At 57.6% G+C, this 104,711-nt stretch carries 99 protein-coding genes and 6 pseudogenes; 53 read left to right on the top strand and 52 right to left on the bottom strand.

Translation table 11 applies throughout. The features are described 5' to 3' along the window. Positions 1 to 186 precede the first annotated feature (186 nt). The 6 genes from AR306_RS09205 to AR306_RS13215 all read left to right on the top strand — a co-directional run bounded on the left by AR306_RS09205 (position 187) and on the right by AR306_RS13215 (position 10,899). Positions 187 to 7,269 (top strand): two-partner secretion domain-containing protein, encoded by a 7,083-nt coding sequence (locus tag AR306_RS09205; RefSeq protein ID WP_101497273.1) that lies wholly within the window; start codon positions 187 to 189, stop codon positions 7,267 to 7,269. Beyond that, a complete protein-coding gene (locus AR306_RS13230; RefSeq protein ID WP_133539793.1) occupies positions 7,266 to 7,721 on the top strand; it encodes a hypothetical protein in 456 nt (151 codons plus the stop codon). The genes AR306_RS09205 and AR306_RS13230 overlap by 4 nt, the downstream gene beginning before the upstream one ends. A 92-nt stretch (positions 7,722 to 7,813) precedes the next feature. Then, positions 7,814 to 9,037 carry a DUF637 domain-containing protein gene (locus AR306_RS09200; protein ID WP_101497272.1) on the top strand — a complete coding sequence of 408 codons (1,224 nt, stop codon included), beginning with the start codon at positions 7,814 to 7,816 and terminating at the stop codon, positions 9,035 to 9,037. 442 nt (positions 9,038 to 9,479) lie between these two features. Further along, complete coding sequence (locus AR306_RS13225; RefSeq protein ID WP_133539791.1) at positions 9,480 to 9,839, top strand: hypothetical protein; 360 nt, start codon at positions 9,480 to 9,482, stop codon at positions 9,837 to 9,839. Then, on the top strand, positions 9,826 to 10,062 hold the full coding sequence (locus tag AR306_RS13220) for a hypothetical protein (protein WP_133539789.1): 237 nt from the start codon (positions 9,826 to 9,828) through the stop codon (positions 10,060 to 10,062). The genes AR306_RS13225 and AR306_RS13220 overlap by 14 nt, the downstream gene beginning before the upstream one ends. 93 nt (positions 10,063 to 10,155) lie before the next feature. Next, complete coding sequence (locus AR306_RS13215; protein ID WP_133539787.1) at positions 10,156 to 10,899, top strand: hypothetical protein; 744 nt, start codon at positions 10,156 to 10,158, stop codon at positions 10,897 to 10,899. Positions 10,900 to 10,968: 69 nt separating this feature from the next. On the opposite strand, the gene AR306_RS09195 is transcribed toward AR306_RS13215, so the two are convergent. Next, positions 10,969 to 12,270: an ISL3 family transposase gene (locus AR306_RS09195; RefSeq protein ID WP_101497271.1), complete on the bottom strand. Its 1,302-nt coding sequence runs from the start codon at positions 12,268 to 12,270 to the stop codon at positions 10,969 to 10,971. Positions 12,271 to 12,595: 325 nt separating this feature from the next. On the opposite strand from AR306_RS09195, the gene AR306_RS13210 reads away from it, so the two are divergent. The 9 genes and pseudogenes from AR306_RS13210 (at position 12,596) to AR306_RS09155 (ending at position 17,866) form a co-directional block, all read left to right on the top strand. Beyond that, a complete protein-coding gene (locus tag AR306_RS13210) occupies positions 12,596 to 13,123 on the top strand; it encodes a hypothetical protein (protein ID WP_133539682.1) in 528 nt (175 codons plus the stop codon). Then, the gene (locus tag AR306_RS09185) at positions 13,116 to 13,505 is read left to right on the top strand and encodes a hypothetical protein (protein ID WP_101497269.1); all 390 of its coding nucleotides are present in this window, start codon (positions 13,116 to 13,118) and stop codon (positions 13,503 to 13,505) included. Before AR306_RS13210 ends, AR306_RS09185 begins: the two co-directional genes overlap by 8 nt. A 49-nt stretch (positions 13,506 to 13,554) precedes the next feature. Continuing rightward, positions 13,555 to 14,892: pseudogene (locus tag AR306_RS09180) on the top strand (DUF637 domain-containing protein); the annotation flags it as partial. Continuing rightward, positions 14,834 to 15,244 carry a DUF637 domain-containing protein gene (locus AR306_RS13740; protein ID WP_101497267.1) on the top strand — a complete coding sequence of 137 codons (411 nt, stop codon included), beginning with the start codon at positions 14,834 to 14,836 and terminating at the stop codon, positions 15,242 to 15,244. The pseudogene AR306_RS09180 and the gene AR306_RS13740, both read left to right, overlap by 59 nt. Then, positions 15,213 to 16,049 (top strand): hypothetical protein, encoded by an 837-nt coding sequence (locus tag AR306_RS09170; RefSeq protein WP_101497266.1) that lies wholly within the window; start codon positions 15,213 to 15,215, stop codon positions 16,047 to 16,049. The genes AR306_RS13740 and AR306_RS09170 overlap by 32 nt, the downstream gene beginning before the upstream one ends. Beyond that, positions 16,042 to 16,431, top strand: coding sequence for a hypothetical protein (locus AR306_RS13205; protein WP_133539680.1), 390 nt, complete (start codon positions 16,042 to 16,044; stop codon positions 16,429 to 16,431). Before AR306_RS09170 ends, AR306_RS13205 begins: the two co-directional genes overlap by 8 nt. 267 nt (positions 16,432 to 16,698) lie before the next feature. Continuing rightward, positions 16,699 to 16,938 carry a hypothetical protein gene (locus tag AR306_RS09165; protein ID WP_101497265.1) on the top strand — a complete coding sequence of 80 codons (240 nt, stop codon included), beginning with the start codon at positions 16,699 to 16,701 and terminating at the stop codon, positions 16,936 to 16,938. A gap of 152 nt (positions 16,939 to 17,090) precedes the next feature. Continuing rightward, positions 17,091 to 17,588, top strand: coding sequence for a DUF637 domain-containing protein (locus AR306_RS09160; RefSeq protein ID WP_206167989.1), 498 nt, complete (start codon positions 17,091 to 17,093; stop codon positions 17,586 to 17,588). After that, positions 17,585 to 17,866 (top strand): hypothetical protein, encoded by a 282-nt coding sequence (locus AR306_RS09155; RefSeq protein WP_101497264.1) that lies wholly within the window; start codon positions 17,585 to 17,587, stop codon positions 17,864 to 17,866. The genes AR306_RS09160 and AR306_RS09155 overlap by 4 nt, the downstream gene beginning before the upstream one ends. Positions 17,867 to 18,028: 162 nt before the next feature. Here AR306_RS09155 and AR306_RS13200 read toward each other — a convergent pair whose 3' ends face one another. Then, positions 18,029 to 18,247: a hypothetical protein gene (locus AR306_RS13200; protein ID WP_133539678.1), complete on the bottom strand. Its 219-nt coding sequence runs from the start codon at positions 18,245 to 18,247 to the stop codon at positions 18,029 to 18,031. 183 nt (positions 18,248 to 18,430) lie between these two features. Between AR306_RS13200 and AR306_RS09150 the strand changes: the two are divergent. After that, a pseudogene (locus AR306_RS09150) lies at positions 18,431 to 20,128 on the top strand (DUF637 domain-containing protein); the annotation flags it as partial. Here the strand turns inward: AR306_RS09150 and AR306_RS13195 are convergent. Then, a complete protein-coding gene (locus AR306_RS13195) occupies positions 20,115 to 20,333 on the bottom strand; it encodes a hypothetical protein (protein ID WP_133539678.1) in 219 nt (72 codons plus the stop codon). The pseudogene AR306_RS09150 and the gene AR306_RS13195 sit on opposite strands and share 14 nt — an antisense overlap. Before the next feature lie 183 nt (positions 20,334 to 20,516). Here AR306_RS13195 and AR306_RS09145 point away from each other — a divergent pair. From AR306_RS09145 to AR306_RS09135, 5 genes and pseudogenes are all read left to right on the top strand, one after another. Further along, positions 20,517 to 22,232 (top strand): annotated as a pseudogene (locus AR306_RS09145) (DUF637 domain-containing protein); the annotation flags it as partial. Continuing rightward, on the top strand, positions 22,219 to 22,455 hold the full coding sequence (locus AR306_RS09140; RefSeq protein WP_101497261.1) for a hypothetical protein: 237 nt from the start codon (positions 22,219 to 22,221) through the stop codon (positions 22,453 to 22,455). The pseudogene AR306_RS09145 and the gene AR306_RS09140, both read left to right, overlap by 14 nt. Before the next feature lie 14 nt (positions 22,456 to 22,469). Continuing rightward, a complete protein-coding gene (locus AR306_RS13190) occupies positions 22,470 to 22,748 on the top strand; it encodes a hypothetical protein (RefSeq protein ID WP_133539674.1) in 279 nt (92 codons plus the stop codon). Next, positions 22,745 to 23,182 (top strand): hypothetical protein, encoded by a 438-nt coding sequence (locus tag AR306_RS13185; RefSeq protein ID WP_133539672.1) that lies wholly within the window; start codon positions 22,745 to 22,747, stop codon positions 23,180 to 23,182. Before AR306_RS13190 ends, AR306_RS13185 begins: the two co-directional genes overlap by 4 nt. A 491-nt stretch (positions 23,183 to 23,673) precedes the next feature. After that, positions 23,674 to 24,372 (top strand): hypothetical protein, encoded by a 699-nt coding sequence (locus AR306_RS09135; protein ID WP_133539670.1) that lies wholly within the window; start codon positions 23,674 to 23,676, stop codon positions 24,370 to 24,372. Between the two features lie 36 nt (positions 24,373 to 24,408). On the opposite strand, the gene AR306_RS09130 is transcribed toward AR306_RS09135, so the two are convergent. After that, on the bottom strand, positions 24,409 to 25,776 hold the full coding sequence (locus AR306_RS09130; RefSeq protein ID WP_206167988.1) for a DUF3482 domain-containing protein: 1,368 nt from the start codon (positions 25,774 to 25,776) through the stop codon (positions 24,409 to 24,411). After that, positions 25,769 to 27,166 (bottom strand): DUF2868 domain-containing protein, encoded by a 1,398-nt coding sequence (locus AR306_RS09125; protein ID WP_101497258.1) that lies wholly within the window; start codon positions 27,164 to 27,166, stop codon positions 25,769 to 25,771. The genes AR306_RS09130 and AR306_RS09125 overlap by 8 nt, the downstream gene beginning before the upstream one ends. Before the next feature lie 76 nt (positions 27,167 to 27,242). On the opposite strand from AR306_RS09125, the gene AR306_RS09120 reads away from it, so the two are divergent. Further along, positions 27,243 to 27,764 (top strand): dihydrofolate reductase, encoded by a 522-nt coding sequence (locus tag AR306_RS09120; protein ID WP_101497257.1) that lies wholly within the window; start codon positions 27,243 to 27,245, stop codon positions 27,762 to 27,764. Between the two features lie 63 nt (positions 27,765 to 27,827). Here AR306_RS09120 and gcvH read toward each other — a convergent pair whose 3' ends face one another. Both gcvH and gcvT read right to left on the bottom strand, forming a co-directional pair. Next, the gene (gcvH, locus tag AR306_RS09115) at positions 27,828 to 28,211 is read right to left on the bottom strand and encodes a glycine cleavage system protein GcvH (protein WP_101497256.1); all 384 of its coding nucleotides are present in this window, start codon (positions 28,209 to 28,211) and stop codon (positions 27,828 to 27,830) included. A gap of 25 nt (positions 28,212 to 28,236) precedes the next feature. After that, positions 28,237 to 29,319: a glycine cleavage system aminomethyltransferase GcvT gene (gene gcvT / locus AR306_RS09110; RefSeq protein WP_101497255.1), complete on the bottom strand. Its 1,083-nt coding sequence runs from the start codon at positions 29,317 to 29,319 to the stop codon at positions 28,237 to 28,239. Between the two features lie 395 nt (positions 29,320 to 29,714). Between gcvT and AR306_RS09105 the strand changes: the two genes are divergently transcribed. Next, positions 29,715 to 30,506, top strand: a complete 792-nt coding sequence (locus AR306_RS09105; protein ID WP_101497254.1) for a type IV pili methyl-accepting chemotaxis transducer N-terminal domain-containing protein — start codon at positions 29,715 to 29,717, stop codon at positions 30,504 to 30,506. Between the two features lie 9 nt (positions 30,507 to 30,515). Here the strand turns inward: AR306_RS09105 and znuB are convergent, their stop codons facing one another. From znuB to AR306_RS09090, 3 genes are read right to left on the bottom strand one after another with little or no spacing between them, the layout of a single operon-like run. Next, the gene (gene znuB, locus AR306_RS09100; protein ID WP_101497253.1) at positions 30,516 to 31,301 is read right to left on the bottom strand and encodes a zinc ABC transporter permease subunit ZnuB; all 786 of its coding nucleotides are present in this window, start codon (positions 31,299 to 31,301) and stop codon (positions 30,516 to 30,518) included. After that, positions 31,294 to 32,073, bottom strand: a complete 780-nt coding sequence (gene znuC / locus AR306_RS09095) for a zinc ABC transporter ATP-binding protein ZnuC (RefSeq protein ID WP_101497311.1) — start codon at positions 32,071 to 32,073, stop codon at positions 31,294 to 31,296. Before znuC ends, znuB begins: the two co-directional genes overlap by 8 nt. Beyond that, on the bottom strand, positions 32,070 to 32,567 hold the full coding sequence (locus tag AR306_RS09090; protein ID WP_101497252.1) for a Fur family transcriptional regulator: 498 nt from the start codon (positions 32,565 to 32,567) through the stop codon (positions 32,070 to 32,072). Before AR306_RS09090 ends, znuC begins: the two co-directional genes overlap by 4 nt. Before the next feature lie 62 nt (positions 32,568 to 32,629). Here AR306_RS09090 and AR306_RS09085 point away from each other — a divergent pair, with 62 nt between their 5' ends. From AR306_RS09085 to chrA, 12 genes are all read left to right on the top strand, one after another. Beyond that, positions 32,630 to 33,646, top strand: a complete 1,017-nt coding sequence (locus AR306_RS09085; protein WP_240622525.1) for a zinc ABC transporter substrate-binding protein — start codon at positions 32,630 to 32,632, stop codon at positions 33,644 to 33,646. A gap of 64 nt (positions 33,647 to 33,710) precedes the next feature. Continuing rightward, positions 33,711 to 34,196, top strand: coding sequence for a serine protease inhibitor ecotin (gene eco / locus AR306_RS09080; protein ID WP_101497250.1), 486 nt, complete (start codon positions 33,711 to 33,713; stop codon positions 34,194 to 34,196). A 109-nt stretch (positions 34,197 to 34,305) separates the two neighbouring features. Continuing rightward, the gene (locus AR306_RS09075; RefSeq protein WP_101497249.1) at positions 34,306 to 35,319 is read left to right on the top strand and encodes a methionine ABC transporter ATP-binding protein; all 1,014 of its coding nucleotides are present in this window, start codon (positions 34,306 to 34,308) and stop codon (positions 35,317 to 35,319) included. Next, the gene (locus AR306_RS09070; RefSeq protein ID WP_101497248.1) at positions 35,316 to 35,981 is read left to right on the top strand and encodes a methionine ABC transporter permease; all 666 of its coding nucleotides are present in this window, start codon (positions 35,316 to 35,318) and stop codon (positions 35,979 to 35,981) included. The genes AR306_RS09075 and AR306_RS09070 overlap by 4 nt, the downstream gene beginning before the upstream one ends. Before the next feature lie 59 nt (positions 35,982 to 36,040). Further along, positions 36,041 to 36,817: a MetQ/NlpA family ABC transporter substrate-binding protein gene (locus AR306_RS09065; RefSeq protein WP_101497247.1), complete on the top strand. Its 777-nt coding sequence runs from the start codon at positions 36,041 to 36,043 to the stop codon at positions 36,815 to 36,817. Positions 36,818 to 37,012: 195 nt separating this feature from the next. Beyond that, complete coding sequence (locus AR306_RS09060) at positions 37,013 to 37,453, top strand: c-type cytochrome (protein ID WP_101497246.1); 441 nt, start codon at positions 37,013 to 37,015, stop codon at positions 37,451 to 37,453. A 63-nt stretch (positions 37,454 to 37,516) separates the two neighbouring features. Continuing rightward, positions 37,517 to 38,950: a cbb3-type cytochrome c oxidase subunit I gene (locus AR306_RS09055; RefSeq protein WP_101497245.1), complete on the top strand. Its 1,434-nt coding sequence runs from the start codon at positions 37,517 to 37,519 to the stop codon at positions 38,948 to 38,950. A 133-nt stretch (positions 38,951 to 39,083) separates the two neighbouring features. Continuing rightward, positions 39,084 to 40,928 (top strand): nitric oxide reductase activation protein NorD, encoded by a 1,845-nt coding sequence (locus AR306_RS09050; protein WP_101497244.1) that lies wholly within the window; start codon positions 39,084 to 39,086, stop codon positions 40,926 to 40,928. A gap of 416 nt (positions 40,929 to 41,344) precedes the next feature. After that, a complete protein-coding gene (locus AR306_RS09045; RefSeq protein ID WP_101497243.1) occupies positions 41,345 to 41,725 on the top strand; it encodes a type II toxin-antitoxin system RelE/ParE family toxin in 381 nt (126 codons plus the stop codon). Next, the gene (locus tag AR306_RS09040) at positions 41,709 to 42,011 is read left to right on the top strand and encodes a helix-turn-helix domain-containing protein (RefSeq protein WP_101497242.1); all 303 of its coding nucleotides are present in this window, start codon (positions 41,709 to 41,711) and stop codon (positions 42,009 to 42,011) included. The genes AR306_RS09045 and AR306_RS09040 overlap by 17 nt, the downstream gene beginning before the upstream one ends. 17 nt (positions 42,012 to 42,028) lie before the next feature. After that, entirely contained in the window at positions 42,029 to 43,129 is a 1,101-nt protein-coding gene (locus AR306_RS09035; protein WP_101497241.1) for an NnrS family protein, read from the top strand. Between the two features lie 92 nt (positions 43,130 to 43,221). Further along, on the top strand, positions 43,222 to 44,433 hold the full coding sequence (gene chrA / locus AR306_RS09030) for a chromate efflux transporter (RefSeq protein ID WP_101497240.1): 1,212 nt from the start codon (positions 43,222 to 43,224) through the stop codon (positions 44,431 to 44,433). Between the two features lie 6 nt (positions 44,434 to 44,439). Here the strand turns inward: chrA and AR306_RS13735 are convergent, their stop codons facing one another. The 3 genes and pseudogenes from AR306_RS13735 to AR306_RS09020 all read right to left on the bottom strand — a co-directional run bounded on the left by AR306_RS13735 (position 44,440) and on the right by AR306_RS09020 (position 46,424). Then, positions 44,440 to 44,811 (bottom strand): ATP-binding protein, encoded by a 372-nt coding sequence (locus AR306_RS13735; protein WP_407071201.1) that lies wholly within the window; start codon positions 44,809 to 44,811, stop codon positions 44,440 to 44,442. Positions 44,812 to 44,905: 94 nt separating this feature from the next. After that, positions 44,906 to 45,763: pseudogene (locus tag AR306_RS13645) on the bottom strand (histidine kinase dimerization/phospho-acceptor domain-containing protein); the annotation flags it as partial. 1 nt (position 45,764) lies between these two features. Next, the gene (locus tag AR306_RS09020; RefSeq protein ID WP_101497239.1) at positions 45,765 to 46,424 is read right to left on the bottom strand and encodes a response regulator; all 660 of its coding nucleotides are present in this window, start codon (positions 46,422 to 46,424) and stop codon (positions 45,765 to 45,767) included. A gap of 257 nt (positions 46,425 to 46,681) precedes the next feature. Here AR306_RS09020 and AR306_RS09015 point away from each other — a divergent pair, with 257 nt between their 5' ends. Then, positions 46,682 to 47,050, top strand: a complete 369-nt coding sequence (locus AR306_RS09015) for a PepSY domain-containing protein (RefSeq protein ID WP_166627851.1) — start codon at positions 46,682 to 46,684, stop codon at positions 47,048 to 47,050. A gap of 10 nt (positions 47,051 to 47,060) precedes the next feature. Further along, on the top strand, positions 47,061 to 48,326 hold the full coding sequence (locus AR306_RS09010; protein ID WP_101497237.1) for a ferredoxin reductase family protein: 1,266 nt from the start codon (positions 47,061 to 47,063) through the stop codon (positions 48,324 to 48,326). Between the two features lie 114 nt (positions 48,327 to 48,440). Here the strand turns inward: AR306_RS09010 and AR306_RS09005 are convergent, their stop codons facing one another. From AR306_RS09005 to def, 8 genes are all read right to left on the bottom strand, one after another. Beyond that, entirely contained in the window at positions 48,441 to 50,813 is a 2,373-nt protein-coding gene (locus tag AR306_RS09005) for a TonB-dependent receptor plug domain-containing protein (RefSeq protein ID WP_101497236.1), read from the bottom strand. Further along, complete coding sequence (locus AR306_RS09000; protein WP_166627850.1) at positions 50,810 to 51,304, bottom strand: YfiR family protein; 495 nt, start codon at positions 51,302 to 51,304, stop codon at positions 50,810 to 50,812. The genes AR306_RS09005 and AR306_RS09000 overlap by 4 nt, the downstream gene beginning before the upstream one ends. A gap of 42 nt (positions 51,305 to 51,346) precedes the next feature. Next, positions 51,347 to 52,609 (bottom strand): sensor domain-containing diguanylate cyclase, encoded by a 1,263-nt coding sequence (locus AR306_RS08995; RefSeq protein WP_101497234.1) that lies wholly within the window; start codon positions 52,607 to 52,609, stop codon positions 51,347 to 51,349. Between the two features lie 355 nt (positions 52,610 to 52,964). Further along, a complete protein-coding gene (locus AR306_RS08990) occupies positions 52,965 to 54,416 on the bottom strand; it encodes a TrkH family potassium uptake protein (protein WP_101497233.1) in 1,452 nt (483 codons plus the stop codon). 18 nt (positions 54,417 to 54,434) lie between these two features. Beyond that, positions 54,435 to 55,808, bottom strand: coding sequence for a Trk system potassium transporter TrkA (gene trkA / locus AR306_RS08985; protein ID WP_101497232.1), 1,374 nt, complete (start codon positions 55,806 to 55,808; stop codon positions 54,435 to 54,437). A 71-nt stretch (positions 55,809 to 55,879) separates the two neighbouring features. Further along, entirely contained in the window at positions 55,880 to 57,175 is a 1,296-nt protein-coding gene (gene rsmB / locus AR306_RS08980; RefSeq protein ID WP_101497231.1) for a 16S rRNA (cytosine(967)-C(5))-methyltransferase RsmB, read from the bottom strand. Further along, positions 57,172 to 58,131 carry a methionyl-tRNA formyltransferase gene (fmt, locus tag AR306_RS08975; protein WP_101497230.1) on the bottom strand — a complete coding sequence of 320 codons (960 nt, stop codon included), beginning with the start codon at positions 58,129 to 58,131 and terminating at the stop codon, positions 57,172 to 57,174. The genes rsmB and fmt overlap by 4 nt, the downstream gene beginning before the upstream one ends. 178 nt (positions 58,132 to 58,309) lie before the next feature. After that, on the bottom strand, positions 58,310 to 58,819 hold the full coding sequence (gene def, locus AR306_RS08970) for a peptide deformylase (RefSeq protein WP_101497229.1): 510 nt from the start codon (positions 58,817 to 58,819) through the stop codon (positions 58,310 to 58,312). Between the two features lie 264 nt (positions 58,820 to 59,083). Here def and AR306_RS08965 point away from each other — a divergent pair, with 264 nt between their 5' ends. Beyond that, positions 59,084 to 60,103 carry a LysM peptidoglycan-binding domain-containing protein gene (locus AR306_RS08965; RefSeq protein WP_101497228.1) on the top strand — a complete coding sequence of 340 codons (1,020 nt, stop codon included), beginning with the start codon at positions 59,084 to 59,086 and terminating at the stop codon, positions 60,101 to 60,103. Between the two features lie 90 nt (positions 60,104 to 60,193). Continuing rightward, on the top strand, positions 60,194 to 61,285 hold the full coding sequence (dprA, locus tag AR306_RS08960; RefSeq protein ID WP_101497227.1) for a DNA-processing protein DprA: 1,092 nt from the start codon (positions 60,194 to 60,196) through the stop codon (positions 61,283 to 61,285). A 21-nt stretch (positions 61,286 to 61,306) separates the two neighbouring features. Here the strand turns inward: dprA and AR306_RS08955 are convergent, their stop codons facing one another. Genes AR306_RS08955 through hemF form a run of 3 tightly spaced genes read right to left on the bottom strand, consistent with a single transcriptional unit; the run spans position 61,307 to position 63,608 of the window. Continuing rightward, positions 61,307 to 61,858, bottom strand: a complete 552-nt coding sequence (locus AR306_RS08955; protein WP_101497226.1) for an L-threonylcarbamoyladenylate synthase — start codon at positions 61,856 to 61,858, stop codon at positions 61,307 to 61,309. Between the two features lie 3 nt (positions 61,859 to 61,861). Beyond that, complete coding sequence (gene aroE / locus AR306_RS08950) at positions 61,862 to 62,686, bottom strand: shikimate dehydrogenase (RefSeq protein ID WP_101497225.1); 825 nt, start codon at positions 62,684 to 62,686, stop codon at positions 61,862 to 61,864. 1 nt (position 62,687) lies between these two features. After that, entirely contained in the window at positions 62,688 to 63,608 is a 921-nt protein-coding gene (hemF, locus tag AR306_RS08945; RefSeq protein WP_101497310.1) for an oxygen-dependent coproporphyrinogen oxidase, read from the bottom strand. A gap of 340 nt (positions 63,609 to 63,948) precedes the next feature. On the opposite strand from hemF, the gene prlC reads away from it, so the two are divergent. The 4 genes from prlC to glyS all read left to right on the top strand — a co-directional run bounded on the left by prlC (position 63,949) and on the right by glyS (position 69,627). Next, a complete protein-coding gene (prlC, locus tag AR306_RS08940; RefSeq protein WP_240622524.1) occupies positions 63,949 to 65,988 on the top strand; it encodes an oligopeptidase A in 2,040 nt (679 codons plus the stop codon). Positions 65,989 to 66,153: 165 nt separating this feature from the next. Next, positions 66,154 to 66,441, top strand: coding sequence for a YheV family putative zinc ribbon protein (locus tag AR306_RS08935; RefSeq protein ID WP_101497224.1), 288 nt, complete (start codon positions 66,154 to 66,156; stop codon positions 66,439 to 66,441). A 196-nt stretch (positions 66,442 to 66,637) separates the two neighbouring features. Continuing rightward, positions 66,638 to 67,585 (top strand): glycine--tRNA ligase subunit alpha, encoded by a 948-nt coding sequence (gene glyQ / locus AR306_RS08930; protein WP_101497223.1) that lies wholly within the window; start codon positions 66,638 to 66,640, stop codon positions 67,583 to 67,585. Beyond that, the gene (glyS, locus tag AR306_RS08925; protein WP_101497222.1) at positions 67,582 to 69,627 is read left to right on the top strand and encodes a glycine--tRNA ligase subunit beta; all 2,046 of its coding nucleotides are present in this window, start codon (positions 67,582 to 67,584) and stop codon (positions 69,625 to 69,627) included. The genes glyQ and glyS overlap by 4 nt, the downstream gene beginning before the upstream one ends. Before the next feature lie 49 nt (positions 69,628 to 69,676). On the opposite strand, the gene AR306_RS13730 is transcribed toward glyS, so the two are convergent. Both AR306_RS13730 and AR306_RS08920 read right to left on the bottom strand, forming a co-directional pair. Further along, a complete protein-coding gene (locus AR306_RS13730; RefSeq protein WP_407071195.1) occupies positions 69,677 to 69,805 on the bottom strand; it encodes a Fic family protein in 129 nt (42 codons plus the stop codon). A 16-nt stretch (positions 69,806 to 69,821) separates the two neighbouring features. After that, on the bottom strand, positions 69,822 to 70,073 hold the full coding sequence (locus tag AR306_RS08920; protein ID WP_101497221.1) for a Fic family protein: 252 nt from the start codon (positions 70,071 to 70,073) through the stop codon (positions 69,822 to 69,824). 239 nt (positions 70,074 to 70,312) lie between these two features. Here AR306_RS08920 and AR306_RS08915 point away from each other — a divergent pair, with 239 nt between their 5' ends. Continuing rightward, positions 70,313 to 70,567: a ribbon-helix-helix domain-containing protein gene (locus AR306_RS08915; protein ID WP_101497308.1), complete on the top strand. Its 255-nt coding sequence runs from the start codon at positions 70,313 to 70,315 to the stop codon at positions 70,565 to 70,567. A 5-nt stretch (positions 70,568 to 70,572) separates the two neighbouring features. Continuing rightward, positions 70,573 to 70,884 (top strand): type II toxin-antitoxin system RelE/ParE family toxin, encoded by a 312-nt coding sequence (locus tag AR306_RS08910; RefSeq protein ID WP_101497220.1) that lies wholly within the window; start codon positions 70,573 to 70,575, stop codon positions 70,882 to 70,884. 11 nt (positions 70,885 to 70,895) lie between these two features. On the opposite strand, the gene vapC is transcribed toward AR306_RS08910, so the two are convergent. Further along, entirely contained in the window at positions 70,896 to 71,300 is a 405-nt protein-coding gene (gene vapC, locus AR306_RS08905; RefSeq protein WP_101497219.1) for a type II toxin-antitoxin system tRNA(fMet)-specific endonuclease VapC, read from the bottom strand. After that, positions 71,300 to 71,533, bottom strand: a complete 234-nt coding sequence (vapB, locus tag AR306_RS08900; protein ID WP_101497218.1) for a type II toxin-antitoxin system VapB family antitoxin — start codon at positions 71,531 to 71,533, stop codon at positions 71,300 to 71,302. The genes vapC and vapB overlap by 1 nt, the downstream gene beginning before the upstream one ends. A 165-nt stretch (positions 71,534 to 71,698) precedes the next feature. Here vapB and AR306_RS08895 point away from each other — a divergent pair, with 165 nt between their 5' ends. Then, the gene (locus tag AR306_RS08895) at positions 71,699 to 72,649 is read left to right on the top strand and encodes an NAD(P)-dependent oxidoreductase (RefSeq protein ID WP_101497217.1); all 951 of its coding nucleotides are present in this window, start codon (positions 71,699 to 71,701) and stop codon (positions 72,647 to 72,649) included. Between the two features lie 117 nt (positions 72,650 to 72,766). Here the strand turns inward: AR306_RS08895 and AR306_RS08890 are convergent. Further along, a pseudogene (locus AR306_RS08890) lies at positions 72,767 to 73,552 on the bottom strand (AraC family transcriptional regulator); the annotation flags it as partial. Between the two features lie 164 nt (positions 73,553 to 73,716). Between AR306_RS08890 and AR306_RS08885 the strand changes: the two are divergent. The 4 genes from AR306_RS08885 (at position 73,717) to AR306_RS08870 (ending at position 76,919) form a co-directional block, all read left to right on the top strand. Continuing rightward, positions 73,717 to 74,697: a bile acid:sodium symporter family protein gene (locus AR306_RS08885; RefSeq protein ID WP_101497215.1), complete on the top strand. Its 981-nt coding sequence runs from the start codon at positions 73,717 to 73,719 to the stop codon at positions 74,695 to 74,697. A 220-nt stretch (positions 74,698 to 74,917) separates the two neighbouring features. Beyond that, the gene (gmhB, locus tag AR306_RS08880) at positions 74,918 to 75,451 is read left to right on the top strand and encodes a D-glycero-beta-D-manno-heptose 1,7-bisphosphate 7-phosphatase (RefSeq protein WP_101497214.1); all 534 of its coding nucleotides are present in this window, start codon (positions 74,918 to 74,920) and stop codon (positions 75,449 to 75,451) included. Between the two features lie 121 nt (positions 75,452 to 75,572). Next, positions 75,573 to 76,349 (top strand): lysophospholipid acyltransferase family protein, encoded by a 777-nt coding sequence (locus AR306_RS08875; RefSeq protein ID WP_101497213.1) that lies wholly within the window; start codon positions 75,573 to 75,575, stop codon positions 76,347 to 76,349. 105 nt (positions 76,350 to 76,454) lie between these two features. Beyond that, entirely contained in the window at positions 76,455 to 76,919 is a 465-nt protein-coding gene (locus AR306_RS08870) for a flavodoxin family protein (RefSeq protein WP_101497212.1), read from the top strand. A 52-nt stretch (positions 76,920 to 76,971) separates the two neighbouring features. Here the strand turns inward: AR306_RS08870 and AR306_RS08865 are convergent, their stop codons facing one another. The 12 genes from AR306_RS08865 to AR306_RS08810 all read right to left on the bottom strand — a co-directional run bounded on the left by AR306_RS08865 (position 76,972) and on the right by AR306_RS08810 (position 91,084). Then, positions 76,972 to 77,274 carry a barstar family protein gene (locus tag AR306_RS08865; protein ID WP_101497211.1) on the bottom strand — a complete coding sequence of 101 codons (303 nt, stop codon included), beginning with the start codon at positions 77,272 to 77,274 and terminating at the stop codon, positions 76,972 to 76,974. Continuing rightward, complete coding sequence (locus AR306_RS13465) at positions 77,271 to 77,930, bottom strand: ribonuclease domain-containing protein (protein ID WP_101497210.1); 660 nt, start codon at positions 77,928 to 77,930, stop codon at positions 77,271 to 77,273. Before AR306_RS13465 ends, AR306_RS08865 begins: the two co-directional genes overlap by 4 nt. After that, positions 77,927 to 79,786: a sensor domain-containing diguanylate cyclase gene (locus AR306_RS08855; RefSeq protein WP_101497209.1), complete on the bottom strand. Its 1,860-nt coding sequence runs from the start codon at positions 79,784 to 79,786 to the stop codon at positions 77,927 to 77,929. The genes AR306_RS13465 and AR306_RS08855 overlap by 4 nt, the downstream gene beginning before the upstream one ends. A 203-nt stretch (positions 79,787 to 79,989) precedes the next feature. Next, a complete protein-coding gene (locus tag AR306_RS08850; RefSeq protein ID WP_101497208.1) occupies positions 79,990 to 80,346 on the bottom strand; it encodes a hypothetical protein in 357 nt (118 codons plus the stop codon). Continuing rightward, a complete protein-coding gene (locus AR306_RS08845) occupies positions 80,343 to 80,870 on the bottom strand; it encodes a chemotaxis protein CheW (RefSeq protein ID WP_166627849.1) in 528 nt (175 codons plus the stop codon). The genes AR306_RS08850 and AR306_RS08845 overlap by 4 nt, the downstream gene beginning before the upstream one ends. Then, complete coding sequence (locus tag AR306_RS08840) at positions 80,860 to 82,557, bottom strand: diguanylate cyclase (RefSeq protein WP_101497206.1); 1,698 nt, start codon at positions 82,555 to 82,557, stop codon at positions 80,860 to 80,862. Before AR306_RS08840 ends, AR306_RS08845 begins: the two co-directional genes overlap by 11 nt. Positions 82,558 to 82,587: 30 nt before the next feature. Further along, complete coding sequence (locus AR306_RS08835; protein WP_101497205.1) at positions 82,588 to 82,944, bottom strand: response regulator; 357 nt, start codon at positions 82,942 to 82,944, stop codon at positions 82,588 to 82,590. Positions 82,945 to 82,965: 21 nt separating this feature from the next. After that, positions 82,966 to 85,104, bottom strand: a complete 2,139-nt coding sequence (locus AR306_RS08830) for a hybrid sensor histidine kinase/response regulator (protein WP_101497204.1) — start codon at positions 85,102 to 85,104, stop codon at positions 82,966 to 82,968. Positions 85,105 to 85,110: 6 nt separating this feature from the next. Then, positions 85,111 to 86,559 (bottom strand): CheR family methyltransferase, encoded by a 1,449-nt coding sequence (locus AR306_RS08825; RefSeq protein WP_101497203.1) that lies wholly within the window; start codon positions 86,557 to 86,559, stop codon positions 85,111 to 85,113. After that, positions 86,556 to 87,596 (bottom strand): chemotaxis-specific protein-glutamate methyltransferase CheB, encoded by a 1,041-nt coding sequence (cheB, locus tag AR306_RS08820; RefSeq protein WP_101497202.1) that lies wholly within the window; start codon positions 87,594 to 87,596, stop codon positions 86,556 to 86,558. The genes AR306_RS08825 and cheB overlap by 4 nt, the downstream gene beginning before the upstream one ends. Before the next feature lie 33 nt (positions 87,597 to 87,629). After that, positions 87,630 to 89,657, bottom strand: coding sequence for a methyl-accepting chemotaxis protein (locus AR306_RS08815; protein ID WP_101497201.1), 2,028 nt, complete (start codon positions 89,655 to 89,657; stop codon positions 87,630 to 87,632). A 206-nt stretch (positions 89,658 to 89,863) separates the two neighbouring features. Next, entirely contained in the window at positions 89,864 to 91,084 is a 1,221-nt protein-coding gene (locus tag AR306_RS08810) for an RtcB family protein (protein WP_101497200.1), read from the bottom strand. Positions 91,085 to 91,218: 134 nt separating this feature from the next. Here AR306_RS08810 and AR306_RS08805 point away from each other — a divergent pair, with 134 nt between their 5' ends. Further along, positions 91,219 to 91,785 (top strand): YceI family protein, encoded by a 567-nt coding sequence (locus AR306_RS08805; protein ID WP_101497199.1) that lies wholly within the window; start codon positions 91,219 to 91,221, stop codon positions 91,783 to 91,785. A gap of 312 nt (positions 91,786 to 92,097) precedes the next feature. Here the strand turns inward: AR306_RS08805 and AR306_RS08800 are convergent, their stop codons facing one another. Genes AR306_RS08800 through AR306_RS08790 form a run of 3 tightly spaced genes read right to left on the bottom strand, consistent with a single transcriptional unit; the run spans position 92,098 to position 95,152 of the window. Further along, positions 92,098 to 93,342, bottom strand: a complete 1,245-nt coding sequence (locus tag AR306_RS08800; protein WP_101497198.1) for an acyl-CoA dehydrogenase family protein — start codon at positions 93,340 to 93,342, stop codon at positions 92,098 to 92,100. A gap of 11 nt (positions 93,343 to 93,353) precedes the next feature. Then, positions 93,354 to 94,118, bottom strand: coding sequence for an SDR family oxidoreductase (locus AR306_RS08795; protein ID WP_101497197.1), 765 nt, complete (start codon positions 94,116 to 94,118; stop codon positions 93,354 to 93,356). A gap of 14 nt (positions 94,119 to 94,132) precedes the next feature. Next, positions 94,133 to 95,152, bottom strand: a complete 1,020-nt coding sequence (locus tag AR306_RS08790; protein WP_101497196.1) for a phosphotransferase family protein — start codon at positions 95,150 to 95,152, stop codon at positions 94,133 to 94,135. 147 nt (positions 95,153 to 95,299) lie between these two features. Here AR306_RS08790 and AR306_RS08785 point away from each other — a divergent pair, with 147 nt between their 5' ends. Next, the gene (locus tag AR306_RS08785) at positions 95,300 to 96,190 is read left to right on the top strand and encodes a LysR family transcriptional regulator (protein ID WP_166627848.1); all 891 of its coding nucleotides are present in this window, start codon (positions 95,300 to 95,302) and stop codon (positions 96,188 to 96,190) included. 1 nt (position 96,191) lies between these two features. On the opposite strand, the gene AR306_RS08780 is transcribed toward AR306_RS08785, so the two are convergent. Then, positions 96,192 to 97,118: a lysine exporter LysO family protein gene (locus AR306_RS08780; protein WP_101497194.1), complete on the bottom strand. Its 927-nt coding sequence runs from the start codon at positions 97,116 to 97,118 to the stop codon at positions 96,192 to 96,194. A gap of 199 nt (positions 97,119 to 97,317) precedes the next feature. Here AR306_RS08780 and AR306_RS08775 point away from each other — a divergent pair, with 199 nt between their 5' ends. Further along, entirely contained in the window at positions 97,318 to 98,289 is a 972-nt protein-coding gene (locus AR306_RS08775; protein ID WP_101497193.1) for an arsenic resistance protein, read from the top strand. Between the two features lie 181 nt (positions 98,290 to 98,470). On the opposite strand, the pseudogene AR306_RS08770 reads toward AR306_RS08775, so the two are convergent. The 7 genes and pseudogenes from AR306_RS08770 to AR306_RS08740 form a co-directional block, all read right to left on the bottom strand. Continuing rightward, positions 98,471 to 98,893 (bottom strand): annotated as a pseudogene (locus AR306_RS08770) (transposase); the annotation flags it as partial. A gap of 118 nt (positions 98,894 to 99,011) precedes the next feature. Then, a complete protein-coding gene (locus AR306_RS08765) occupies positions 99,012 to 99,497 on the bottom strand; it encodes a hypothetical protein (protein WP_101497191.1) in 486 nt (161 codons plus the stop codon). Between the two features lie 211 nt (positions 99,498 to 99,708). Continuing rightward, positions 99,709 to 101,046 (bottom strand): ATP-binding protein, encoded by a 1,338-nt coding sequence (locus tag AR306_RS08760; RefSeq protein WP_101497190.1) that lies wholly within the window; start codon positions 101,044 to 101,046, stop codon positions 99,709 to 99,711. Next, complete coding sequence (locus tag AR306_RS08755; RefSeq protein WP_101497307.1) at positions 101,043 to 101,708, bottom strand: response regulator; 666 nt, start codon at positions 101,706 to 101,708, stop codon at positions 101,043 to 101,045. The genes AR306_RS08760 and AR306_RS08755 overlap by 4 nt, the downstream gene beginning before the upstream one ends. 79 nt (positions 101,709 to 101,787) lie before the next feature. After that, positions 101,788 to 102,231 (bottom strand): YqaA family protein, encoded by a 444-nt coding sequence (locus AR306_RS08750; RefSeq protein WP_101497189.1) that lies wholly within the window; start codon positions 102,229 to 102,231, stop codon positions 101,788 to 101,790. A 63-nt stretch (positions 102,232 to 102,294) separates the two neighbouring features. After that, on the bottom strand, positions 102,295 to 103,224 hold the full coding sequence (locus tag AR306_RS08745; protein WP_133539664.1) for a lysine exporter LysO family protein: 930 nt from the start codon (positions 103,222 to 103,224) through the stop codon (positions 102,295 to 102,297). Between the two features lie 239 nt (positions 103,225 to 103,463). Further along, the gene (locus tag AR306_RS08740) at positions 103,464 to 104,522 is read right to left on the bottom strand and encodes an NAD(P)H-dependent flavin oxidoreductase (RefSeq protein ID WP_101497187.1); all 1,059 of its coding nucleotides are present in this window, start codon (positions 104,520 to 104,522) and stop codon (positions 103,464 to 103,466) included. Positions 104,523 to 104,711: the final 189 nt, after the last annotated feature.

Genomic DNA, 104,711 nt, shown 5'->3' with positions numbered 1-104,711 from the left:
GGCGACACATACAACCATGAAAGCAGTGGCCGCATGGCCAGCCATGCTTTTGAATTCAGCGCACAGGGCGAACACCTGGCGCTGTCCGTCACCAGTGCCCGCAGCCTGTCCCGCCCGGATGCCCTTGAGCGCAAGGAAAGACCGGTCTACTTCCGCATCGACGTGTTCTTTTAACAGGATTGTCAAATGAATACCCAAAGCCCCCTGTTCAAAACCATTGCCAAATTCCTGATTGCCGTGATGTGGGCACAGCCCCTGCACAGCATCGCCGCCAACCTGAACGTGGATCACCAGGGAGGCGGCAACACCCACGTGACCACGGCCAACAACGGCGTGCCGGTGGTCAATATCGCCACCCCCAACGGCAACGGACTGTCACACAACAAGTTCACCGACTACAACGTTGGCCAGCAGGGGCTGATCCTCAACAACAGCACCGACAAGCTGACGCAAACGCAGCTGGGCGGCATCATTTTTGGCAATAGCCAGCTTAATGGCAAAGCCGCCAACACCATTCTCAACGAAGTCACCGGTGGCCAGCGCAGCCAGCTCAAGGGCTACACCGAGGTGGCCGGCCAGCAGGCGCATGTGATTGTCGCCAACCCGCACGGCATCACCTGTGACGGCTGCGGCTTCATCAACACCCCGCAAGCGACCCTGACCACTGGCCGGCCCATGATCGAGCAGGGCCGGCTGCACGGCTATGACGTCGACGGTGGTGATATTGACATTGCCGGTGCCGGCCTCAACGCCAGCAACATCAGCCGGTTTGACCTGATCACCCGTAGCGCGAAAATCAACGCCGAGCTGCACGCCAACGAACTCAACATCATCACCGGTCGCAACCAGGTGGAAGCGGGCACGCTCAAGGCCACCGCCAAAACCGGCCCGACCCATGAACAACCGCTGCTGGCCATCGACAGCTCGGCTCTGGGCGGCATGTATGCCGGAGCCATTCGTCTGGTTGGCACCGAAGCCGGCGTGGGTGTGAAACTGGCCGGCGACATGGCCGCCAGTGCCGGTGACATTCAGATTGATGCCAATGGCAAGCTGACGTTGGCGCGTGTGAGTGCAAAGAATGACCTGCACATTGATGCAGCGCAAGACGTTGAATTGACCCGGCAAGCCTATGCGGGCAATGACATCAACATCGCTGCCACAACGATGCACAATCAGGACGGCCTGCTGGCAGGACAGACAATTGCCCTCGGCGCTGAGCAGATTCACAACAGCGGCGTGATTGAAGCCGGCATCAACACCGATGGCAGCCTGAATAACCAGGGCCGGGTCCGCATACAGAGTGAGGAGCTGACCAATAGCGGCAGCGTGGTGGCCAGCGGTGAACTGGATATCAAAACGAGCGGGCAGCTCGATAACCGCTCCGGCCAACTGGTGTCGGATGGCGCGCTGAAGCTCGACAGCGGACGGCTGGATAACCGGAGCGGGTTGGTGACCGCCGGTGGTGACGTTGAAGTGGCAGCCGCACAGCTGGATAACCGTGACGGTAAGCTGGTGGGGCAGCAGGTCATGACCCTTGAGGTGCATGGCCTGAACAATGCAACAGGCACGCTAGCAAGCAATGGCTCGTTAACCGTTCAGGCAAAGGGGCAGGTCAATAACAGCAATGACGGCCTGATACTGAGCCAAAGTGGTGGTCTGGCCGTTACTGGTCAAAGCATTGACAACCGTGACGGCCTGTTGCAAGCCAACACCGGTGCTGTGCGAGTGACGGCACAGCAGGCGCTGGACAATCAGGGCGGGACTATACAAGCCAGCCAGAAAACCCTTGAACTGCATGCACGACAGCTCAGCAACCAGCGAGGCAGCATCCTGGCGGATACCGTGGGGGTCACCACCACTGCATTGCTGGACAACCGTGCCGGGCAGATTGTTGCAACAGCAAATAACCTGCATCTGTCAGGCGGTGTTATTAATAACGATGCTGGCACGCTCATGGGCCAAACACATCTGTCCATTGACGCAGAAAGTGTCAGCAACCGAAACGGCATGCTGGGTGGGCAAACCATTGCCATCAACCTTGCGAATGAACTCAACAATGGGCATGGCCTGATTGAGGCGACGGATCAGCTAAGGTTTAACACAGGTTCACTGGACAACCGTGGTGGGCGTTTGCGTGCACTGGGACAAACCGGCAGCAGCACTTTCAATATCAATACGGTCTTTGATAACGATCAGGGATTGGTCGAAATTGGCAATCAAACACTGGCAGTCAACAGCCAGTCCCTGACAAATAGGGACGGTGTGGTGCGCCATCTGGGCGACCAGTTTTTGCTGGATCTGGGCGATGCCGGACAGGCTGGCGGCAGTTTTTTTACCAATGGCCGGCTCAGCCTGAATCTGGATCACTGGGTCAATAACAGTGAGCTGCAAGCCCGACAAATAGAGCTCAACGTCAACCACTTTATTAATGACGCGGCTGGCGTTGTACGCTCAATTGAAGACCTGCAGGCAAGCGGTAACACCTGGCTCAATCACGGACGTATTGAAACCGATGGCAGCCTGAGTCTGGTTTTGAGCGGCGGGTACCAGGGGCGAGGCGCACTGCACAGTCAGGGTGATCTGCATTTCAGTGCGGCCAGCGCCACACTGCAACAAGGTGCCAATGTACGCAGCGCAGCCAATACCGTCTTTGAACTGGGCGGGCGTTTTCAGAATGAAGGCACCTTAACAGCCGTCGGCACCTTGCAAGTGCGTGCCCATGAACTGGAAAACCAGGGCACACTGGGTGCAGGCCAGTGGCTGGGTATCGACACCGGTCAGCTATTGAATCAAGGGCTGGTTTTCAGCGGTGCAGACATGGCGCTGCGTAGTCATACACTGACCAACCTGCGTGGTGACATCTACAGCCTGGGTGCTTTGAGCATTGCCAAAGATGATGATCTTGCAGCAATGAGCAGGCTGGAAAACCGCTCGGGCAGCATCGAGTCAGGCAGCAACATGCAGCTGTATGTCGCGTCGTTAATCAATCGCAAAGAAAACTTCCGTCTGGGCAAGGAACTGGTCTACGGCCACATTGGCGTTACCTGCTATGACTGTAGTGGCGACCATCACAATGTTGACTATGTTGCGACTGAACGCTTTGAGATCAGTGTTGCAGAAGACTCGCCGGCAGCACGCATTCACGTTGGAGGTGACCTGCTGGTACGGGCCGACACGGTGGCCAACCATTACAGCACCATCAGTGCGTCTGGCAATATCAGCATTGTCGCCCGGATGCTGGAAAACCTGGCTGCCAGCACCGGTACCGTCCAGCGGGTGCAGCGTTTTAATACGGGGCGTATCACCGATGGTACGGACGAGCGTTTTCGCTGGAACTACATCAACCCCTACAATGCGCGGCCTTTGCCCAAAGAGCTGCCTGCGGCATTATGGCAGTGGCGGTTGGTCAGTGACATCGAAACCGAAACAGCGACCGGTGTGGCGGCACCCGCCGTCATTCAGGCTGGCGGTGATATTTATATCAAGACCGATGAAACCTTGAACAATGCCTCGCTTTTGAAGCACGAAGCGCCTGCTGCCGGTATCAGCCAAGACGTTGATACCCGGGTTGTTTCAGGTTCACAACCTTTGGTGGTGCAACTGAATGCCCAGTTGCCGCCCGACCTGGACCGGCAGGCGATTGATCCGACAGCATTGCCTGCATTTGCCTTGCCAGATACGCCGGGTGGCCTGTTTGCCATCAACACCCAGCCCAGCCATCCCTACCTGATTGAAACCAATCCGCTGTTTGCCAGCATGGGGAGTTTTATCAATTCAGGTTACATGCTGGCAGCGTTGGGCTATGACCCCGACCAGGCGCAAAAGCGTCTGGGTGACGGGCTGTATGAACAACGCCTGATCGAGCAAGCGATCACTGCGCGTACCGGCAAGCGTTTTCTTGATGGACTGACCAACAATGACGCACAGTTCCGCTATCTGATGGATAACGGTATTGCCAGCAAGGAAGCACTCAACCTGTCGGTGGGTATCAGTCTGACTGCCGAGCAGGTTGCGGCGCTCACTCACGACATCGTGTGGATGGAAGAGCGTGAAGTGCAGGGCGAGAAAGTGCTGGTACCGGTGGTCTATCTGGCACAGGCAACGGACAGGGTGGCCGCAACCGGAGCACTGATTCAGGGACAGGACCTGACGCTGATTTCCGGTGCCGGGCTGGAAAACAGTGGTGTATTGCGTGCCAGCAACAGCCTGACCGCCTATGCCGAACGCATCAGCAATACAGGGCTGATACAGGCTGATGGGCGGCTGGATTTACTGGCCCAAGACAGCATTCATAACCAGCGTGGCGGCCTGATTACAGGCCGGGATGTCAGTCTGCTGGCCGTCACTGGCGACATCATCAATGAGCGTTCCATCACTGAAGAGACCCGCAGCGGCCGTGGTTTTAGCCAGACCACCAGCATCGTTGACCGGGCGGCAGGCATTGAAGCCACGGCTGACCTGGCCTTGTCTGCAGGACGTGACCTGATTAATCAGGGGGCTGACCTCAAAGCCGGTGCCGTCATGGAACTGAACGCCGGGCGTAATGTGCTGCTGGTTTCGGCTGAAGAAAACAACGGGCAAATGCGTCAGGACAAACGCCACTTCTGGAGTAGCAATAGCACCACTCAACATACTGGCAACATTGAAGCGGGCACACACCTGACAGTCAGCGCCGGACAGGATATTGCCGTGGTTGCCAGCCATGTGCAGTCTGGTGGTGATATGCACTTGCAAGCGGACGGTGATGTACTCATCAGTTCTGCCGCCAACACGCAAAGTAGCGAATACCGCTACCGCCGTAGCGGCAAAAAAGTAAATCAGGAAAATACACAGGTCCGGCAGCAGGCCAGTGTGCTTGAGGCTGGTGGTGAGTTTATCAGTGTATCGGGCGCAGATACGCAGATTGTATCGAGCCAGATCAGCAGCGGCAGAGAAGCCTATCTGGTCGCAAGTGGCAAAGTACAACTGCTGGCCGAGCAGGATATCGACTACAGCTTCTCCGAGAAAAAGAAAAAAGGCAGCTTTGGCCGTAAAAGCTTCAAAAGTGACGAGCGCACGCAAGTCACCCATATCGGCAGCAGTATCACCAGCGGCGGCGATCTGGCCATCATCAGCGGTGACGAGCAGCGTTATCAGGCGGCACAGCTCACCAGTGACGCTGACCTGACCCTCGACAGCGGTGCAGGTATCGTGTTTGAAGGCGTCAAAGACCTAGAGCAGCAAAGCCGTATCCGTAGCAAAAATAGCTGGGTCTGGCAAAGTGCCAAAGGTAAAGGCCATACCGATGAAACCCTGATCCAGAGCCAGTTGCAGGCCCAGGGTGAAATTGCCATCCGTGCCGCCGAGCGCATCCAGATCGACATCAAAGAGGTCAACCAGCAAAGCGTCAGCCAGACCATTGACGCCATGGTGCAAGCCGACCCACAGCTGGCCTGGATCAAGGATATGGAGCAGCGCGGCGATGTTGATTGGCATCAGATCAAAGAGCTGCACGACAGCTTCAGCTACAGCAGCTCCGGCCTGAGCGGCCCAGCGGCGATGGTGATTGCCATTGTGGTGGCGTACTTTACCGCAGGGGCGGCCAGTGGGCTGGTGGGCAGTGTTGCAGGTGCAACGGCAGGTTCGGGTACCGCCATGGCGGCGGGTACAGCCGCAGCTTCGGCAGGCTGGGCCAATGTGGCCGTTACCTCCGCCCTGACCGGCATGGCCAGTAACACCGCCATTGGTACGATCAACAACAAGGGTGACTTGGGTGCAGGCCTGAAAGATGCCACGACCAGTGATGCCCTGAAAGGCTATGTGGTTTCTGGTGTCACCGCAGGTTTAACCGCCGGTGTTTACGACAAATGGACTGGCACGCAAACCGGCGCTAGTAACACGGCTGCAGCATCGAATAATACAGGCGTACTGGCCAACAGCGGTAAAGTGGCCGTGGAGGGAGGTTTAAGCACATGGTCTGGCGTAGGTCAGTTTGCCGCCAACCAAGCGCTGCAAAACGTCACCTCGGCCACCCTGAATAAAGTGCTGGGCCAGGACGGCGATTTTGGCGATGCCCTGACCAGCACGCTGGCCAACACCTTTGCGGCAGCAGGTTTCAATTGGGTGGGTGACTTTAGCCAAAACAACCAACTCGACAACGGTAGTCTGGCCAAAATCGGTCTGCACGCCATCATGGGCGGCCTGGCTGCCGAAGCGGCGGGTGGCGACTTCAAAAGCGGCGCACTGGTGGCCGGAGCCAACGAAGCACTGATTGACACCCTGGCCAGCCAGTACGGCAGTATGAGTCATGAGCAACGCTCTGGCCTGCTGACCATGAACTCCCAAGTGCTGGGAGTACTGGTTGCCAGCATGGCCGGTGGTGATGAAAAGGACATGCAAACCGGTGCTTGGGTGGCGGGGAATGCGACCCAATATAACTATTTGACACATAATAAACTGAAAGAAATACAAGAATGCTTGGGCGGCACTAGCTGTAACTCCTCGGAACAAAAAGAAGCTATGATTCGGGATGCAGAAGATTTGAGCAAAATGCTTGATCAAGAAATGACCTCTATCTGCTCGGCAAGTCCAAGCAGCGATGCCTGCCGAACAGCAGTACATTCAGCCATTCAGTACGTTGCTATGACTGAAGCTTGGGAACTGATGAATGGTGATGTTTCCAGATCATCAAGAGGTGTGTTTGATCAGTTATACAATAGCCAAGATGCAGAGAAGTGGTTTGGACTGCATTTAAACAGTATAGATAAGCGTGCAGACTTTTTTGGAGCCAGTGATCGGTACGAACAAAGTATTGGCTCAGGCGCTCGGTGGTTTGGTGGGGCGGAGTTTGTTTCTAGGGCACGGTTGACGGGACTGGGTGCAGATGGAAATGCATCATCTTACACCTTTGCTTTAGGCTCGCTTTTGGCCGGTTGGAATGCTATGGATATTTACGAGTGGCGTTCAGAGGCGGGCAGTACTCTTATAAATTCTGGATTTGAAAACTTTAAGGCGCTTTATAATAATGGTGCTGATCCTGTGCGGTGGGATATAAAGCAGCTTAAAGATGAACAGACATCTTTACAGAATGTTCATAATAAGTATCTGATTGATAAAGAAGTATTTACTTCTTTATCTGGTTTTGCTACCGACTCGGAAAAAGTTAGCAGTAAATTTTTAGATAATAGAAGCACCATTTCTGGGGGAGTTGATATTTTAGACTATAAAAGCCGTATTAATTATGGCTGCAAACTGCTTGGGTATGGATTGGCTCAAGGTTGTACGCCATGAAAGTTTACCCTCGTTGGAAAGTTTTTTTTGGCTTTCTTCTTTGTCCGCCTATTGCAGGGATTAGTTATGCTATGTTTTTGACTATCGAGGGGGTACTTTTACAAAATGGAGCGCTTGATTTTTCGTCTACGTATTTTGTGTTTTTGCTTCTAATTGCGATTGGTTCGTTTGGGTTTTATAGTGTTCCTGCCGCCTTATTAGGTATTGTGTATGCTTACTTTAAGCTATTTAAAGGGTGGAGAAGCTTTTTGTTTGTGTTTTTTTTTAGTGGTTTAACTGCACATTTTTGGGGAGTTATTATTGACGCTGTAAGTAGGAATAATGAAGGGTTTCCTTATGTTCTTTTTGGGGGCTACACGCCGGCATTATTAGCTGGCTTTTCTTCTTTATTTGTTTCATTTGTGGTGCTTCCGAAAAAACATGAATTCACAAACACTGAACGTATGGGTTAGTTTTTATGGCTGATATAATGGTCTCCATTGTATTTTAAGAACATACAAAGCGTCAGTCAAACCAGCGATCCCCTGAAAGGCTATGCTGTGCTGTGCTGTGGCAGGCCGCTGGCCTGACAGCCGGTGTTTACGACAAATGGACTGGCACGCAAACCGGCGCTAGTAACACGACTGCAGCATCGAATAATACAGGCGTACTGGCCAACAGCGGTAAAGTGGCCGTGGAGGGTGGTTTAAGCACATGGTCTGGCGTAGGTCAGTTTGCCGCCAACCAAGCGCTGCAAAACGTCACCTCGGCCACGCTCAACAAAGCCCTTGGCCAAGGCGGCGACTTTGGCGATGCCCTGACCAGCACGCTGGCCAACACCTTTGCCGCAGCAGGTTTTAACTGGGTGGGAGATATCAGTGTTGGACGGTTTGAGAATGGCAGCTTAACTAAAATTGGCCTGCACGCCATCATGGGCGGTCTAGCTGCCGAAGCGGCGGGCGGCGACTTCAAAAGCGGCGCACTGGTGGCTGGAGCCAACGAAGCGCTGATTGATACTCTGGCCAGCCAATACGACAGCATGACCCACGACCAGCGCAGCGGCCTGCTGACCATGAACTCCCAAGTGTTGGGTGTACTGGTGGCCAGCATGGCTGGGGGTGATGAGAAGGACATGCAAATTGGTGCTTCAGTAGCGGGTAATGCAACGAAATACAATTGGGATCTGCACATGCCGCAAGGAATGATGGAGTATGGGCAAGCGGCTGGTTCGTTGGCTCAGCATATGCAGGAGCAAGGAGCGTCACCAGAAGAGTTGTCCAGTGCTTTACAAGCCATGGCGCGTGGAGACGGTTTCAGTGGACCGCAACCTGCCCAAGAGTTTTTGAAAGCTTGGGCCATGACGGTATTGACAGGCGGTGGCGTGATTAACACCACTGCACGCGGGCTAACACTGGTTGTGGGTGGGGCGGTGAGTGGCGGCTCGAACGTTGTGTATCAGATTAGCACCAAAGAGCTGAATGAGCTGAGTTTTACCGATGCTTCGATTGCTACAGCTGTTGGCGCATTGACTCAAGGTAAAGGACTGATAGGTACGGTTGGGGCGAATATGGGTGGGGCGTATGTGGGCAGCCAGATAAAAGGAGAAGACCCTGTGCAATCTGCTATAAGTGCTGGAGTTGGCAGTGCTTTAGGTTATAGCGGCGGTAAAGTGGTGTCAAAAAATATACCTGATCAAGTATCGAAAGGGTTGAAAGATACAGCATCTTCAGTATCAGGCTCAGTGATATCTGAGGCAGTAACAGAATACCTTAAGGGTGCAGACAAATAATGGAAAACATAGTTAAAATGTTCTATTGGATGGTTAGAGCTATAGTTGTTTATTCTGTTTTATCGTTTATGGCAATCGTTTTTTCATTGGTGATATTAAAGATTTTTGGAAGATATAGTTTTGGCGATCAGTTTTATCTGAACAGAATTGTTTATTTGTCTGTGGTTTCTGGGTTAGTGATTACAGTTTCGAGCGTTGTCATTATTATCATTAACTATCTTTCGGGAAGTGGAATGGATCGCTAATACCATTGTTTGTGTCGATATAATGTTTGCCTGATGATCAATTTTTGAGGTATGCAGAAGCAGGGGCATCGCCTGAAGAGTTGTCTCGTGCTTTACAGGCTATGGCGCGTGGCGAAGGGTTTGTCAGTGTTTCTGGCGGCGTAGTGACGGTGATTGTTGGGTCGACCGTAGGCGGAGGCTCAAACGTGGCGTATCAAATGAGCACCAAAGACCTTAACGACTTGAGCTATACAGATGCAGCGATTGCAACTGTAGTGGGAGGCCTGTCCCAGGGGAAAGGGCTGGCAGGGACAGCTGGAATAAGTATGGGCGGAGCCTATGTTGGCAGTCAGATAAAAGGAGAAGATGCAACAGCACCTGTGATTGGTGCGGGGGTGGGTGCGGCGGCTGGTTATGTTGGTGGGAAACATATTGAAAATAAAGTTAAAAATACCTTGCCTGGAAAGAGCTCTGAGATCTCAGGAGTGGTTGCTGGGGAATCTATAAGTGGAACAGTTTCCGATACTGTGGAAAAAGTAACTCAGAAAATAAGAGAGCAGAAGGATGCTAGTAAATAAGAAAAATATTGTGATGCTTTTTAACTTGATTCTGTATTATTTTCTATTTTTTTTTGTTTTGGTGTTGATTGTAAGGCTGGCAGGTGGAGCTGTATGTTTTTATAATGTTGGTTATTTTTGTTTTGGAGTTGATGACTTAAAGAAGTCTTTGTTGGCTGGATTGATTGGAGGTGGGTTTGTTGGTCTTGGCTCTTGGTTGGTGACTGCTTTTAGTTTGAAGTAGCTGAGAAAAACAGCGCAGTATAGCCATCAGCTGCATCCAACTGATAGTGAGCTAGCCCAGCGTCTGGCCGAAGAAAGTGGGGGCCGCTACACAGTGGAGCAAATCGAAGAGCAACTACGGCTATCCAACATTACCGACACCGCTATCAACCCTAGCACGGACATGCTGGTAGGTAGTCCAGAGGGCATTTATGATACCGGTGGTCGCTGGATAGAAGTAGGCGATGGCCAGTACATACAAGTCTTCAGCACAACGGACATCAACCCTGAAATCACAGGCTATATCAGTGAAAAAACCAGTGTTTACGACTGGGAAATGCCCAAGCCGGTAAGTAGCGCTACAGATGGCTTCCCGGATTGGCAGCGAGACAGGCTAACTGGATATCCGTTAGATGAAAAAGGCGGCTACAGAGTTCCGGTGGTGATTGATGGTGAACGTTATTCGCCCAGATTCCACTCATGCGGAACTTCTGAATGCCTGGCGGTAGGAGCTAACATAGATTTTTCTGACCCTGATACTTTGCGCTGGATCCGTGCAGCCGAGGTTAATGCCCTGGATAATGCAAGTACAGCGTTGAGTGCGGCGGCGGTATTTACGCCTGCTGGGCCGGCAGTTGCTTTGTCTACAATGTCTACGATAAGTACACTTGTGTCAGGTTATATATCAGATGAAAGTTATAAGGCCGGGACAGCTGAGTTGGCAGGAGCAGGATTCAAATTGTATGCAGTTAAGCGAGGAGTTGATCCTCTTGTGGCTGATAGATTAACTAATGCTTTAAATGCTACAGGGTTTTTTAAAGAGTTAGTTAATGCTCATTGGGATTCAGGTAATGAATAATAGTTTGTACGTGAAGATTGCTTTTATATTTCTTTGCGTGGCGGTATGTGTTAATTTGGCTCTTCGCATTTAAGGGTGTAGCTGATTTCTGAACCCTCCGGCTTCCAGCAGGCACCTTGCTATGTAGTTGGGCAGGTTTCTGAAGCCCAGGGCGATACCACGCAAGTGCTCCAGCCTGCCGTTGATCGCCTCCGTAGGTCCATTGCTGGTTCCTGGACGGTCGAAGTAGGCCAGGATGCTCTGGGCGCAATTTTTCAGCGTTTTACCCAGCCGCTTCACTTCAATGAGTTCCCTTGGCAAATCCGGGGCGGTGACGATTTTTATCAGTTCCTGCATCATCGCTTTTCCCCGTCTTCGATCTGGCTCGTTGTAGGCGGCAACCACCCGCTGATACATGCTCCAGCTGCAGTCCACCTCAAGGTGTCGCTCATCAGCGAACAGGCGAGCCAGCTGCTTTTTGCTGGTGTCGGACAGGTAAGCAATCCGGGTCAGTAGCGTTCTGCGGAGTTTGTAGAGCGGGTCGTTTTTATGTCCTCTGCGTCCCAGGGTTTGTTGCTGAATACGCCGGCGGCAGTCGTCCAGCATGTTACATGCCCAGCGTACGACATGGAACGGATCCAGCACGGTTTGTGCGAGCGGCAAGACCTCTTCTGCTGCGGACTTGAAACCTGAAAAGCCGTCCATGGCAATGCTTTCGATTAGGTCACGCCAGGGCTTGGGACGGTTCTGCAACCACTGTTTGAAAGCTTGCTTGGAGCGGCCATCCAGCACATCCAGCAGCCGTGCTGGCCCGGTTTTGTTTCGTACCGGAGTGAGGTCAATCACAACCGTGACATACCTGTCGCCATAGCGCGTATGACGCCAGACATGCTCATCAACCCCCAACACGGTGACGCCGTCAAACCGGGTCGGATCATTGAATAACAGGCGTCGCCCTTCGTTGATGATGGCGTTATTCGCAGTGTGCCAGGCAACACCAAGATGGGCAGCAACCCGTGATACGGACAGGTGGTCAAGCACTATAGCGGTCAGCGCCCAGCGAATTGCTCCATGGGACAGCTTGGCGCGTTCTGGCGCCGCGCTGGAGCTGTCTTCCTGCCAAAAGTTGCCGCACTCACAGCTCCAGCGGCGAACTCTCAGCAGCAACGTGGTGGGTCGATGACCGTAAGGAGCGTGGGCAAGACGGCGGATCACGGTGCCGCGTGAAGTACCGTAGGCACCACAGCTTGGACAGGGTTCCGGTGGTTTGGTGAAGCGGCACTCAATAACAGCATTTCTGGCCGTCAGGTGCTGTCCGGTGGCAATAAGTCCAAGCGAGTCAAGCTGGCAAAAACTGGAAAGGTCGGGGCTGGAAAAGGTAAGATCACGCACGTCGGGGGGCTTAGTTTTTGTTTGTGTAGGAGCTTACATTTTCTAAGAACCCCGACTCCTTTTCCAGCCGCCTCCGGTATCACCTACACCCTCAAATGCGAAGGGCCGTTAATTTTTATCGCTTGATTTCTGACGTGTACGGTGCTTTTGTAATAACTGCTTTGCAGTTTATATTTATTAAGCAGATGTATAATTTTATAAATGGAAAAGATATGAATTTTGGCGGGATTGGCGCTAGAAAGGAATACTCATTTGAGATTAGGCTTTTTGCCTTTTTAGGGTTTATTTTAATGTACTTTGGTTTGTTTTTTGTTTGAGCTTGGGTATGGCTTCAGCATTGGCGTTGCCGGTCGGCTGGTATGTGCTGCCGTCAGGTGCTGTCTTGGTTGGTACAGCGCTGGGCGCTGGGTTTGATGCAGCAGGCCAGTTGATTGGCGGCAATGAATACCGTCCGGGACAGACTGTGATTGCTGGCGTAACGGCGGGACTAACTTACCCGCTGGCCGGCGGCGGGCTGCTGGGCAGCATGGCCCTCGGCGGTGCCTATGGCGGGACAAACCGGGCGCTGAATAACTATGTTTATGATGAAGATAAGAATGTATGGCGTAGTGCTAGGGTAGGTTCTATTGCGGGTGGAGCTGGCCATTTTGCAGGATCTTATACGGGGGCATTAGCTTCTAGATATTTACCTAGAAGAATAAATGGAGCCGCTATTGATCCAGATAAGCCTATTATTTTGCAAAATATTGGTGTTTTAAATCCTTACCCAGGATATGTGGGTAAAAGTGTAGAGCAGGTTGTTGAGTCGGCTATCCCTGTGGTATTGGATAGGCAAGGATCAGCAAATGATTAGTCGGTTTCGTAAGCTAAGAAGGTACTTTCCAATCAGAGAGAGCGTCTCAGGTGTTTGTTTATCTTTCGCTGTATGGAGTATTGGTTGTTTTTATATATGGTACGCAGAAGCAGTTGATGTTTGGTTTTATAATACTGTATTGGGAATTGAATATAGTTATCAGCTTGATAACGAAGGGCAAATTAGAGCGCGAAGGGCATTGGCTGTCGGTCTGTTTGTGTCACTTGTCCTGTCTCACGGGGCTTATCTGTTTTTCTTGATTCGCGAAAAAATACGCCGCCGCAGAGCAAAAAAAAGCGCTCAAGGCCAGTGGTATGACACCGACAGCTTGAGCAAAGAAGACTTATATGCTGACAAGGATGTGGATGATGAATCCAAATAATCGCTGCAAGGCAGTTGAGTGAGCCATGCTTGCCAGCTTGGTTTGCAACGACGAAGCCTACTTGGTTGCCGGTGGCAAAGTACAGCTACTGGCCGAGCAGGATATCGACTACAGCTTCTCCGAGAAAAAGAAAAAAGGCAGCTTTGGCCGTAAAAGCTTCAAAAGCGACGAGCGCACGCACGTGACCCACGTTGGCAGCAGCATCACCAGTGGCGGCGATCTGGCCATTATCAGCGGTGACGGGCAGCGCTATCAGGCCGCGCAACTGACCAGCGGCGCTGACCTGACCCTCGACAGCGGCGCAGGCATTGAGTTTGAAGGCGTCAAGGACCTTGAGCAGCAAAGCCGCACCCGCAGCAAAAACAGCTGGGTCTGGCAAAGCGCCAAGGGCAAAGGCCATACTGATGAAACCCTGATTCAAAGCCAGCTACAGGCGCAAGGCGAAATCGCCATTCGTGCCGCCGAGCGCATCCAGATCGACATCAAGGAAGTCAACCAGCACAGCGTTAACCAGACCATCGACGCGATGGTACAGGCCGATCCGCAACTGGCCTGGCTCAAAGACATGCAACAGCGTGGCGACGTGGACTGGCGACAGGTCAAGGAACTGCACGACAGCTTCAGCTACAGCAGCTCAGGCCTGAGCGGCCCGGCGGCCATGGTGATCGCCATTGTGGTGGCGTACTTTACGGCCGGAGCAGCCAGCGGTGCCATTGGAGCCGCAGCAGGAGCTGGTGCGGGTTCGGGTGGAGCAATGGCCGCAGCGGGCACGAGTGCAATGGTCTCCGCGGGTACAGCAGTCGGTACGGCTGGAGCGGGCTGGGCCAATGTCGCTTTGACCGCAGCAGCCGCTTCTGCCGCCAGCAATGCCGCGATCAGCACCATCAACAACAAGGGAGATCTGGGTGCGGGCCTGAAAGACGCCACCACCAGCGATGCGCTTAAAGGCTATGCCGTCTCGGGCATCACTGCTGGCCTGACGGCGGGTCTTTATGATAAGTGGACCGGCACCCAAACCGGTCCAAGCAACACCGGTGCCGTGTCTAACAACACCGGCGTGCTGGCCAACAGCGGCAAGGTGGCGGCTGAAGGAGGCTTGAGCACCTGGGGTGGCGTAGGCCAATTTGCCGCCAACCAGGCACTGCAAAACGTCACCTCGGCCACGCTCAACAAGGCGCTAGGCCAGGATGGTGACTTTGGCGATGCCCTGACCAGCACGCTGGCCAACACCTTTGCTGCGGCGGGTTTTAACTGGGTTGGCGACTTCAGCCAAAACAATCAGCTTGCAGACGGCAGCCTGACCAAAATCGGCCTGCACGCCATCATGGGTGGCCTGGCCGCAGAAGCCGCTGGCGGCGACTTCAAAAGTGGCGCACTGGTGGCCGGAGCCATATGACACAGGCGGCCGCTGGGTATCAGTGGGCGGTACGGCTGGAGCGGGCTGGGCCAATGTCGCTTTGACCGCAGCAGCCGCTTCTGCCGCCAGGGCACTGCAAAACGTCACCTCGGCCACGCTCAACAAGGCGCTAGGCCAGGATGGTGACTTTGGCGATGCCCTGACCAGCACGCTGGCCAACACCTTTGCTGCGGCGGGGTTTAACTGGGGTGGCGACTTCAGCCAAAACAATCAGCTTGCAGACGGCAGCCGGACCAAAATCGGCCTGCACGCCATCTATCTCCGGTACCGATATCAACCCCGGCACAAACATGCTGGTGACCGACGCGGAAGGTATCTATGACACAGGCGGCCGCTGGGTATCAGTGGGCGATGGTCAATACATGCAAGTCTTCAGCACGACTGATATCAATTCTGAAATCACAGGTTATATTAGTGAAAAAACCAGTATTTACGACTGGGAAATGCCCAAGCCGGTAGGCTGGGACAAGGAATACATGCCGCAGTTTGACTACAACGTGTGTTTGTCCTGCGCCGCCGGGTTTTCTTATCAGTTAAATCCGGCATCGCTGCGAACCATTGAAGATATCGATGCAGGCCAACGTGCGCTGACCTTGGGTATGGCTTCAACGCTGGCTTTACCGATCGGCTGGTATGTGCTGCCGTCAGGTGCAGTCTTGACAGGAACAGCGCTGGGCTCTGGGTTTGATGCAGCAGGCCAGTTGATTGGCGGTAATGAATACCGTCCGGGGCAGACAGTTATTGCCGGTGTAACGGGTGGGATGACTTATCCGCTGGTCGGTGGTGGCTTGCTGGGAAGCATGGCGTTGGGTGGTACCTATGGCGGATCGAATCGGGTACTGAATAATTATGTGTATGATGAAAATTTAAGTGCATGGTTTAGTGCCGGAGCAGGTACCCTGGCTGGTGGGCTGGGGTATGGTGTAGATAAAACTTTAACTTATAATCTTTCAAAGATACTTCCTGCCCGTATTGGTGGTGAGGTTATTGATCGAAATAAGCCTATTTTGTTACAAAATATAGGGGTGTTGAATCCGTATCCAGTTTATATGGGAAAGGGTGCTGGGCAGATTACAGAGACAATAGTGCCTCTTGTTTTGGAGCGACAGGAAGTAAAGCATGATTAATCATCTCAAGCGATTACATGCAGCTATATTTGATAGAGGTACTATACATGGAAATCTGCTTATGATAGTGGTTTCTATTATGGTTTGTTTATATATAGGATATGGGGAGGATTTTCATATATGGATATATAATGCTGTACTTGGGGTGGAGTATCCTTATCAACTTCCTAGTTCAGGACAATTAAGAACCAGAAGGTTTTGGGCTGGTGCTTTATTTATAATTTCTTTTTTAGTGCATGTCATTGCCTTGTTTATAGTTATTCGAGAAAAACTACTCCATCGTCGTGCAAATAAAAGCGCTCAAGGCCAATGGTACGACACCGAAAGTTTGACCAAAGAAGATCTTTATTCTGACAAGGATGCGGATGATGAGCCTAAATAGATGCAAGCAGTTGTGTGAGCCATGTTTGCTAGCTTGATTTATCAACGATAAAGCCTACCTGATCGCCGGTGGCAAGGTACAACTGCTGGCCGAACGGGACGTGGACTACAGTTTCTACGAGAAAAAGAAAAAAGGCCAGCTGGGTCTGGCAAAGCGCCAAGGGCAAAGGCCATACTGATGAAACCCTGATCCAGAGCCAGCCGACAGGTCAAGGAACTGCACGACAGCTTCAGCTACAGCAGCTCCGGCCTGAGCGGCCCGGCAGCCATGGTGATCGCCATTGTGGTGGCGTACTTTACGGCGGGTTGGGGTGCCGGTCTGACTGGAGCAACCAGCACAGCAGGCAACAGCTGGGTCTGGCAGAGCGCCAAGGGTAAGGGCCATACTGATGAAACCCTGATCCAGAGCCAGCTACAGGCACAAGGCGAAATCGCCATTCGTGCCGGGCTGGGCCAATGTCGCTTTGACCGCAGCAGCCGCTTCTGCCGCCAGCAATACGGTCATTAGCACCATCAACAACAAGACCAGGCACTGCAAAACGTCACCTCGGCCACGCTCAACAAGGCGCTGGGGCAAGAGGAGGTCAACCAGCAAAGTGTTAACCAGACCATCGACGCGAGTGGACCGGCACCCAAACCGGTCCAAGCAACACCGGTGCCGTGTCCAACAACACAGGCCTGATCCAGAGCCAGCTACAGGCACAAGGCGAAATCGCCATGCGTGCCGCCGAGCGCATCCAGATCGACATCAAGGAGGTCAACCAGCAAAGTGTTAACCAGACCATCGACGCGATGGTGCAGGCTGATCCGCAACTGGCCTGGCTCAAGGACATGCAGCAACGCGGTGATGTGGACTGGCGGCAGGTTAAGGAACTGCACGACAGCTTCAGCTACAGCAGCTCCAACAGCGGCAAGGTGGCGGCTGAAGGAGGCTTGAGCACCTGGGGTGGCGTAGGCCAATTTGCCGCCAACCAGGCACTGCAAAACGTCACCTCGGCCACGCTCAACAAGGCGCTGGGGCAAGACGGTGACTTTGGCGATGCCCTGACCAGCACGCTGGCCAACACCTTTGCTGCTGCGGGTTTTAACTGGGTGGGTGATATCAGCCAGACGCTGGACCTGAAAGAAAGTGGCCTGGCTAAAATCGGCCTGCCATGAACTCGCAAGTGCTGGGTGTGTTGGTGGCCAGCATGGCCGGTGGCGATGAAAAGGACATGCAAACCGGTGCCTGGGTGGCGGGCAATGCGACCAGCTATAACCATGAATTGCATCTGCCGCACGGAATGATGACCTATACCTTTGCTGCTGCGGGTTTTAACTGGGTGGGTGATATTAGCCAGACGCTGGACCTGAAAGAAATGCTGGTGACCGACGCGGAAGGTATCTATGACACAGGCGGTCGCTGGGTAGCAGTGGACAATGGTCAGCACCAGTAATAGGTGCTGGAGTGGGTTCCATAGCGGGAGCTGGAGCTGTTAAGGGGGCTCATAAAATATTGCCAAAAACTTTTCCAGATAAAGTCAAAGAGATTATGGGGACTATTTGGGGAAATTTTGTTTCAGAGGCTGTAAGTGAAACATCTAAGCAAAGTGTAGAGGCTACTGATAAATAATGAAAAATATACTAGAGTTTATAAGGCTGTTGTTTGCATATACTATTTTTTGCACATTAGGATTGTTTTTATCTGTTTTTTTGGCCAGTGCAGTTACACTATTGTTGAAAGGAGAAAACTTGGTTTTTTTTGAAACAGCTTTTTGGTCTGTAAAAAAAGCTTTTATTGTTGGGCCTATAGCTGCAATAAGTGTCGTGATTTTCATATATACTCAAAAATTTTTTACTGATGGTTAAGAGTCTTCGTATTTAAGATTGGGTTTGGTTTTAACTGCTGTTGCCATAGTTGGTAAGCAGAATCAGAAACAGGTATGAGGGTTAAATGCTCCTTACACTTAATGGTTGGCGAGGAGTATTCCGTCATTGTTCAAGCGGCCCGGCACTGTAACACCGATAAAACCCTGATCCAGAGCCAGCTGCAAGCACAAGGTGAAATCGCCATTCGTGCTGCCGAGAGCATCCAGATCGACATCAAGGAGGTCAACCAGCACAGCATCAACCAGACCATCGACGCCATGGTACAGGCCGATCCGCAACTGGCCTGGATCAAGGAGATGCAACAGCGTGGTGACGTGGACTGGCGCCAGGTCAAGGAACTGCATGACAGCTTCAGCTACAGCAGCTCCGGCCTGAGCGGCCCGGCAGCCATGGTGATCGCCATTGTGGTGGCGTACTTTACGGCGGGTTGGGGTGCCGGTCTGACTGGAGCAACCAGCACAGCAGGCATTGCCAGTTCCAATGCGGTGGTATCGGCGGTTGCCAGTAACGCAGCTGTTAGCACCATCAACAACAAAGGCAATTTGGGTGCAGCTTTCAAGGATGTAACGTCCAGCGATGCCTTAAAAGGTTATGCCGTCTCCGGCATCACCGCTGGCCTGACGGCTGGTGTATATGACAAGTGGACGGGCACTCAAACCGGTCCAAGCAACACCGGTGCCGTGTCCAACAACACAGGCGTATTGGCCAACAGCGGCAAGGTGGCGGCTGAAGGAGGCTTGAGCACCTGGGGTGGTGTCGGCCAATTCGCCGCCAACCAGGCACTGCAAAACGTCACCTCGGCCACGCTCAACAAGGCGCTGGGGCAAGACGGTGACTTTGGCGATGCCCTGACCAGCACGCTGGCCAACACCTTTGCTGCTGCGGGTTTTAACTGGGTGGGTGATTTCAGCCAAGAGCTTCAACTCACAGAAAGCGGTTGGGCCAAAATCGGCCTGCACGCCATCATGGGTGGCCTGGCTGCCGAAGCGGCTGGCAGTGACTTCAAAAGCGGCGCACTGGTGGCCGGAGCCAACGAAGCGCTGATCGACACCCTGGCCAGCCAGTACGACAGCATGACTCATGAGCAACGCAGCGGCCTGCTGATCATGAACTCGCAAGTGCTGGGCGTGCTGGTTGCCAGTATGGCTGGTGGCGATGAAAAGGACATGCAAACCGGCGCATGGGTGGCGGGGAATGCGACCAGCTATAACCATGAATTGCATCTGCCGCACGGAATGATGACCTATGGGCAGGCAGCCAGTTCACTGGCTCAGCATATGCAGGAGCAGGGTGCGTCACCAGAAGAGTTATCCAGGGCTTTGCAAGCGATGGCGCGTGGTGATGGATTTGAAGGTCCTGCTAAAGATTTTCTGAAGGCTTGGGCCATGGTTACATTAACAGGCGCAGGGTTTGTAAGTGTCTCTGGCGGAGTGGTGACCGTGGTGGTTGGGTCAGCCGTAGGTGGTGGCTCAAATTTGGCGTATCAAATGAGCACCAAAGACCTTAAAGACTTGAGCTATACAGACGCAACCATTGCAACTGTAGTAGGCGGCCTGACCCAGGGGAAAGGAGTGCTGGGCACTGTAGGAGCAAGTATGGGCGGCGCGTATATTGGTAGCCAGATAAAAGGAGAGGATTCAACAGCACCAGTAATAGGTGCTGGAGTGGGTTCCATAGCGGGAGCTGGAGCTGTTAAGGGGGCTCATAAAATATTGCCAAAAACTTTTCCAGATAAAGTCAAAGAGATTATGGGGACTATTTGGGGAAATTTTGTTTCAGAGGCTGTAAGTGAAACATCTAAGCAAAGTGTAGAGGCTACTGATAAATAATGAAAAATATACTAGAGTTTATAAGGCTGTTGTTTGCATATACTATTTTTTGCACATTAGGATTGTTTTTATCTGTTTTTTTGGCCAGTGCAGTTACACTATTGTTGAAAGGAGAAAACTTGGTTTTTTTTGAAACAGCTTTTTGGTCTGTAAAAAAAGCTTTTATTGTTGGGCCTATAGCTGCAATAAGTGTCGTGATTTTCATATATACTCAAAAATTTTTTACTGATGGTTAAGAGTCTTCGTATTTAAGATTGGGTTTGGTTTTAACTGCTGTTGCCATAGTTGGTAAGCAGAATCAGAAACAGGTATGAGGGTTAAATGCTCCTTACACTTAATGGTTGGCGAGGAGTATTCCGTCATTGTTCAAGCGGCCCGGCACTGTAACACCGATAAAACCCTGATCCAGAGCCAGCTGCAAGCACAAGGTGAAATCGCCATTCGTGCTGCCGAGAGCATCCAGATCGACATCAAGGAGGTCAACCAGCACAGCATCAACCAGACCATCGACGCCATGGTACAGGCCGATCCGCAACTGGCCTGGATCAAGGAGATGCAACAGCGTGGTGACGTGGACTGGCGCCAGGTCAAGGAACTGCATGACAGCTTCAGCTACAGCAGCTCCGGCCTGAGCGGCCCGGCAGCCATGGTGATCGCCATTGTGGTGGCGTACTTTACGGCGGGTTGGGGTGCCGGTCTGACTGGAGCAACCAGCACAGCAGGCATTGCCAGTTCCAATGCGGTGGTATCGGCGGTTGCCAGTAACGCAGCTGTTAGCACCATCAACAACAAAGGCAATTTGGGTGCAGCTTTCAAGGATGTAACGTCCAGCGATGCCTTAAAAGGTTATGCCGTCTCCGGCATCACCGCTGGCCTGACGGCTGGTGTATATGACAAGTGGACGGGCACTCAAACCGGTCCAAGCAACACCGGTGCCGTGTCCAACAACACAGGCGTATTGGCCAACAGCGGCAAGGTGGCGGCTGAAGGAGGCTTGAGCACCTGGGGTGGTGTCGGCCAATTCGCCGCCAACCAGGCACTGCAAAACGTCACCTCGGCCACGCTCAACAAGGCGCTGGGGCAAGACGGTGACTTTGGCGATGCCCTGACCAGCACGCTGGCCAACCCCTTTGCTGCTGCGGGTTTTAACTGGGTGGGTGATTTCAGCCAAGAGCTTCAACTCACAGAAAGCGGTTGGGCCAAAATCGGCCTGCACGCCATCATGGGTGGCCTGGCTGCCGAAGCGGCTGGCAGTGACTTCAAAAGCGGCGCACTGGTGGCCGGAGCCAACGAAGCGCTGATCGACACCCTGGCCAGCCAGTACGACAGCATGACTCATGAGCAACGCAGCGGCCTGCTGATCATGAACTCGCAAGTGCTGGGCGTGCTGGTTGCCAGTATGGCTGGTGGCGATGAAAAGGACATGCAAACCGGCGCATGGGTGGCGGGGAATGCGACCAGCTATAACCATGAATTGCATCTGCCGCACGGAATGATGACCTATGGGCAGGCAGCCAGTTCACTGGCTCAGCATATGCAGGAGCAAGGTACGTCACCTGAAGAGTTATCCAGGGCTTTGCAAGCGATGGCGCGTGGCGATGGATTTGAAGGTCCTGCTAAAGATTTTCTGAAGGCTTGGGCCATGGTTACATTAACAGGCGCAGGGTTTGTAAGTGTCTCTGGCGGAGTGGTGACCGTGGTGGTTGGGTCAGCCGTAGGTGGTGGCTCAAATTTAGCGTATCAAATGAGCACCAAAGACCTTAAAGATTTGAGCTATACAGACGCAACCATTGCAACTGTAGTAGGCGGCCTGACCCAGGGGAAAGGAGTGCTGGGCACTGTAGGAGCAAGTATGGGCGGCGCGTATATTGGTAGCCAGATAAAAGGAGAGGATTCAACAGCACCAGTAATAGGTGCTGGAGTGGGAGCGGCTGCTGGTTATGTTGGTGGTAAAAATATTGAAAATAAAGTTAAAAATATTTTGCCCGGAAAGAGAGCCGAGGTATCTGGAGCAATTACTGGTGAAGTTATTAGTGAGACTCTATCTGATGTCGTGGAACAAACAGGTGAGAAGATAAAAGGATTGAAAGATGGAGATAGGTAAGAAAGCCGTCATATTGCTTTTTAATTTAATACTACATTATTTTTTGTTCCTTTTTGTCTTGGTGGTGATTGTAAGGGTAATAGGAGGGGTTGTGTGTTTTTATAAAGTTGGTTTTTTCTGTTTTGGACTCGATGACTTAAAGAAATCACTGTTAGCTGGGTTGATTGGAGGTGGGTTTGTTGGCTTTGGCTCTTGGTTGATGACTGTTCTTAATCCGAAGTAACTTAGAAGTATAACGTGGCTATAATTATAGCTGAATACAAACTGGCCCAGCGTTTGGCTGAAGAAAGCGATGGCCGTTATACAGTGGAGCAGATAGAGGAGCAGCTGCGTTTGTCCAATATCTCCGGTACCGATCTCAACCCCGGCACAGGCATGCTAGTGAACGGGCCGGAAGGTATCTATGACACAGGCGGTCGCTGGGTAGCAGTGGACAATGGTCAATACATACAGGTTTTCAGCACGACTGATATCAACTTGCCAGGACATGACTTGTTTCAAGGTTGCTTGCCATGAGGAAATATCCATATTTTAAGGTTTTTTTTGGATTCTCGTTATGCCCTGTTATTTCAACGACCTTAATATTTTCTTTTGCCTTTTTTTCTTTTGAAAATTTTTATAATAGAAATGAATCGTTGCTATTTTACCTGGCGCTTGTGTCCGTAGTGAGTTTAGGGGCGCTAGTTTTTTACGGTTTACCTGCGGTTTTTTTAGGCATGGTTAGTAGTCTGTTTAAACTGCATAAAGGCTTCAGTGAAGTATTATTTTTAGTATTGTTAGGAGGGTGTACTGCCTATGCGTGGGGGCCATTAATAGATTTTTTAATCCCAACTGGTAGAGCAGAGCCTTTTCCTGGGTTGATTTGGCATCCCTCGGTTCCGTTTCTGTTAGGGGCAATTTCTTCGTTTTTAATTTCTTTATGGGTTTTACCTAAAAAGCTTAATCAGTGAGAGCATATTCTATATCATCTGCCGGTTGGCTGGGATATGCTGCCGACATGTGCTGTTTTGACAGGTACTACATTGGGTGCAGGGTTTGATGCGGCTGGCCAGTTGATTGACGGTAATGAATACCGTCCGGGGCAGACAGTTATTGTCGGCGTAACGGGTGGGATGACTTATCCGGCTCCACAGCCGCCAAAATGCCTTTCTAAAGCGGAGAAGAAACAGTGAGTTAGAGAGAGCGCATATTGAACAGGTGGGCTAATGTTTGATTTCTCAAGTTTTATTTCTGGCCGGATCATCAATAAGTTTTGCTAATTTATTTTTCTTGGCCAAAGAAAAACTACTCCATCGCCGTGCAAAAAAAGCGCTCAAGATCAATGGCATGACACAGACGGCCTGACGAAAGAAGACCTTTGTTCTGACAGGGAGGTTGATGATGATTCTAAATAGTTGAATAAAATAATCTTGCTGCTTGTATTTATACGCAAATAAACTGAATGGATTATGAAGTGATGAAAATAAAAGCTATTTCTCTTTTTCTGTGCTGCATCCTGGCTGGATGTGCAACAGTTAACCCTATGGCGGTGGATAAAAAAACAGTTGCAATTGATACGCGTGAGAAGTCTGTTGTTTTGCTTGCTATTGATGTGTCGAGGGACGATAACAGTCGTTATGTGCCAAAACCTTTTGTTGTACATGTAGAAAAGCCCGGCAGCAGTAAAAAAACTGATCGACAAAACTTCAAGTTGCGTGAAGAGGATAAGTTGCAACTAGAGAACGGCGACAGTGTTTATCTGGTTCGTATGGCACTTGTGCCAGGAGAGTACAGGCTTATGGCGGTCACGGGTAATGCTAACGCTTTTCCTTTTAATGGCATTTTCCAGGTTCCCATGCTGTTGGATTTCAAGGTTTCACCATCAGCAATCAGCTATATGGGGCAGGTAACGGCTAAGCTCCGCCCTAGGGTGGGTGAGGAGTTCCGTGCTGGTCCGGTCATTCCGCTTCTTGACCAATCGGTGACGGGAGTCTCTGGCGGAACGTTCGATGTATCTGTTACTGACGCTCCAGAAAAGCTGTCTCTGTTCCGTACGACATATAAAGCTCTGGCTAATTCGCATATTGAGACCGAGACTTTGCCTGCTTTTGACCGGGCAGCTGCACAGCGTTGGTGGGCTGGTGCCCAGGATGCTGATTAGGATTGTACAGTAACGAAGAACTGATCGCGCCGACCGTTAGTCATGGAGGGCTGACATTGCTGCAAGCTGCTCTACACACCTGTTGCGCTCCGGGTCCTGCAAGTGTCGGTCACCGGCCAGGCTGGACCAGTGCGGCTGGCTGCGAGCTGCTTTAAGCGGTGCCGGCAGCTGTTCCTGCCGGGCCGCTATATCGGCGATTTGGATGCTTTCGCTGGCGGCGTGGCCGCGTTTGCGCAGTATTTCCAGCAGGTGCAGCTGGCGTGCTTGCAGCAGCAACAGGATGGCATCGCTGACGGTCAGCTCTTCATGACCCTGCGCCAGATGCAGCATGCGCTTGCCATAGCGGCGTGACCACTGCGCTGTGCCGCCAATCAGGCCGCCGAGCAAGGTACCCATACCCAGGGAAAAGCCACCGGTCATGACGTCGATGCCGAAACCGACAGCCGCACCGGCAGCCGCGCCACTGCCCAGCTTGATGCCGGCATCGGCCAGCGCCTCGCTGCTGAACAGGTCGGTGGACCAGCGGCCCGATTCTAGCGGCACTTCTGCGGCGCTGACTTCATTCTGGTCAAAGGCGTAAATATCCAGCAGCCGGGCAGTACAGGCCTGTTCGCGCTGGCGTACCCATTGCTGCAGGTGTTGCAGTTCGCTGGCGGCCTGTTCGGGCCTGACAGCCAGGCGGGCGGCGGCGACATCCACCAGCAATCCGGCGATTTGCAGCCGGGCCGCCTGGGCCCGCTGTCGACCTTGCTGCTGGTGCCAGGCCTGTAGTTCCTGCAGGGCGGCGCGGTGATCCTGGCGCAGCAGCGCCAGACTGTCATAGAGCCCCTGCTCACCATCTTCCGGTGGGCTGACGCTGTCAAAGCAGATAACGGCATGCAGGCTCAGCCGGGCCAGCGCTTCGCGCCAGGCAGAGGTTTGCTGCTGCGGGCTGTGCGTGAAATTGAGTACCGGTAGTAACGGCTTGCCACACATGTTGAGCAAGGCCAGCTCGTCACGGTATTTGGCCAGTACCGGTTCGCGAGCGTCGATCACGTACAGGGCTGCATCGGATTTGAGCAGCTGGCGCAGCACCTTGGCTTCCTGTTCGAAGCGCTGGCCGGCTGCGTTGCTGGAAAGAAAAAGCTCGATGCGTGCAGGGCCATCCAGTGCAGGGCCGGTTTCTGTCAGCTGACCTATATAGGCCAGCAGTGCCATGGCGTCTTCCAGGCCCGGAGTGTCGTACAGGTCCAGTACCGGCTGGCTGGCGGTGCCCAGCCGGACCCGCTCGACGTGACGGGTGGTGCTGTGACGGTGGCTGACTTCACCGAAGCTGCTGTCACGGGTCAGGGTGCGCAGCAGCGAGGTTTTGCCGACGTTGGTATGGCCAACCACGGCCAATTGCATGACGGGTGTTTTAGGCATGAGGGCTGCTTCCTGTCGTCAGCCAGGGGGCGCTGGTGCTGTGAGCGACCTGCAGCTGCGTGAGTGCCTGTTGCCAGCCTGACAGCCGTTGCGGGTCCTGTTCGGCATGCAGCAGCCAGACCTGCAGGTTGCAGCTGCGGGTCAGTTCGCTGATGAAATGCAGACTGCCCCGGTCTGGCGAGCGGCGGCTGTCGCAGGCCAGTACCAGTGCTTGCCCGGGTCGGGCTGCCAGTTGTTCCAGCAGGGCCTGCTGGGCTGCATAGCCATCCAGATTGCCCAGTTGCTGCAGGGAAGCAGGTAGGGCCAGCGGCCATTGCAGAGGATCCTCAAGTTCCAGCCCGGCCAGCAGGGCATGGCTGTGTGTGCCGCTGGCGGTTGCCGGTTCGGGCTGCGGTATCTGTTGCGGTGCCGGGTCGATAATCTGGCCGCTTTGCACCGCAGGTTGCAGGCGGGCATGCAGATAGGCCCAGTCGGCGGAGTTTTCATCCAGCTGCAGCCTGCGTTTGCCGCGCTGCCAGCGCCACTGGAAAAACACCGCCAGCAACAGGCGGGGCAGCAGACCATAGACCACCAGTACACCTATCAGCCAGCTGGCCCAGGTGCGACGGGACAGTTCGTCGCTCAGCAGCTGCTCGCCGCTGGCGCGGATCAGCTCGGCATCGGGCAGGGCAAAGCCCAGCCACTGGCCGGGCCAGCCCAAGGCTTGTACCAGGCTGACAAAGCTGTCCGGTTGGGCAATGGTGGTTTCCCAGACGAAGGCGTAGCGGTGGGTGCCAAGCAGCATCAACGAGGCCAGCAGGGCGGTGAGCAGCACCAGCAGCCACCAGCCGTGTGCCAGCCGGCTCAGGGCGGCGGGCAGCAGGTGCCGGCGACCCAGCAGGCTGAGCAGTGCGCTGGTTAGTCGGGCGGCGTGAGGACTACGGCTGATATGTCCGGTCAGGTCCAGTGGCAGTTGCATGAACCAGGAGGGTTGCCCGGGGCGAAACAGCATGCCGGCCAGCCAGAACAGTAATGTAACCAGATGCAGGCCCAGCAGTCCGAATAATGCCCAGACTACATTGATGGTGTCGGCCTGCCGGCTCAGGGCAGTACTGGCCAGTCCGTAGCCGGTCAGCAGGGCCAGCGCGGTCAGCGCCAAGCCCAACCAGCGGGCGGCGCTCAGCCAGTTCTGCAGTGCGCCGGTCAGCCCTTGCTGGCGGGCCAGCGTCAGGTTGCGTAGCTCGATACGCTGTTGCAGCGACTGACCCTGTTGACGGGCCAGACGGCAGGCTTCGCTGTCTTCCAGCAGGGGATGATGCTGCTCATGCAGGCGGATGCCTTCGCATAGCCACAGGCGTTGCAGGGGGGAAAGCTGCTCCAGATCGGGGGCAGCCGAAGCGGTGTTATGCATAAATTATATAAAGCATTGTTCAGAACCTGTTTAAGCGGCATCATGACGCTCATGTTGAATAAAGCAGAGCCTGTCGATGTCGAGTTTGCCTTTGTGTCTTATTGTAGCCGCTACCCGTAACCGGGTCATAGGTCGTGATAATGCCATGCCCTGGCACCTGCCTGAAGACTTGCGCTATTTCAAGGCGCGGACGCTGGGCAAGCCGGTGATCATGGGGCGGAAAACCTGGGAGTCGCTGGGCCGCCCGCTGCCGGGCCGGCTCAACATTGTGGTCAGCCGCCAGCCGGACTTGCAGCTGGACGGAGCCGAGGTATTTGCCGACCTGACCGGCGCGGTTGAACGTGGCCGGAAATGGGCGGAGGAGCAGGGCGTGGACGAGGTGATGCTGATCGGCGGCGGCCAGCTTTATCACCAGGCGTTGGCACAGGCCAGCCGGGTGTACCTGACCCGCATCGAGCTGGAGCTGGAAGGTGATACCTGGTTTCCGCAGCTGCCGTTTGACGAGTGGCAGCGTGTGGACGCCCAGCCGCAACCGGAACTGGATGGCCGACCGGCCTATACCTTCGAAGTGTGGGAGCGCCGGGAGCCGGCGCAGTAGGCGGCAGATAAAGAGTTGCCTGTAGGTGCGAATTTATTCGCACCTACAAGATGGAAAGACCGGTCAGGCGGTGCATTGTTTCAGGTAGCCGGCTGCATCCAGCAGTTGTTCGATTTCTGCCGGATTCGCAGGCTGCATGCGATAAAACCAGCTCTGGTACGGGTGGGTATTGATGCCTTCCGGCGCGTCCACCAAGCCCTCGTTGACCTCGGTGACCGTGCCGCTGATGGGCGCGTGATAGTCCGAAGCGGCCTTGACCGACTCGACCACGCCAGCCACCTGGCCGGCGGTCAGCTGGCTGCCCTGTTCAGGCAGTTCCAGATAGACGATGTCTCCCAGGGCTGCCTGGGCATGGTCGGTAATGCCGAGGGTTACGGTACCGTCGGCTTCCAGGCGGAGCCATTCGTGGGTGGCGGCATAACGGAGTTCTTCGGGTGCAGTACTCATGGCGATAGTCTCTTGTTGTTGATTGTCAGATCAGAATCTTGCCGTGACGGACAAAGCGCGGGCGCACAATCCGTACGGGGAACCAGCGACCGCGAATTTCCACTTCGCCGCGCTCGGCTGTGTTGACCGGTACCCTGGCCAGCGCAATGGCCTTGCCCAGGGTGGGAGAAAAGCTGCCGCTGGTGATGGTGCCTTCACCGACGCTTGCGATGCGCACGGGCTGGCCATGGCGTAGCACACCGCGCTCTTCAAGCACCAGGCCGACCAGTTTTTCGCTGATGCCGTGAGCCAGCTGTTGCTCCAGTGCGCTGCGGCCGATGAACTCGCGCTCTGCCGGCTCCATTGCCACCACATGATGCATGTTGGCCGAGTAGGGACTGATGTGCTCGTCCATGTCGTTGCCGAACAGGGTGAAACCGGCCTCAAGGCGCAGGGTGTCGCGGGCACCGAGGCCGATGGGGGTAATGCCGGCACCGATCAGTTCGTTGAAGAAGTCCACCGCCTGGCTGGCCGGCAGCAGTATCTCGATGCCGTCCTCGCCGGTGTAACCGGTACGGCTCAGGAACCAGTCGCCGTCACAATGGCCGTGATAAGGCTGCAAACCGCCGATGATCTGTACACGGCCGGAGTTGAGCACGCTGCCCAGACGTTCGATGGTATTCGGGCCCTGCACGGCAAAGTGGGCCAGATCGTCGCGCGGGCGGATGGTCACGTCCAGTCCGGCGGCATGCTGTTGCAGCCAGGGTTGCACTTTATCGCGGGTGAAGGCGTTGTTGATCAGGCGGAAGCCGTCATCCATGCGGAACACGATCAGGTCGTCAATCACCCCTCCCTGTTCGTTGAGCATGGCGCTGTAATGGCCGGCACCGGCTTTCTGCAGCAGGGTCACATTGTTGCTCAGGACCTTAAGCAGCAGTGATTCGGCATCGGGGCCGGTAATGTCCGTGGTGCTCATGTGCGAGGCGTCAAAGACCCCACAGTCGTTGCGTACCTGGTGATGCTCTTCAACCTGGGAGCCATAGTGCAGGGGCATTTCCCAGCCGTGAAAGTCGATCATTTTGGCACCCAGAGCCAGGTGCATGTCATACATAGGGGTGTGTAGTCCCATGGGAACTCCTGATGGGCTTTGACTATGCCAACAATGCAATCCGCTGGTACAGCGTGTACCGGCTGCATCGCCAGGCTGCAAGTATAACCTTTAGCTGCGGGGCTTCAAATTTCTTGTTGGTAATAGATGCGTCGCAGATGACCACGGCAAGAATTCCGGTGAGTATTTTTTGTTTCATGACGACTGGTCGGGCCTGTTGTCGGGTGGTGCGACAGGATATTTATACCCAAATTGGTCCTGTTTTGTACCCACGAATGCAGATTGCGTTTACTGGGATCGGCTCCCAGACTTCTGCCTGTCGGTCAGGCTGACATTGGTATTACACATGGTATGGGTGTGTTTCTGAGTGTTGCTGCACAGCCTGGCTTTTACCGGTTTACAGGGAGTTATTGGGTATGGTTATGAAAATGATGCGTCCATTGTGCTATGCATGGCTGGTTGCGCTGCTGCTGCCAGCAGCTGCGCTGGCCGATGTTGCACTTCCCGAAATGATAGATCAGGCAGGTTTGCAGCGCATGCTAACGCAACGCATGATCAAGGCGTATGCGCAAATATTGACCGATATTGATCCTGTGGAGGCAAAAAAACAGCTTGAAGATGCTGCTGCCCTGTTTGACAAGCAATTAGACCAGCTGGCCAGGAATGCGCGTAGTGAGCCTGTACAGACGGCACTGCAAGAAACCGGGCAGTTGTGGAGGGAGTTCAGGCTCGTTTTGCAAGGTCCGGTTGGCCAAGAAAGCTTACAAGCTTTACTGGTATTTGATGCCCCTTTGCTCAATGCAACCAATGATGTGGTGCTGAAACTACAGGAGGAATCGGGAACGGTACCTGCCAGGCTGGTCAATACTGCGGGCCGGCAACGCATGCTGTCACAACGCATAGCCAAACTCTATATGCTGGCCAGCAGCGGATTTCATGATACCGAACTTGATCAGCAAATGCTGAGTGCACGTTATGAGTTTGAAGGAGCATTGGCATATTTGCAGGCTGCTCCAGAAAATACGCGGGAAATACAACAAGGCCTAACAGAAGTAGGGCGGCAGTGGGTTATATTTCGGACCAGCTTCCAGCTGAACGAAGAAGGAGGTGAGAGAAAATATATCCCGTTTTTGGTGGCTCGGGCTGCCGAAAAAATTCTCATGAATATGGATCAGATTACTGCGCAATATGTGGAGCTGGATAAATAAAGTCAGAGGCTATCTGCGTACCGGCCATAACAGGCTGCAGACGAACCAGGCGGCGGCGCACACCACGATCGAAGGCCCGGCTGGCGTATCCAGATGCCAGGACATGGCCAGCCCGGCGCAGACCGCGGCCATGCCCAGCAGGGTAGCGATCAGCACCATCTGTTCGGGGCTGCGGGCATGCCGCTGGGCGGTGGCGGCAGGGATGATCAGCAGCGAAGTGATCAGCAGCACGCCGACAATCTTCATCGCCACACCGATCACCAGGGCCATCAGCAGCATCAGGGCCAAACGCAGGCCGGCTACCGGCACGCCCTCGACCCGGGCCAGTTCTTCATCTACGGTCATGGCCAGTAACGGCCGCCACAGCCACAGCAGGCCCAGCAATACCAGCATGCTGCCGGCGAGGATGCCGATCAGGTCACTGCCGGTGACCGAGAGCAGATCGCCAAACAGGTAGCCCATCAGGTCCACCCGCACCGACTCCATGAAGCTGAGCGTGACCAGCCCCAGCGACAGGGTACTGTGTGCCAGAATGCCCAGCACCGTGTCCGAAGCCAGTGGCTGGCGTTGTTGCAGGGTAACCAGCAGCAGGGCCAGCAGCAGGCTGCTGATCACCACCGCCAGTGCCGGCTGCACATCCAGCAGCAGACCGATGGCCACACCGAACAGTGCCGAGTGCGACAGGGTATCGCCAAAGTAGGCCATGCGTCGCCAGACCACAAATGCGCCCAGCGGGCCGGCCACCAGTGCCAGCGCCAGACCAGAGAGCAGGGCGTAAAGAAGAAACTCAGGCATGGGTGCAGTCCGGTCCGTGGTCGTGGGGTTTGCTGTCGTCCAGCACGCAGCCGTGCAGGTCGTGCTGATGGTCGTGGGCGTGGTGATAAACCGCCAGATCCCGCGCTGCCTGGTCGCCAAACAGGGCAACGAAGGCCGGATGGTGGCTGACCTGTTCCGGCTGGCCGCTGCAGCACAGGTGACGGTTGAGGCACAGCACGCGGTCGGTGGCGCGCATCACCAGATGCAGGTCGTGAGAGACCATCAGTACGCCGCAGCCATAGCGTTCGCGCAAACGGCCAATCAGGTTGTACAGCTCCAGCTGGCCGTTGACATCGACACCCTGTACCGGTTCGTCCAGCACCAGCAGCTGCGGCTTGCGCAGCAGGGCGCGGGCCAGCAGCACCCGTTGCAGTTCGCCACCGGAAATGCGCTGTAGCGGGCTGTGATACACCTTGAGTGCACCGGTTTCCTGCAGAGCGGTTTTGATCTCTGCCGCCTTGACGCCCGGCACCAGTTGCAAAAAGCGTTTCACCGTCAGGGGCAGGGTGGCATGTACTGCCAGCTTTTGCGGCATGTAGCCGATGCGCAGTCTGGGCGTGCGCCAGAGTGTACCGCTGTCCAGTGGCAGCAATCCGAGCAGCACCCGTACCAGCGTGGTCTTGCCGGAACCGTTGGGACCAACTAGGGTGACGATCTCGCCCTGCTGCAACTCCAGGCTGACGTCTTCCAGGGCGGGTTGACCGGCAAAACTGACGCAGCCATGTTCAAGCCGGATCAATGGCTGGCTCACGCGTGCCCCCTGCAGGGTGCGCACACTCCGGACACTTCGACGACTTGTTGTTCGACCAGAAAGCCCAGCTCGGCTGCTGTCTGCTCCACCGCTTCGTCAATGGCGTCATGCGGCAGCTCGCGGGCTACCTTGCAGAGCCGGCAAATCAGGAAATGGCCCTGGTGGGCCTGGTGCGGCCGGTCGCAGCCGATGAAGGCATTGAGTGAGGCGAGCCGGTGGATCAGGCCGTTGTCGAGCAGAAAGTCCAGTGCCCGGTAGACTGTGGGCGGCGCTGCCGGGCGGCCGTCCTCCGCGCTGAGTTGCGCCAGAATGTCATAGGCTCCCAGTGGCTGGTGGCTTTGCCAGACCAGTTCCAGTACCCGTTTGCGGATGGGGGTCAGCCGCAGGCCGCCACGGTTACACAGCTCGACGGCAGTGGCCAGTGCCTGCTCGATGCAGGCCTGGTGCCCATGATGCGGGCACGGAGCGGCTGGAGGAGAAATATTTTTTGACATGACTTGATTATTTCCAGAATCGAAACGTTATTATATAACAACTTTTGACTGAGGAAACCTCCGTGTACCGTTTTTTACCCATGATTGTATTGCTGGCCTGTAGCCAGTCCGTGCTGGCAGCGCCTGAAGTGCTGACCAGTATTCAGCCGCTGCAGCTGATTGCCCAGCGCATCCTGGGCGAGCAGGGCCGCAGCGAGGTGCTGTTGCCGCCGGGAGCTTCGCCGCACGCGTTCAGCTTGCGCCCCTCTGACAGCAAGCGCTTTGCCCGGGCGGACGCGTTCTTCTGGATTGGTCCCGATATGGAAAATTTCCTGCTCAAGTTGGTCGACAGCCGGCCACAGCACAGCCATGCCATGCAGCAGCTGCCGGGGCTGGAGTTGCTGCATTACGATCAGGAACATAACCACGATCACGATCACGATCACGATCACGATCACGATCACGATCACGATCACGACCACGACCACGACCACGACCACGACCACGACCACGGGCATGACCATGACCATGACGAACATGTCGGCAAGGCGCAGTCCGGGCTCAGGCAGCACGATCACCACCATCAGCCCGGCGGGCTGGATGCGCACCTGTGGCTGTCCACCGCCAATGCTCGGGTAATCGCAGCGTTCATGGCGCAGGAGTTTGCCCGTCTGCATCCGGCGGCGGCTGAGCACTACCAGGCCAATCTGCAGGCGTTCAACCACGAGCTGGGTACACTGGATGTGGAGCTGCACGAACTGCTGCAGCAGGTGCGTGGCAAACCGTTTTTTGTCTTTCACGAGGCCTTCAATTACTTCGAGCACAGTTATGGCCTGCAGCATACGGGCGTGTTTGCGCTGAGTGCCGAGGTCCAGCCTGGCGCCCGGCATGTGCAGGACATGCGTGAAGCGCTGGAACAGGCCGGTGCCAGCTGCATCTTCACCGAGCCTCCGGCGCCGCCACGGCTGGCGCACAGCCTGGCCAGGGGGTTGACGGTACACCTGCAGGAACTTGACCCGCTGGGCAGTCGGGCCGACAGCTATGCCGGGCTGATGCGTAGCATGGCGGCAGCCATGCACCAGTGCCTGGAGCCGCTCTAGCTGTTGTCAGGCGGAGCCTGCTCGGGGACAATAGGCCGTCATTTTTCTCAAGCAGGGCCTGATCATGAAAAAAGCACTTTGCGCCGCCGCCATGGTTGCCGCCGTTACCACCGCCGCCTGTGCCGCCGTTTCCCAGCAAAAGCTGGCTGATGTCGCCCCTTATCCGGCTGCGCAGGAAGGCTACCAGCGTCATGTGATCTGGCTGCCACAACAGGCTGACGAAGACCTGTACAAACTGGAAATCGTCCCTGGGCAGCTGATGCAGACCGACTGTAACACCCGCGCCATGGCCGGCACCCTCAAGGAGCGCACCCTGGAAGGCTGGGGCTATACCTATTACGAGTTGAGTGATGTGCAAGGGCCGATGAGCACCATGATGGCCTGTCCGGACAACAGCACCGTGGAGGCCTTCGTGCCGGTGCGCGGTGACGGCACCTTCCTGCGTTACAACAGCAAGCTGCCGGTGGTGGTGTATGCGCCGGACAACATCGAAGTGCGTTACCGCTTCTGGGCGGCCGACACCGTACTCAAGGTAGCCGGGAAAGAATAATGTAGGTGCGAATTTATTCGCACAAAATATTCGGGCTCCCTGCGCGAATACATTTGTACAGAGCAAGGCTGCCGGCTGCCGCAACAGGCAGGCAGCCCAAGGAACACAAGTGATCGAATTTCAACAGGTCCACAAGGCCTACACTGTACAGGGCCGGCAGATCCCGGCGCTGCAGCCCACCGATCTGCATGTCCGGCGTGGTGAGGTCTTTGGCCTGATTGGCCACTCCGGTGCCGGTAAAAGCACCCTGCTGCGTCTGATCAACCGGCTGGAAGAACCCAGCGGTGGCCGTATCATCATCAATGGCATCGAGGTGACCGCGCTGGATGCAAATGGTCTGCGCAGTTTTCGCCGCTCCGTGGGCATGATTTTCCAGCATTTCAATTTGTTGGCCTCGAAAACCGTGGCCGAGAACATCGCCATGCCGATGAAACTGGCTGGCGGGCACGGCAGCGCTGACATTGCGCAACGGGTCCGTGAATTGCTGGTGCGGGTCGGACTGTCCGAGCACGCGCAGAAATACCCGGCGCAGCTGTCCGGCGGCCAGAAGCAGCGTGTCGGCATTGCCCGCGCGCTGGCAACCGGTCCGGACATTCTGCTGTGTGACGAAGCTACCAGCGCGCTGGACCCGCAAACCACGGCCCAGGTGCTGCAATTGCTGGCCGAGATCAACCGCGAACTGGGCCTGACCATTGTGCTGATCACTCACGAAATGGACGTCATCCGCCGCGTCTGCGACCGGGTCGGCGTGATGGATGGCGGCGTGATTGTCGAGCTGGGTGATGTCGCCGATGTCTTTTTGCCCCCGCAACATCCGACTACCATCAGCTTTGTTCAGGAAAGCGAGGATGACGATTTTGTCACCGATGAAGACTGGCAGCAGGTGCAGGGCAGCATCGTACGCCTGACCTTCCTCGGCGAAAGCACCTATGCGCCGGTGCTGGGCCGCGTTGCCCGCGAGACCGGCATCGACTACAGCATCCTCGCCGGCCGCATCGGCCGCATCAAGGATCAGCCCTGCGGTCAGCTCACCGTTGCCCTGAGTGGCAGCGAAAGCCAGGCCCTGGCCGCCCGTGAACAGTTGCAGGCCGCCGGCGTAACCCTGGAGGTGATCCGCGCATGAGTGCAATGTTCGTCAATATTGACTGGTACGAAATCTGGCTGGCGACACTGGACACCCTGCTGATGCTGGGCGGTTCGCTGCTGTTTACCGTGTTGCTGGGTTTGCCGCTGGGCGTGCTGCTGTTTTTGCTTGGTCCGCGTCAGCTGTTTGCCCACCGTGGCGCCTATGCCGCACTGTCACTGGTGGTGAACGTGCTGCGCTCGCTGCCGTTCATCATTCTGCTGATCGTGATGATTCCCTTCACCGTGCTGGTGACCGGCACCTCGCTGGGGGTGGCCGGCGCCATTCCGCCACTGGTGGTGGGGGCCACGCCGTTCTTTGCCCGGCTGGTGGAAACCGCGCTGCGCGAGGTGGATCGCGGCATCATCGAGGCTGTGCAGTCGATGGGCGCGACCACCGGCCAGATCATCTGGAATGCCCTGTTACCGGAAGCCCGGCCGGGAATCATCGCGGCAGTTACCGTGACCGCGATTACCCTGGTGTCCTACACGGCAATGGCCGGTGTGGTCGGGGCCGGTGGTCTGGGTGACCTGGCGATCCGTTTCGGCTACCAGCGCTTCCAGACGGATGTGATGGTGGTTACGGTCGTGCTATTGTTGGTGCTGGTACAAATCCTGCAAATGCTGGGCGACCGCCTGGTGGTGCACTTTTCCCGCAAATAAGAATGGTCTGCAGCCCGTGCAAGTTGCCGGGTGCCGGACGAAAACCCAAGGAGTCTTCAATGAAAAAAACACTGTTGCTGGCCGCCGCACTGAGCGCCTTTTCCCTGACTGCGCAAGCAGAAAAACTGCAGGTTGCTGCCACGCCGGTGCCGCACGCCGAAATTCTCGAATTCGTTAAACCGGCGCTGGCTGAGCAGGGCATCACCCTGGAGGTCAAAGTTTTCACCGACTATGTACAGCCCAACGTGCAGGTATCCGAAGGCCGCCTGGATGCCAACTTCTTCCAGCACCAGCCCTACCTTGACGAGTTCAATGCCGCCAAGGGCACCAAACTGGTCAGCGTCGCCGGCATCCACATCGAGCCGTTTGGCGCGTATTCCCGCAAGGTGACCAGCCTGGCTGACCTGAAACAGGGTGCCCAGGTAGCCATTCCCAACGATGCCACCAACGGTGGTCGTGCGTTGCTGCTGCTGCAGAATGCCGGCGTGCTGACCCTGAAAGCGGATGCAGGCATTACCGCCTCACCACGTGACATTGCCGACAACCCGAAAAAACTGCGCGTGCGCGAGCTGGAAGCAGCCACCGTGCCACGGGTGCTGGACCAGGTTGATGTGGCGCTGATCAACACCAACTACGCGCTGGAAGCCGGCCTGAACCCGCAGAAGGATGCGCTGGCAATCGAGGGTGCCGACTCTCCTTATGTCAACATCCTGGTGACCCGCGAAGACAACCAGCAGGCCGAAGCCGTGCAGAAGCTGGTGCAGGCACTGGGCAGCGATGCAGTGCGTGATTTCATCAATGAAAAGTACAACGGTGCCGTCATTCCGGTGTTCTGAGTCTCTGTTCCGGGGCGGCTTTCTGCCGCCCCTTTTCGTTCACCTGCAACCAAAGGATGCAGGCTGGCGCGTCATGCAAACGTCTAATGTCTGGTGCGATTGGCACTATCTTGGCTTACTTGATTGCTATCAAGCACATTTGCAACATTAAGTTTCTATGATGAACCTGCAAATTTTCCCAGGAGGCATCGCATCATGTCTGAAACATTCACCAAAGGTATGGCGCGGAATATTTATTATGGAGGCAGTCTGTTCTTCATTTTGGTGTTCCTTGCGTTGGCATACCACACAGAGAAAACCATTCCCGAGCGTACCAATGCTGATCAGCTGACAGAGGCGGTGATTCGCGGAAAACACATTTACGAGTCCAACAACTGCAGCGGCTGTCACTCCCTGCTGGGTGAGGGTGCATACTTTGCCCCCGAACTGGGCAACGTATTCCATCGTCGCGGCGGCGAAGCAGGCTTCAAGTACTTCCTGCCCGCATGGATGAAGGCGCAGCCGACCGGTGTTCCCGGCCGTCGCCAAATGCCGCAATTCAACCTGACCGATCAGCAGCTGTCCGACCTGACCGAGTTCCTGGAGTGGACTGCGAAAATCAACACAAACGACTGGCCACCCAACATCGAAGGCTGATGCCTGGATGATTTGTTGCTTGTTTGTGCAAATTTGAATTGCCTGTAAGTTGGAGGACGGATTATGTCCAGTCAAACCCTGTTCAAATTTGAGTCACAGAAGGTGGCCAAACCCTATTTTGTGTTTGCGCTGATGCTTTTTGTGGGTCAAATCCTGTTCGGCCTGATCATGGGCCTGCAGTACATCATCGGAGACTTCCTGTTTCCGCTGCTGCCTTTTAACGTTGCCCGCATGGTGCACACCAACCTGCTGATTGTCTGGTTGCTGTTCGGCTTCATGGGTGCGGCCTATTACCTGATTCCGGAAGAAGCCGACCGCGAGCTGCACAGCCCGAAACTGGCCATCCTGATGTTCTGGGTATTCGCCGCTGCCGGTGTGCTGACCATTCTCGGCTACCTGTTCGTGCCTTATGCCACTCTGGCCGAAATGACCGGTAACAACATACTGGCCACCATGGGCCGGGAGTTCCTTGAACAACCCTTGCCAACCAAGGTGGGGATTGTCGTGGTCGCCCTGGCATTCCTGTACAACGTTGGCATGACCGTGCTGAAAGGCCGCAAGACTGCCGTCAACGTGGTACTGATGACCGGTCTGATCGGTCTGGCGCTGCTGTTCCTGTTCGCCTTCTACAACCCCGAGAACCTGTCCCGTGACAAGTACTACTGGTGGTACGTGGTTCACCTGTGGGTTGAAGGTGTCTGGGAACTGATCATGGCTTCCATCCTGGCCTACGTCCTGATCAAGATCACCGGTGTTGACCGTGAAGTGGTCGAGAAGTGGCTGTACGTCATCGTTGCCCTGGCGCTGATCTCCGGCATCCTGGGTACCGGTCACCACTACTTCTGGATTGGTGCACCTGGCGTCTGGCTGTGGGTCGGTTCGATCTTCTCCACCCTGGAGCCACTGCCCTTCTTCGTGATGGTGCTGTTCGCCTTCAACATGATCAACCGTCGCCGCCGTGAGCACCCGAACAAGGCTGCCGCCATGTGGGCCATGGGTACTGCCGTGATGGCATTCCTGGGCGCTGGCGTGTGGGGCTTCCTGCACACCCTGGCTCCGGTCAACTACTACACCCACGGTGCGCAGATCACTGCGGCACACGGTCACATGGCCTTCTACGGTGCCTACGCGATGATCGTCATGTGCATCATCTCCTACGCCATGCCCAAGCTGCGCGGCATTGGTGAAGCGCCAAGCAACAAGGCCCAGATCATGGAGCTGTGGGGCTTCTGGCTGATGACCATCAGCATGGTCTTCATCACCCTGTTCCTGACTGGTGCCGGTGTGGTTGAAGTCTGGCTGCGTCGTTTGCCTGAAAGCGGTGCTGCCATGTCCTTCATGGATACCCAGGACCAGCTGATGCTGTTCTACTGGCTGCGCCTGATCTCCGGCGTGGGCTTCCTGATCGGCCTGATCTGCTACCTGCTGAGCTTCAAGAAGAGCTTGCAGACTGCTGCAGATGACCGTCCGGTGCCTCTGCCCGCAGAGACAGCCTGATAGCTGAGTGAAACTACGCCGGGTTCGCCCGGCGTAGTTTTTTCAGGGGCTTTCGTAGAGCCATCCGGTAGATGGCTGCATGAAGATTCCTGGAACCTGTAGTTCCGGCAGTTGTATCGAGAGGTGACATTCCATGAGTTTTGCCATTGAAGTGGAAGAATGGGCCGGCAGTGTCTGGCACAAGTTCATCACCCGCAGGGCTGATCCCGAGTTTCCCGAGGCCAGAGTCGAACTGGAGCCGCTGCAGAACGGGCTGGCATTGCTGTTTCGTGCCATGGGTGGCGGCCACGAGGTCAGCCTGGAGGCGGCCCAGGCGCGACAGATGATGGTCAAACGCTCCTTCCTGCAGAAGGTTGCAGGTACCGCGCAGCAGCTCACCGTAGCCTGGCGTGATGCGCAAAGCGTGCGCTTGCCGGCCACTGTGGCCACCTATCCGGACGAGCGCCTCAATCAGGAGCTGTACCGCTGGCTGACCATTCTGGCCGCGCATGCCGGCCCCATGCAGCATTGGGGGCGCGACAACCAGCGCTGGGTACTGGAGTTGATGGAGACCTATCCGGCATTGCACAAGCGCTATACCGAGCTGGTGCTGGCTCACCTGGCCCTGCGCCCCGACCCGAAAGAGCTGCCGCCTGCCGAGGCCGCGCTGGAAAACGCCATTCGCCAGGCATTGCTCAAGCCGGGCACCGTTGACGAGTTCCCCGGCAGCGAACGCGCGCCCTGGCCGGTTGCCCTGTGGCTGTACCCGCCACTCAACCTTGGCAACCCGCAACAGACCCACTGGAACGAAGAGGAAGATGGCGACCTGCTGGGCAAGGCACAGGGCGAGGGCAAGGCTCCGCGCAAGCAGGCACGACGGGTTGATGATCACGCCGGCAAGCAGGGGCTACTGGTATTCCGGCTGGAAAACCTGTTCACCTGGACCGAACACGTGGATCTGGACCGCTGCGGTGATGACGACGATGACATCGATGCGGCCCGTGCTGCTGATGACCTGGACGAGATCACCGTATCCAAGAAGCGCAAGCGCAAGGGCGGCGGCCTCAAGCTTCACCTGGACCTGCCACCAAGCGATATTGACGACATTCCATTGGGCGAGGGCATCAAGATGCCCGAGTGGGATTACCGTCGCAACGAGCTGGTCAAGGACTTTGCCAACATCGAGATGCTGGAGCCGCGTCTGCAGGATGCGATGAACCTACCCGAGCACCTGCAACCGCTGGCCAAGAAGATCCGCCGCCAGTTCGAGCACCTGCGTGCCGAACCGCAGTGGCTGCGCCAGCAGACCCAGGGCAGCGAGCTGGATTTGCAGGCCTGTGTCGACTTTCAGGTCGAGCGCAAGCTGGGCCAGATCCACGAGCCGGGCCTGTTCATGGACCGCCGCCGCCAGCATCGAGACCTCAGCTGTCTGGCATTGGCCGACCTGTCCATGTCCACCGATGCGCACGTCAACAACGAACGCCGCGTGATCGATGTGGTGGGTGACAGCCTGATGCTGTTCTCCGAAGCCCTGTCGGTGGCCGGTGACGACTTTGCCCTGTACGGCTTTTCCTCGCTGCGCCGTCACCATGTGCGCATGCTGGAAATCAAGGGTTTTGACCAGAAGTACAACGCCAATGTCTGTGGTGCCATCCAGTCGCTCAAGCCCGGTTACTACACCCGCATGGGTACCGCCATCCGCCGCGCCACCCAGCTGCTGGAAAAGCGTCCGCACCGGCGCAAGCTGCTGCTGCTGATCACCGACGGCAAGCCCAATGACCTGGATATCTACGAAGGCCGCTATGGCGTGGAAGATACCCGTCAGGCGGTGATGGAAGCGCGCAGGGCCGGACTGATTCCGTTCTGCATCACCATCGACCAGCAGGCCGAGGACTATCTGCCCTACATGTTTGGTGCCAACGGCTTTACCGTGATCAAGGAGCCGGTGCAGCTGCCTACCCGCCTGCCACAGCTGTACCGGTTGTTGACGGAGCCTTAAGGTTTTTGGGTAGTGGTTTACAACCACCCTGTCATTCTGCGCGTAGCGAAGGGCAGTTGCAGAATCCAGGGGTTGATTTTGGCTTCGGTGTGGCAGGGCGAGGCGCTGCGCAAAGCTACGCAGCCGCGCCGAAGCAAGCTTCGTCACGCCTGCTGATGCTTTGCTCCGGCCTCGCCCTGCCTGCAGATACACCTTGCCGTTTGAGGGAGTGGCCCGGCTGTGCCGGGCTGCTTCGCGGCGTTTGGGGCGAGCTTTGTGCATCTGGTTTGTGCGTCGGTAGGTGCGAATTTATTCGCACTCGGCAAGCCTTGGTTATTCTTGAGCAGCGAAGCACAGTTGCTGAGTCCAGGATGTCGGAGGCTGTGTAAAGGTGCTAAGGTATACCCGTAACGGGTACGATCAATGGAGTGATTCGAATGCGTATTTTGAAACGAAAGGATTTTGCACGGTGGCAGGATGATGAAAGCTTGCCTGATCTTGCTTTATGCAAAGCGGTTCAGGAAATGGGTAACGGCCTGTTTGATGCGGACTTGGGCGGCTTGCTTTACAAGAAACGCATTGCCCGTTCAGGAGCAGGCAAGAGCAGTAGTTACCGGACTTTATTGTCTGTCAGGCTGGGTGAACGCTATGTGTTTCTGCATGGGTTCTCCAAGAATGACAAAGCCAACATTACCCAGGCCGAAAAGAAAGCTCTCCAGTACGCCGGCAGGGTGTTTCTGGAACTGGACGGAGAGTCTCTGGACAAGGCGTTGTTGTCCGGTGTTTTGCAGGAGGTGAACTGTGAGCAATATCATTGAATCACTCAGGGATGATTTGGGCGCGCTTGAGGCAGCCGGGGCCATTGACAAGGTAACCATGCGCGAGTTTGATGCTTTGTGCCCACCGCCGGTGCGTGATTTTGATGCGCAAGCAATCAGGCAACTGCGGGAAACACTCAAATTCAGCCAGCCGGTGTTTGCGTTGCATCTGCACACAACAGCTTCAACCATTCGCAAGTGGGAGCAGGGTGAAACCCGTCCGAGCGGTCCCGCACTCAAGCTGCTCAATGTGATTGCGGACAAGGGCTTGCAGGCCATTCTTTGACGGCGACAACCAGCGACATGACTGAAACCAAATCTCTCAACAAGAAAATCCAGGCCCGCCAGTGGCTGTTTCCGCTGGCATCGTTGTACGCCATGCTTGTGTTGCCGTTGTCGGTAGTGTCCATGCTTGGGCAAATTCACTGGCTGCCGGGCCTGGCCAATCCCCATGTGCATGCCCACGAACTGATCTTCGGTGTGGCGTTTCTGGTGATTTGCGGTTACCTGCTGGGCAATGTCGAGCGTAAAAAACTGCTGTGGCTGACCGCGTGCTGGTTGCTGGCACGAATCAGCTTCTGGCTGCTGGGCTTTCATCCGCTGGGCTCGCTGTTTGCTGCCGGGGCAGCGTTTATGCTGGCCCAGCAGGTGGTTCCGGCATTCTGGCGCGCGAGCAAGTGGCAAAACCGTAGCGTGGCGCCCATGGTGGCGCTGGTCGGCCTGCTGACCGCCGTGGCCGGGGCGGATGCGTCCGTGTTTGCCGCGCTGCTGCCCCATGCGCTGATTGTACTGTCGGCACTGATGTTTTTCATGGGCGGACGGGTGATTGCGCCGGTGTTGGCCAGCTTCTGGTTGCAGCAGAATGTGCGCATGGGTAACCGTGTGCAGCCCAATGTGGAAGGGGCCGGGCTGGTTGCGCTGGCGCTGGGCTTTCTGCTGCAGGTTCTGGATGTGCTGCCGGTTATCAAGGGTCTGCTGTTGTTGCTGGCCGGCGGCATTATTGCCGTGCGTATCCTGCGCTGGCAGCCATGGCTTTATCGCAGCCGCCCCGACATCCTGTTTTTGTTTGCCGGTTACTGCGGACTGGCGCTGGGCGTATTCCTGCTCGGTCTGCGCGAGTTTGTGCCGGTGGCGCAGCTGCTGGCTACCCATGCTGTCACAGTGGCTGCGCTGGGTGTGTTGATGGTGACCATCATGGCGCGGGTTACCGTAGTCAAGCTGTACAAGGATGCCAATGCGCTAAAAAGCAGCCATGTGGCCAGTGGTCTTTTGGTGCTGGCCGCCATCGCCCGGCTGCTGGCGCCCTTACTGCCTGCGGCCTATATGCCGCTGCTACACAGCGCCATGCTGTGCTGGAGTCTGGGCTTTGCCGTGCTGTTGTCGGTGTTGTGGCGCTGTCGATAAAAACCGCACTGCATACGCATCAGCGAGAATGCTCAGACGAGCCAAAGACCAGATGATTCATCGTCACGTACCGTGTCGGGTAAACTGGCAGCATGAATGCATATTCCTCACAGGGTCGCACGGCTTGGTCCGTGTTTTGGATCTTTCTGCGCCTTGGTCTGACTTCATTTGGTGGTCCGGTGGCGCATCTGGGCTATTTTCGGGATGAGTTTGTTGCACGCCGCCAGTGGCTAAGCGAGCGCAGCTACGCTGATCTGGTTGCGTTGTGCCAATTTTTGCCCGGACCGGCCAGCAGTCAGGTGGGCATGGCTATCGGGCTGTCCCGCTGTGGCTATGCGGGGGCGCTGGCTGCCTGGGCCGGTTTTACCTTACCGTCTGCAGCTGCGCTCATGTTGCTGGCTGGCGGCATGCACGCTTACGGCGACCGGGTACCGGTCAGCGCGATGCATGGTTTGAAGGTGGTTGCGGTGGCCGTAGTGGCGCAAGCGGTCTGGAACATGGCGCGTGCTTTGTGCCCGGACACGCCGCGCAGGCTGATGATGGCAGCGACCGCCAGCTTTGTGCTGTGGTTGCCTTTTGCCTGGAGTCAGGTGCTGGTCATTGCCGTGGCTGCACTGGTTGGCTTGTTGTGGTTGCGGCCAGCAGGAAGCCCTGCCACTGAGGACCTGGCTGTGAGCGTTACGCGGCGGGCCGGAGTGCTGTGGCTGAGTATGTTCTTCTTGCTGCTGATTGGCTTGCCGCTTGCTGCCGCTGTGTTTCCTGGCCAGACACTGGCGCTGGTGGATGCGTTTTACCGGGCTGGCTCGCTGGTGTTTGGCGGTGGCCATGTGGTGTTGCCGTTGCTACAGGCAGAAACGGTAACGCCCGGCTGGGTAGATAACGACATGTTTCTCGCCGGTTATGGTGCGGCCCAGGCTGTGCCTGGCCCGCTGTTTACTTTTGCCGCCTTCCTGGGTGCGGCAATGAATCAGGCACCGACGGGCTGGTCCGGCGGTCTGATTTGCCTGCTGGCAGTGTTTGCGCCGTCTTTTTTGTTGGTGGCTGGCGTGTGGCCGTTTTGGCGGCAACTAAGGCGCAACAGCCGTGTGCAAGCCATGTTGCTGGGCGTCAATGCCGCCGTGGTCGGTTTATTGCTGGCGGCGCTGTATCGGCCGGTATGGACCAGTGCGATTGATTCGCTGCAGGATGTTGCGCTGGCCGGACTGGCATTGCTGGCTTTGATGCGCTGGCGGCTGCCACCCTGGCTGGTTGTGCTCGGTTGTGCCTTGTTCGGCGCATTTGCAACCATGCTGTGGCCGGGCTGAACATGCTCATGACTGGTCACTGACAGGCACAGTGATTTTGGCTTCAAATCCGTCAACGTGCCCTGCAATCGGAGAGCTGAGTTGCAGTGGGCTGCCAATGCGCTGGCTGATGACGTGCACAATGGCCAGACCCAGCCCGTTGCCGCTGTTGCTGGCACCGCCCCGCTGGAAACGTTCGGTCAACTGCCGGAGTACAGCGCCTGCCACCACCGGACTCTGATTGCGCACGCTCAAGGTACCATCGTGTGTCAGCCTGACCAGCACAGGCGTGCCTGCAGTGCCGTGTCGCAGCGCGTTTTCGACCAGATTGCGATACAGAATGGCAAATATGTCCGGGTCCAGGCAGGACAGCAGCGGCTGCTCCGGCAGCTGCAGCATGTGTCTTCAGGATACGGGACAAGTCTGCAGTCAGCAGGCGGGCGACCGGGCGCAAGTCGGCATGCTGGCTGCGGCACAGCTGGCCGCCTTCGGCCCGCGCCAGTTGAAACAGGCGCTCGGACAGGGCGGTCAGGCGCTTGAGTGTACGTTCAATGTCTTGTGCCCTTTGCCTGGTGTCTGTTTCACCGGTTTCTGCGTGCAAGCGTTGTACCTGGGCAATGGCTCCGGCCAGTGGTGTGCGCAACTCGTGGGCGGCATTGGCGGCAAAGTTGCGTTCTGCGGTAAAAGCTGCCTCCAGGCGGCCCAGCAAGTCGTTCAGGGTGTCTGCCACGGGTGCGATTTCGGCTGGCAGATCCTCAATCGGCAGCAGCGACAGGTCATGCTCATCACGTTTGGCCAGTTTGTTGCGAAACTGGCGCAGTGGCGCGAGGCTGGAGCGCACGGCCAGAGCAATTGCCAGCAGTGCCACCGGAATAAAGATGAGAATGGGCAGGCCAAGGGAAATCTGGACATCCTGCGCCATGGCCTGGCGATGGCGCAGAGGCTCTGCCACGGTAATGCGGAGGCTGCCTTGCAGGGTGCTTTCATTGTAGAGCCGGTGCGTGCCAGTTTGACGAAAGCCATTACCGTTCCAGGCCGGGAAGTGAGCCGGATCGGCATCATGTGAGCGCAGCAGGATGCGGCCTTGTGCGTCACGAACCAGGTAGGTGATCAGCTCGTCATGCGTGTTGAATTCGGCCAGCCGTCGTGTCACGCCAGCATCATCACGTTCCAGAATGTCAGCGACCGCCAGCGGCAAAATGCGCTGTGCGGTTTCTTGCAGGGCGGAGTCGAATACCTGGTTGATTTCGCTGCGTACCCGGAGTGCCGTCATGGTTGCCGCAGCAGCCCACAGCACCAGCAGCAGGATGCCCAGCGATACGCCAAGCCGGCTTTGCAGGCTGCGCAGCATGTTAGCCTTGCCCCAGCCGGTAGCCCAGCCCGCGTTCGGTCCTGATCAGATCGGCACCAAGCTTTTTGCGCAAGCGGCTGATGTGCACTTCAATGGTGTTGCTTTCGACTTCGTCATCAAACGAATACAGCTTGTCTTCCAGCCTGGCGCGGGATAATAACTGGCCGGGATTGCCAAGGAATGCTTCCAGCAACACCCACTCACGGGCGGTCAGGGCCACTGTGCGGTTGTCGCGCAGAATAGTGCGGGCAGCCAGGTCAATCTGCAGGTTGCCATGGGTGAGCAGGGGGTTGGGATTGCCGCTGTAACGGCGTGCGACCGAGCCGATACGCGCCGACAGTTCGGCCAGATCAAAGGGCTTGACCAGATAATCGTCCGCGCCGGTGTTGAGCCCTTCAATCCGGTCGGAGACCTGATCAAGCGCCGTCAGGATCATCACGGGGGTGCCGAGGCCGCGACCGCGCAGGCGGCGCAAAAAGGGCAGACCGCGGCCGTCGGGCAGCATCAGGTCAAGCAAAATCAGGTCATAGGTCGCCACGGCCAGTGCGCTGTCAGCAGTGTCGAGGCGCTGTACCCAGTCGACCGAATGGCCATCAGCAGCGAGCTGGTCGTGTACTGCCGCCCCCAGGGTGTTGTCATCTTCAATCAGCAAAATACGCATAAACAGGCCTCTCCAGTGGGGGTGCGTGCTGTGACTGTGGCAGCAGCAGGTCAGGCTGCGTTGTCCTGCATGACGGTTAGAAAGATGCACTATCCATTGTGCTGTTTTGTCAGGCGGGTGCGGCAGTTCACGTCACTGCCTACATTAATTCATGCAACCCTTAACCGAGCCTGAACACGCTTTTTTATCTGCTTCAGGGTGCTGTCAGCTCGGCGATGGATTCTGGGGCTGCCAACCAACCTGATAGGAGTTTTGCCATGAAAATCTTTACTTCCACCGCTGCCGTACTCGCCCTGGCCGTTTCCGGACTGGTCTATGCCGATGACGACTGCCGCAGCCCAATGTCCGAATGGCAGCCACGCGAGGCCGTAACCGCGTATGTGACAGACCTTGGCATCAGCCCGGAGCGTTTGCGGGTCGATGATGGCTGTTATGAAGTGCGTGGTCTGGATGCCGATGGCAACCGGGTCGAGCTGGAAATCGAACCGGCACTGCTGGTCGTGCAAAAACTGAAAGTACGCTTTCAGCCTGATGCCGACCTGTCGCGCTACCTGCCTGCCGGACAGACCAAACTGGGCAAGGCGGGTGAAAACCGGCTGAACGAGCCGCGCAGCGACAAACGTTAAGGAGCAGGCCATGTACCTCACAGGACCTGCTTTGGCACTGTTTGCCGTATTGGCTGCCATCGTCATGGGAGCACAAACCTACGCCCCCTTTGGCTCGGAGAACGCACTGGGCATCGCGCTCGGTGCGGGCTCCACAGCCGCCATGAGTATGGCCTTGATTCTGTCCACCCGCCCAAAACTGCTGGAGCCGTTGTTTGGCGGGCTGGACCGGATGTATCAGGTGCACAAGTGGCTGGGTATCGCAGCGCTGGCTTTGATGCTGGCACATAACAGTTATGAGCCTGATCTTGAACACTTTGTCCGTGAAACCAGACTGGGTCACCGGGCTGAAGATGTGGGCGAATGGGCCTTTAATGGCCTTATAGGACTGATTTTGCTCAGCTGGTTCAAGCGAATTCCGTTGCTTCGGCTGGAGCTGCCCTGGGCATGGTGGCGTTTTACCCACCGCTTTACCGGGGCATTGTTTGCTCTGGTCGTGTTTCATGTGCTTGCCATTGATACACCGGCTGATACCACAGGTGCATTGCATCTGTATCTAAACGTGCTGTGCTTTGCCGGCATTTTTGCCTGGTTGTTTACATTGGTGGCACCCAAATTCAGAAGACGCTCTTTTGTGCTGGATGACATCAGCCGGCACGGCAGCATTACCGAACTCAGGCTGCAACCGGAAAACCGGCCCATGCAGTGGCAGCCTGGCCAGTTCGCCTTTGTCTCCGCAGCGGGGGCCGGGATGGGAGAGCCGCATCCCTTTACCATTGCCGGCGCCCCGGAGAGGGACGGCAGCCTGCGCTTTGGCATCAAAGCGCTTGGCCGCTGGACCGCTCAGCTACCCGATTATTTGCAGCCCGGACAGCGCTTGCAGGTGGAAGGCCCTTATGGACGCTTTGTGTTTCGCAAGCGGATCAAGCAGCAGGTGTGGCTGGCTGGGGGTATTGGTATTACACCGTTTCTGGCCTGGGCCGAGGCGCTGCAGGAGCGCAATGACCAGCACATTGTACTGGTGTGGACGGTCGCCTGCCGCGACGAAGCGTTTGCAGCTGAGCGCCTGGCGGCCTGTGCGGCACGCTATCCGCAACTGGAAGTACACATTGTGGTCAGTGCCGAGGAGGGCCGGTTGACGGCACAGAAACTGGTCGCACGGGTGCCGTTTTCCATGCGTGAGGCAGAGCTGTTTTATTGTGGGCCGGAAGGCTTGCGTAAAGCGATCGAGAAAGGTCTCAAGGCGATGGGGCAAAGCCCGAAGCGGATTCATTACGAAGAGTTTGAATTGCGCTGAGGGTGATTGTCCTGTTGTTTTTTACCGCTGGCTTTTGCCGGCGGTTTTTTTATGTGGCACTGGCAGGGTGCAGACGCCAAGTGCTGATCATGGGGCCAGTGATCCAGTGCTGTCTTAAAACTTATACGCCGCCCGCATGTAGTAATAGCGGCCATTAAAGCCGAAGGGCGAGTATTGGGAATAAGGCACTACTTTGTCGGCGGCACTCATGGGGTAGCCAGAATCCTCCCATTTGTCCGGCATGGTATCCAACAGGTTCAAGCCGCCCAGCGCCAAAGTCAGCGCCTGACCGAAGTGATAGGCCAGCTCGGCATCCAGTGTCCATTTGGCGGCAAACACCACCTTGTTACTGTCCAGTGTGCTGGCGTATTTGCCATAGCGGTTCAGGTTGAACACCAGGTCGTAGGCTCTTGTTGAGTATTTGCTGTGCAGGTTGATCCGGTCAGCCGGTTGGCCCTGCTTAACCAGAACCCGGTTAAAAGTATCCAGCATGATGTTATTGCCATCTTGGCCCAGCATTCCGGCCGGTTGCCTGACGTTTTTGATCCTGGTTTTGCTGTATTGGTAGCCACTGAGCAATTTCAGCGTTGCGTCCTGCTTGAGGTCAAGATTGTAGTCAAGCCGTAGGTCTACGCCGTGGGTACGGGTTTTGAGGGCATTGGCAAAATAGACGGCACCATCAATGTTGTATTGGTCCAGCACGGGTTTGGCCGCGGGCGCGCTATCGGCTGAAATATAGGTGGTGGGCATGATGCGGTCATGGATGTCGGTGACAAAACCGTCAAGGCTGGCTGTCAGGTTGGGCGTGGGCTGAAACACCAGTCCCATGCTCAGGTGGGTGGACTTTTCCACTTTCAGCTTTTTGGCACCCAGCGCACGGCTGACCGGATGATCAACGGCAAAGTTGCCCCACAGGGTAGGTGCCGAGTTGGCGGTATTGCGGTAGGAACCCGTGTAGGAAAAATGGCTTTGCGTCAGCGAGGGGGCACGAAAACCGGTATTGAGGCTGGTGCGCAGCAGCAAGTTGTCGATTGGCCGGAAACGCAAGGCCAGCTTGCCGCCAAAAGCGCTGCCAAAGTCATTGTGATGAGCCAGCCGCGCGGCAGTGTCCAGCGTCCAGCGCTGGCTGAGCCTGTAGTTCAAGTCACCATACACAGAATGGGTTTGGCGCCGCTCCGAGACTTCATTGTCCGGGCTAAAACCGGGAAAGCCCTGGGCACCACCGGGACTGTTGATACCACCGTGGGTGCCCTGCTCATAAGAGGCACGATCACCTGCCCTGATGCGATAGTGCTCCTGGCGCACTTCGTAGCCATAAGACAGAGTGTGCAAGCCGATTTTTTTGCTCAGGGCCAGGTTCAACGCTTGCTGGGTGTAGTGGGTGGAGCCGGCATCAAACGCGGTGGGACTGGTAGGTCCCAACGAGGCGTTCAGCGAGTTTTTGACATAAAAGTGGAAGTCATTGTGACCGTGGGTGTAGCTCAGGTCCCAGTCAGTACCATCGTTGAAAATGCCTTTGGCCCCGCCAGTCAGTGAGTAATCGCTTATTTTGGGCGCGATTTTGGGCAAAAAACCGCTGGGGTACAGCTCTGTGATGTTGCCGTCATCATCGGCATGACGAAAGTATGCTCCCGCACGGCTGTGCCTGCGGTTATACAGGGCGTGCGAATAAAATGTGGTGTCGCCGCGCAACAGCTCTGCATTCAGCAGAAATGAGCCATCGCGGCTATCTGCATCGCCAAAACGGGTGTTGATCCGGCCGCCGTCTGCCATGTCACGCCCGGCTCGGTTGGTGCGGCCACGGTCGCGCCAGGCTCCGGTCAGGTTGATAAAACCGTCGCCACGCAGGGGAATGCTGTGAAACAGGCTGGCCAGCTTGTTCTGGCCATCGCCTTGGCCGGTCTGGCCGTAGTGCATGCGTGCCTGGCTGGGTTGGCCGTAGCCTTTAAGAATGATGTTGATGGTGCCGGCAATGGCATCAGAACCATATTGGGCTGAAGCGCTGTCACGCAGGATTTCCACACGGCTGATGGCAGCCAGGGGAATGATGTTCAAATCCACGCTGGAGCTGCCACGCCCTACTGTACCGTTGTTGTGCAGCAGTGAGCTTTGATGCAGCCGTTTGCCATTGACCAGCACCAATACCTGATCCGGGTTCAGGCCGCGCAGTGTGAAGGGCGCTGCATGGTCGGTGCCGTCGGCGATGCTGGGTGCTGGCGCATTAAAGCCCGGTACCAGTGCAGCCAGCGCACGGGTCAGACTGCTATGGCCACTGGATTCCAGCTCGGCGGCGGTGATCACATCAATCGGTACCTCGGCATCCAGCGCATTACGTTTGCCGCCGAGTGAGCCGACCCGGGCCTTGGCCTGTGTTTCAACCTGCATCAGCTGCTCCAGCGGCAGCTGGTAATACTCGTCAGCTTGCTGGTTGGCAAAGGCAGTGCTCATGCCCAGGGCAAGGAACAGATAACCTGGAATTTTTATCATGGCTGGTCTTTCCGCAAGACGGTGGCAATTGAAAGCAGGGGTGAGCCAATTTTCAGGCCGCTGGCAACAGCGGCTGCATAGTTGATTTTGATTTGGGGCTTTTGCTCGACCACGTTGAGCTGGATGATCCCGCCACTGTCGGCAAAGCCCCTGCTTTCACTGATGCTGAGAGCGCCGTGTTGGTGGGCAAACTGTATTGCCGCCAAACGGCCGCTGGCACTGTGCAGGTTGATAAACAGGATATCAGTCGGGCCGATTTGCTTGAGTGTTTGGGCGTAGTGCAACTCGACGGGCTTGCCCTGAATGTGCTTGTTGCGGTAAAGCTCGTCCAGCAAGGCGCCGAAGGGGTTGTCTCCCAGCACAGTGATGACAAAGTGCGCGCGCTCTGCCGGTGGCCAGTCCACATAGCTGGCAAAGCGGCCAAGAAACACCGCGGTCAGCCGGGTTTCTGCGTCAGTGTTGGCATGGGCAGCTGGCACCAGCAGCATCATGCAAACTGTCAAGCGGATTGAGAGACGGTACGCCAAACGCATCTAGGCAACACGATAGGTGTTACGGCCTGCATCCTTTGCCCGGTAGAGTGCGGCATCAGCAGCAGACAGCATGGCGGCAATGGGTGTATTCGCCGGCTGATTGGTTGAGCTGTACACGCCGAGGCTGGCGGTTACCTTCAGGCTGCGCTCGGGAGCGTACTCGATGTTGCAGCTGGCTAATCCCTGCTGAATGCGCTCTACCACGGTAATGCAGGTGTCCAGTGAAGCATTGTCACAGGCAATCAAGAACTCTTCGCCGCCGAACCGTGCAACCAGATCGTAGTCGCGTGCGCTGCTGCGCAATACTTTGGCGGTTTCCTGCAGCACCAGATCGCCCGCCTGATGCCCGTAGGTGTCGTTAATTTTCTTGAAAAAATCCAGATCCACCATAATCAGGCCGAAAGGCTGACTGGTGCGCCGGGCGCGTGCGACCATGCTGCCCAAGAGTTCCATGGCATGATGCCGGTTGGTCAGGCCGGTCAGGGCGTCGGTGGTGGCCAGTTTGAACAGGCGTTCATCACGCTCCTGGATATCGATCAGCATCGAGTTGAAGACATCGTACAGGTGTTTGAATTCGTCCTGGTGGCCTGACTCAAGCACGGTGCGGTAGTTTTTGGTCTGGGCGACAGTGCGCATGCCGTCGATCAGGTTAAGGATGGGCCGGGTAAATACAGCCTGAAACTTCAATGATAAAAACAGCAGCAAAATGACGGTCAAGCCTGAAGCAATCACCTGCATCAGGACAAACCGGCGAAACTGGTCCCATATCTCCCGGGTATCAGACAGGATCGCCAGTGAACCAATGGCCTGCCCTTCAAAAAGGATCGGCTTGGCTACGCCCATCCAGTCCGGCTGAATGCGCTGGATGAACTGGCCTGCCTGTTGCAGTGCATCGGGTTGTTCGTCAAGAATTTGGGCCAGCGCTTGTTTGTGAGCTTGCGCACGGGCAGCCGGCAATTGCTGTGAACGGTACTCGCCCAGCACTTGCCCGGAGCTGTCGGTGGCAATCGCCAGCAAAATGTGCGGGTTGGCCTGCAGTGAGGCAAGAATGCTACTGGCGCTGTTGGCATCACCGAACGCCAGAGCCGCACGCATGTTGTCACTGATGACATCGGTCAGCTGGTGCAACACTTGCATCGACGATTTTGACTGGTTCAGATAGGTCGAATAGACCATGATCAGGGAAGAAATCAGCAACGCAAAGCCGCCGCTTAAACCAAGCAGAATGATCAACTTGTAACGTATTGCGATTTTGTTGAACATCGCCGTGGCTGCCTTTGGTGATTGTTTCAGCTTTGACTACGGTTTGCTTTGTCCCCGTCCAATAGACGGGTGCCACTACGATGTCGGACTCAGGGTAATGCAGGCTTGGTCGCAGTGATATTCGACTTTATTCTCCGCACCGGCCTTGAATTAAGTGCCCAAGGCAATCAGCGTGTTATGGAGTGTTGTTAATCGCTGAAGGCCATTTGCCATGATCTGGATCATACCGTCTTGGCAAACAGCCCGCAACCGGTCTGTGTGGCTGCTTGCGGAGCGGCAAAGCCAGTGCAAGTCTGGTTGTGCTGGCTTGCTTCCAGGCGATTGGCGTGCTGCCCCAAGGTCGAACTTAACTGGATCAATATCGCCAAAATGCTGGCGTAAACAGGATCAGCAGGGAAAACACTTCCAGCCGCCCGAGAATCATGGCCAGGCTGAGGATCAGCTTGGCGGTGTCGGGCAGGGTGCCGTAATGGAAGGTGGCATCGCCCAGTGCCGGGCCAAGGTTGTTCATGCAGGAAGCCAGTGTGGAGAAGGCGGTGATCGGGTCCAGCTCGCAGGCCAGCAGCGCCAGCATCAGCATGAAGAAGGTGCCCAGATAGACGGCACTGAACCCCCAGACTGCCTCAATCACCCGGTCGGGTACGCTGCGTTTGCCCAGCTTGACGGTGAAGACGCCACTGGGATGCAGCAGGCGCTGGATTTCACGCTGGCCCTGGCGTAGCAGCAACATTACCCGCATCACCTTCATGCCGCCGCCGGTGGAGCCGGCGCAGGCGCCGATAAAGGCGGTGTACAGCAACAGATAGGGCAGGAAACTGGGCCAGGCGCTGAAATCGGTGACGCTAAAACCGGTGGTGGTGGCCACTGTGACCACCTGGAACAGGGCATGACGCAGGGCCAGCTCCGGCTGCTGGTAATGTTGATATAGCACCAGCACGATAAAAGTGAGCAGCACGGTGCTGCCCAACAGCTTGAGGTAGAAACGGCATTCGGCGTCGCGCCAGTAGGCCTTGAGTGAGCGGTTGTGCAGCGCCAGGAAGTGCAGCGAGAAGTTCATGCCCGACAGTACCATGAAGAACACGGCAATCAGCTCGATACCGGCGCTGTTGAAGTGGCCGATGCTGGCATCGTGGGTGGAAAAGCCGCCAATGGCGATGGTGGCGAAGCTGTGACCGATGGCGTCGAAGCCGTCCATGCCGGCCAGCCAGTAGGCCAGCGCACACAGGACGGTAAGGCCGCAGTAGATCAGCCACAGGGTTTTGGCGGTGTCGGCAATGCGCGGCGACAGCTTGTTGTCCTTGATCGGGCCGGGCATTTCGCTGCGGTACAGCTGCATGCCGCCCACGCCGAGCATGGGCATGATCGCCACGGCCAGCACCACGATACCCATGCCACCCAGCCATTGCAGTTGCTGGCGGTAATAGAGGATGGCACGGGGCAAATCGTCGAGCCCGGTGAGTACGGTGGCACCGGTGGTGCTGAGGCCGGAAAACGACTCGAACAGCGAATCGGCCAGGTCCATTTGCGGCACGGGCGAGAAATAGAATGGCATGGCCCCGAAACAGGCCAGCACGATCCAGAACAGGGCGGTAATCAGGTAGCCGTCGCGTACCCTCAATTCTTCGCGCCGCCCGCGTACCGGCAGCCAGGTGAGCAGGCCGGTGAGCAGGGTGATGCCCAGAGCCAGCGCAAAGCTGCCGCTGGCATCACTGCCGTCATGCAGTGACAGTAACAGCGGTGGCACATGGGTCAGGCTGAACAGCATCAGCAGGATGCCCAGGATACGGGCAATGGCGGCAAAGTGCATGGTGGCTGGTCCTGCCGGCTAGAAAAAACTGAGCCCGACCTGGAACAGGCGTTCCACGTCGGGGATGTGTTTTTTGTCCACCACGAACAGGATGACGTGGTCGCCGCTGCTGATTTGGGTGTCTTTTTCCGCCATGATCACCTCGTCATCGCGGATGATGGCGCCGATTGCTGCGCCGGGCGGCAGGCGGATGTCGCGGATCTTGCGTCCCACCACCTTGCTGGATTTCTCATCACCGTGGGCGATGGCTTCGATCGCTTCGGCCGCGCCACGGCGCAGCGAGTGCACGCTGACCACGTCGCCCTTGCGCACATGGGCCAACAGCACGCTGAGGGTGGCCAGCTGCGGACTGATGGCAATGTCGATGGCGCCACCCTGCATCAGGTCGACATAGGCCGGGTTGTTGATGATGGCCATCACCTTGCGCACGCCGATGCGTTTGGCCAGCAGGCTGGACATGATGTTGGCGTCGTCGTCGTTGGTGACGGCGATGAACAGGTCGGCCTGGTCGATGTTCTCTTCCAGCAGCAGGTCGCGGTCGGAGGCGCTGCCGTGCAGGACCACGCTGCTGTCCAGATGGTCGGACAGGTGGCGGCAGCGTGCGGCATCCAGTTCGATGATCTTGACCTGGCAGCGGCTTTCGATGGCTTCGGCCAACCGTTCACCAACGTGACCACCGCCGGCAATCACTACCTTGCGGTAGCCGTCTTCCGGGCGTTGCAGTTCGTTCATCATGGCGCGGATCTGGTGGCGGGCGGCAATGAAGAACACCTCGTCACCCACTTCGATCACGGTGCCGCCGACCAGCTTGAGCGGGTGGTCGCGGCGAAAAATGGCTGCCACTCGCACGTCGGCATTGGGCAGGTGATTGCGCAGTTCGCGCAGCTGGTGGCCGACCAGCATGCCGCCATCACGGGCACGCACGCAGACCAGCTGCGCCTTGCCGTCGGCAAAGTCCATCACCTGCAGGGTGCCGGGGTTTTCCACCAGCCGCTTGATATGGTGGGTGACCACCTGCTCGGGGCTGATGCAGACATCAATCGGCAGCGCCTCGGGGCTGAACAGTTCGTGGCGCAATAGGTACTGCGTGGCGCGTACACGGGCGATCTTGGTCGGCGTGCGGAACAGGGTATGTGCCACCTGGCAGGCGATCATGTTGATTTCGTCGCTATTGGTGACGGCCACCAGCAGGTCGGCATCTTCGGCACTGGCCTGGCGCAGCACCGATGGAAAGGAGGCATGGCCGGCCACCGTACGGATGTCCAGACGCTCGCCCAGCTCGCGCAGGCGCTCGTGATCGGTATCCACCACGGTGATGTTGTTGGCCTCGCTGGCCAGCTGCTCGGCGAGATTGCCGCCGACCTGGCCAGCGCCGAGGATAAGGATGTTCATGCCTGCCTGCACCCGTTGTTGTCAGAGGCGGTATTTTGCGACTGATGGGGGTGGAGTACAAGCCGGGACATTTACTGCTTTTGCAACAGAGCGTAATAGAAACCGTCATGCCCGTCCGGCTGCGGGAACAGCTGACGGCCGTGGTGCTGCTCGATACCGCACTCAAGGCCGGTGGGCAACTCTCTGGCATCCGGGGTACGGGCCAGGAATTGACCGATGTTGTCACTGTTTTCTGTTGGCAAGATCGAACAGGTGGCATATAGCAGCAGACCGCCGGGTTTGAGTGTCGGCCAGAGCACGTCCAGCAGTTCGCCCTGCAATTTGGCCAGCTCGGTAATGTCGTCCGGCTGGCGGGTCAGCTTGATATCGGGGTTGCGGCGAATCACGCCGGTGGCGGAGCAGGGCGCATCCAGCAAAATGCGGTCAAATGGCTGGCCGTCCCACCAGTTATCCACATCCCGTACATCGGTGGCTTTGAGGCTGGCCGTCAGTCGCAGGCGGTTGAGGTTGTCCTGTACCCGTTTCAGGCGCTCCGCTTCCAGGTCCAGTGCCAGCAGGGAGTCCAGTGCGGGCTGGGTTTCCAGAATGTGGCAGGTCTTGCCACCGGGGGCGCAGCAGGCGTCCAGTACGCGCTGGCCGGGTCGAGCGTCCAGCAGTTGCGCTGATAGCTGGGCGGCTTCGTCCTGCACGCTGCACAGGCCGTCGGCAAAGCCGGGCAGCTGATGCACATCGCAGGGCTGCTCCAGCCGGATGCCGCTATGGCTGTATACGGTGGCTGTGGCGGTGATGCCGGCCTGCTGCAGTTGCTGTAAATAGTCGTCACGTGACACCCGCTGGGCATTGACGCGCAGGGTCATTGGCGGGTGCTGGTTGTTGGCGGCGCAGATCTCCAGCCAGTGTTCCGGCCAGTTGGCTTTGAGCAGTTTTTGCAGCCAGCGCGGGTGGGCGGTGACTACGACCGGGTCTTTTTCCAGCTGCGGCAACAGTTCTTCGGCCTCGCGCTGGGCGCGGCGCAGCACGGCATTGACCAGCCCTTTTGCCCATTTTTTCTTCAGTGAATCGGCACAGGTAACGGTTTCACTGAGGACGGCATGTGCCGGAATGCGGGTATGCAGCAGCTGATAGAGGCCGATCAGTAGCAATGCCTGTACGTCCTGGTCGGCACGACGCAGGGGTTTGTCGAGAAACCGGTCCAGCAGGATTTCCAGCCGTGGCTGCCAGCGGGCGGTGCCCATGGCCAGCTCGCGCACCAGTGCCCGCTCGTTGTCGGCTACCAGCTGCAACACATTGGGCAGGCTGCCGGCCAGTGAAGCCTTGCCCTGCAATACGGCAGTGAGCGCGTGGGTGGCGGCCAGACGCGGATTCATTGCCCCAATACCTGGCCAGTCGCAAACAATTCGGCACGACCATTGAACAGGTCGGCAAAGTCCATGGCGCGGGCGTTGGGCAGCTGCAGGCGGGTCAGCAGCAGTGCGCCTTCGCCACAGGCAACCTGCAGGCCGTTGCGGTCGGCGTGCAGGATTTCGCCAGGCTGGCCCTTGCCGTCGGCCAGCTGTGCGGCATGCACCTTGAGTGACTGGCCCTGCAGCAGGCTATGGCTGATTGGCCAGGGGTTGAAGGCGCGGATGGCGCGTTCGATCTCGATGGCCGGGCGTGACCAGTCAATCAGCGCACAGTCCTTGCTCAGTTTATGCGCGTAGTTGGCGAGGCTGTCGTCCTGTATCTCTGGCTGCGCCTTGCCGGCCAGCAGCAACTCGACGGTTGCCAGCACGGCGGGCGGGCCCAGTTCAGCCAGGCGGTCGTGCAGGCCGCCGCCGGTGTCGGTGGCAGCAACCGGGGTGACTGTTTTCAACAGCATGGGGCCGGTATCCAGCCCGGCTTCCATCTGCATCACGGTGACACCGGTTTCGGTATCGCCAGCTTCAATGGCACGCTGGATCGGTGCCGCGCCGCGCCAGCGTGGCAACAGCGAGGCATGGCTGTTGATGCAGCCCAGTCGTGGTGTATCCAGGATAACCTGCGGCAGGATCAGCCCATAGGCCACCACCACCATCAGGTCGGCATCGAAAGCGGCCAGCTCTTGTTGTGCTTCTTCGTTGCGCAGGCTGGCCGGCTGCAGCACGGGGATGTCGTGCTTTTGTGCCAGTTGCTTGACCGGACTGGCCACCAGCTTCTGGCCGCGTCCTGCTGGCCGGTCAGGCTGGGTGTAGACGGCTACCACCTGATGCCGGCTGTCCAGCAGCGCCTGCAAATGGGCGGCGGCAAAGTCGGGCGTGCCAGCAAAGACGATGCGGGCGGGTGGTGTGCTGTGCGGGTCGGTCATGGGGTGTCCTGGTGGGGTATGTTTTGCTTGTGTGATGCGGTGTTGATTTGGGTTTGTCGTGGCCGGGCCGTCGTGCAGGCATTGTGCTTGCAGGTGCGAATTTATTCGCACAAATAACGGTCGACCATATTTATTGTGCGAATAAATTCGCACCTACAGGGGAAGCTCGCTCCCACAATCAGCGGGCATCCAGACGATGCTGTTTTTCCAGTTTCTTGCGGATGCGGTCGCGCTTGAGACGGGACAGGTAATCGACAAACAGCTTGCCGTTAAGGTGGTCGCACTCGTGCTGGATGCATACTGCGAGCAAGCCCTCGGCTTCCAGCTCGAATGGCTGGCCGTCACGGTCCAGCGCCTTGACGCGTACGCGTAGCGGGCGGTCAACGTCCTCAAAAAAGCCGGGCACCGACAGACAGCCTTCCTGGTAGGGGCCGGCATCATCGCTCAGGGTTTCGATCACGGGGTTGATGAATACCCGGGGCTCATCCTTGTCTTCGGACAGGTCCATGACGATGATCTGCTTGTGCACGTCCACCTGGGTGGCGGCCAGTCCGATGCCGGGCGCATCGTACATGGTTTCGAACATGTCATCGATCAGCTGGCGAATTCCGTCATCAACTGTTGCGACCGGCTGGGCCAGGGTGCGCAGGCGCGGATCGGGGTATTCAAGAATTTTTAAAATGGCCATAAGTCTTTGTGTCGTATGTGTGACGCATGCATGGAATAAATCCGGTTTGCACTGCTAATATGGTGTACATTATTGCAAAAACAACAGGCTCTTGCCTGTTTGCTTTTGTTGCGGATGGAAGTGTTGCCGAAAAGTATAGGGCGTGCCCCATGCAAGGCGGGCGTAAACCTGACGGATATGGCTGTGCTTCTGCCGGCTGTCCGGTTTCAGGACAGCCCGGAACCGGGGCGAACAACCAAGACACATGATAAAGGGAATCACCACATGAGGAAAACCTTACTTGCCATGGTACTGCTGGCTGCTGGCGGCCTGGCACAGGCAGACGTCGAGCTCAGGGCCAATCATCCTGACAACTATACTGTGGTCAAGGGCGATACCCTGTGGGATATTTCAGGCAAGTTTCTGCGCCAGCCCTGGAAGTGGCCGGAAATCTGGCATGCCAACCCGCAGGTGAAAAACCCGCACCTGATTTACCCGGGCGATGTGCTGAGCCTGGTGTATATCGATGGCAAACCGCGCCTCATGGTCAATCGTGGTAACGGTGGCACCATCAAGCTGACGCCAGGCATCCGCAAGAGCCCGATGGCCGAGGCCATTCCAAGCATTCCGCTGGAAGCCATCAACAGCTTTTTGCTGAACAACCGTATTGTCAATTCCAAACGCGAGTTTGACGGTGCTCCTTATGTGGTAGCTGGCAATGCCGAGCGCGTCCTGAGTGGTCATAACGACCGTATCTACGTACGCGGCAATGTCCAGGAAGAAAATGCCTATGATGTATTCCGCCAGGGCAAGACCTACCATGATCCGGCCACCGGCGAGTTTCTGGGTATCAACGCTGATTATGTGGGCAGCGGTGATGTGGTCGCCAGGGAGCGTGACATCGGCACCATGGTGCTGAGCCGCACGGCACAGGAAGTCCGCCTGGCCGACCGTGTATTTGCTACCGAAGAGCGCGCGATTACCTCGACCTTTTTCCCGAGTGAGCCGGCAAGCAGCATCGATGGCCTGATTCTGGATGTGCCGCGCGGAGTTAGCCAGATTGGCCAGCTTGACGTGGTCACCATCAACAGGGGCGAGCGTGACGGTTTGCAGGCCGGCAACGTGCTGGCGGTGTACAAAACTGGCGAAACCGTACGTGATCAGGTTACGGGCGACAGGGTCAAGGTGCCGGATGAGCGTTCCGGTGTCCTGATGGTTTTCCGCACTTACGAGAAAATGAGCTACGGTCTGGTGTTGCAGGCCAGCCGTCAACTGGCGGTCATGGACAAGGTCAAGAACCCCTGATGCACAATCTGCGAGGCTGGCGGGAAGCCGGCTTCGCAGCGCCGACAGGCGCACCATGCATGGACGAAACACTGGACAGGATGCCACGACATGAACACTCCCTCCCTTGCCGAGCTGCAGGCCCGGCTGCTGTTGAATTCCCTTCCTCACATTGGTCCGCAACGTTTTTTGCAGTTGCTGGCGCACTATGGTGATGCCGTTACCGCTTGCCGGTCGCCTGCTGCCGGCTGGCGTGCGCTGAATATGCCGGAGCCGGCGATTGCTGCCCGGCAGGAGCCGGAGTTGCATGCTGTCGCCGAGCGGGCGACACGCTGGCAAGAGCAGGACGACTGCCATATTCTGCTGCATGATGGTGACGGCTATCCCGGGCTGCTTGGTGAAACTGCCGGGGCACCGCCGGTTATATTTGTGCAGGGCAATGTGCAGTTGCTGCAACAGCCGCAACTGGCCATCATCGGCAGCCGCCATGCCAGCCCGGCCGGCGAGCGGCTGGCCTTCGAGTTTGCCAGAACCATGGCGGCGAGCGGTTGCTGTATTACCAGCGGGCTGGCGCTGGGTATTGACAGTGCCGCCCATCGCGGAGCGCTGGCGGTTTCAGGGCCAACCCTGGCCGTGGTAGGTACCGGCTTGCTACGTACTTATCCGGCACGCAACCGTCAATTGCAGGCGCAGATTGTGGCAGAAGGTGGTGCCATGGTTTCGGAGCTGCCGCTGGATACCGGCCCCCATGCCAGCCACTTTCCCAGGCGCAACCGCATTATCAGCGGCCTGTCACTGGGTGTGCTGGTGGTCGAAGCGGGCGTGGCCAGCGGCTCGCTGATTACCGCTCGCTATGCGGCCGAGCAGGGCCGCGATGTGTTTGCCATTCCGGGCTCGGTGCATTATCCGGGCAGCAAGGGCTGCCACCAGCTGATACGTGAGGGTGCGATTCTGGTCGAAACTGTCCAGGACATTCTGGAGCAATGGCAACACTGGCAGCAGTTGCCGCCATCCGTGACGGCGGATATTGCTGAATACGAACCCCACCCGGTGACTGACCTGCTGCGCGGCCAGCCGCTGAATACCGAGGATCTGGCCATGCTGCTGGATGCTGATATCAGCGAGTTGTTGACCGAGCTGACCAATCTGGAAATTGACGGCCGCATCCGCCAACATGGCGGGCAGTGGTTTTTCATGGCTTAGGTTGCAACCGTCCGCGCGGGCTCAGCGCAGCACTTCGCCTGAGAGCAAATCGCGAATGGTGCTGGGCTGCTGTCTGTGCCCCAGAGGAGCGTTGAGCACGGCATCCAGCTGGTTGTGGAAATATTGCTCGACATGCAGCCGGCTGGTGGCTGCCGGGTGTTTGGTCGGGTTGGCCGAGGTGGAGACCAGCGGTCCGGTCAGCCGGCACAGTTCCTGCACCAGCGGATGATCACTGACCCGCACCGCAACACTGGTATGGCGTCCGCTGATCCATTTGGGTACCCGGCCATGGTGCGGGACCAGCCAGGTGTTGGGGCCGGGCCAGCTGTCTTCCAGCAATTGCCGCTGCTCCGCAGCAAGCCCTTCCAGTAGCCAGGTCAGCTGCCCGATATCGGCCGCCACCAGAATCAGTCCTTTGTGTACCGGCCGTTGCTTGATGTCGAGAATGCGCTGCACGGCTTGCTCATTCCACGGATCGCAGCCCAGTCCCCAGACCGCTTCGGTCGGGTAGGCAATCACACCGCCCTTGCGGATTTTTTGTGCGGCCTGCTGCAGGTGCCAGTGGCTGGTCATGGCTTAGTTGCCTGCCAGCCGGTCCCGCAATGCCTGCATCACCGGAGCGGTATCGGGCCGCTGGCCGGTCCAGACAGAAAATGCTTCGGCCGCCTGGCCGACCAGCATGCCGAGACCGTCCAGTGTACGCCCGGCACCCTGCTCTTGTGCCCAGCGGTTGAAGGCGGTGATGTCCTTGCCGTACATCATGTCGTAACAGACCGTCTGGGCGGGCTTGACCAGTGTCGGTGCCAGTGGCGGCAGCTCGCCGTGCAGGCTGGCGGAGGTTGCATTGATGATCAGGTCCACCGGAGTATCGATCCAGTCAAAGCCGCAGGCGACGACAGGGCCCAGATCGGCAAACTCACTGGCCAGCTGTTCGGCCTTTTCCACCGTGCGGTTGGCAATCGCCAGTTCGGCCGGCTGTTGGGCCAGCAAAGGCTCCAGCACACCACGGGCGGCACCGCCGGCACCCAGCAGCAGGATGCGCTGGCCCGCCAGTGGTACATTGTTTTGCAGCAGGTCACTGACCAGCCCGGCGCCATCGGTGTTGTCGCCGCGGATGCGACCGTTGTCCAGTTTGATCAAGGTATTGACCGCTCCGGCACGGCGGGCGCGTCCGCTCAGTTCGTCGGCGAGAGCGAAGGCCTGTTCCTTGAAGGGTACGGTTACGTTACAGCCGCATCCGTCACTGGTAAAAAACTGCTGCAGGCTGCCGGCAAAGTCGTCCAGCGGAGCCAGCAGGGCTTCATAGGTCAGCTGCAGGCCGGTCTGTTCGGCAAACATGCGGTGAATGAAAGGGGACTGGCTGTGGGCAATCGGGTTGCCAAAAACGGCGTATCTTTGCATGTCAGGCTCCGAATTCTTTCAGCCAGTTACGATTTTGCAGGAAGTAGTCGGTCAGGCGGGCTTCCTCGCTGCCGGGCTCGGGTTTCCAGTCGTAAGCCCAGCGCACCATGGGCGGTAGCGACATCAGGATGGACTCGGTGCGCCCGCCGGACTGCAGGCCAAACAATGTGCCACGGTCAAACACCAGGTTGAATTCCACATAGCGGCCACGGCGATAGGACTGAAACTCGCGCTGGGCTTCGGTGAATGGCGTGTTGCGGCGGCGCTCGATGATGGGCAGGTAGGCCTCCAGATAGGCGTCGCCGATGGCCTGGACAAAGGCAAAACTCTGCTCGAAGCCCCATTGGTTGAGGTCATCGAAGAACAGGCCGCCGATACCGCGTGGCTCGTTACGGTGCTTCAGGTGGAAGTAGCGGTCACACCATTCCTTGTATTCGCTGTAAACATTTTCGCCAAACGGCTGGCAGGCATCGCGTGCGACCCGGTGCCAGTGCACACAGTCTTCTTCCTGCCCGTAATAGGGCGTCAGGTCGAAGCCGCCGCCAAACCACCACACCGGTTCTTCGCCGGGTTTTTCCGCCACAAACAGGCGCACGTTAGCGTGCGATGTGGGCACGTGAGGGTTTTCCGGATGGATCACCAGCGATACGCCCATCGCCTGAAAACTGCGTCCGGCCAGCTCGGGACGGCTGGCGCTGGCAGAAGCCGGCAGCTGGTCGCCGAATACATGGGAGAAATTGACGCCGCCCTTTTCAATTAGCGCACCATTGGTGATGACGCGGGTACGGCCACCGCCGCCGGCTTCGCGCTGCCAGGCATCCTCGACAAAGCGGGCCTTGCTGTCATTTTGCTCCAGTTCGGTGCAAATACGGTCTTGCAGGTTCATGAAATACTGTTTGACGGCGTCGATATCCAGGCTCACCAGCTTTTCTCCGTGGTCGTTTGGGCCGGCAAAGCATAGCATGGTTGGCAGCTTTACTTGAGTTTGCATCGTCCGGCACGAAGCAGCTTGTTGCGCGCAGGGCTTGATCCCTGAGCGAGCGGCTCGCGGGGAAACCCGCTTGTATAGGCAGAAGTTTCGGTGGTGCCGTGAAGTCAGCCGATAACGCATGACCTGGCAGTCATTAATACGGCCAAATGGCTGGCAAAAAACCAGCGCAGTCGCTAATCCTGTACTAAAATGGTCAACCATTCGCGATTGAAATCATGACAAGCTGCCCCCATGTCTGGCAGTGTTTCCCTTTTGTTTTTACAGGTGCCCCGTGACCCAGATTGCCAACCCCCTGCTGCAGGATTTCGACCTGCCACCCTTTGCTGCCATCAAACCCGAACACGTAGTCCCGGCCATCGACCAGCTGCTGGCCGATAGCCGCAAGCAGGTTGCCGAACTGCTGCAGCGCAAGGACGGTTTCACCTGGGACAACCTGGTGCTGCCGATGGATGAAATGTCGGCCAAACTGGGGCAGGCATGGAGTCCGGTCGGGCATCTGAATGCGGTATGTAACAACGCCGAGCTGCGCGAAGCCTACGAGGCTTGTTTGCCCAAACTGTCCGAGTTCTGGACCGAACTGGGCCAGAACCGCGAGCTATTTGAAGCCTACAAGGCGCTGGCGAGCAGCCCGGCGGCACAAGAGTTGAACGATGCCCAGCGCAAGGTGCTGGACAACGAGCTGCGTGACTTCCATCTGTCCGGTATCGACCTGCCGCTTGAGCAACAGGCGCGTTACGGCGAAATCCAGAAAGAACTGTCCGAACTGTCGAGCAAGTTCTCCAACCAGTTGCTGGATGCCACCCAGGCCTGGACCAAACATATTACTGATGAAAGCGCACTGGCTGGTCTTCCCGAATCTGCCCGTGGCCAGCTGGCGCAAGCCGCCGCCGAGAAAGAACTGGATGGCTGGCTGGTGACGCTGGAGTTTCCCAGCTACTACGCCATCATGACCTATGCTGATGATCGTGCACTGCGTGAAGAGGTCTACACCGCCTACAGCACCCGAGCCTCCGAGCAGGGACCCAATGCCGGTGAATTCGACAACACGCCGGTGATGGCACGCACGCTGGAGTTGCGCCAGGAGCTGGCCGAATTGCTGGGCTTTGCCCATTACAGCGACCTGTCACTGGCCACCAAGATGGCCGACAGCCCGCAGCAGGTGCTGGACTTCCTTAACGATCTGGGCGTGCGCAGCAAGCCCTTTGCCGAGCGGGATCTTGCCGAGCTGAAGGCCTTTGCCGCCGAACAGGGCTGCGCCGATCTGCAAAGCTGGGATGTTGGCTACTACAGCGAAAAACTGCGCGAACAGCGTTATAGCATCAGCGAAGAGGAAGTGCGCCAGTATTTCCCGGTCAACCGCGTACTGGATGGCATGTTCCAGATCGTGCAGCGCCTGTTCGGTATCGAAATCAGTGAAGAGCAGGACTTTGAGCGCTGGCACCCCGAGGTGCGCCTGTTCAGGGTGCAGGAAAACGGCCAGACCGTTGGTCGCTTCTATTTCGACCTCTATGCCCGCAGCAACAAGCGTGGCGGTGCCTGGATGGATGGCGCGCGTGACCAGTTCCGCAACGGCAAGGGCGAACTGGTATTGCCGGTGGCCTATCTGGTATGTAACTTCACCCCTGCTGTCGGCGATAAGCCGGCGCTGCTGACCCACGATGAAGTCACCACCCTGTTCCACGAATTCGGCCATGGCCTGCATCACATGCTGACCCGTGTCGAGCAGCTGGGCGTGTCCGGCATCAACGGCGTGGCCTGGGATGCGGTCGAGCTGCCCAGCCAGTTCATGGAAAACTGGTGCTGGGAGCAGGAAGGGCTGGCGCTGATTGCCGGTCACTGGGAAACCGGTGAGCCGTTGCCGGCCGAGATGCTGGAGCGCATGCTGGCCGCACGCAACTTCCAGTCCGGCATGATGATGGTGCGTCAGCTGGAGTTCTCGTTGTTCGATTTCGAACTGCACGGCAGCCAGGGGCAGGGGCGCAGCGTGCAACAGGTGCTGGACGAGGTGCGCAGCCGGGTGGCGGTGATGACCCCGCCGGCCTGGAACCGGTTTGCCAACAGCTTCGGCCACATCTTTGCCGGTGGTTATGCGGCCGGTTACTACAGCTACAAGTGGGCCGAGGTGTTGTCGGCGGATGCCTTCTCGCGTTTTGAGGAAGAGGGCGTGCTCAACCCGCAAACCGGCCGTGCCTTCCGTGACAGCATTCTGGCCAAGGGCGGTTCATACGAGCCACTGCAGCTGTTTGTCGAATTCCGTGGTCGCGAACCACAGATCGATGCCCTGCTGCGCCATAGCGGGCTGGCAGCCTGATTTGCGTTCCCTGCCGTCATCCCTGTTTGGTGACGACGGCAGGGAAACCGGTCGTGTGATCAACAACAAAAAGGCGGCTGATGGCTGACAATGGCCGGCGTAATGATCAAATCAGAGCCTGATTAACTGAACAGGGAGCAACAGCTGCCCAAACAAGAGAGCGCCATGACTACCACTGAAACCACCGAACAGCCCGTTAAAAAACAGTTCATTGCCAGCGCCGTATGTCCGGCCTGTGAAGCCATGGACACCATCCGCATGTGGACGGTTGACGGCACCCAGTACCGCGACTGCATCCGCTGCGGCTTTGCCGACTCGCTCAACGAGTTTGGCCAGTCGGTCCCGCTGGAGCTGCCGACCCGGGTCAACCAGGACAAGCCCAAGGTGAAAAAAGCTGCCAAGCCCATGCAGTTTTTCCCCAACCCCAAACTGAAAAAACAGGACGACGAATAACCGGTCACTCAGGTGGTTCGCTCTCCGGTGCGAACTGCGTCCGGCGGAGCGTTGTCATCCTTCCGTCATGAAACGTCCGGCTGCAGGCAGGTCAAGGGCTTGCAGCCGGTCGGCTACTGTCGTTGATCCTTCGGTCGGTAGCAAAACTAGGCTATACTTGCGCTTTTCTGCCAATCCTTTTCTACGGATCAACAACGTGAAACAGACCAACCCCGCCATGCGCACCTTCCAGGATCTGATCCTCGCCCTGCAGAGTTTCTGGGCGGAACAGGGCTGTGTGGTGCTGCAGCCCTACGACATGGAAATGGGTGCCGGCACCTTCCATACCGCGACCTTTCTGCGTGCCATCGGTCCCGAAACCTGGAACGCCGCCTATGTGCAGCCGTCCCGCCGTCCCACAGATGGCCGTTACGGCGACAACCCCAACCGTCTGCAGCATTACTACCAGTTCCAGGTGGTGCTCAAGCCCAATCCCGACAACATCCAGCAGCTGTATCTGGATTCGCTGCGCCACATCGGCCTTGATCCGCTGGTGCATGACATCCGCTTTGTCGAGGACAACTGGGAGTCGCCCACGCTGGGCGCATGGGGACTGGGCTGGGAAGTCTGGCTCAACGGCATGGAGGTGACCCAGTTCACCTACTTCCAGCAGGTCGGCGGTGTCGAGTGCTATCCGGTCACCGGCGAAATCACCTACGGTCTGGAGCGTCTGGCCATGTACCTGCAGGGTGTCGACTCGGTCTACGATCTGGTCTATTCCGACGGCCCGTTCGGCAAGGTCACCTATGGCGATGTGTTCCACCAGAACGAGGTGGAGCAGTCCACCTACAACTTCGAGCACGCCAATGTCGACAAGCTGTTCGAGCTGTTCGATTTCTATGAAAGCGAAGCCAACCGCCTGATAGCGCTGGAGCTGCCACTGCCCACCTACGAGATGGTGCTCAAGGCCAGCCATACCTTCAACCTGCTGGATGCACGCCGGGCCATTTCCGTGACCGAGCGTCAGCGCTACATCCTGCGCGTGCGCAATCTGGCCCGTGCCGTGGCGCAAAGCTATCTGCAGGCCCGTGCCAAACTGGGCTTCCCCATGGCCCCGGAACACTTGCGTGATGAAGTACTGGCCAGGCTGGAGGCGGAACAATGAGTACACAGGATTTTCTGGTCGAGCTGGGTACCGAAGAGCTGCCACCCAAGGCGCTGAAAACCCTGGCAAAAGCTTTCACCGACGGTATCGTTGCCGGTCTGAAAGCGGCCGGTCTGCCCCATGGCAAGGTGCACAGCTATGCCGCGCCACGCCGTCTGGCAGTGCTGGTCGAGCAACTGGCCGAGCGCCAGGCCGATCGCGAACAGGCAATGGACGGCCCGCCCGTGCAGGCCGCCTTTGATGCCAATGGCAACCCCACCCAGGCCGCGCTGGGCTTTGCCCGCCGCTGTGGTGTCGAGCTGGATGCCATCGACCGTAGCGGTGCCAAGCTGCGCTTTGTACAGCAGATTGCCGGTCAGGCAACCGCCGAGCTGCTGCCCGGTATTGTCGAGCAGTCGCTGGACAAGCTGCCGATTCCCAAGCGCATGCGCTGGGGTGCCCGTCGTGAAGAATTCGTCCGTCCGACCCAGTGGCTGGTGATGCTGCTGGGCGAGCAGGTGGTGGATTGCACATTGCTGGCGCAAACCGCCGGCCGTGAGTCCATGGGTCACCGTTTCCACCATAACCAGCCGGTCAGCATCCAGCGTCCGACGGATTATCTGGAAGCCCTGCGCAGCGCCAAGGTGCTGGCCGACTTTGATGAGCGTCGTGAGCTGATTGCCAGCAAGGTCACCGAGCTGGCCGCCAAAGAGAACGGCAAGGCCATCATGCCTGCAGATCTGCTGGATGAAGTGGCTTCTCTGGTCGAGTGGCCGGTGCCGCTGGTGTGCTCCTTTGAAGAGCACTTCCTGCAGGTACCCCAGGAAGCCCTGATCGCCACCATGCAGGATGACCAGCGTTACTTCTGTCTGGTCGATGGCGAAGGCAAACTGCTGCCGCGCTTCATCACCGTCGCCAACCTGGAGAGTAAAGACCCAGCGCAGGTAGTGTCCGGTAACGAAAAGGTTGTCCGTCCACGCCTGAGTGATGCCGAGTTCTTCTACCTGCAGGACCAGAAGCAATCACTGGAAAGCTTCAACGAACTGCTGAAAAACGTGGTGTTCCAGGCCGAACTGGGCACCGTGTACGAAAAGGCCGAGCGTGTCTCTGCGCTGGCTGCACAAATCGCTACACAGATTGGCGGCAACGCCGAGCACGCCGCCCGCGCCGGTATCCTCTCCAAGTGCGACCTGGCCACCGCCATGGTCGGCGAGTATCCGGAAATGCAGGGTATTGCCGGCTACTACTATGCACAGCTGAACAACGAACCGGGCGATGTACCGGCGGCACTGAACGAGCAGTACATGCCGCGTGGTGCCGGTGCCGAGCTGCCAGCCACCCTGACCGGTGCTGCCGTGGCCGTGGCCGACAAGATCGACACCCTGGTCGGCATCTTCGGTGTCGGCATGCTGCCTACTGGTAGCCGCGACCCCTATGCACTGCGTCGTGCAGCGTTGGGCGTGCTGCGCATCCTGATCGAGAAGGAACTGGAGCAGCCGCTGACCCCGCTGCTGCAAGCCGCCATCGACCAGTACGGTTCACGCGTCAAGGCCGACGGCCTGCTGGCACAGGTTCACGATTTCATCTTCGACCGTCTGCGTGCTCGCTATGAAGATGCTGGTATCGAGGTCAGCGTCTATCAGGCCGTGCGTGCCGTACATCCCGACTCGCCGCTGGACTTCGACCAGCGCGTACAGGCGGTGCAGCACTTCCGCAGCCTGAGCGAAGCCGAAGCACTGGCCGCCGCCAACAAGCGGGTGTCCAACGTGCTGGGTGATGCCGAGGACGGCCAGGTACAGGAATCCCTGCTGGCCGAGCCGGCAGAAAAGGCCCTGTTTGCCGCCCTGCAACAGGCGCAACAGGACGTCGCCCCGCTGGCCGCCGCCCATGACTACACCGGCATCCTCACCCGTCTGGCGCAACTGCAACAGCCGGTCGATGCCTTCTTTGACGATGTCATGGTCAACGCCGAAGACAGTGCCATCCGCGCCAATCGTCATGCACTGCTGGCGCAGTTGCGTGGGTTGTTCCTCAGCGTGGCGGATATTTCGCTGTTGGGATAGCAGATGTACTGAAAGTCAAAAGGGCGCTGTTTTCAGCGCCCTTTTTGTTTCATTGGTTCTGCAAAACAGTTGTGCCACGAGTGGTTAAGCGATATTTCTGCAAGCGACTATTGGGCTTATCAGGAAGGGTATATTCGATATACTCATGCTCAAGCAGCCATTTGATTTGTCGATTCAAGCCACTTGATACGCTTTTATGGCCAAGCGCTCTGGCGATTTCTGTGCGGCTCAAGGGGGCCGCTGACCAGCAACTGAATCACTTCTTTCGCCAATTCTGACTCTAGCCCAGCTTGCTGTTCAATTCCTTCTTCAAGCGACTGCTTGATGGCCGGCAACATAAACTCAATGAACCCAGTGCAATCCGCCTGCTCATCGGCTTCGCCCAGGCATTGATAGTATTCGGTCTGGCGTGACCGAATGACGATCTCTACCGGCAGCAGTCCCATTTCAGTTTTATTGAGCTACCTGGTCAGCTTGGGCAGCTGGATGCTGCTGCGCACTGCTTTTGTGGGTTGGTGCTGTCGTGGCAAAGCACGACAGCATTGTGTCGCTGAATTTGTCGTGCTTTTGTGCGAATAAATTCGCACCTACGGCAGCAGGCATGACTGCAGTGATTCGGAGCTGTTGAGCCTGTAGTGCTTATTGGTTATATTCCTTACAGGCTTTTTGCAAGGTGCATGAAATCATGCCACGTACTACTACCATGACCGTCCGCCTTAAAGGCCCGCTCAGTGATTTTGTTGCCGCCAACACAGGTGAGCACGGAGCCTATGACAACGTGAGTGAATACATTCGTGATCTGATCAGGCGCGACAAGGAACGGGTTGAGGCCGAAGCTTTTGATAGGCTCAAAGCCGAGCTGACTTTGGCGTTTGATGCTCCGGAATCTTCTTATCAGCCGCTGAGTGCAGCGGACGTGATTGCCCGCAATCAGGGCTGACTATCGTGGATAGCGTGCGCGTCCAGCAGTCAGCTTCTGTCCGGCTGGATGAAATCTATCGTTACACCCGTCAGCACTGGGGTGAGCAGCAGGCAGAGCGTTACATTACCGGCCTGTTTCAGTCTTTTTCCAGGATAAAGACACATGGAGTCGCTTCCAGGCCAGTACCCGCCGAATTCGGTGTTGAGGGTTTTTACTACCGCTACGAAAAGCATTTCGTTTACTGGCGCTGGCTGTCTGACGGGGCGGTTGGAATTGTCACCATACTGCATGAGCGTATGCACCAGATAAAACACTTTCAACAGGATGATGTTTGAGTGAACAAGGGTTATTGGTCTATCCAGTTCTCCATCCGCAAACCGGCCACCCGTTCAAACTCCTTCAGATTATTGCTGACCAGCACCAGCCCTTCACTGCGTGCATGAGCGGCGATATGCAGGTCGTTGATGCCAATCGGCGTGCCTTTTCGCTCAAGTTCGGCACGGATATCCCCATAATGACCGGCTGCCTTGCTGGTGTAGGGCAACACTTCCAGTCTGGATAGAAAGTCGGCGACCTGATGCAGGTTATGCTCGCGTCGCTGGCTTTTTTCAGCGCCATGCAACAGTTCGGCTTCGGTAATGCTGCTGACGCACATCATGCTGGCCATGCGGTTGAATGTGCCCAGTACCTCTAGCGGCCGGCGCTTGATGACGTAGATGGCAATGTTGGTGTCCAGCATGTATCTGAGCATCAGAACTCTTCCCGTTCAGACTGTTGCTGACTGGCGCGCTCGGGCAAAAAGTCTTCGCTAACGCCTTCGCTGGCATGAAAGAAGCTGTCCCAGACATGGTCAACGGGGGTCAGTATGCGTTCCTTGCCCAGCTTGCGGATCAGTACCTTTTTTACGTTGTCGTCAAAACGCACACCGACTGGCAGGCGTACCGCCTGGGTGCGATTGTTTTCAAATACGGTTCCTGTATGCATGGTGATCCCTCCGAGCTATATACATAAAATATATAGTCCTTTTGGTGTGGTAGCAATATGCACCGTAAAATCCGTTATCCATGGCCGCGAGTCGCAGGCTAAAAATAACCAGCCACAGTTTTTGGTACCATCCTGCACATGAAGAATTCCGTGAAGGGGAGAGCAATGAAGATCGTAATGCTGCAATCGCTGGGTATTTCCGCGGCCAAGCTGGAAAGTCTGACCAGGCCGTTTCTGGAGCTTGGGCATGAGCTGGTGGTTCATGAAGGCCCGACCGATGATGAAAGTCTCAAGGTAGCCGTCAAGGATGCGGATGTGCTGATTCTGGCCAATATGCCGCTCAGTGGTGCGGTGATTGCGGCTGCAGAAAAACTGAAGTTCATCTCGGTGGCGTTTACGGGCTTTGATCATATCGACCTGGAGCAGTGCAAGAAGCAGGGCGTGAAGGTATCCAATGCTGCCGGTTATAGCACCCGCTCGGTTGCCGAAATAGCCTTTGGCCTAATGATCGGCCTGCTGCGTAGTGTGGTGCCGCTGGATGGTATCGCACGGCAGGGCGGCACCAAGGACGGCTACCGGCAGTCCGATTTGTACGGCAAGACGCTGGGCGTGCTGGGGACCGGAGAGATTGGTGCGGCAGTGGCCGAGCTGGGTCTGGCGTTTGGCTGCAGGGTGGTTGCCTGGAACAGAAGCGAGAAGCCGGAGCTGGTGCAGAAGGGCGTTACCTACATGCCTCTGGAGTCCGTGTTGAAGGAAAGCGACATTGTGAGCATTCACACGCCGCTTACGGATGACACCAGGCATCTGATCAACGCCGAGCGTCTGCAGCTGATGAAGCCCACTTCCATCCTGATCAATACTGCGGTTGGTCCTGTTGTGGACAACAATGCGTTGGCCGAGGCGCTGCACAAGGGTACCATTGCCGGTGCCGGTCTGGACCGTACGGATATGGAGCCGCCGATTCCGGCTGACTATCCGATGCTGGGTGCGCCCAATACCATTATTGTGCCGCATGTTGGTTATGCGACTGACGAGGCACTGGAGCGCAGAGCGGATATTACCTTCGACAATATCCGGCAATGGCAGCAGGGCGCGCAGGAAAATATCGTGCTTTGATTTCGGGTGTTAGGGCTCTTCACGTCCAGGGCTGGTACGTTCGGATAAAAACTCCTCTCTGACACTTCCGGTGTCATCATAGAAGTTGTTTCTGGGCTGGTTGTTTTCATTGCCCGGTCTGAAAAACTCGCCGGGCGTACAGCCAAACTGCTGATTAAAGGCATTAATGAAAGCAGAGACGGATTCGTAGCCACAGTCCAGTGCTACATCGGTCACCGGCTGTTGTTGTTCCAGCCGGGGCAGGGCGCTGAACAGGCGCAGGCGCTGGCGCCAGAGGCGGAAGGTCAGACCGGTTTGCTGGCGAAATAGCCGGCTGAGGGTTTTTTCGGCGACACCAAGACGCACAGCCCATTCGGCCAGTGTGGTGGTGTCATCCGGGTGTTGCTGCAGCTGACCGGTGATTTGTTGCAGGCGTGGATCGGCTGGCAGAGGCAGCATGGATGCAACCTGTGGTGCCAGTTGCAGCTGGTCGAGTAGCACCTGCACCAGCCGGCCCTCGTGTCCCTGCTGGTCGTATTCGACCGGCATCTGGCTGAAGTTGCGTACCAGTTCGCGCAGCAGCGGGCTAACTTGCACCACACAGGTTTCGGTCAGGGGCTGTTGCAGGGCGGCAGGGTCGATGTAGAGGCTGCGGATTTGGGTTTGCCGGGTGCAGCGTACCCGGTGTTCGATCCCGGCCGGAATCCATACTGCACGCTGCGGGGGGGCCAGGTAGCGGCCGCTGTCGGTATGTACATCCAGTACGCCCTGGCTGGCATAGGAAAACTGTAGCCAGGCATGGCTGTGCCGATAGCCCAGCGCCAGGTTGGGCAGGGTTTCTGCCTGGCCATAAATTGGGCGTGGCAGCTGTTTGAGTGTGCTCAGATCCATATCTAGATACCCGGAATGTCCGTTTACAGCAATTCTTTGACTGTTTGGCGTTAGCCGGAAGTTTAGCTTGCGGTTAGAGTAGCGTCCACGCCAATGGTGTGGGCGGGTGTGGATGTGGCTTCTGTGACTTCGCACAATATGACAGGCGCCCGTACCGGGGCGGTAATTGTTCAGTAGGTTTAACAAGGATTTGTCTCATGTCTGTTTTTTACGCGCGCCTGCGCATGGTGTTCGACAATTACACGTTGATCATCATCGGCGTGATTTTGGCGGCGACCTTTGTGCCCGCACAGGGCTCCGGTGCGGTATTTTTCCAATGGCTGACCAATGCGGCGATTGCCCTGCTGTTTTTTCTGCATGGGGCCAAGTTGTCGCGTCAGGCGATCATTGCCGGTGCGCTGCACTGGCGGCTGCACCTGTTGATTTTTGCCTTCACCTTCATTTTCTTCCCGCTGCTGATGGTGGCGCTGACGCCGGTACTCAGGCCGTTGCTGGGCAATGAGTTGTGGGTCGGGATGCTATATCTGGCGGCGCTACCGGGTACGGTGCAGTCGGCGATTGCCTTCACCTCGATGGCGCGTGGCAATATTCCGGCGGCGGTCTGTGCGGCGTCAGCGTCCAGCCTGGTCGGTATCCTGGTGACGCCGATGCTGGTCAAGCTGATGCTGGATGCCGATGCCGGCACTGCCGGTATGCTTGAAGCCATCATCAAGATCAGCTTGCAGCTGTTGTTCCCTTTCCTGCTCGGACATTACATGCGTCGCTGGATTGGAAATTTTGTCGATAACAACCGCGTCTGGCTGCGCTATATCGACCAGAGTTCCATTCTGCTGGTGGTATATACCGCATTTAGCGCGGCGGTGGTGGGCGGTCTGTGGAGCACGGTTCCCCCTGTTTCGTTGCTGATCCTGATCGCGGTTTGTTCGGTGATTCTGGCGATTGTGCTGGTGGTCACGACCTGGAGTTCCAGAGCGATGGGTTTCAACAAGGAAGACGAGATTACCATTGTTTTCTGTGGCTCGAAAAAGAGCATGGCCACCGGTGTGCCGATGGCGCAGGTGCTGTTTGCCGGCGGTGCGGTGGGGCCGGCGATTCTGCCGCTGATGATCTTTCACCAGATCCAGCTGATGGTATGTGCGGTGCTGGCTCAGCATTATGCACGGCGTGAGGAACAGTAGGTGTGAATTCATTCGCACATGCTCCCTGCTGCCCGGCTTTGCCGGGTTTGTCCGGATAAATCCGGACCTACAGCTGGTTGCGGGCCAGTGCATTTGTAGGTGCGAATTCATTCGCACAACGCCCCGTGCATGAATTGACCGCAAGGCCTGTTTTTTGTGTTGCTGGCAAAGCTGCGTACAATGGGCGCTTTCAAGAATTCAGCAAGCAGACAGGCCGGCCATGAAACTGATCATTCTCGACCGTGATGGTGTCATCAACCACGACTCGGATGCCTACATCAAGACTGTGGACGAGTGGCAGCCGCTGCCCGGTGCCATCGAGGCGATCGCCCGGCTGCATCATGCCGGCTGGACGGTGGCGGTGGCGACCAACCAGTCCGGGCTGGCCCGTGGCTACTACGATGAAGCCACCCTGCATGCCATGCATGACAAGCTGCGTGCCCTGCTGGCAGAGCATGGCGCCGAGATCGGCCTGATCGCTTTTTGTCCGCATGGACCGGATGACGGTTGTGATTGCCGCAAGCCGGATATCGGCCTGCTGCTGCAGATTGCCCGCCATTACGATACCAGTCTGGAAGGAGTCTGGTTTGCCGGTGACAGCCTGCGTGACCTGCAGGCAGCGGTGACTGTTGGCGCGCAGCCGGTATTGGTGAAGACCGGCAAGGGGACAGAAACGGCCGGTAAGCAGCTGCCAACAGGCACGCTGGTGTTTGCCGATCTGGCAGCGGTTGCCGACGCCTTGCTGCAAGGCTGAGTGGCCTGCTGCTATCCCTGATTCTTTCATTGCCGGCTGCCTGCGGGCGCTTCTTTCACGCTGGCATGCGGGGCAGCGTATAATAGGCCGTTAAACCGCACCGACATGCAAGGAATCCCTGATGGGTATGATCAGCGCTGTTAGAACCATCGTCTTTTACTTTCTGTTGGCAGTTACCACCTTGCTGTGGCTGCCGCCGTCCTTGCTGATTGGTCCCTTTCTTCCGTATCGCTGGCGCTACCGCATGATCGCCGTGGCCTGGAGCCGGGTTGCGCTCTGGCTGGCGCGCTGGATACTGGGCATTCGTTACCGGGTGCGCGGGCTGGAAAACATTCCAGCGCAGCCCTGCGTGATCCTGGCCAAGCATCAGAGTGCCTGGGAAACTTTTTACCTTTCTTCGTATTTTCAGCCGCTGAGCCAGGTACTCAAGCGCGAGCTGCTGAACATCCCCGTATTTGGCTGGGCGCTGCGCATGATCAAGCCGATTGCCATCAACCGTGAACAGCCCAAGCAGGCGCTGCGACAGGTGGCGCAAGAGGGCGCGGCCCGTCTGGCCAAGGGTAACTGGTTGCTGATCTTTCCCGAGGGTACCCGTGTGCCGCCAGGCAGGATCGGCAAGTTTTCCCGCGGTGGCGCATCCCTTGCCGCCCATGCCGGCCTGCCGGTGTTGCCGGTGGCACACAATGCCGGCCAGTTCTGGCCCAAGCTGGACTGGCGCAAGGCGTCCGGCACCGTGGATGTGGTGATTGGCCCGCCCATGACTGCCGAAGGCACGGACTCGGCTTCCATTGCCGAGCTCAATCAGCGCGCCTTCCTCTGGGTGGCGCAGGCGCAGCATGAAATCGGTTCGCTGAGCGATGAGAACTGGCAGGCGCTCAGGGAGCAGTACGGCATCTGATCACCGCTTTTGGCTCACCACAGACACGCTTTGCATACTTTTGCGCACTGGCATCAATATCTTCCGGTTGTTAGCCTGTAGCTGATACAGTAATCAGGAGGCGGTATGAGCAAGAATCTGTTGATTGTGGCCCATGCGCCATCCGGCAATACGGAACGGATGGTTGCATCCCTGCTGGAAGGCGCCCGCAGTGCCGGCGCACAGCAGGTGATCGCACGCAAGCAGGCCGCTCTGCAAACGACGATACAGGATGTGTTGTGTGCTGATGGCATCATCCTGTTCACGCCGGAAAACCTGGGTTACATGAGTGGTGCGCTGAAGGACTTCTTTGACCGTGTCTATTATCCGGTGCTGGAGCAGAAGCAGGGTTTGCCCTGTGCCGTGGTGATACGTGCCGGCCATGATGGTACAGGCACGCAGCGGGCGATTGATAGCATCCTGACCGGTTTGCGCTGGCGCCAGGTGCAGGAGGCCATGGTCTGCCGCGGGGTCTGGCAGGACGGTTTTCTGCAGCAGTGCCACGAGCTGGGCCAGGCTTTTGCCGCCGGACTGGAAGAGGGTATTTTCTAGTCAGAACCAGGCTGTAACAGAGGCGCAACCCAGGCTTGAGGGACTGCAGCCTTCAGCAATCTTCCTGCTGCGCCATGGCTTCGAGCCGGTAACTGAACTGCGGCCAGCTGGTGCAGGCGTCATCCAGTATCTGCCGACACTGCTGCCAGGCTGCAGTATCCAGCTGCCGCACCTGCTCGCCGTTGATGATCAGGCACAGCGGCATCTGCTGCCGTTCCAGCCAGTCATTGAATGAATCCCAGAGCGCATCCCAGTTGAAACCAAAGCCTTCACCAAAACTACAGTGGGTGGCAAACGCCTGCAGCAGGGCGGGCTTGTCTGCCGTTTCAGGCAGCAATAGCGTGCTGGTGATCATGGCTGCACCTCCAGCCGGATGAACGAGCGGTAGTGGTCCTGGGTGTAGTACCAGATCTCGGGCGGGTTGCCGCCGGTCACTACGCGTCTGGTGCTGCGGTCGCTGGCACCGGGCGTGGGTACGGTGTATTCGCGGTAATAGCCGGGCTGCTTTTGTGGCAGCAGGCGTTCACGGTTATGGAAGATGCCGTTGTCCTGGCGGTACGGATAGGGACCGCCTTGCAGGATCAGCTTCAGGGTGTGCTGCAACTGGGGATTGTCCGCGTGCGGACTGCCGGGCAGCAAGGGACCGGCCGCAACCTGCACCTGTGTTTGCGTGGCACCCTGCATGGAATAGAAAGGCGTGATGCTCTTGACCAGAATGAAGCCGGCCAGCACCACGGCGGCAACCATCAGGACCAGTCGCCACAGGCGCTGCAGGGTGCCGACCGGCACGTCGGCAGGCTGGTGGCCGTACAGCAGGTGCACGTTCTGTGCCTGCCAGCGGCCGTGCTCGTCCTGCTTCAGATCGAAACCGACCTCAAGCCCGGTGCGTGGCTCAATTCCCCGGTTGAGTTGGCTGATGTGTACAAAGATGTCGTCGCCATGCTCGCGGGCGATGAAGCCGTAGCCCTTGGTGTTGTTCCAGTATTTGATATGGCCGTGCTGGCTGCTCATGAATTGTTGTGTCCGTTTGCAATGGAAAACCGGTTGCCGCCGCTGCGCTTGGCGCAATACATGGCCAGGTCGGCGGCATGAATGATGGCATCGGCAGTATTGCCGTGCTCGGGATAGTGGGCAATGCCGATTGAGGCACCAATTTCCAGCCGGGTTCCGTCAATGTCAAATGGCCGCATCAGTTGATGCAGGACATCAGCCGCGATGCGGGTGACAAAGTCCTTGCCGCTCGGCGTGGCCAACATGAGCAGGAATTCATCCCCTCCCAGTCGGGCCAGTGTGTCGTGGGTGCGGGTTACGTGTCGTAGGCGCTCGGTAACCAGCCGCAAGGTGGTGTCGCCGGCATGGTGGCCGTACAGGTCGTTGACCGGCTTGAACTGATCCAGGTCGATGAACAGTATGGAAAAGGGGATTTGTTGCTCGATGGTCTCCTGGATGCGCAGCAATATGCTGCTGCGATTGAGCAGGCCGGTGAGGGCGTCATGTTCTGCCAGGTGGCGTACTTTTTGTTCGGCCTCGGTACGGGCCGTGATGTCACTGAAGATATGGATGTAGTAAAGCGGTGCGCCGTTCTTGTCATGTACGGTGCTGACGTTCAGCAGGCTGGTGCGCCGCACGCCGGTGTGGGTATTTGAGTGGGTGACCTCACCTTGCCAGCGTCCTTGTTCGCACAACTGGCGTAACAGGAAAAACGGCTCGTTTTCGTGGCCGGGGATATTCAGGCACTGGCTCAGTGGCGTTCCGGACAACTCGTCCTGGTTGTGCTTGCACAGCAGCTGCATGGCCTGGTTGGCGCGGACCAGATGCAGACTGGTATCGGTGATCGCAATGGCCTCGCGGGTATTCTCGAATACGCTGGCGGCCAGTTGCAGCTCGGCCTGGCTCTCTTCCAGTTGCCGTGTCTGCCGTGTCAGCGTCGAGATCAATGGCCTGATAGCTTCGCGGCTGGCGATGATGGCCAGCAGCAGCAGGCTGAAAATAAGCAGGTGCACACCGGCCAGGCCATGGTAGGCCAGGGTGTAAAAGGAATGCTTGCCTATGCGGATGACCAGCAGGGTCGAGCTGTGGTCAAACGGTTGGGTGATGAACATGGTGGTTTGGCCATTGCGCTTTTCATGCAGGCCGGCCTGCCGCAAGGCGGGCGTGTCCGTTAGCAGTTGCAAGGCTTCGGGGCGTACAGCAATGCGTGGCTCGCCGTTTTCTGGCAGGAGGCCGAGGATCAGCTCCTGGTCGGGCTGGTAGAGAAAGACATCGGCCTGCTGGCCGTAGCTGCCAAAATCCTGCAGATGATGGAGCAGTTTTTCGGGGTAGAAGAACAGGATGTCATGGCCCAGCACGGCACCGTGGGTGTCGAGGATGGGGGCGCTGGTCTGGATCAGCAGCAAGGGTTGCGGGCCATCTTCCAGCAGATGAAAGGCAAAGTTTGTTTCAACCGGATGGAGTGCCGCAAGCGGCAGCCGGCCAGCTTCTGCACCCAGCGCAGCGATGGTTGTTCCCTGGCTGATACGGAACATGGCAGCCAGCTGCCCGGCCCGGCCGGCAGGCTCCAGCAGGCGTGGCAGGGTGAATGCCTGAAGGGCTTCCAGACTGATTTCGCCGTTGAGCCAGGCCTGCAGTTGCCGACGGATTTCCGTGCGGCTGCTGAACTGGTCGGCTATGTTGCGGTAACCATTGAGCTGGTGTTCCAGGCTGACCTGCCGGGCATGGGCGTTGGCCAGGCTGACTGCTTCGATCTGTCCCCGTACCGAGCGATATAGCGGCAGGGTTGCGGCAATACTGACCAGTATGCCGGTTAGCAGAACCAGCAGGGCGGTGGCCAGAGTAATGCGTTGCTCGGCCTTGGACATTTTTTTCATAAGGACCCTGCGGCATCGGAAGGGACAGAGTTATGCGCATCATGCTGTCAGTACCGGATGTATGCCGGTTTTATAATATCGCTTGAAGGAGCGCTGGCGTGCTTGACTATACGTGTTATTTTACAAGGGATGATTGTTTTTTGTTATCACTGTGATAGCCAGGAAAAGAGCGGCACCTGCCCGGGGTGCGGGCGATTGTAACATCATGACAGTAGCGTGCCGTCCAGTACTGTCAGTGGCCGGTTTTGGTACCAGGCCAGTGCACGCAGTGCCGGATGTTGCCGTGCATGTTGCAGGGCTGCGGGCAGGGGCTGGATGCTGTCGGTGGACAGCTGTACATGTTGCGGTTCACTGCCAATGGCAAGCCAGCACAGCTGGTCGTCAGCCGTTTGGCACCCCAGGCAGAACAATGCGGGCTCTATGACCAGCCCGGGCAACAGCTGGTGCAGGTGCAGGGGAGCGGGGTCAGGGCTATAGGGTTGCAAGGCCCTGATCCGGCTGGCTTCGAGGGCAAACAGCTGGCTACCGGCAGACCAGACCACGACGGCCAGGCTGCTCATGGCAGGTGCTGTTGCCAGGCTTGCAGGACCAGATCCAGATCCAGCAGGGTAACCGGCAGACCATCAAAGTCGAGCAGGGCGCTAACCAGCGGCTTCAGATGGTCGGGCAGGCTGTCGAGGGGCGGTTTAAGGCGGCTTTGTGCAACCTCGGTGACGTCCAGCAATTGGTCGATACGGATGCCGGTCTGGATGCCGGCACCGGAACCCAGCAGTATGGCTCGAGCGGGCTCCTGGACGTCGCTGTCGGGCAGGTGCAGCAACCCGTTGAGGGACAGTACCGACTGGATATCACCCCGCAAATTCATCACGCCCTCTACCGAAGCGTGCATGCCGGGAACATAAAAGACATCCGTGGTGCCGTTGATCACCTCACGGATCGAGCCGCCGGGGAAGGCAAAGTGGCGGTCGAACAAGCGAAAGATCACCAGCTGGGTTTGCGGCTCGTCAACATCGATGATTTCCCTTGAGCTGGTTTGCCGCTCTGCCAGAACCTGCTCCAGGGTGGTTGTCGGTTCAGTCTCCATGTTGATCTCCGCTGCAGGCGATGACGCGGTTGCGGCCCAGCTCCTTGGCCTGGTACAGGGCGTTGTCGGCATTGTGCATCAGCTCGTCGAGAGTGCTGTAGTTGACAAAGGTGCTCAGGCCAACGCTGAAGGAGCAGCTGAAAGTATCGCTGCCGGCAGAAAAGACGATACCTGAAAACTCGCGGCGCAGCTGGTCAAGCAGATTGTGCGCCGCCTGGATATCGGTATCACGCAGCAGGATGACAAACTCTTCACCGCCATAGCGGCCCACGATATCACCGTGGCGGAGGCGGTTTTTCAGCATGTGTGACAGGGCCAGCAGCACCTGGTCACCGGCCTGGTGTCCGTAGTTGTCATTGACCTGCTTGAACAGGTCCAGATCCAGTGCGGCCAGTACCAGCGGTTCGTTGTAACGGCTGGCCTGGGCCAGAATGGCGCTGATGATTTCAGTGGTGGTGGTGTGGTTGTACAGGCCGGTCAGGCTGTCGCGGGTCATCAGGCCGCGCAGGGCCCGCATGCGCTCGGCCCGCAGCAGTACCGCAGCCACCAGCTCATCCGGTACCACGGGTTTGGTAATGAAACCCTCGACACCGACTTCCATGGCACTGAGCTGTTTTTTCGGGTCGGTTTCGCTGGACAGATAAATGATGGAGATGCCCAGATACTCGGGAACCTGGCGGATCACGCCGGCCAGCTCGTAACCATTGCAACCGGGCATGTAGACATCAATCAGGATCAGGTCGGGAGTGAACTCGCGCAGGGCGTTGAGTACCTCGGCCGGGTCGTGGACCTGGCGGACCTTGATGCCGGCGTTTTCCAGAATCAGGCTGTGGTAGGCGGCTACTGCAGGCTCGTCATCCACGATCAGGACCTGATAAGGGTCGGTTTCGGGCTTGCGCACCAGCTTGTCAAGGGCGTTGGCCAGGGTCAGCGGCTTCACCGGTTTGGTGAAGTAACTGCGGCAGCCGGCCCGGTAGGCGCTCAGGCGGGCCTCGAAGTGTTCCATGCCGGACAGGACGAGCGCGGGCAGCTGGTAACCCAGACGCTGGTTGACCCGGTTGAGGGTCTCGGTACCGGCGGTCTTGCCCTGGGGAAAATGCACGTCCATGACAATGGCGTCGGGCTGTTGTTGCATGACCGTCTGTTCGAAGTCATCGACATCGGTAAAGTGGCGGACGCGATAGCCAAAGCATTGCAGCTGGTATTCAAGGTATTCGACCTGTTCGGTTTCATCATCGCAGACATAGATCAGCGGTGAGCCCAGCTCCTGCCAGTGGTGATTGATCTGGCCCATCTCGAAAAAGGGCACCTGGAAGCTGGATTTGTGCACACCGTCGCGCTGGTCGAGACTGGCGAAATGCAGGACCAGTTTTTTGACCAGATCTTGTTGGTGGACCAGCCAGTCAGCGTCGACCGGGCTGTTGTCGCTCTCCAGCAGGGGCTGTAGTTCGGCTTCGGCCAGTGAGGCAATCTTGGCCAGCTCGTTGAACCCGAAAATACGGCTGGCACCTTTCAGGCTGTGCCAGTGACGGTGCAAGGTGCACAGCGCAGGGTTGCTGGCGTCTGTCGGTGCTGACAGCTGTTGCAGTGCATCTTCCAGTTCGCTGACGCGCTCCGGGAGCTGACTGACAAAGCTGTCTTTCAGCCGGGCCATTTTTTCGCTCAGGGAGGTTTTCTGCTTGGACATGGTGTTTTTGCTCGTTGTGCCTGGCCGGAGCTAGGCGTGCAGTAACTGACTGACAATCGACGGCAGGGTTTCGGCCAGGTCAAAGTCCTTGGTCAGGCAGGCATTCAGATCAGGTTCAGACTGTAGCAGGCTATCGGGTGCGTCACCAGTGAGCAGAATGAAGGGTATCTGTCGGCCCTGCTCGCGCAACTCGCGGAAAAAATCAATGCCGGAGACCAGCGGCATGTTCAGGTCGCTGACAACCATGGCGATATCCGGGTTGGTACCAAGCAGTTCAAGGCCCTCAATTGCGTTTTCGGCTATCAGCGGCTGATAGCCGCTGGCTTCAAGGATGGCACCGGTCATTTCGGCGGCAAGCAGGTCATCGTCTACGACCAGTATTTTCATGCTGTTCTCCATGCGTGTTGTCTAGCCCAGCAATACCTTGAGAGTATCAATCAGGCTGTTCTGATCGAAGCTGCCCTTGACGATATAGGCGTCAGCACCGACTTCGATGCCACGGCGGCGATCACTTTCCTTCTCGCGGGACGTGATGATGATGATTGGTGTGTGCCGGTAGCGCTCTTCCTGGCGCAAATGGCTGGTCAGGGTAAAACCGTCCATGACCGGCATTTCGACGTCGGTCAGGATAGCATCAAAATCGCCAGTGCGGGCCTTGTTGAGGCCGTCCTGGCCGTCTTCAGCCAGCGTTACCTGATAGCCCCAGGCCTCGAGCAGGTCTTTTTCTATTTCGCGCGTATTGAGCGAGTCATCCACCACCAGAACATGCAGGCGCTTGTCGGGCTGATGGATGTTGTTCCGGGTGTGGCCACGGCTGCGCTGGGCCAGGGAAAATAGCTGGGGAGCATGCAGCAGGCTGACCAGTTGGCGATAGTCGTGGTTGACAATGCCGGCCACCAGCGGCTGTCGTGCCAGGTGGGCCGGCAGCGGTTTGATCACCAGGTCGCGTTCGTCGACCATGTGGTCGATGCGCAGGGCGATTTTTTCGTGTTGCACCTGCAGGACCAGCATCAGCTGCTGCCTGCTGTCGGCCTTGGGCCGGATGCCGCTGCGTTTCTCCGGCAGCCCGATCAGCGTGGCCGGCTCAAAGACCGGGATGAATTCGTTGCGCAGGACAAACACCTGGCGTTCGGCGATGTCGAGCATGGCCTGCTCGTCAACATAAATCATTTCCACCACGTGCTGGGCGGTAAACGCGAGCAGGTGGTTGCCGGCTTCCACCAGCAGGATGCGCAGCATGGCCAGCGTCAGCGGCAGGCGCAGGTTGAAGGTGGTGCCGCCCCCTTCGGTGCTGGTCACCTCGATCATGCCTTGCAGCTCTTCGACATTGCGCTTGACCACATCCAGGCCGACACCACGCCCGGACAGTTCGGTGATCAGGCTGCTGGTGGAAAACCCCGGCAGGAAGATCAGGTTTTTCAGCTCGGCGGAGCTTTTCTTGGCCAGCTCTTCTTCAGTGAACAGTTGCTGACGCAAGGCCTTCTGGCGAATTTTATCCACATTCAGGCCGGCCCCGTCATCGCTGATGTCGATACTGACCCAGCCGCCATCCTGGCGGGCATGTATCCGGATCAATCCCTTGGCGTTCTTGCCGGCGGCCTGACGCTGTGCGGCATTTTCCAGGCCGTGATCCAGCGCGTTGCGCAGCAGGTGCTGGACCGGCTCGGTCAGTTGCTCGATCAGCAGCCGGTCCAGTTCGATGTCTTCGCCCAGAATCTGCAGTTCCACCGGCTTTTCCAGCTCCCGGCCCAGCTCGCGCACCAGCTTGCGTGCCGGTTCCAGGATCTGTGTCAGTGGCAGCATGCGCAGGCTCAGCGACTGTTCGTGCAGGTTTTGCACCAGTGATTCCTGTGCGCCAATCAGGTCGCGCAGGTTCTGGTACAGCTGCTGGTAGTCGGCGAACAGCCGGCTGTCGTTGCCGCTGTGCAGGCTGGTGGCATCCCAGTTGCGGGCCAGCTGGCGCGCGTCGTCGAGCAATTCGCGCAGGCCGGCCTGGCTAATGGTGACTTCGGACATCAGCCGGATCAGCTGTTCCAGGCTGTCCAGTTTGAGACGCACGGAATCGGCGCTGCGCAGCATCGGTCCGGGGCGGGTTTCGGTTGGCGGCTGCGCGGGAGCGAATTCCGCTGTGTCGGCAAGCGGGGCGGCGGCATCACCGCTGGCGGCACGACTCAGGCGCTGGCAGAGCGAGACGGATTTTTCCGGCAAGCTGGCCGGATTGGGCTGGCTGGCCAGGTGCTCGACCAGGTTGCCGAGGTTGTCCACAGCTTCCAGCATCAGGTCGCGGGTGGCATCGTCCAGTCCGATTTTCCGTTCACGCAGGGCACCCAGAACATCTTCCAGGCTATGGGCCGTATCGGAAATGGATAGCAGTTTGAGCATGCGTGACGAACCCTTGAGGGTATGTGCCGCGCGAAACAGGCTGTTGACCAGCTCGCTGTCACCGTTTTGCGCTCCCAGTTGTCCAAGCCCCTCTTCCAGCATGCGCAGCTGTTCGCGGGCTTCATCGATGAAACGGTGAATGAATTTCTTGATATCAAGGGCCATGGTAGATCAGTCCGCAGTTTCGTCAGCTGGCAAAAGACCCTGTTTCAAGGCAAGCAGGTGCCGCTCGATCAGGAACAATGCATCCTGTGGCGGTGGTGCCAGCGGTAGCCACTGACAGCCGCTGGCAGCATCCGGGGCAGCTGACAGGATGCGCCGGGCCACTTGCAGGGGGGCGCGTGCGACCCCCGGTTGCGGGTCATGGCGCAGGCAGTCGCCGTAGAAATATTGGGCCAACCAGGAGTCGGCATGGGCGTAGCAGGCAGTCTTGAAGCGGGTGCAGGCGCCTTCGTGGTCTTGCTGCCATTTGTAACACAGGCCACGGGCCAGCAGGCTGTCAAGACACCAGGGGTGCTCCTGCAGAATACCATCCAGCAGCTGTGCCGCCTGCTCCAGGTGGCCGGTATTGAGCAATAGCCAGGCCTGCATCAGGCGGGCCGGGTGCTGGTGCTGGCCGGCATGCAACAGCAGGTCCAGTTTGCTTGCGGCTTCGGTATAGCGTTCCTCGTGCAACAGCTGGCGGACCAGCTGCGGGTCTGGTTGTGCCGGGATGGCCGGCTGGCTGTCGCTGGCCGTCGGGGGCTGTGGCGCGGGTGCCGGCCTGATTGCTGTGTGTGGGGCCGGGCGTAGCGGTTGCGGCGTATCGGGCAGCACCTGGCTGCCTTTGACGAAGTAATACAGGCCGCTGTGTTCACGTAGCTGGAAAATGCCGAAATCGTTGCCGAGGGTTTCGGTGGTGCCCAGAAACAGGGTGGCATCCGGCTGCATGATGCGCTTGAAGCGGTGCTGGATGTTTTTTCGGGTTTCCAGGTCAAAGTAAATGGAGACGTTACGAAAGAAAATCACGTCATAGGGGCCGTAGTCGCAGTCGTATTCTGCGGCCATCAGGTTCAGCATGAACAAGCGTACTGTGCGGCGGATCCGTTCGTGTAGCTGGTAGCCTTCACTGGTGCGGTCAAAATGCCGGTCGCGCAGCTCGTTGCTGACTCCGCGAAAGGAAAAAGACGAGTACAGGGCACGACGGGCCTTGTTGAGAATGCTCAGGTCAACATCGCCACCGTCAATGGTGATCCGTTGCAGTACGTCTTCGCCATGGGTGTCGAGAATGGCCATGGCCAGGCTGTAGGGTTCTTCACCCGACGAGCAGCCGGCGCTCAGGATGCGCAGGGGGCGGTCGCCGGCGGTGGCCAGCAGGCGCGGTAGCAGCTGTTGCACAAACAGGTCGATCTGCTCCGGCTCGCGAAAGAAATAGGTCTCGTTGACGGTCAGCTGGCTGATCAGGGTGTCCAGTTCGGTGCGTGACTGGTACAGGCGCTCCAGCAGCCGTGCCGCACTCAGCCCCAGCAGTTGTCGGGTCTTTTGCAGGTGTTGCTGCAGGCGTTCTTCGGCAATGCTGCCGTCGAGTATCAGGCCGGAGTAGTCGTAGACCAGCTGCTTGAATGGTTCCAGTCCGTTCATGAGGCACCCATGACCAGCTCGTTGAGCTGTGCCGGTATCTGCTCCAGCGGCAGGATGCGGTCAATTGCGCCCATGCTGATGGCTTCCTGGTTCATGCCGAAGATCACTGAGCTGGCTTCATCCTGGGCAAGGGTCAGGCCCCCGCTGTCATGGATGGCCAGCATGCCGCTGGCACCGTCACGGCCCATGCCGGTCATGATCAGGCCAATGCTGTCGGCACCATGGGTAGTGGCCACCGACTCCAGCAGCAGGTTGCAGCACGGGCGATAGATATCGCTGTCCTGGCGTGGCACCAGCCGGATGCGGTCGCCGGCGGCAACGGTCATGTGGCTTTCCGAGGGTGATATGTAGACTTGCCCGCAGATCAGCGCTTCGCCGTGTTCTGCCACCTTCACCGGCAGGCTGGACAGGGTGTTGAGCCAGCTGACCAGGCCGTCAACAAAACCGTCGCTGATGTGTTGGCTGATCAGGACCGGAGCCTGGAAGCCGGCTTTCAGGCGCGGCAGCAGCCAGGCCAGGGCCTGCGGCCCGCCAGTGGAGCAGGCGATGGCTACCAGATGGCGGTAGCTGCGGGTGGTGGCTGTCAGGCTGGTACGGGCCGGCAGCAGGACGCTGTCGGGGCAACGGCCGCGCAGACGGGTTATCACTGAGACGCCGGCCAGCAGGCGCACCTTGTTGACCAGCCTGGATGCTTCGCTCTGGTCTAGCCCCGGCTTGGCAATGACGTCCAGTGCTCCGGTATTCAGCGCCTGGTAGGCTTGCTGTGCATCGCCTTCGGCGCTGACCACCAGAATCGGGATGGCTTTCTGATGCATGATGGCATCAATCGCTTCGGTGCCGCTCATCACCGGCATGTCCAGATCCATGCAGATCACGTCCGGTTTGAGCTGGCGGGCCAGCTCAACCGCTTCCAGCCCGTTGACGGCTTCGCCGACCACGCGAATGTCGCTGCATTGGTGCAGGATGTTGCGCAGCAGGTCACGGGCCATGCTGCTGTCGTCTACCAACAGGACACGAATTACCGGTTGTGTGGCCATGGCGGATCATTCCTGTGGGAGCGGATGTCAGTATCAGGCATCGGGCGTTGCCGGGCTGCCCTGGCCGGGTTGTTCGCTACGGAACTCCTGCATCAGTGTGTTCAGTGCCTGGGCCATCGCCAGCAGCTCTTCGCTGATATCGGAAATGCTGCGCACCGACTGGGCGTTGGTTGAACTGGCGTTGGCAATGTCGCGCAGGGCGATGACCACCTGGCTGCTGGCGGTTTTCTGCTGTTTGGTCGACAGCGAGATTTGCTGTGCCGCGTTGCTGGTGCGGGTGGCAGCCTCGACCAGTTCGTTCAGCTCGTGGGCTGTGGCGACACTGACATCCATGCCGGACTGTACCGAGTTGACCGCTTTTTCCGAGGTCAGCACCAGGCGGCTGATCGAGCTCTGGATGGCCTGGATGCGTTCCTCGATGCTGCGGGTGGATTCGGTGACGCTGTCGGCCAGACGACGGATCTCGCCGGCGACCACCGAGAAACGCTTACCGGCCTCGCCGGCGCTGGAAGCTTCCAGGGCAGCGTTGAAGGCAATCAGTTTGGTCTGGTCGGCAACGTTGTTGATCAGATCCATGACCTTGCTGATTTCTTTGGACTGGTTGCCCAGTTCGAGAATGTCCTGCAGGCTTTGTGCGTAGTCGTTGTGGATGCCGGTCATGCGTTGTTCCAGCTCTTGCATGGCGTCGGCTCCGCGGCGGCTGCTGTCCAGGGTCAGGTTGGCTACGTCGACCACCGATTGCGAATGGTCGGCGATCTGGGTTGACGAGGCGGACAGCTCTTCCATGGTCGAGGTGATCTCGGCCACGGAGGAAGACATCTGCTCGATGGCCGCGGCCATGGTTTGTCCGGCCTGGAGCTGGTCGCCCCGGATCTGGCCCAACCCCGTGGTTTCGGCCAGCCGCACGGCCGCTTCGTTAAGGTGGCCGGACGAGCGCAGGATTTCGCTGACGGTCTGTTGCAGGCGCTCCAGCAGCTGGTTGACCTGGCTGGCGAGGTCACCCAGTTCGGCCTGGTCGTTGATGTGTACGCGCCGGCTCAGGTCAAGGCTCTGGGTGATGCGGCCCAGTTGCGTCTGCACCTGGCGCAGCGGCCGGGTCAGGGAGCGGGCCACCGGAAAGATGAGTACCAGCGCCACCAGCATCAGACCCAGGCCGATGGCCTGGGCGGCCCACATTTGCTTGTTGATCGGTCCGGTCAGCTCGGCTTTGGGCACTTCGATCACCAGCCAGCGCTTCAGGCTGTCGACCCAGATGCTGGAGAGCATGTAATCTTGCCCGTCATGCTTGAGTTCGATCACTTTGCGCTCGGTGTTGGCCAGCAGTTGCTCAAACGCTGACGTTGCGCGAATGCGTTTGAGAATTGAGGTGTCGGAGCTGGTCTGGATGGTACCGTCTGACGTGATCAGGGAGACAAAACCATGTTCGCCCAGACGGTAGTTGCTGATCAGGTCGGTGAGCGCCCGCATTTCCAGGGCGACACCGCCCACCAGTAAAGGAGTGCTGTCGGCGGCCGCGAGTTCGTTGCGATAATTCACGAACAGCAGCAAATCGGCACCGCTGAACTCATTGGTGTCCAGGTGCAGCTCATAGGTCTGGCCGGAACTGATAAAGGTGTAATACCAGGCGTCATCGGGGTTGTTCCGACTCAGGGGACGGTCTTGCATAATGCCCAGATTCAGCTGGTAGTAACGGGAGTCGTCAGGGAGGTGCGAAGCCAGAAACAGGGTGCGTGCCGGAAAGCCCTCCAGAATATTGAGCAGCCGGCTTTCGACCAGCTGTTTGCGTTCATCAGGATCGGTATTGGCCATGCGGCTGTGCAGCTCGGTGTCATTGGCCAGGATGCGTGAGGTCTGAATGCTGGGCTCCAGTTGCAGGCGGATCTCCAGGGCGAGTTTTTCCAGCTGTGTCGGGATTTCAAAATCAGCCAGATGTTTCAGGCGTGCCGAGGTGAAGAAGTTGGCCTGAAACAGGATCGACATCACTGTAACCAGCACCATGAAGGTGCCAAATGCGATAAACATGCGCTTGGTCTGTGACAGCCGCTGCCAGAGTTCAGTCATTGTCGTTACCTTGTTGAGTGGTGTATTGCCCGGATAATGCAGGCTTGCTGTACCGAAAGTCGTTATTAGTACATAAAATGCGGGTGATTGCACTACGCCAGATCAAAACTGCAAAGGGTTTCATGCAGTGGTTGTTTACCGGGCCGTTGATGCCGGGAAATTAAAGGTGGCTGCCAGGGCGCAAGACAGTTCTGGCGCTGTGCCTGTTATCCCTTGACGCATACCACCTGGCGCAGGGTATGTACGATCTCCACCAGGTCCTTCTGCGCGGCCATTACCGCCTCGATATCCTTGTAGGCACCGGGGGTTTCATCCAGTACCGAATGGTCCTTGCGGCACTCGACATGGGCGGTGGCCTGGCGGTGGTCATCCAGGGTGAAGGCTTTCTTTGCCTGGTTGCGGCTCATGATGCGGCCGGCGCCATGGCTGCAGGAGTGAAAGCTGTCGGCATTGCCCAGTCCGCGCACGATGAAGCTTTTCGCGCCCATGGAGCCGGGGATGATGCCCAGCTGGCCGCGTCGGGCCGATACCGCGCCCTTGCGTGTGACCCAGACCTGCTGGCCGAAATGCTCTTCCTGCTGCACATAGTTGTGGTGGCAGTTGACAGCCTCCTGCACGCTGGTGAAAGGAGTATCGATCTCGTCGGCCAGTGCAGCCAGGGTGTGGTCCATCATCACTTCGCGGTTGATGCGGGCATATTCCTGGGCCCATTCCACTGCTTCTACATAGTCATCGAAGAATGTGCTGCCTTCCTGCAGGTAAGCCAGATCCTCGTCGGGCAGGTTGAGCTGGTGCTTGCGCATGTCCTGCTTGGCCATTTCGATGAAGCGGGTGCCGATGGCATTGCCGACACCACGCGAGCCGCTGTGCAGCATCACCCAGACCTGATCGGTTTCGTCCAGGCAGAGCTCGACAAAGTGGTTGCCGGTACCCAGGGTGCCGAGGTGGTTGTGGTTGTTGGTGCGTTCCAGCCGCGGGTATTTCTCGGTGATGGCCTTGAAGCCGGGCAACAGCCGGGCCCAGGCGCGGTCTACAGCTTCAGGAGTGTGTTGCCAGCTGCCAACGTCACGCTTGCCACGGCCGACAGTGCGTCCGTGGGGGACTGCCTTTTCCATGGCGCGACGGATGTTGCGCAGGTTGTCCGGCAGGTCGCTGGCCTTCAGCGAGGTGCGTACAGCCATCATGCCGCAGCCAAGATCGACACCAATGGCGGCCGGGATGATGGCACCCTTGGACGGAATCACGCTGCCAATGGTCGAGCCCTTGCCCAGATGCACATCCGGCATCACCGCCAGATGCCGGTAGATGAACGGCATCTGCGCGGTGTTGAGCAGCTGCTGGCGGGCTTCCGGCTGTACGGGTACGCCTTTGGTCCACAGCTTGATCGGCACACCCCGGTCACTGGTTAGAATCTCGAATCCTGACATGACAATGATTCCTTTATGGTTTGTTAATTGTTCCACTTAAGAAACAATGATGCCAGAAATTACATCTGGAAGCATGTCTGTTGCTTCGCTAGGATAGTGGCATTCAAGTAAATCAGCCCGCAAGGAGATACCCCATGATCAAGCAATTTTCCCTTGGCCTGCTGGCCGCAGCCCTGAGCACCAGTGTACTGGCCGACACCTATAAACTCGACCCGGACCACACCAACGCACGCTTTGCCATCGGCCACTTTGGTACCAGTACCAACCATGGCGGTTTCTACAATATTGAAGGCGAGCTGCAGCTGGATGCGGCAAAGGGTACCGGCCAGCTGAAAATCGTGATTCCGACCGATAGCGTCCAGACCGGTAATACGGGCTTTGATGGCCACCTGAAAAGTGCCGATCTGTTGAATGTCGAAAAATATCCGACCATGACCTTCGAGTCCACTGCCTGGACCTTTGAGAACAACCAGCCACAGAGCGTGACCGGCAATCTGACCCTGATGGGCAAGACCAACCCGGTGACCCTGAACGCCGACAGTTTCAACTGCTATGAAAGCCCGATGTTTGAGGGTGCCACCGTTTGTGGTGGTGACTTCAGTGCCACCATTGACCGCACCCAGTGGGGTCTGGATCTGTTCCTTGGCCCGGTTCCGGCCGAGGTACGTCTGGAGATCCAGGTGGAAGGTATCAAGCAGTAACAGTAAGAGAGGTCTCCCTTCCTCTTGGCATTTGCCGGGCCCTGGTGGCCCGGTTTTTTTTGCCTGCTGCCCAGGTATCCCCGGGGCAATAGTCTTTGCTTACTGCTTCAGTTTCATGCGGGAAATTCTGTTCCTGGCACGCGACAGCAGCCCGCGGCAGGCGGGCCAGATACCCTCCACCGCACAAGGTGGACATTGGCAGGGCGGGGCATCCCGGCCGGCATTTAGCGGTTTGGCCGCAGGCCGAACCAGCGTAGCCGGCCGGGATGCCCCGCCCTGCCAGTAACCGCAGTGCAAAAAACCTACCCATTGTTACTGCTTCGGCGTCATGTAGCGACTGGTATGACCAACCCGCTCCTGCGCCTGCTTCAGCTCCATGCGGGCAATGCTGCGCAGGTGCACCTCGTCGGGGCCATCGGCCAGACGCAGGGCACGGGCGTTGATCCAGAGATCGGCCAGCGGGGTGTCGGGGCTCAGGCCCATGGCACCAAAACTCTGGATGGCGCGGTCGATCACCTGTTCCTGCATGCGCGGCACCACCGCCTTGATCATGGAAATCTCCTTGCGCGCGGCCTTGGCGCCCAGCTCGTCGATCATCCAGGCGGCTTTGAGCACCAGCAGGCGGGCCTGCTCGATCTGCAGCCGTGACTCGGCCACCCGCTCGGCGGTGGAGCCGTGCTGGTACAGGAAGCGGCCAAAGGTCTTGCGTTCCTGGATGCGGTCCAGCATCAGCTGCAGGGCCAGCTCGGCGGCGCCGATGCTGCGCATGCAGTGGTGGATGCGGCCGGGACCGAGACGGGCCTGGGCCAGCGCAAAGCCCGAGCCTTCCTCGCCCAGCAGATTGCTGACTGGTACGCGCACGTCACGCAGCACAATCTCGTTGTGGCCTTCCGGTGACACGTGGTGCATCACGCTGATATTGCGCACCACCTGCACGCCGGGCGTGTTCATGGGCACTATCACCATGCTTTGCTGACGGCGGGTGTCGGCATCCGGATCGGTCTTGCCCATCACGATGAGGAAGTCGCACTGCGGGTGCGCGGCATTGGTGATGAACCACTTGCGGCCGTTGATCACATAGTCGTCACCGTCGCGGCGGATCAGTGTCTGGATGTTGGTGGCATCGGAGGAGGCCACGTCCGGTTCGGTCATGGCAAAGGCCGAACGGATCTCGCCATTGAGTAGCGGCAGCAGCCAGCGCTCGCGCTGTTCAGGTGTGGCACACAGATGCAGCAGCTCCATGTTGCCGGTGTCCGGCGCATTGCAGTTGAATACCTCGGAGGCCCAGGACACACGGCCCATGATCTCGGCCAGCGGGGCATATTCCAGGTTGGTCAGGCGGGTGCCGGGCTCGTCGTCGTGCAGGCCGGGCAGAAACAGGTTCCACAGACCTTCCTCTTTGGCCAGTGCTTTCAGGTCGTCCATGAAGGACACCGGATAGATGCCGGCGCTGACTTCCTGCTGCCACTGGCCGATACGCGGCACCACGTGGGCATCCATGAAGTCGTTCAGGCGGGCCTGTAACTCCAGGCTTTTTTCACTGTAGGCAAAATTCATTCTGTTGCTCCTCAGAGGGTCAGGCCGCCATCGACCACGATGCAGGCGCCGGTGGTGTAGCGGGCGGCATCGGAGACCAGATAGAGCACGGTGCCGGCCATGTCTTCGGGCATGGCATGACGCTGCAGCGGAATCTGCCTGACGATTTGCTGGTACAGTGCCTGGTTGTCGAACAGGCCGCTGGCAAAGCGGGTTTCGGTCAGACCGGGCAGGATGGCGTTGACGCGGATGCCCAGCGGGCCGCATTCGCGGGCAAAGGCCTTGGTCATGCTGACCACCGCCGCCTTGCTGATCGAGTAGATGCCCTGCATGGGCTGTGGGTGCAGTGCGTTGACCGAGGCGGTGTTGACGATGCAGCCGGACTTCTGTTCGCGCATCAGCTTGCCGCCTTCCACCGACATGAAGAAGTAGCCGCGCAGGTTGACCTCGTAGGTCTTCTCGAAGGCGAGCTGGTCGGTATCCAGGATGTGGCCGAACCAGGGGTTGGTGGCGGCGTTGTTGATCAGGATGTCGAGCCGGCCATGGCGCTCGCGGATCATGGCGAACAGGCTGGCGATGGAGTCCATGTCGCCGATGTGGCAGGCATGGGCGCTGGCCTTGCCGCCCTCGGCGTTGATGCTGTCGGCCACGGCCTGGCAGTCTTCCTGCTTGCGGCTGGAAATGATGACTTCGGCGCCCTGGCTGGCGAGCAGGCGGGCAATGGCTTCGCCGATGCCGCGGCTGGCACCGGTGACCAGCGCGATTTTGCCGGTCAGGTCAAACAGGTTGGTGGTCATGGGGTTGCTCCTTGTTATTGTTCGGTTGCGATCATGTCGAGGGCCATCTGTGCCAGCGGCTGGGCCATCTTGCCGACCTGCAGCGCCTGGGTGCTGGAGGCGTTGCCGTCCAGCGCGCGTTTGTAAACGCCTTGCAAAATGGCGGCTAGGCGGAAGAAGCTAAAGGCCACGTAGAAGGTCCAGTGCTCGATATGTTCGATGCCACGGGCGCGGCAATACAGCTTGCGGATTTCGGCTTCGCTGGGCAGGCCCAGAGCGCCGCGATCCACCTGGTGCAGGCCCTTGTAGCTGCCGGCCGAGGGCAGGCGCAGGCACATGCAGAAATAGGCGATGTCGGCCAGCGGGTGGCCGAGGGTGGACAGCTCCCAGTCGATGATGGCGCGGATTTTTACCGCATCAGGCTGGAAAATCAGGTTGTCGAAGCGGTAGTCACCATGGATCAGGCTGACCTGGCCGTCGTCTTCCGGCAGGTTCTCTTCCAGCCAGACGATCAGCTGTTCGAAGGCCGGCAGGGTGCCGGTTTCCGAGGCGCGGTACTGCTGCACCCAGCGTTGCAGCTGGCGCTGGAAGTAGGCTTGCGGGCGGCCGAAATCGCTCAGGCCGGCCTGCTCCAGATCCACGCTGTGCAGGGCGGCCAGTGTCTGTACCGCTTCGCGGTAATAGTCGATGCGCTGCTCCTGCGTTATTTCGGGCAGGGCCGGGTCCCAGAAAATGTGCCCGGGCTCGTGGCTCATCACGTAGAACATGCTACCGGCCACCTGTTCGTCGTCGCACAGCAGCAATGCCTGTGGCACCGGCACCGGGGTATCGCGCAGTGCGCTGATCACGCGGAACTCGCGATCGACCGCATGGGCGGATTGCAGCAGCACGCCATCTGGCTTGCGCCGCAGCACATATTCACCGCTGGCTGCGGTCAGCAGATAGGTCGGGTTGGACTGGCCACCGGGGAATTTCTTGGCCTGCAGCGGGCCCTGGAAGCCGGGTAGCTGAGCGGCCAGATACTGGCCCAGAGATTCGGTACGGGAAGGATCCATGCTGTGTCTCTCTTGTTGTTGTCGAGTGGTTATTGCCTGATAGCAGAGACTAAAACGCTATTGATCATTTATCTAATTTATTAGATTTATGCTCTACTATTCTCAGTGTGAATGATTATGGTGCAAACAGCCTGCGGGGGAGTAACCATGCAACTGCATCGTATTGACCTGAATCTGCTGGTGGTATTCGAGGCCATCTATACCCATGGCAGCATCACCCGGGCCAGTCAGGTGCTGTTCATCACCCAGCCGGCGGTGAGCAATGCACTGGCCCGGCTGCGCCGGCACTGTGGTGACGAGCTGTTCTATCGCAGCGGCCGGCACATGCAGCCAACGGCGCGGGCCCAGGCCATGATTGGACCGGTACGTCAGGCGCTGGGCATGATCCGGCAAAGCCTGCAGGACGGCATGGAGTTTGTGCCGGAAACGGCCAGCCGCACCTTCCGCCTGAGCATGGCGGATATTGTCGAGGCGATCGTGCTGCCGCGCTGTCTGCCGGAAGTGACGCGGCAGGCTCCCGACTGCCGGGTGCACAGCTATCCGGTGGAACGCAGCAATATCCTGCAGCAGATGGATGCCGGTCAGCTGGATCTGGCGATCGACGTTGCCCAGCCGGGCCGTGAGCCGCTGTTGTTGCATCAGCCGCTGCTGCAGGACCGCTATGTCTGTGTGGTGCGGCCCGGGCATCCATTGCTGGAGCAGGAGCTGGACATGGACGGCTATCTGGCCCTGCAGCACCTGCATATCTCCAGTCGCCGGCAGGGCTCGGGCCATATCGACCTGCATCTGGAACAGCTTGGCGTGCAGCGGCAGGTCAGCGTGCGGGCCCGCCATTACCTGCTGGTGCAACCACTGATCAGCAAGACCGAACTGGCGGCGACGCTGCCCGAGCGGCTGGCCCGGCAACTGGGCCTGCCGTATCTGCCATTGCCCTTTCCGAGCCCGGCGCTGACGCTGAACCTGTACTGGTCACAAAGGGCCGGACAGGACCCGGCGGTGATGTGGCTGAAGGAGCTGATTCTGCAGTCGGTTGAATGACTCAGGCAAAACTGAGAAAGAACAGCATGAAAAATGGCGCGGCAATGGTCAGGATCAGGCCGCTGATGATGGCGGTGGGTACGTATTCGTAGTGGCAGGCCTTGCGCACGAAGGGCAGTGTGGTATCCATGGCGGTGGCGGCGCAGACGCCGACGCTGCTGTTGGCGAAGTTGCGGCCGAGGATGAACACCACGGTCAGGCCGATAAGCTCGCGTATCAGGTCGTTGAGCAATGCCACGCTGCCATAGGCATCGCCCAGATACTGGCCGGCAATGGCACCGGACAGGCTGAACCAGCCAAAACCCGTGCTCAGCGCCAGGGATACGGCCAGCCGCTCGCCGGTAATGAAGCTCAGCAATACGCCGGCCAGCACTGAGCCCAGCATCACCAGCAGCGGAATCTTCAATACCCGTGGAGCCAGCCAGGAGCGGCTGATGGCCACCTGGGCCAGATCCAGCCCGATCAGGAACAGCAGCACATACAGCCACCAGGAGATGTTCAGCAGCAGCACGCCGGCCTGGCTGTCATGCCACTGCAGGCGGTAGGCAAAGGCGCCAAGCAGCACCAGGCCAAAGGCGATCAGGCATTCCTTGACCGGATACCAGAGCGCCTGCCAGCCGCCGCTGTCGTCATCCTGCACCGTGCTGCGCCGGTTCAGCGGCATGATGCAGACAAACACCACTGCGCTGATGGTGAAGGCATAGATGGCGGCCTGCTTGAGCACATGCATGCCGGAGGCGAAGCTGCTGAATGCCTCGCCCGACTCCAGACCGATGACGAACAGAATTACCCAGACCACCGGCGTGATGCCGCGGATCAGCCGGATGCTGAGGTTTTTCGGCAGGCGTTTGCCCGCCACATAGCCGGCCAGCAGGTACAGAACTATGGGCAGGATGGTGGCAAAGATGTTGGAAAGCTGGGACGACACGGAGCGGACTGGACTGTTTGATATGACAGGAAGGCAACAGGATGATTTTTAGCCTGCTACCGGCACAGCACTATAACGCATGGACGGTTTTTTTTATAGCTGGAGCCTGCCGCAACGGGCTGGATGAGGGCAAGTGCGCAAGTTTGCTGTATAGTATACGTAAATACATATTGATCGACCCAAGTGGCAGGTGAGCCTGATGAAAAAATTGCGCTGGCTGAACCAGAACCTGAGCCTCAGCATTCCGGTGTTTCTGGTACTGGGCCTGATTGCCGGTCTGCTGTTTCCCGTGCAGGGACTGAGTGTGCTGATTGCGCCCCTGACCCTGTTGATGGTGTATCCGATGATGGTGGGTCTGAGGCCCAAACAGCTGCTCGAGTCGGGCCATGGTTCGGTGCAGTTCTGGGCCATGCTGATCAACTTCCTGATGATTCCCTTTGTCGCCTTTGGCCTTGGCCGGCTGTTTTTTGCCGACCGGCCGGAGCTGGCGCTGGGTCTGCTGCTGACGGCATTGCTGCCGACCAGCGGCATGACCATCTCCTGGACCGGCTTTGCCAAGGGCAATGTGCCGGCGGCGATCAAACTGACCATTGTCGGCCTGTTCCTCGGTTCTTTCCTCACGCCGTTTTATGTCCACCTGCTGCTCGGTGCCGAGTTGCCGATGAAGGTCGGGCTGGTGTTCCAGCAGATCCTGATGTTTGTCGCCATTCCGCTGGTGGCCGGCCAGCTGACCAGAGGCTTCCTGATCCGCCGTTATGGCCAGGACAGCTTCCAGAAAAACATTGGTCCGAACTTTCCCGTGCTTTCCACCCTGGGCGTACTGGGCATTGTCTTTGTCGCCATGGCGCTGCAGGCGAAAAATCTGCTGCAGTCGCCTGCGCTGGTGCTCTATATCTTCGTGCCGCTGTTGCTGCTGTATGCCATCAACTATGTGGTCAGCACGCTGGTAGCGCGCAAGACCATGCATCGCGGCAACGGCATTGCGTTGGTCTACGGTACGGTAATGCGCAACCTGTCGATTGCACTGGCGTTGTCGATGACCGCCTTTGGCGAGGCCGGCGCCCAGGCAGCCCTGCTGATTGCGCTGGCCTACATCATCCAGGTGCAGTCGGCAGCCTGGTACGTCAAGCTGACCGGACGGATCTTTCCGCAGGAAGCGGAAGCGCCATAGCGGGTAATGGAATCGAGTAAAAGGGCCTGTAATCACAGGCCCTCAGGTAGCTAACAATCCTCGCCTTTTCGGTGGGGTTTGTCGTTTTATCCACATCAATGCCGCTTTTGGGTGCAAGCATTTAGAGGGCGGAAGTCTTTGGCTCATAGGCTTGCCATTCTGACAAGGCTTGTGCCTTGACCCATTTCCCCTTGTTGGCATTGGCTTTCAGGGGGGTTGAGTCGGTATACAAGCCGGTACCGGATACCAGATTGCGCTTCATCGTTTGGACAACAACTGCATCGAAAATTTGCTGGTAGACATCCGAGTCATTAAAGCGACGACGGTTCTGACTGAGCGTGCTGGCATCAGGAGCTGTGTTGGTCAAGTTCAAACCCAGGAACCAGCGGTAGGCTACGTTGATCTGAACTTCACGGTTCAGCTGACGTTCACTGCGAATGCCGAACAAATAGCCTACGAGCAGCAGCTTGAACATTAGAGTCGGATTCAGCGCCGGACGACCATTATGGCGGTCTACTTTACGCAGCAAATGGTCTGAAGGAACCAACTCATCAATGCAGACACCTTCAAGTTCGGACTGGGTCTGAGGGCGATCACGTAGCATCGTACAAATCCTGCGGCAGATTTGTGGCCAGTATAAAAAACAAACCCCTCGATGGAAACGAGGGGTTTGTCAGCAGTCTGAGACGGGTGCATCTCCGTCTTTTGCTGATTGTGGCTGTTTAGTGTGCGACTGGCTGAAACTTGGGATCATCAAAGTAATTGGCATAGTTACCCAGTGCGTTGATAACTTTTACAGCACCATTGCGTGCGCTGGACTGGTTTTCCATGCTGGCTGAACCGTCCATCAGATCGTGAATAATGATGTGCAGTTGCGCATCGGCTGCCGGCTCCAGCTCACAGTTTTCAATCATGTAAGCAACCTGGGTATTGATTTCACTCGCCAAGGCGACATAGTTTTCCTGTGCCAGTGTATCAGCGTGAATGGATTCAACTTCTGCATTGATTGCCTGACTGATTTTAGCCATCGCTTGGCTCAGTGGTGCATCAATACCCCATTTGCTGCCGTTGTTCAGTTGCATCTCGGTGATAGCCTGACCGTGATCATGCTCTTCTTCAGCGGCCATAGTGAATGCCGAAACACTGCCAAGGCTTAAAGCCAGACCAGTAACGGCGACGCATTTGAACAGGTTGGATTTGATCGTCATGATGTATTTCCTCTCAATGAAACCCTAGATTTGGTTTGCAGTGAGTATCTCGGTTCTACCTTAAAAAATGCTTAAGGTTCGCTGAATAATGCTGGTGAGCCACCCAGTATGAGTAGCTTCAGCCACGACTCAGGCGGATTCAAACCTGCTGCGTCCAAGCCAGCTCGAGGACGCCATTGAAGTAGCTCTTACGCCTGCATTTTGCTGATGTCTATTCCGGTTGCACCGTTGCGGCTGCTTTGAAGGCGACTCTGACCACCAGTCCGGTCGTGTTGTCAGGCGTAGTAAAGCTGAGTTGTGCGTCGTGCAGCTTGGCGATACGTTGCACAATGGATAAGCCTAAACCACTGCCGTTCTCGCCGCTGCCCAGTACACGATAAAAACGTGAGGTAATGCGTTCCAGTTCTGCCGCTGCAATGCCGGGGCCACTATCGGCAATCTGCAATACCACCGCATTGTTGTGGTGCAGAATGTGTACTTCGACCTGTCCTTGACTCGGGGTGTAGCGGACAGCGTTGTCTATCAGGTTACGTATCAGAATGGCTAATAACGTGCTGTCGCCATTGATAAGACCGTCATCATCGGCGGTGAAACCGAGCTCCACTGCCTTGCGGATCGCCGCTGGGGCGTGTTGGGCAATGCTTTCATGGACGAGAGCAGCCAATTGAATCTGCTGTGGCTCGTTTAAGCTGTGCTCTGGATCAAGCTGGGCAAGGACAAGCAGCTGGTCGATGAGGTGTGCAGCCCGGTCTGCGCCCAGAATCACTTTGTCCAGTGCCTGCTGACGCTGGTTGGTATCGGTGGCGGCACAGGCCACTTGCGCCTGAGTTTTAATTGCTGCCAAAGGGGTGCGCAGTTCGTGGGCTGCGTCGGCGGTAAAACGGCGCTCGTACTCAAGGGAGTCTTGTAAGCGCCTAAATAATGAATTGAGTGCATTTTGTAACGGGAGCACTTCGCGCGGGGTGTCAGTCAGGGCAAGCGGATCCAGTTTGTCCGGTTGACGCTGCTTGACTTCGTTGGCAAAACGCGACAAGGGCGTAAGTCCGGCACTCACCGCCAGCCAGATCAGCACGCCTAATCCGGGTACGGCAAAATAGAGCGGGTGGAGCAAGTGTCGCGCCACGCTTTCGGCAAGTGCATCACGCAAATCATAGCGTTCAGCCACGCGAACATTCAGCTGCTGCCGGGCATCCCAGAGACTGTAAGTACGGTAGTGAACAGTGTGTATCACCACGTTTTGCAGTCCTGTGTGCTGTGTGCCCAGCGGATCACTGGGGGCAGTATTGGACTGCATTAACAGCGTGCCATCGCGCCAGACTTGCAGCGCGCTGTGAGTGTAATCTCCCAGGGAACCGGTACGGGGGCGGTTGTTATCGCCCGTTTCCAGTTGTTGTAAAACCAGCTCTGCGGTATGGATCAAACGCTCATCAAGCATGGTGCTAATTTCGCGGCGGGTGTCCAGATAAGTAAAAAAAGCGGTGGCAATCCAAGCCAGCAAGACGGAAATGGCCAATAAGGAAAATAGACGCCAGCGTAATGAGGTGCTCATGGCGTGGTTTTTTCGATCATATAACCAACGCCACGGACAGTAAGGATGAGCTGTGGGTTAAGTTTGCGTCGTAAATGATGAATAAACACCTCAATGGTGTTGCTTTCGATTTCATCTCCCCAGCCATACAGTTGCTCTTCTAGTTGGGCCCTAGACAGCACTCGTCCTGCATTGAGGAGCAGACTATGCAGAATGGTAAATTCACGAGCAGAGACATCGACTGGCTGGCCCGCAAGGCTGACGGTGTGGCTCGCCGGATCAAGGCTGAGTTCGCCCTGACGAATAGTGGCGTCGGCATAGCCTTTGGAGCGGCGCAGCAAGGCTCTTAAGCGTGCTTGCAGTTCTGTTAGATCAAAGGGCTTAGTCAGGTAATCATCTGCGCCTGCATCCAGACCTGCTACGCGGTTCTCAACCGCACTGTAAGCCGTCAGGATGAGCACGGGCAGATCCTTGCCTTGGGCCCGAGCACGTTTTAACACGTCCATACCGGAGAGTTTGGGAAGCCCCAAATCTAGGACAACAGCGTCATAGCGATTGGTCAGCAGGGCTGTATCAGCCTGTTGGCCATCCAGTACCCAGTCAACAGTCAGTCCTGCTTGAGTCAAACCGGTGGCAATTCCGTCGCCGAGCAGCTGATCGTCTTCAACCAGTAGAATTTTCATGGATATCAAAGTCAAGCCGAGTGTGTATTTAGGGTAGCAGTGAATAGCGGCCAATGAGGCTGGGTTGTGCAGCGTTGCCCTATGACTGTAAAACATAGAGAGTGACATAGGCCAAAGCGATATAGCGTCCGGTTTTGGCGATGCTGACCACGAGCGTAAAGCGCCAGAAGGGTTCACGCAGCACCCCAGCCACCAAGGTTAAGGGATCGCCAATCACAGGCATCCAGCTCAGCAGTAAACTCCAGCGCCCGTAGCGTTGATACCAGAGCTGAGCCCGTGCCAATTGTTCGGCGGTGGCAGGGAACCAGCGCCGATGCTGCCAGCGGTGCAGCTGTGTGCCCAGCCACCAGTTAATTTGCGAACCTATGACATTACCCAGCGCCGCGACGGCGACCAGCGAGACGACCGCGCTTGGCTTGAGGGTTAGCAACGCAACCAAAGCGGCTTCAGATTGCATGGGTAGCAGGGTGGCAGCAATACAGGCTGACAGCGCCAAACCCGCGTAGCTTATCCAGTTCAGCATAGGACGCTGACTACGTGCTGACTGTACCCTGTCAGCTGATATGCCGAACGCTGGCCGAGTTGCTTACTTAACAAAGCTGAGAAAAAACAGCATGAAAAACGGGGCGGCAATGGTCAGAATCAGCCCGCTGATGATGGCAGTCGGTACATATTCGTAATGGCAAGCCTTACGTACAAACGGCAGGGTGGTATCCATGGCGGTGCCAGCGCAGACACCGATACTGCTGTTGGCAAAGTTGCGGCCCAGAATAAATACGGCGGTCAGGCCAATCAGTTCGCGCATCAGGTCATTGAGCAAGGCCAGGCTGCCGTAGGCGTCGCCCAGATGTTGCCCAGCAATCGCGCCGGACAGACTGAACCAGCCAAAACCGGTGCTCAGGGCCAGGGCCACCGGTAAACTTTCACCAGTGATAAAACTGAGCAAAACGCCGGCAATGATTGAACCCAACATGACCAACAGTGGGATTTTCAGAATGCGTGGGGCTAGCCAAGAGCGGTTGATCGCTACTTGTGCCAAGTCTAGGCCAATCAGAAACAGCAACACATACAGCCAGTAAGTGATGTTCAACAGCACGACGCCGACACTGTTGTCATGCCAATGCAAACGATAGGAAAACGCACCGAGCAGCACCAGACCAAAAGCGATCAGGCATTCCTTGATCGGGAACCAAAGTGCTTGCCAGCCACTGAAGCTGGCTTCCTGCACTGTACTGCGCCGATTGAGTGGCATCAGGCAGATAAACACCACAGCACTGATGGTAAATGCGTAGATTGCTGCCTGTTTCAACACGTGAATACCGGAGGCAAAACTGCTGAAAACCTCGCCCGATTGCAGGCCAATGACAAACAGAATCACCCAGACCACGGGAGTGATACCGGCAATCAGTGGTTTGAGGGTGACTTTGGGCAGGCGTTTGCCCACCAGATAGCCAGCCAGCAGGTACAGCACAATGGGCAGGAAAGTAGCGAAAATAGTGGACAGCTGAGAGAGCACGGAGCAGGACTTAATGTGAAATGAGCTAACAGGGCAGCTGCCATTAATGCGGCAAGCGAAGGACGCAACACTATAGCGTACGGCCTCTGGTTTTTATAGCGCCGAGTGAGCCGTGCGTCACCCTATGTATGCGGGATGTGTGCAGGCTGGCTGCTGGTTCAGTGGTGTTCGTCACGCTGCGGCTGGCGCAGTGTGACGGACACTGTGTAGCGCATTTTGCGCGCGGTGACGATGTGACGTCAGGTCTGCTGCATTTCCTGAACCAGGCAGGCAACCAGTTCAGAGGCTGGCAGAACACGACTGCGGTGAGCTGAGGTACCCGCCCAATAAGGTGCGAAATCATGACTGCCTTTGGCAGCAGCGGCAGCATGCAGTGCTTTGGCGGCGCTGTAGGCTTGCGGATAGCCGGCAAGTTCGCCCACATGGGGACTGATTTCACGATGACTGCGATTGACCATGCCACGTGCCGGCCGGCCGGAGAAAATCGCCGTCACTGCGGTTTCGCTGGCTGCCGGTGACAGCAGTTGCTCACGGTAGGCAGCGGGAGCGGCAGACTCGGGGCAGCTGATGAATGCCGTACCCAGCTGCGCCGCACTGGCACCTGCCTGCAATACACGGGTGATGTCTTTGCCATCCATCAGGCCGCCGGTAGCGACGATAGGCAGGCTGGTAGCTTCTTTCAGCTGTGCCAGCAGCTCATCCAGCAACAGGCCGGACTCCTGCTTCGGGTCGAACAGGCCACGGTGGCCGCCTGCTTCATAGCCCTGGGCGACAATGGCGTCCAGGCCAGCTGCCTCGATGGCGCGGGCCTCTTCCACGCAGGTGGCGCAGCCCATCAGATAGATGCCGGCATCTTTCAGTGCAGTGATGGCCTCGGCACCCGGCAAACCGAAGTGGAAGCTGACCACGGCCGGACGCTCTTCCAGCAGCATGTCGAGCATGGCTCCGTTGTCGATAAAGCTGTCGTAGCCGGCGTCCAGGGCTGCTGGTGGCTCGGCATCCAATTCGGCAAACCAGGGCTGCAGCCGCTTGAGCCAGTTGCTCTCACGTTCCTGATCAGCCGGATCGGCCACATGACAGAAGAAGTTGACGTTGAACGGCTTGTCGGTCAGTTGCCTGGTCTGGCGGATCTGCTCGCGGGCGGTTTCCACCGATACGTTGCCCAGTCCCAGCGCACCCAGCCCACCGGCGTTGCTGACAGCTGCGGCCAGTGCCGGGGTTGCGGTGCCGGCCATGGGCGCCTGGAAAATCGGATATTGCAGACCGATACGGGACAGCAGGGTGTTGCTTGCGGACATGGTGGAGCCTCCGGAGTCGGCTCGGAATTACCTGGTCAGCACCACATAGAGAATGCTAGCGGCCAGAATGCCGAGAAAAATGATGTATTTGCTGCTGAGCAGCGGGCGTTTTTGCGGATCGTTCATGAAAAGCCTGAAAGCATGGATAAAAGATAACAGCGTCATCCTAGAGTTTTTCTGCCATGACTG

This window comes from Thiopseudomonas denitrificans (assembly GCF_002866065.1).
GTDB classification, from domain to species: Bacteria; Pseudomonadota; Gammaproteobacteria; order Pseudomonadales; family Pseudomonadaceae; genus Thiopseudomonas; species Thiopseudomonas denitrificans.
This window is presented reverse-complemented; position numbering and strand designations above follow the sequence as displayed.

Bases quoted from the DNA above. Each gene is read 5' to 3' on its own strand.
- AR306_RS09205 (WP_101497273.1), top strand. From the start codon at position 187: ATGAATACCCAAAGCCCCCTGTTCAAAACCATTGCCAAATTCCTGATT.
- AR306_RS13230 (WP_133539793.1), top strand. From the start codon at position 7,266: ATGAAAGTTTACCCTCGTTGGAAAGTTTTTTTTGGCTTTCTTCTTTGT.
- AR306_RS13225 (WP_133539791.1), top strand. From the start codon at position 9,480: ATGAGCACCAAAGACCTTAACGACTTGAGCTATACAGATGCAGCGATT.
- AR306_RS13220 (WP_133539789.1), top strand. From the start codon at position 9,826: ATGCTAGTAAATAAGAAAAATATTGTGATGCTTTTTAACTTGATTCTG.
- AR306_RS13210 (WP_133539682.1), top strand. From the start codon at position 12,596: ATGGCTTCAGCATTGGCGTTGCCGGTCGGCTGGTATGTGCTGCCGTCA.
- AR306_RS09185 (WP_101497269.1), top strand. From the start codon at position 13,116: ATGATTAGTCGGTTTCGTAAGCTAAGAAGGTACTTTCCAATCAGAGAG.
- AR306_RS09170 (WP_101497266.1), top strand. From the start codon at position 15,213: ATGCTGGTGACCGACGCGGAAGGTATCTATGACACAGGCGGCCGCTGG.
- AR306_RS13205 (WP_133539680.1), top strand. From the start codon at position 16,042: ATGATTAATCATCTCAAGCGATTACATGCAGCTATATTTGATAGAGGT.
- AR306_RS09165 (WP_101497265.1), top strand. From the start codon at position 16,699: ATGGTGATCGCCATTGTGGTGGCGTACTTTACGGCGGGTTGGGGTGCC.
- AR306_RS09155 (WP_101497264.1), top strand. From the start codon at position 17,585: ATGAACTCGCAAGTGCTGGGTGTGTTGGTGGCCAGCATGGCCGGTGGC.
- AR306_RS13200 (WP_133539678.1), bottom strand. From the start codon at position 18,247: ATGAAAATCACGACACTTATTGCAGCTATAGGCCCAACAATAAAAGCT.
- AR306_RS13195 (WP_133539678.1), bottom strand. From the start codon at position 20,333: ATGAAAATCACGACACTTATTGCAGCTATAGGCCCAACAATAAAAGCT.
- AR306_RS09140 (WP_101497261.1), top strand. From the start codon at position 22,219: ATGGAGATAGGTAAGAAAGCCGTCATATTGCTTTTTAATTTAATACTA.
- AR306_RS13185 (WP_133539672.1), top strand. From the start codon at position 22,745: ATGAGGAAATATCCATATTTTAAGGTTTTTTTTGGATTCTCGTTATGC.
- AR306_RS09135 (WP_133539670.1), top strand. From the start codon at position 23,674: ATGGATTATGAAGTGATGAAAATAAAAGCTATTTCTCTTTTTCTGTGC.
- AR306_RS09130 (WP_206167988.1), bottom strand. From the start codon at position 25,776: ATGCCTAAAACACCCGTCATGCAATTGGCCGTGGTTGGCCATACCAAC.
- AR306_RS09125 (WP_101497258.1), bottom strand. From the start codon at position 27,166: ATGCATAACACCGCTTCGGCTGCCCCCGATCTGGAGCAGCTTTCCCCC.
- AR306_RS09120 (WP_101497257.1), top strand. From the start codon at position 27,243: ATGTCGAGTTTGCCTTTGTGTCTTATTGTAGCCGCTACCCGTAACCGG.
- gcvH (WP_101497256.1), bottom strand. From the start codon at position 28,211: ATGAGTACTGCACCCGAAGAACTCCGTTATGCCGCCACCCACGAATGG.
- gcvT (WP_101497255.1), bottom strand. From the start codon at position 29,319: ATGGGACTACACACCCCTATGTATGACATGCACCTGGCTCTGGGTGCC.
- AR306_RS09105 (WP_101497254.1), top strand. From the start codon at position 29,715: ATGGTTATGAAAATGATGCGTCCATTGTGCTATGCATGGCTGGTTGCG.
- znuB (WP_101497253.1), bottom strand. From the start codon at position 31,301: ATGCCTGAGTTTCTTCTTTACGCCCTGCTCTCTGGTCTGGCGCTGGCA.
- AR306_RS09090 (WP_101497252.1), bottom strand. From the start codon at position 32,567: ATGTCAAAAAATATTTCTCCTCCAGCCGCTCCGTGCCCGCATCATGGG.
- eco (WP_101497250.1), top strand. From the start codon at position 33,711: ATGAAAAAAGCACTTTGCGCCGCCGCCATGGTTGCCGCCGTTACCACC.
- AR306_RS09070 (WP_101497248.1), top strand. From the start codon at position 35,316: ATGAGTGCAATGTTCGTCAATATTGACTGGTACGAAATCTGGCTGGCG.
- AR306_RS09065 (WP_101497247.1), top strand. From the start codon at position 36,041: ATGAAAAAAACACTGTTGCTGGCCGCCGCACTGAGCGCCTTTTCCCTG.
- AR306_RS09060 (WP_101497246.1), top strand. From the start codon at position 37,013: ATGTCTGAAACATTCACCAAAGGTATGGCGCGGAATATTTATTATGGA.
- AR306_RS09055 (WP_101497245.1), top strand. From the start codon at position 37,517: ATGTCCAGTCAAACCCTGTTCAAATTTGAGTCACAGAAGGTGGCCAAA.
- AR306_RS09050 (WP_101497244.1), top strand. From the start codon at position 39,084: ATGAGTTTTGCCATTGAAGTGGAAGAATGGGCCGGCAGTGTCTGGCAC.
- AR306_RS09045 (WP_101497243.1), top strand. From the start codon at position 41,345: ATGCGTATTTTGAAACGAAAGGATTTTGCACGGTGGCAGGATGATGAA.
- AR306_RS09035 (WP_101497241.1), top strand. From the start codon at position 42,029: ATGACTGAAACCAAATCTCTCAACAAGAAAATCCAGGCCCGCCAGTGG.
- chrA (WP_101497240.1), top strand. From the start codon at position 43,222: ATGAATGCATATTCCTCACAGGGTCGCACGGCTTGGTCCGTGTTTTGG.
- AR306_RS13735 (WP_407071201.1), bottom strand. From the start codon at position 44,811: ATGCTGCAGCTGCCGGAGCAGCCGCTGCTGTCCTGCCTGGACCCGGAC.
- AR306_RS09020 (WP_101497239.1), bottom strand. From the start codon at position 46,424: ATGCGTATTTTGCTGATTGAAGATGACAACACCCTGGGGGCGGCAGTA.
- AR306_RS09015 (WP_166627851.1), top strand. From the start codon at position 46,682: ATGAAAATCTTTACTTCCACCGCTGCCGTACTCGCCCTGGCCGTTTCC.
- AR306_RS09010 (WP_101497237.1), top strand. From the start codon at position 47,061: ATGTACCTCACAGGACCTGCTTTGGCACTGTTTGCCGTATTGGCTGCC.
- AR306_RS09005 (WP_101497236.1), bottom strand. From the start codon at position 50,813: ATGATAAAAATTCCAGGTTATCTGTTCCTTGCCCTGGGCATGAGCACT.
- AR306_RS09000 (WP_166627850.1), bottom strand. From the start codon at position 51,304: ATGATGCTGCTGGTGCCAGCTGCCCATGCCAACACTGACGCAGAAACC.
- AR306_RS08995 (WP_101497234.1), bottom strand. From the start codon at position 52,609: ATGTTCAACAAAATCGCAATACGTTACAAGTTGATCATTCTGCTTGGT.
- AR306_RS08990 (WP_101497233.1), bottom strand. From the start codon at position 54,416: ATGCACTTTGCCGCCATTGCCCGTATCCTGGGCATCCTGCTGATGCTG.
- trkA (WP_101497232.1), bottom strand. From the start codon at position 55,808: ATGAACATCCTTATCCTCGGCGCTGGCCAGGTCGGCGGCAATCTCGCC.
- rsmB (WP_101497231.1), bottom strand. From the start codon at position 57,175: ATGAATCCGCGTCTGGCCGCCACCCACGCGCTCACTGCCGTATTGCAG.
- fmt (WP_101497230.1), bottom strand. From the start codon at position 58,131: ATGACCGACCCGCACAGCACACCACCCGCCCGCATCGTCTTTGCTGGC.
- def (WP_101497229.1), bottom strand. From the start codon at position 58,819: ATGGCCATTTTAAAAATTCTTGAATACCCCGATCCGCGCCTGCGCACC.
- AR306_RS08965 (WP_101497228.1), top strand. From the start codon at position 59,084: ATGAGGAAAACCTTACTTGCCATGGTACTGCTGGCTGCTGGCGGCCTG.
- dprA (WP_101497227.1), top strand. From the start codon at position 60,194: ATGAACACTCCCTCCCTTGCCGAGCTGCAGGCCCGGCTGCTGTTGAAT.
- AR306_RS08955 (WP_101497226.1), bottom strand. From the start codon at position 61,858: ATGACCAGCCACTGGCACCTGCAGCAGGCCGCACAAAAAATCCGCAAG.
- aroE (WP_101497225.1), bottom strand. From the start codon at position 62,686: ATGCAAAGATACGCCGTTTTTGGCAACCCGATTGCCCACAGCCAGTCC.
- AR306_RS08935 (WP_101497224.1), top strand. From the start codon at position 66,154: ATGACTACCACTGAAACCACCGAACAGCCCGTTAAAAAACAGTTCATT.
- glyS (WP_101497222.1), top strand. From the start codon at position 67,582: ATGAGTACACAGGATTTTCTGGTCGAGCTGGGTACCGAAGAGCTGCCA.
- AR306_RS08920 (WP_101497221.1), bottom strand. From the start codon at position 70,073: ATGGGACTGCTGCCGGTAGAGATCGTCATTCGGTCACGCCAGACCGAA.
- AR306_RS08915 (WP_101497308.1), top strand. From the start codon at position 70,313: ATGCCACGTACTACTACCATGACCGTCCGCCTTAAAGGCCCGCTCAGT.
- vapC (WP_101497219.1), bottom strand. From the start codon at position 71,300: ATGCTCAGATACATGCTGGACACCAACATTGCCATCTACGTCATCAAG.
- vapB (WP_101497218.1), bottom strand. From the start codon at position 71,533: ATGCATACAGGAACCGTATTTGAAAACAATCGCACCCAGGCGGTACGC.
- AR306_RS08895 (WP_101497217.1), top strand. From the start codon at position 71,699: ATGAAGATCGTAATGCTGCAATCGCTGGGTATTTCCGCGGCCAAGCTG.
- AR306_RS08885 (WP_101497215.1), top strand. From the start codon at position 73,717: ATGTCTGTTTTTTACGCGCGCCTGCGCATGGTGTTCGACAATTACACG.
- gmhB (WP_101497214.1), top strand. From the start codon at position 74,918: ATGAAACTGATCATTCTCGACCGTGATGGTGTCATCAACCACGACTCG.
- AR306_RS08875 (WP_101497213.1), top strand. From the start codon at position 75,573: ATGGGTATGATCAGCGCTGTTAGAACCATCGTCTTTTACTTTCTGTTG.
- AR306_RS08870 (WP_101497212.1), top strand. From the start codon at position 76,455: ATGAGCAAGAATCTGTTGATTGTGGCCCATGCGCCATCCGGCAATACG.
- AR306_RS08865 (WP_101497211.1), bottom strand. From the start codon at position 77,274: ATGATCACCAGCACGCTATTGCTGCCTGAAACGGCAGACAAGCCCGCC.
- AR306_RS13465 (WP_101497210.1), bottom strand. From the start codon at position 77,930: ATGAGCAGCCAGCACGGCCATATCAAATACTGGAACAACACCAAGGGC.
- AR306_RS08855 (WP_101497209.1), bottom strand. From the start codon at position 79,786: ATGAAAAAAATGTCCAAGGCCGAGCAACGCATTACTCTGGCCACCGCC.
- AR306_RS08850 (WP_101497208.1), bottom strand. From the start codon at position 80,346: ATGAGCAGCCTGGCCGTCGTGGTCTGGTCTGCCGGTAGCCAGCTGTTT.
- AR306_RS08845 (WP_166627849.1), bottom strand. From the start codon at position 80,870: ATGGAGACTGAACCGACAACCACCCTGGAGCAGGTTCTGGCAGAGCGG.
- AR306_RS08840 (WP_101497206.1), bottom strand. From the start codon at position 82,557: ATGTCCAAGCAGAAAACCTCCCTGAGCGAAAAAATGGCCCGGCTGAAA.
- AR306_RS08835 (WP_101497205.1), bottom strand. From the start codon at position 82,944: ATGAAAATACTGGTCGTAGACGATGACCTGCTTGCCGCCGAAATGACC.
- AR306_RS08830 (WP_101497204.1), bottom strand. From the start codon at position 85,104: ATGGCCCTTGATATCAAGAAATTCATTCACCGTTTCATCGATGAAGCC.
- AR306_RS08825 (WP_101497203.1), bottom strand. From the start codon at position 86,559: ATGAACGGACTGGAACCATTCAAGCAGCTGGTCTACGACTACTCCGGC.
- cheB (WP_101497202.1), bottom strand. From the start codon at position 87,596: ATGGCCACACAACCGGTAATTCGTGTCCTGTTGGTAGACGACAGCAGC.
- AR306_RS08815 (WP_101497201.1), bottom strand. From the start codon at position 89,657: ATGACTGAACTCTGGCAGCGGCTGTCACAGACCAAGCGCATGTTTATC.
- AR306_RS08810 (WP_101497200.1), bottom strand. From the start codon at position 91,084: ATGTCAGGATTCGAGATTCTAACCAGTGACCGGGGTGTGCCGATCAAG.
- AR306_RS08805 (WP_101497199.1), top strand. From the start codon at position 91,219: ATGATCAAGCAATTTTCCCTTGGCCTGCTGGCCGCAGCCCTGAGCACC.
- AR306_RS08800 (WP_101497198.1), bottom strand. From the start codon at position 93,342: ATGAATTTTGCCTACAGTGAAAAAAGCCTGGAGTTACAGGCCCGCCTG.
- AR306_RS08795 (WP_101497197.1), bottom strand. From the start codon at position 94,118: ATGACCACCAACCTGTTTGACCTGACCGGCAAAATCGCGCTGGTCACC.
- AR306_RS08790 (WP_101497196.1), bottom strand. From the start codon at position 95,152: ATGGATCCTTCCCGTACCGAATCTCTGGGCCAGTATCTGGCCGCTCAG.
- AR306_RS08785 (WP_166627848.1), top strand. From the start codon at position 95,300: ATGCAACTGCATCGTATTGACCTGAATCTGCTGGTGGTATTCGAGGCC.
- AR306_RS08775 (WP_101497193.1), top strand. From the start codon at position 97,318: ATGAAAAAATTGCGCTGGCTGAACCAGAACCTGAGCCTCAGCATTCCG.
- AR306_RS08765 (WP_101497191.1), bottom strand. From the start codon at position 99,497: ATGACGATCAAATCCAACCTGTTCAAATGCGTCGCCGTTACTGGTCTG.
- AR306_RS08760 (WP_101497190.1), bottom strand. From the start codon at position 101,046: ATGAGCACCTCATTACGCTGGCGTCTATTTTCCTTATTGGCCATTTCC.
- AR306_RS08755 (WP_101497307.1), bottom strand. From the start codon at position 101,708: ATGAAAATTCTACTGGTTGAAGACGATCAGCTGCTCGGCGACGGAATT.
- AR306_RS08750 (WP_101497189.1), bottom strand. From the start codon at position 102,231: ATGCTGAACTGGATAAGCTACGCGGGTTTGGCGCTGTCAGCCTGTATT.
- AR306_RS08740 (WP_101497187.1), bottom strand. From the start codon at position 104,522: ATGTCCGCAAGCAACACCCTGCTGTCCCGTATCGGTCTGCAATATCCG.